Here is a 115,343-nt window from a genome sequence, read left to right as displayed (position 1 = left end):
CTGCGGTCGCTGACGTAGGTGAACAGCGCGTACCCGGCGACGACGACCGCTATCAGCACGGCCTGCATGCCGAAGAGCTGGCCGGCGAGGCTGCGGGGGCGGGGGACGCGGGGAATGCGCATGGGATCAGTGTGCCTCCCCGTCTCTCCGCAGCTCACCCCTCTGATGCCCGTATCTACGCCCGGTGGGTCAAGCGCGAACCAATTGGCCTCTCCCGACTCCGCAGAGGGGGACTCTCCGACTTCGCGCCGCTGTCCGGCGCTCCTTCGAAGACTTCCTGCTTCACCACCGGCCGCCCGCCCGGAGATTCTCCGTTGGGGTCTTACACCGGCTCCACAGGCCGACACCGCCAGCCCGGCGGCCAGGACGTTCTTCGCCGCGTTCTCATCCCGGTCGTGGTGTGCCCCGCATGCGGTGCAGGTCCATTCCCGGATGTTCAGCGGCATTCTCGCGACCAGATGGCCGCAGGCCGAGCAGGTCCTGCTCGACGGGTACCAGCGGTCCACCGCGATCAGTTCGCGGCCGTACCACCGGGCCTTGTACTCCAACATGAAACGCAGTTCGGCCCATGAGGCGTCGGAGATCGCACGGGCGAGCGCGCGGTTCTTCAGCATGTTCCGGACGGCGAGATCCTCGATCACGATCGTTTGGTTCTCACGAACGAGACGCGTGGACAGCTTGTGCAGGAAGTCCCGGCGCCGGTCGGCGATCCGGGCGTGGATCCGTGCGACCCGAGTGCGGGCCTTGTCGTGATTCCTGGAACCCTTCTCCTTACGGGACAGCTGCCGCTGCGCGCGGGCCAGTTTCGCCCGGTCCTTCTTCTCGAACTTCGGATTGACGACCTTCTCGCCGGTCGACAGAGTCACCAGCGAGGTGATGCCTGCGTCGACGCCCACTGCCGCGCGGCTCGTCGGGAGCGCCTTCACCGAAGCGTCTTCGCAGAGCATGGAGACGAACCAGCGTCCCGCGCTGTCCAACGGCTCCCGCATCTTCGCCAGGGTCGCGGATGGGCGGAGCGCTTCTCGGAGAAGTTCGTGAACACTCCCTGCAGGTGGCGCAGCGCCTGCTGCAGGGGGAGCGATGGGACTTCGGCCAGGTAGGGACACCGCCGAACGTGCGCATCAGCTCAGCCGCCTGCGCGTCGCTCGAGTAGAAGCGGCACCCGAAGGCTTGCTTCACCTGCTCGGTCACTACTGGGCCGCATTTAGGCCATGTACTAAATGAACGGAAGGGTGACCGCTCTCACAAGCCGGGAGATAGTCACCGCAACCCCCGGAAGCAGCCGCCTCCCGGACCGGTCCGCACCGTGATCAGCGCGGTCCGCTTGAAATCCCCAAACCCCGGACGTGAGCCGCACTCGCCACCCGGGTTCCGCCGGTCGTGAGCCGCACGCCGGATGATGCCGACGACGTCGTCAAGGAGGGCAGCCGTGGCCAGCACCCCCGCTCCCGCACCTGCCGCACCGCCCGCGAAGCGGGACCGCACCCACTACCTCTACATCGCGGTGATCATCGCGGTCGCCCTCGGCATCGCCGTCGGGTTCGCCGCGCCGGGCTTCGCCGAGGAGTTGAAGCCGCTCGGCACGGGCTTCGTCGCGCTGATCAAGATGATGATCTCGCCGATCATCTTCTGCACGATCGTGCTCGGCGTCGGCTCCGTACGGAAGGCCGCCCAGGTCGGCAAGGTCGGCGGACTCGCGCTCGGCTACTTCATCGCGATGTCGTTCGTGGCCCTGGCCATCGGCCTGGTCGTCGGCAACATCATCCACCCGGGCAGCGGCATGCACCTGACCGAGGCCGTCAAGGGCGTCGGGCACACGCAGGCCCAGGCCGCCGCCGAGGGCCCGGTCGACTTCCTGCTCGGGATCATCCCGACCACCTTCGTGTCGGCGTTCACCGAGGGCCAGGTCCTCCAGACGCTGCTGATCGCGCTCCTCGCGGGCTTCGCGCTGCAGGCCATGGGCCGCACCGGCGAGCCGGTACTGCGCGGGGTCGAGTACATCCAGAAGCTGGTCTTCCGCATCCTCGGCATGATCATGTGGGCCGCGCCCGTCGGTGCCTTCGGCGCGATGGCCGCCGTCATCGGCGAGACCGGCATGGACGCGCTCAAGGCACTGGGCACGATCATGGCCGGCTTCTACGTCACCTGTTTCCTGTTCATCGTGGTCGTGCTCGGCACGCTGACCAAGCTGGTCGCCAAGGTCAACCTCTTCCAGCTGCTGAAGTACCTCGGCCGCGAGTTCCTGCTGATCGTCTCCACCTCGTCCTCCGAGTCCGCGCTGCCGCGGCTCATCGCGAAGATGGAGCACCTGGGCGTCAGCCGCCCGGTCGTCGGCATCACCGTGCCGACCGGCTACTCCTTCAACCTCGACGGCACGATGATCTACCTGACGATGGCCTCGCTGTTCATCGCCGACGCGATGGACCAGCCGATGAGCATCGGCCAGCAGATCGGCCTGCTGCTCTTCATGATGGTCGCCTCCAAGGGCGCGGCCGGTGTCTCCGGCTCCGGTATCGCCGTACTGGCCAGTGGTCTGCAGTCGCACAAGCCCGCGCTGGTCGACGGCGTCGGCCTGATCATCGGCATCGACCGCTTCATGAGCGAGGCCCGCGCGGTCACCAACTTCGCCGGCAACGCCGTCGCCACGCTGCTCATCGGCACCTGGACCGGCGAGGTCGACAAGGAGCGCGTCAACCGGGTCCTCGCGGGTGAACTCCCCTTCGACGAGAAGACGTTGCTCGACGAGAAGGACGGCGACGACCACCTCGACGGCGTACCCGAGCAGGGCGGCGAGAAGGAACTCACCAAGGCCTGAGCCGCCGCTCCCCGAAGCGGGGCGCCCGGGCCGACCTGAACACGGTCCGGACGCCCCGACGACGCCGGGCGGCTGGGTGTCCCCCCGTCGCTCAGCCGCCCGGTCACCCTCGCTCCACCCGATGGTCCGGCCCTTTACGGCCGACTCTCACGCGGATGCACTAGCGTGCCGTGCCGTGCCGGAAACCTCCGGTGCGCACGGCACGTTCGCGTTCGGCGGGAGTCACGGGGGCCATGGGCATGAAGATCGACTGGGACCGGCGGCACTGCGCACGGCACGGGCACGCGACGTACGCGCCCGACGAACCGGCGCTGCGCGAACGGCTGCGCGCCGAGACCGGGTTCGGGGAGGCCTGGCGCTGTCTGCGCTGCGGCGACTTCGTCCTGGGTGAGCCGCACGGCTCCGGACCCGCCGACCACGCGCCGCTCGTACCGCGCGGGAAGGTGCTGCGGGACCTGTTCATCCTGCGGTTCCTCGCCATCGAGCGGGCCGTGCGCGGGGTGTTCATCGTGCTGGTCGCCGCCGCCGTCTGGAAGTTCAGCAACAGCCAGGACTCGGTGCGCAAGCTCTTCGACGAGTACCTCGACGTCCTCCGGCCCGTCTTCAAGCACTTCCACTACGACCTCGACCACTCGCCGATCGTCGGTTCCATACAGAAGACCTTCGGCTACAAGCACTCCACGCTGCTCCTGGTCGCCGTACTCCTGCTGGCGTACGCGCTGATCGAACTCGTCGAGGCCGGCGGACTCTGGTACGCCAAGCGGTGGGCGGAGTATCTGACGGTGGTCGCGACCGCCGCGTTCCTGCCGCTGGAGATCTACGAACTCACCGAACACATCAGCTGGTTGAAGATCGCCACCCTCGTCCTCAACATCCTCGCCGTCGTCTACATCGCCCTGGCCAAGCGGCTGTTCGGGCTGCGCGGCGGCCGGAAGGCCTTCGACGAGGAGCGGGAGAGCGCGTCCCTGCTGGAGGTGGAGACCTCGGCCGGGGTGATGGTCTGACGTCCGCGGTGCCCATGGTCTGACACTCTGGTCCGAAACATCGGAACCTGGGTACTACGGAGGCAGACATGGGCGAACCGGGCGGAGTGGAGTTCATGAGCGAGGGCGAGTACGAGCGCCGGTACGGCGCCGAACGCGACTCCTCGCCCCTCTCGTTGCAGCAGATCAGCGAACTCTTCTACCAGTTCCTCGCCGCGGTCGCCCGCCCCAAGTCCAAGGACTACGACCCCGCCCGCAACCTCACCGAACGCCTCCGCGCCCACCTCGGCACCGCCCCCGGCGACCGGCCCGTCGTCAAGGCCGCGTATCCGCCGTACGACCTCCCGAACGTGCATCTCGCGCTGGAGCACTGGTTCGCGGCGGAGGGCCGCTCCTACGAACTCGTCGGCATGCGCGGCGCGTCGAACCGCGGCGACCTCACCCTCGGCGACATCCTCGAAGCCGCCGACCGCCACGACCGGTTCACCATCGGGGCGGTCGACTACGCCCACCTCCCCGTCTCGCCCGACGCCGAACTCGCCTGTGTCTCCTGCGGGTTCTACCTCGGCGCGGAGGGCGAGGACCGGTTCGCGGTGCTGCTGCGCGGGCCGGGGGACGAGTACGGGCGGAACACGGTGGAGATCGAAGTCCTCGCGCAGGACAAGGAGTTCGCGGACCGACTGCTCGCCGAGATCGACGTCCTCGTCCGCGAGCACAACATCTTCCGCGGCCAGGTCCTCTCCTTCGAGGGCTCCGAATTCGGCCACGGCCTGGGCCCGTTCCGCTTCCACCGCCGCCCGACTCTCACCCGCGACGACATCGTGCTCCCCGAGGGGCTCCTGGAGCGCGTCGAGCGCCAGGTCGTCGGCGTGGCCCGCCGCCGCGACCAACTCCGCGCCGCCGGCCAGCACTTGCGCCGCGGCCTCCTCCTCTACGGCCCGCCCGGCACCGGCAAGACCCACACGATCCGCTATCTCCTGTCCCACCTCCCGCAGTTCACGGTCGTCGTCCTGTCCGGCACGAGCATCGAGGCGATCGGCCCCGCCTGCGCCCTGGCCCGTATGCTCCAGCCCGCGCTCGTCGTCCTGGAGGACTGCGACCTGATCGCCGAGGCCCGCGACTACGGCAGCGGCGAACAGCCCCTGCTCTTCCAGGTCCTGAACGAGATGGACGGCCTGGGCGACGACGCCGACGTCGCCTTCCTCCTCACCACCAACCGCGCCGACCTCCTCGAACCGGCCCTGATCCAACGCCCCGGCCGAGTCGACCTCGCCGTAGAAATCCCCCTCCCGGACGCCCCGGGCCGCGCCCGCCTCCTCGACCTCTACGGCGCCTGCCTGGACCTCGACGAGGAGGTCACCGCCGAGGCGGTGTCCCGCACGGAGGGCACGACGGCGTCCTTCACCAAGGAGTTGGTACGCCGCTCCGTCCTCATCGCCGCCGAACGCGAGTCGCGCCGCACGGAACCGGCCGACCTCCGCGCGGCCCTCGACGAACTCCTCTCCGACCGGGACCAGTTGACGCGGCGGTTGCTCGGGGTGCGTGGGGCCGGTGACGAGGACGAGCGGGAGTGACACCGTCGTCCTCGCCTACCGCACCGCCTCCGGCAGCCACTCCCGGGCGTGCGTGAACCGGTAACCGAGGCGCGTGGCACGGGAGTTGTCCATGCCGTAGGAGCGGGCGAAGGAGAACGGGGATGTGGCCTCGCCCTCCTCCGCCGTCCGGAACACCACCTTGCCGGACGGGAGTTGGGCGGCGAGCGCCTCGCACAGGTCCGCCGTGGTCAGCGTGCCGTGGGAGGCCGCGTTGACCGGGCCGGTGAAGTCCTGCCCTGCCGTCCAGAAGAGGAAGTCGGCGATCTCGTCGACGTGGATGTAGGTCGCCGGGTGGTTCGTGGCGGGGACGGTGATCGGCTCGCCGGTGCGGATGCGGTCGGCGTAGTGGTCCAGGCGGCCGGTGAAGTCGTCTGCGCCGCCCAGGACATGGGCCACGCGGACCGCCGTGTACGGGAACTCCGGTCCGGCCGCCGCGAACACCGCCTCCGCCTGCCGCTTGCCCTCGCCGTAGTGGGCGTCGAGGAACTCGGGCCGGTCCCAGGGGAGTTCGAGGTCGACGGTCACGCCGAGCGGATCGACGGCCGCTTCGCCCACGAGCGCGGGCGAGTCCTCGTGCTCGTACACCTCGACCGTCGACGTCATCACATAGCGGCCGGTGCGGCCGGTGAAGACGCGGCGGGCGATGGCCGCCTGGCGCGGGGTGTAGCAGACCTGGTCGACGACGACGTCGAAGGTGCGCGGGCCGAGCGCGGCGCGCAGCGCGTCCTCGTCGTCGCGGTCGGCGATCAGGTGCACCGCTCCGGCGGGCGGCGCCGACGAACCCCGGTTGAGGACCGTGACCCGGTCCCCGGCGGCCGGCGGCCGGGCGATCAGCCGCTTGCCGAAGTAGCGGTTGCCGCCGATGACCAGGACGTTCCGTGCCTTTTCCATGACCATAATTCTTCGGGCGTACCCGCGGGATCTGAAGGGGAAGACATGCGAGTTCCGGTCGCCGCACCGAAAGAACCACGGCATCCGCGAGCCACCGCCAGGGAAACGACGGTGGCCTTCGACGAGCTGGACCGGCAGATCCTCCACCTCCTCCAGACCGACGGCCGGATCAAACTCAGCGAACTGGGGCGCCGGGTCCGGCTGAGCCCGGCCGCGGTCACCGAACGCGTCCGCCGACTGGAGGCCGCGGCCGTGATCAGCGGCTACGGCGCCCAGGTCGTCCCGGGCCGGCTCGGCTACGGCATCCAGGCGTTCATCCGGGTCAACCCGCACGGTGGATACACGCTGAAGCACCCCAGGACCCTGGAGCTGATCGAGCGCCCCGAGATCACCGAGGTCCACCATGTCGTCGGCGAGGACTGCTGGATCCTCAAGGTCGCCGTCCGGGACACCGTCCACCTGGAGGAGGTCCTCGAAGCGGTCTCCGCGCTCGGGCGCACCACGACGTCGATCGTGCTGACCTCCCCGGTGGAGCGCAAACCGCTCTTGCCCTGACGCCGACGTCAAGGATTACCGTCGTAGACATGCGAATCGGCGAGCTGGCCGCGCGGGCCGGGACCACCACGCGGGCGTTGCGGTACTACGAGTCGCGGGGGCTGCTGCCCGCGCGGCGGGGCGGCAACGGGTACCGGACGTACGACGAGGACGATCTGAAGCTGCTCCGGCAGATCAGGACCCTCCAGGACTTCGGGTTCGATCTGGAGGAGACGCGGCCCTTCGTGGAGTGTCTGCGGGCGGGACACCCGGAGGGGGACTCGTGCCCGGCGTCGCTCGCCGTCTACCGGCGGAAGCTGGCCGAACTGGATTCCCTGATCGGGGAGTTGCAGGCCGTGCGCGCGGAGATCGGGGTGCGACTGGCGACGGTCGAGGAACCGGTGCCGTTGTGCGAACTGGGAGGGCAGGAACTGTGATCGACATGACCCACGTCATGGACGTGACGGACGAGAATTTCGCGGCGGAGGTGATCGGGGCCGAGTTGCCGGTGCTGGTGGAGTTCACGGCGGACTGGTGTCCTCCGTGCCGGCAGATGGGGCCGGTGCTGCGCGCCCTCGCCGCCGAGGAGGGCGATCGGCTGAAAGTGGTGCAGTTGAACGTCGATCAGAATCCGGAGACCACGAACGCCTACAAGGTGCTCTCGATGCCCACCTTCATGGTCTTCCGGGGCGGTGAGCCGGTGAAGGCCATGGTGGGAGCCCGGCCCAAGCGACGGCTGCTGGACGAGCTCTCCGACGTGCTCTGATCCCACCCGATACGCAAAGAAATCCCCCGAGCAATTGCGCTCGGGGGATTTCTTTGCGTATATTCAATGGTTCGCGACTTCACGGGAATTGGGTCGCAAAGAGGCTTAGTGAGCACAGTATATATGTCCGGGAGTGGAATTGTCAAACAGCGATGAAATTCACGGTGAGCAGGAATTCATCGACGGCCTGTACGCGCGCGTGGACGCGTTGCGCGACGCCACCGAGGACTCCGTCACGGACGCGCTCGGGCAGAGCAACACGCCCAGGCAGGCCCGGCTGGAGCGGGACATCCTGGTCGCCGAGCGCTCGGCGCTGCTCGCCGCGCTGAACGCCGTGGACGGCTCGCTCTGCTTCGGCCGGATCGACCTGACCTCCGGCGTCAGCCACCACATCGGCCGCATCGGCATCCGCTCCGACGACGCCGACCTCACCCCGATCCTGATCGACTGGCGGGCCGGCGTCGCCCGCCCCTTCTACCTGGCCACCGGCCACACCCCGATGGACCTGCGCCGCCGCCGGCACCTCACCACCGACGGGCGCCGCGTCACCGCCCTGCACGACGAGATCCTCGACCTCGGCGACGCCACCCGCACCGGCCACGAGGACCCGACCGGTGACGCCGTGCTGCTCGCCGCGCTCAACTCCGCGCGCACCGGGCGGATGAGCGACATCGTGCAGACCATCCAGGCCGAACAGGACGAGATCATCCGCGCGCCCTATCGCGGGGTGCTCGTCGTCGAGGGCGGACCCGGCACCGGCAAGACCGCGGTCGCGCTGCACCGGGCCGCGTATCTCCTGTACGAACACCGGGAGTTGCTCGCCAGGCGTGCCGTCCTGATCGTCGGCCCGAACCCGGCGTTCCTCGGCTACATCGGCGAGGTGCTGCCGTCCCTCGGCGAGACGGGCGTGCTGCTGGCGACCGTCGGCGAGCTGTTCCCGGGAGTGAAGGCTACGGCGACCGGCAGTCGTGCGGCGGCCGCGGTGAAGGGCCGCGCCGACATGGCCGACGTGCTCGCCGCCGTCGTACGCGACTGGCAGTCGCTGCCCGACCCGGTGATCGCGATCGAGCACGACCGCGAGATCCTGATGCTCGACGACGGCCTCGTCCGCGTGGCCCGCGACCGCACCCGCGAGGCCCGGCTCCCGCACAACGCGGCCCGCGAGCACTTCGAGGGCCACATCCTCAACACGCTCACCGAACTGTTCGCCGAACGCATCGGCACCGACCCCTTCGACGGCAGCAACCTCCTCGACCCCAGTGACATCACCCAGATCCGCGACGAACTCGCCGAGAACCCCGAAGTCTGGGCCGCCATCGACCAGTTGTGGCCCCGGCTGACCCCGCAGTACCTCGTCGCGGACTTCCTCGCGGACCCCGTGGGCTACGTCTCCGACGACGACGCCGAGGCCATCCGGCGGCCGGTGACGCGTGAGTGGACCGTGGCGGACGTACCGCTGCTGGACGAGGCGGCGGAGCTTCTCGGGCGGGACGACCGGGTGCGGCTGGCGCGGGCGCAGCGTGAGCGGGAGGAGCAAGTGTCGTTCGCGCAGGGGGTGTTGGACGTGTCCTTCGCTTCCCGGACCTTCGAGTTCGAGGACAAGGAGGAGGGCGATCCCGAGGGGTCCGAGGTGCTGTCGGCGCACGACATCATCGACGCGGAGCGCTTCGCGGAGCGTCAGGAAGAGGAGGACCACCGCAGCGCGGCGGAGCGCGCGGCGGCGGACCGGACCTGGGCGTTCGGCCACATCATCGTCGACGAGGCGCAGGAACTCTCCCCGATGGCCTGGCGGTTGCTGATGCGGCGGAGTCCTACGCGGTCGATGACGCTGGTCGGTGACCCGGCGCAGACGGCGGAGGCGGCGGGGGTCGGCTCCTGGGCGGAGATCCTCGCCCCGTACGTCGAGGACCGCTTCGACCACACCCGCCTCGGCGTCAACTACCGGACCCCGGCCGAGATCATGGACCTCGCGGCGGCGGTCGTCCGCGCGGAGAACCCGTCCTTCGAACCGCCGAGTTCCGTGCGGGCCACTGGCGTGCGGCCCTGGGTGCGGGCGACTGACGATCTGCCGGGGGCTGTTGCCAAGGCCGTGGGTGAACTTGCCCATGCGGAGGGGCGGTTGGCGGTGATCGCGCCGCGGGATCTGCATCGGCGGTTGGCTGCACGGCTGGACGGGGTTACGGCTGGCGCCGAGCCGGATCTGACGCGGAGTGTCGTTCTGCTCGATCCTCGGCAGGCGAAGGGGTTGGAGTTCGACTCGGTGCTGGTTGTGGAGCCGGGGCGGTACGGGACGAGTGATTTGTATGTGGCGTTGACTCGGGCTACGCAGAGGTTGGGGGTTTTGCATACGGGTTCGCTGCCGCTGAGCTTGGCGGAGGCGGGGGTGTAGTGAGGGTGGGCGTACCTGGGGGCTGCGCCCCCAGACCCCCGTCGGCCCTGAAGGGGCCTCGTCCTCAAACGCCGGACGGGCTGAGTAATACGGCCGGCGTCAACAAGTGCTGAACAGGCTGGATTTCGCCGGCCGGTGCCTACACCGTCAGGTTGCTACGCCGGGCGCAACCAGATCGTGGCCAGGGGTGGCAAGGTCACTCGGATGCTGGCGGGCCGGCCGTGCCACGGTTGGGGTTCTGGCTTGATGGGGTCCGGGTTGGTGACGTCGCTGCCGCCGTAGAGGGCGGTGTCCGTGTTGAGGGTTTCGTGCCAGGCGGGGATGTCGTCGGGGGTGCCGAGGCGGTATTCGTGGCGGACTACCGGGGAGAAGTTGCTGACGGCGAGGAGGGGGGAGCCGTCGGTGTCGTAGCGGAGGAAGGCGAAGACGTTGTCCTCGGAGGCGTCGCCGGTGATCCACTGGAAGCCGGACGGGTCGGTGTCCAGTTGCCAGAGGGCGGGGGTGTGGCGGTAGACCGTGTTGAGATCGCGGACCAGGTCGCGTACGCCTCGGTGGTCGGCTTCGGCGCCGTAGGCCGGGTCCAGGAGCCACCAGTCCGGGCCGTGGGTTTCCGACCATTCCGCGCCCTGGGCGAACTCCTGGCCCATGAAGAGGAGTTGCTTGCCAGGGTGGGCCCACATGAAGGCGAGGTAGGCGCGGAGGTTGGCGCGTTGCTGCCACCAGTCGCCGGGCATCTTGGAGACCAACGAGCGCTTGCCGTGGACTACTTCGTCGTGGGAGATGGGGAGGACGTAGTTCTCGCTGTAGGCGTAGACCATGGAGAACGTCATCTCGCCGTGGTGGTGTTTGCGGTGGACGGGCTCGTGCGACATGTAGTCGAGCGAGTCGTGCATCCAGCCCATGTTCCACTTCAACCCGAAGCCCAGGCCGCCGAATCCGCCGGGTCCGATGTGGTGCGTGGCGCGGGTGACGCCGTCCCAGGCGGTGGATTCCTCGGCGATCGTCACGACACCGGGCACCCTGCGGTACACGGTCGCGTTCATCTCCTGGAGGAAGGCCACGGCGTCGAGGTTCTCCCGGCCACCGTGCTCGTTCGGGGTCCACTGGCCCGGTTCGCGTGAGTAGTCGAGGTAGAGCATCGAGGCGACCGCGTCCACGCGCAGGCCGTCGATGTGGAACTCCTCGCACCAGTAAACGGCGTTCGCCACAAGGAAGTTGCGTACCTCGCGGCGGCCGAAGTCGAACTCCAGGGTGCCCCAGTCGGGGTGCGCGGCACGGAGCGGGTCCTCGTGCTCGTACAGGGGGCGGCCGTCGAACTCGGCCAACGCCCAGTCGTCGCGCGGGAAGTGGGCCGGGACCCAGTCCATCAGGACGCCGATACCGGCCTGGTGCAGGGCGTCGACCAGGAACTTGAAGTCGTCGGGGGTGCCGAGGCGGGCGGTCGGGGCGTAGAAGCCGGTGACCTGGTAGCCCCAGGAACCGCCGTACGGATGCTCGGCGACCGGCATCATCTCGACGTGGGTGAAGCCCAAGTCCTTGACGTAGGCGGGGAGTTGCTCGGCGAGCTGGCGGTATGTCAAACCCGGGCGCCAGGAGGCGAGATGGAGCTCGTAGACGGAGAGGGGTGCTTTGTGGGCGGGGAGTTCGGCGCGCTGGGCGAGCCACGCTTCGTCGTTCCACTCGTAGTGCGAGGCGTGGACGATCGAGGACGTGGCGGGCGGGACCTCGGTGCGGCGGGCCATGGGGTCGGCGCGCATCGTCTTCGACCCGTCGGGCCGGGTGATCTCGAACTTGTACAGCTCGCCCTCACCGATGCCCGGCATGAACAACTCCCAGACACCGGTACCGCCGAGCGACCGCAGCGGGGCCCCTGTCCCGTCCCAGAAATTGAAGGTACCGGCGAGGCGTACACCTTGCGCGTCCGGCGCCCACACGGTGAACCGGGTGCCGGCGACTCCTTGATGCGTCATCGTCCGCGCCCCGAGCGCCTGCCACAACTCCTCGTGCCGACCCTCACCGATCAGATGCAGATCCAGATCCCCGAGCGCGGGGAGGAACCGGTACGCGTCCTCGACCTCCTGCACGGCCCCGTCGTAGGCCACGGCGAGCCGATACTCCGGCACGTCCTGCAGAGGCACCAACCCTGAGAAGAACCCGTCCCCGTCGTCATGCAGCTCAGCCTTCAACCGGCCTGCTACGACGGTCACTCCGAGCGCGAAGGGGCGGAACACCCGGAAGGCGACACCGCCGGGGACGGGGTGGGCGCCGAGTACGGAGTGGGGGGCGTGGTGGGTTCCGTGGAGGAGACGGCCGCGGTCTGTGGCGTCCAGGGCGGGGGAGATGGTGGGGGTGATGTTCGGGGGGACGGGGGTGGTTGCCGGGGTGGTCGGCGGGGGCGGGGCGTCGGCTGAGGCGGGGGTGTCAGGCGAGGCGGTCAGAGGGGTCGGTGTGGGGGCTGGTTCGGTGGGCGGGGCTGTAGACGTGGTCGGCTTCGGGGTGTTGGTGGAGGCCGGGGGTATGAACGGGGCCGGTGTGGTGGGTGGTGTGGTCGGCTTCGGGGCCTCTGCCGAGGGTGTCGGGGTGGTGGGCCTCGAAGCGTCGGTGGAGGCCGGTGATGTGGGCAGGTTCGCTTCAGCGGGCGGGCTCGACGGCATCGCCGACTCCGGGGCGTTGGCCGATGCCGACAGCGTGGCGGGGGCCGGAGCCGGAGCGGTGGGCGAGGTTGATGCCGTGGGTGGAGTCGGGGCGTTGGTGGTGGCCGGGGGTGTGGACCGGTTCGGTTCGGCGAGTGAGGCCGGAGGCCTGCTCAATTCCGGGGCCCCGGTCGATGCCGACAACGGAGCCGGAGCCGGGATGGTTGCCGGGCTCGGCGTTGAGGTCGGTTCCGGGGCGTCGGCCGGGTTCGACAGCTCGGCCGGACTCGGTTCGACGGGCGGGGGTGAGGACGCGATCGGCTCTGCTGCCTCGGCAGGCGCCGGCAGCGTGGCCGGGGCCGAGGTGGAGCCCGCTTCTGAGGTGGAGCCCGAGTCCGGAGTAGGGCCCGACTCTGAGGCGAGGACCGCTTCTGGGACAGAGCCCGCTTCCGGTGCATGGTCCGCTCCCGGGGTGGACTCGCTGCCGGGTGCGGTAGCGGCCTGCTCCGGTGTAGAAGTCGCCCTCTCTTCTATGGCATCCGCCTGTTCCGGTGCAGAGGCATCCTGCGCCGATACGGAGGCTGCTCCCTCCGATACGGAGGTCGCCCTCTCCGGTCCGGCATCTGCCTCTTCCGGTCCGGCACTCGCCCTCTCCGGTGTGGAAGCTTCCCTCTCCGGCGCAGAATCTGTCCGCTCCGGTGCGGAAGCTGTCTCCTCCGGTACGGAAACCGCCCCCTCCGCTCCAGCAACCACCCTCTCCGGTACGGAAGCCGTCCCGTCCGGCGCGGAAGAATCCGCCTCCGAATCCATCCCGGTGTCGGCGGTAACCATCCTCCGCGTGGGCTTCTCGTCAGCCGCGATCGTCTTCCTGGCCAGGCCCTTCTTCGCCGAGTTCTTCTTCCCGGCACCCTTCTTGGCGGTGGCCTTTTTTACCGTGGCCTTCTTCGCGGCGGCCCTCTTCGTCACGGCCTTCCTCGCGCTGCCCGTCTCCGCGCTGCCCGTCTCCGCCACGAGTTCGTCTGCCGAGCCCGATTCCGCCGGGACCTTCGCCGTCACGTTCGTCCTCTTCGCCGTACCGGTCTTCGCGGCGCCCGTCTTCGTCATGGCCTTCTCCGTCGCAGCATTTGTCGCCGAGGTCTCTTCCGCCGAACCAGTCTTCGCCACGGCGTTCTTCTTGTTCGTCGCCTTCTTGGCTTCGGCCTTCTTGGTCACGGCGTTCCTCGCCGCAGCCTTCGTCGCCGCTGCCTTCTTCGTGCCGGCGTTCTTCGTCGTCTTCCTCTTGGCCGCGGCCTTTCCAGGCTCGGCCGTCTCAACTGGCGTGTTCTTCGCCGCCGCCCCCTTGGCATCGACCTTCCCGGGTCCAGCCGTCTCAGCCGGCGTGTTCACCGTCGTCGTCCCCTCGGCTCCGGCCTCTCCGAGCCCAGCCGTCTCAGCCGACGCGTTCTTCGCCCCCGCCCTCTCGCCTCCGACCTCCCCGGCCTCAGCTGTCTCAACCGCCGCCCTCTTCGAACCGGCCCTCTTCGCACCAGCCTTCTTCGCACCGGCCTTCTTCAGACCAGCCTTCTTCCCGGCAGCGCTCCCCACCCCGCCCCGCTTCTTCGCCGCCTTCTCCACAACCGCCCCTTTGCCCGCGGCCGTCTCGCCACCGCCCCCTTTGCCTGCGGCCGTCTCGCCACCGCCCCCCTTGCCCGTGGCCGTCTTGCCCGCGCCCTTCTTACCCGCAGCCCTGTCCCTCGTCCCCTTGCCCCCCGCCCCCTCACCCGCAGCCTTCCCCGCACCCCCACCGGTCTTCCCCGCACCCCCACCGGCCTTCCCCACACCCCCACCGACCTCCTTCGTACCGCCCCCGGCACCACCCCCCGTCCCCCCAGGAACCGCCGGCTGCACTTCCGCACCGCTCTTCTCCTCGGCCGTTTTCTTCCTCGGCTTTGGATCCGAACCGTTGGACGGGGGACGCGGGGTCACGGGTAGGGCCTCCTGAGTGGGGTGGGTTCGAGGCGGGTGGGGGTGAAGTCGAGGTGGGGGAAGCGGAAGTGGGGCGGGGTCAAGTCGTCGGGTTGGCCAGTCGCCGTACTGCCGACATCGGCACCGGAAGCCAGTCAGGGCGATGGCGGGCCTCGTAGAGGACTTCGTAGATCGCCTTGTCCGTCTCGTACGCGCGGAGCAGGACCGGGTCCGTCCGCGGATCCACCCCCGTCACCTCCGCGTACCCCGAGCAGTACGCCGCCCGGCACACATCCGCCCAGCCCGGCGCAGCCGGTGTCGTCGAGTGGGCCGCGTAGTCGAAGGAACGGAGCATCCCCGCGATGTCCCGTACCGGAGGCTGGGGCATGCGGCGTTCGGCGAGGGGGCGGGACGGTTCGCCCTCGAAGTCGATCAACGACCATTCGCCGGACGGCGAGTGCAGGCACTGGCCCAGGTGCAAGTCGCCGTGGATGCGTTGGGCGGTCCAGGTCACGCCCTCCGCCGCCAAGTCCGCCAGCGCCGAGAACGCCGAGTGCAGGCCGGGCGCGTACGGGCGGAGCGCCGGTACCGCCTGCGCCGCCGCGTCCAGGCGCTCGGTCATGCCGTTCACCAGCAGTTCCAGTTGGGCACTGCCCAAGGTCATGGTCGGCAGCGCTCGTGCCAGGGCCACGTGGACCTCCGCCGTCGCCCTGCCCAGCGACCTCGCCTCCGCGCCGAAGTCCTCGCCCTTGGACAACTCGCTCAGCGCCAGCTCCCAGCCGTCCGCCGCGCCCTGCACGAAGGGCTGGAGGACTCCCAGGACGTACGGCTCGTCGGCGAACTCCGCCCGTAGCCATGCCGTCGGGGCCGGTACCCGCGGGCAGCCCTCCAGGGCGAGGGCCAGGGGGAGTTCCAGGTCCGGGTTGGTGCCGGGGACGATCCTGCGCAGCAGTTTCAGGATGTACGTATCGCCGTAGACCACCGATGAATTGGACTGTTCGGCCGTCATCAGGCGCGGGGTCAGGCCGGGGGCGATCTCCGGCGCGTCCGGGGCCCGTTCGAAGCGCAGCCCGCCGATGCGGGCCTGGGTGCGCAACGCCTCCAGGAGCACCTCGGCGGGCCGGGGGTCGTACAGGGCCTCGTACACCGTGTGACCGGCGAGCGGGCCCTCCTCCACATGTCCGATCAGCGCGGGCGCGAGCCGGGGTGGCAGCGCCTCGCGCACACCTATGAGGAGTTGGTAGCAGTCGCCGGGGGCCGGGGATTGGTGGGCTCGGACCAGGAGGTGGTAGAGGCCCAGCCCGCCGTCCGCGGGAAGCAGCTCCGTCGCCGCCACCAGCGAGAAACCGCTGACGGGACGACCCTTCCCCGCGAACCACCGCTGCCTCGGCAGCCACTCCCGCAGGAGAGGGTCCAATGACGCGAGGAGGCCCGGGCCGGGACCCGGACTGGTCCGGCCGGAGATGGTGACAGTTTCCGCCATGGAGTCACGTTCCTTTCCCCGGGGGTGGTCGGGGTGTCACTGTTGCGTGCCCCGGGCGGGGCGGGAGAAACCGAAACCGCCCCACCCCACCGGGATCCGCAAGGACCTACGCGGCTTCCTTGCGGAGCCGGAACCAGTAGAAGCCGTGCCCCGCCAGCGTCAGCAAGTACGGCAGCTCTCCTACGGCCGGAAAGCGCACCCCGCCGAACAGTTCGACCGGATGCCTCCCATTGAACGCCCGCAGGTCCAGTTCCGTCGGCTGCGCGAACCGGGAGAAGTTGTTCACGCACAGCACGAGGTCGTCCTCGTACTCGCGCAGGAACGCGATCACCGCCGGATTGGACGACGGCAGCTCCCGGTACGAACCCAGCCCGAACGCCAGGTTCTGCTTGCGGATCTCGATCATGCGGCGGGTCCAGTGCAGCAGCGAGGAGGGCGACGACATCGACGCCTCGACGTTGGTGACCTGGTAGCCGTAGACGGGGTCCATGATGGTCGGCAGCGAGAGCCGGCCGGGGTCACAGGACGAAAAACCTGCGTTGCGATCCGGTGTCCACTGCATCGGCGTGCGCACGGCGTCGCGGTCGCCGAGCCAGATGTTGTCGCCCATGCCGATCTCGTCGCCGTAGTAGAGGATCGGCGAGCCGGGGAGGGACAGGAGCAGGGCCGTGAACAGTTCGATCTGGTTGCGGTCGTTGTCCAGGAGGGGGGCCAGCCTGCGCCTGATGCCGATGTTGGCGCGCATACGCGGGTCCTTCGCGTACTCCGCCCACATGTAGTCGCGTTCCTCGTCGGTGACCATCTCCAGCGTCAACTCGTCGTGGTTGCGCAGGAAGATGCCCCACTGGCAGCCGGACGGGATCGCCGGGGTCTTGGCCAGGATCTCCGAGACGGGATAGCGGGACTCCCTGCGGACCGCCATGAAGATGCGGGGCATCACGGGGAAGTGGAATGCCATGTGGCACTCGTCCCCGCCGCTCTGGTAGTCGCCGAAGTAGTCGACGACGTCCTCGGGCCACTGGTTCGCCTCCGCCAGCACCACCGTGTCGGGGTACTGCGCGTCGATCTCCTTCCGCACCCGGCGCAGGAACTCATGGGTTGCCGGAAGGTTTTCGCAGTTGGTGCCCTCGGCCGCGAACAGGTACGGGACCGCGTCCAGCCGGAAGCCGTCGATGCCCAGGTCCAGCCAGAACTTCAGCGCCGAGATGATCTCTTCCTGTACGGCCGGGTTCTCGTAGTTGAGGTCCGGCTGGTGGGAGAAGAAGCGGTGCCAGAAGTACTGCTTGCGGACCGGGTCGAAGGTCCAGTTCGACGCCTCGGTGTCGACGAAGATGATGCGGGCGTCGGGGTACTGCTTGTCGTCGTCGGCCCACATGTAGTAGTCGCCGTAGGGGCCGTCGGGGTCCTTGCGCGACTCCTGGAACCACGGGTGCTGATCGCTGGTGTGGTTCATGACGAAGTCGATGATGACGCGCATGCCCCGTTGGTGGGCGGAGTCGACGAACTCCACGAAGTCCGCCAGATCGCCGAACTCGGGGAGTACGGCGGTGTAGTCCGAGACGTCGTAACCGCCGTCCCGCAAGGGCGACTTGAAGAACGGTGGGAGCCAGAGGCAGTCGACGCCGAGCCACTGGAGGTAGTCGAGTTTGGCGGTGATGCCCTTGAGGTCACCGATGCCGTCGCCGTTGCTGTCCTGGAAGGAGCGGACCAGGACCTCGTAGAAGACGGCGCGTTTGAACCACTCGGGGTCCCGGTCCTTGGCGGGAGTGTCCTCGAAGGTGTCCGGGACGGGCTCGTTGACGATCATATTGTGGGTGACCCTCCGATCTGCGGGGACGGTCGCAGGACGGTGAGGATGTGTGCGGGCCGGTTACCCGGTTCCAGGCGCACATAGTTGGCCCTGCCCCAGTGATAGGTCTCACCGGTGAGCTCGTCGCGCACCGGCACCGACTCGTGCCATTCCAGGCCGAGTTGCGGCATGTCCAACGAGACCGTGGCCTCCTGGGTGTGGTGCGGATCGAGGTTCACGACCACCAGAACCGTGTTCGAACCACTCCGCTTCGAGTACGCGATCACCGCCTCCTGATCCACCTCGTGGAAGTGAAGATCGCGCAGCTGCCGCAACGCCGGGCTGTGGCGCCGGATGTCGTTGAGCCTGCCCAGCAGAGGCGCGATGCTCCGTCCTTCCCGCTCGGCCGACGCCCAGTCACGGGGCCGGAGTTGGTACTTCTCCGAGTCGAGATACTCCTCGCTGCCCGGCCGCAATGGGGTGTTCTCGCACAACTCATACCCGCTGTACACCCCCCAGGTGGGGGCGAGGGTGGCGGCGAGTACCGCCCGCAATTCGAAGGCCGGTCGGCCGCCCTGCTGGAGGAACTCGTGCAGGATGTCGGGGGTGTTCACGAAGAAGTTCGGCCGCATGTACGTCGCCGCCTCACCCGCCAACTCGCCCAGATATTCGGTGAGTTCCTGCTTGGTGTTGCGCCAGGTGAAGTAGGTGTACGACTGCTGGAAGCCGATCTGGGCGAGCGTGTGCATCATCGCCGGACGTGTGAACGCCTCGGCCAGGAAGATCACGTCCGGGTCGGTGCCGTTGATGTCGGCGATCACCCGCTCCCAGAACACGACCGGCTTGGTGTGCGGGTTGTCCACGCGGAAGATCCGCACCCCGTGGTCCATCCAGTGCCGCAGCACGCGGACGGTCTCCGTGATCAGGCCGTCCATGTCCCGGTCGAAGGCGATCGGGTAGATGTCCTGGTACTTCTTCGGCGGGTTCTCCGCGTACGCGATCGTCCCGTCCGGGCGGTGATGGAACCACTCCGGGTGCTTCTCCACCCACGGGTGGTCCGGCGAACACTGGAGCGCGAAGTCCAGCGCGATCTCCATCCCCAGCTCGGCGGCCCGCGCGACGAACGCGTCGAAGTCCTCCAACGTTCCGAGCTGCGGGTGGATCGCGTCGTGACCGCCCTCGGGCGAGCCGATCGCCCAGGGGACACCGACGTCGTCCCGCCCTGCGGAGAGGGTGTTGTTCGGGCCCTTGCGGAAGGTGCTCCCGATCGGATGGATCGGCGGCAGGTACACCACGTCGAAGCCCATCGCCGCGATGCCGTCCAGGCGTTTCGCGGCCGTGCGGAACGTGCCGTGGGGCTGGGCCGGAGTGCCTTCGGAGCGCGGGAAGAACTCGTACCAGGCGCCGTAGAGGGCCCGCTCCCGCTCGACGAGCAGTGGGCGGGGCTCGGCGGCCGTGACCAGTTCCCGCAACGGGTAGCGCTCCAGGACCTTGTCCACCTCCGGCGTCAGCGCGGCGGCGAGGCGGGCGGCCGGCGGGCGGGTCTCGTCGCGGAGGGCGGACACGGCGGCGCGGAGGACGGGGCGGAGGCCCTTGCCCTTCGGGACGCCGGAGATGGCGCGTTCGTACAGGCGCGCGCCCTCCTCCAGGACGAGGTCCGTGTCCATGCCGGCCGGGATCTTGATCCGGGCGTGGTGACGCCAGGTGGAGACGGGGTCGCTCCAGGCCTCCACGGTGTAGGTCCACCGGCCGGGTTCGCCGGGGGTCACGGTGGCGCCCCAGCGGTCGGTGCCCGGGGCGAGCTCCCGCATCGGGGTCCAGGGGCCGGGGCGGCCGTCCGGGTCGTAGAGGACGGCGTTCGCGGCGACCGCGTCGTGGCCCTCGCGGAAGACGATGGCCGATACCTCGAACGTCTCACCGGTGACCGCCTTGGCGGACCGGTGGCCGTGCTGGACGACCGGCCGGACATCGAGGACGGGGATGCGTCCGATGCCGGGCGATGTGCCGTCCGCGGAGGGTGGCTCCGGGGCGGGTGGTGCCGTGCCGGCGGGGCGCACGGGGGGCGTGGCCTTGCCGGATGTCGGGGGTGCTGACGAGTGGTGCGTGGCGGGCATGACCGCTCCTGTCCGCGTCAACGTGGGTGTGGGCGGATGGATGTGGGGAGGTGGGTCCTGCGAAGAAGATCCCGTGCTGCGTCTGGGGGCGTACCGGTGGAGCCTTCCCACCCTATTCGGGTTAGCAATCCGGCAGGTTGCTAACTACTTACGCGCAGATCTCCACAGAAAGATCCGGCCCCGTCCACGGCGAACGGGGCCGGTCCCGGCACTCTCGCACTACGACCGGGGTACCTGGAGGAGTTTGTCCGGCGAACCGGCCCCTTCACCGGACACCTTGCCGGAAACCGCCCCTGCGACGAGAGCCGCGGAGACCTGTGCGGGGGTGGCGCGCGGGTGAACGGCGAGATAGACGGCCGCCGCGCCGGCCGCGTGCGGTGACGCCATCGACGTTCCGGAGAAGGTCGCCTTCGCCGTGTCGCTCGCGTACGACGCGGAGGTGATCGAGACGCCCGGGGCGAACAGGTCGACGGCCGGGCCGTAGTTCGAGAAGGCCGCCCGGGCGTCGTTCTTGTCGGTGGCGCCGACGGTGATGGCCTCCTTCACGTCCGCGGGGGAGTACAGGCCGGCCGACAGCCCGTCGTTGCCCGCCGCGACCGTGTACGTGACACCGGAGGCGATCGAGTTGCGTACGGCCGTGTCGAGCTGGGCGTTGTGGTAGCCGCCCAGGCTGAGATTGGCGACCGCGGGTTTGTGCGCGTGCTGGGTGACCCAGTCGATACCGGCGATGACCTGCGAGGTCGTACCGGCTCCGGCGTTGTCCAGGACCCGGACGGCGACGACCTTGGCCTTCTTGGCGACGCCGTACGTGGTGCCGGCGATCGTGCCGGCGACATGGGTGCCGTGGCCGTTGCCGTCCTGGGCGGTGGCGTCGTTGTCGACGAAGTCCCAGCCGTAGCTCGCCCGGCCGCCGAAGTCCTTGTGGGTGATCCGGATGCCGGTGTCGATCACGTACACCGTCACCCCGCTGCCCCCGGACGTCGGCGAGGTGTAGCTCTTGCTCAGCGGCAGGCTCGGCTGGTCGAGCCGGTCCAGCCCCCAGGACGGCGGGTTGCGCTGGACCCGGGCGGTGCTACGGCTGCCGCTGTCCAGCGTGACGCGGGTGTCCTGGGCGACGGAGGCGACCCGCGCGTCCGCCGCGAGAAGTCTCGCCTGTCTCTCGTTCGCCTCGACGGCGTAGCCGTTGAGGGCCGCGCCGTAGGTGTGGCTTATTTTCGCCCCGTACTTCGTGGCGAGGCCTTTGCCGGTGGCCGACGGAGCCTTCGTCCCCTCTTTCAACGTCACCAGGTAACTGCCGCTGACGGAACCGGGTTCACCGGCGCCGAGTATGGTCCCCTCCGGTGCGGCGTGCGCGGGCAGGGTGATGGCCGAAAGCACCACGACTGTGGTGACCGCGGTCAGGCCCCCCGCCCGGCGCAGACGCCGCGTACGCGTCCGTGCCATGTCGAGTTCCCCTCCTTCAACTCTCCACGGGGCAGCCTCTCGTGAGGCGCGAAGCACCACAAGGGCGCACGAGGGTCCCGTATTGGTTCAGGGTGGTAATAATCAGCCCGTGGTGCGTCGCCTCTTCGACACAGGCCCGTACATCCAGCCCGTCCGGCGTTTGAGGACGAGGCCGTTCAGGCCGACGGGGGTCTGGGGGCGAAGCCCCCAGCAACGCCCACACCATCACCGGTACCTTCATCAGTGACGACGACACACACCGCCGTGTGTCATCCAGCGAAGCGCCGAGGTGGAGCTGTGAAGGCGATCCGTCGATTCACCGTCCGTCCCGTTCTCCCCGAACCCCTCCGACCTCTCAGTGATCTGGCGCGCAATCTGCGCTGGTCCTGGCACGCCGACACCCGTGACCTCTTCCAGTCCGTCGACCCCGAGCGCTGGACCGCCTCGGAACACGACCCCGTACGACTCCTCGGCAGCGTCTCCGCCGAGCGGCTCACGGAGCTGGCCGAGGACAGTCGTTTCCTGCGCCGGCTCACCGAGGTCGCCGGAGACCTCGCCGACTATGTGGGCGGTGACCGCTGGTACCAGACCCAGGCCGCCGAACGTGAACTCCCCGCCGCCGTCGCCTATTTCTCACCGGAGTTCGGTGTCACGGCCGCCCTGCCGCAGTACTCCGGCGGCCTCGGCATCCTCGCCGGCGACCATCTCAAATCGGCCAGCGATCTCGGCGTACCGCTGATCGGCGTCGGACTCCTGTACCGGCACGGCTACTTCCGTCAGTCGCTGTCCCGGGACGGCTGGCAGCAGGAGCACTATCCGGTGCTCGACCCGAACGAACTCCCGGTCGCGCTGCTGCGCGAGGAGGACGGCTCCCCGGCCCAGGTCTCCCTCGCGCTGCCCGGCGGGCGTTCGCTGCACGCCCGGATCTGGCTCGCGCAGGTCGGCCGGGTACCGCTGCTGATGCTCGACTCGGACGTCGAGGAGAACGACCTCGGTGAGCGCGGTGTGACCGACGTGCTCTACGGCGGCGGCAGCGAACACCGGCTGCTCCAGGAGATGTTGCTCGGTATAGGGGGTGTGCGGGCGGTCCGGACGTACTGTCGCCTCACCGGTCACCCCGAGCCCGAGGTGTTCCACACGAACGAGGGACACGCGGGCTTCCTCGGCCTGGAGCGGATCGCCGAACTCTGCGACGCGGGGCTGGACTTCGACGCCGGCCTGGAGGCGGTGCGGGCCGGCACGGTCTTCACCACGCACACCCCCGTACCGGCCGGAATCGACCGTTTCGACCGGGAGTTGGTGGCCCGGCACTTCGGTCCCGAGGCCGAACTCCCGCGCATGGACGTCGAACACATCCTGCGGCTGGGCATGGAGACCTACCCGGGCGGCGAACCCAACCTCTTCAACATGGCCGTGATGGGCCTGCGCCTGGGTCAACGGGCCAACGGGGTCTCGCTGTTGCACGGTCAGGTGAGCCGCGAGATGTTCTCCGGGCTCTGGCCGGGGTTCGACGCCGAGGAGGTGCCGATCACATCCGTGACCAACGGGGTGCACGCGCCGACCTGGGTCGCGCCCGAGGTGTTCCGGCTGGGCGCGCGGCAGATCGGCGCGACGCGGACCGAGGACGCGCTGACGGTGGGCGGTTCGGACCGCTGGGACGCGGTCGCGGAGATCCCGGACCAGGACATCTGGGAGCTGCGCCGTGATCTGCGTGAGCAGTTGGTGGTGGAGGTACGGGAACGGCTCCGGGCGTCCTGGCGTCAACGCGGCGCGGGGTCAGCCGAGTTGGGGTGGATCGACGGGGTCCTCGACCCCGACGTCCTCACCATCGGATTCGCGCGGCGCGTTCCGTCGTACAAGCGCCTGACGCTCATGCTGCGCGACCGTGACCGGCTGATGGATCTCCTCCTGCACCCGGAACGGCCCATCCAGATCGTGGTGGCGGGCAAGGCGCACCCGGCGGACGACGGGGGCAAGCGGCTGGTCCAGGAGCTGGTGAAGTTCGCGGACGATCCGCGCGTCCGGCATCGCATCGTCTTCCTGCCCGACTACGGCATGGCGATGGCGCAGAAGCTGTACCCCGGGTGCGACATCTGGCTCAACAATCCCCTCCGTCCGTTGGAGGCGTGCGGGACGAGCGGAATGAAGGCGGCGCTGAACGGTTGCCTCAACCTCTCTGTCCTGGACGGCTGGTGGGACGAGTGGTTCCAGCCGGACTTCGGGTGGGCGATTCCCACGGCGGACGGTACGGGTACGGATCCTGATCACCGGGACGACGTGGAGGCCGCGGCCCTCTACGATCTTCTGGAGCAGCGCGTCACCCCGCGTTTCTATGAGCGTGGGCAGGACGGGTTGCCGGACCGGTGGATCGAAATGGTGCGCCAGACACTGACGTTGCTCGGGCCGAAGGTGCTGGCGGGGCGCATGGTCCGGGAGTACGTGGAGCGGCTCTACGGTCCCGCCGCGCATGCCCATCGTGCGATGACCCCGGACGCGGCGCGTGAACTCGCCGCGTGGAAGGGGCGGGTGCGCTCCGCTTGGCACGGGGTGACTGTCGATCACGTGGAGACTTCTGCGGCTACGGCCACGGCGGAGCTCGGTGCGACGCTGAATCTCCGGGTGCGGGTGGGGTTGGCGGGGCTTGCTCCGGATGATGTTGAAGTGCAGGTGGTTTCGGGGCGCGTTGACCCGGAGGATCGGATCGGGGACGCGACTACGGTTCCCTTGAAGCCGGCGGGGGGTCCCGACCAGGAGGGTCACTGGCTCTACGAAGGTCCCCTCGCCCTTGATCGCACTGGGCCCTATGGATACACCGTCCGGATTCTGCCTGCGCATCGACTGCTGGCGTCCAGTGCGGAGTTGGGGTTGGTGGCGGTGCCGGTGGAGGACGGGGTTGAGGGTGCGGGGGTGTTGATGCGGTAGTGCCCTGCTGAAGTCCGGTGCTTTGTCTGCGGGTTCGGTGGGGGCTGGTCGCGCCCCGCGGCGGAGCCGCAAATGTACACAGCCCCGCGCCCCTAAAAGCAGGGCGCTGACGGCGAGCACCGGACTTCAGCTCGGCCCCTTACACCTCCGAATACGGCGCGCACATCTGGCGCAGCGTCGTGCCGATCCGGCGTGCGTACGCGTGTTGCAAGCCCCTCGTTGCCGGGCCGCCGAGGCGGGCGTACCACTTGGCGGCGCGGCTGAAGGCTGAGACCGTCAGCCAGACTGTGCCGTCGCCTGTGCGGTCGACCACGAACGCTTCCTCGCCGCATTCGGGGTGGCCGGGGAGGGTGCCGTAGGCCCAGCCCGCTCGGCGGTGTTCCTCTGCCGTCCAGACGATGCGGCAGGGGGCCTTGATGAGGCCGGCGAGGGTGACCGTTACGTCCACGCCGGGGGCCGCCTTGTCGGCGCTCGCCTCGATGCCTACGCCCATCTCGCGGTGCAACTCCCACGTCAGGACCGCTTCGGCGGCCCGGCGGAAGACCTTCTCGCCCTCGCCGATCCGGGTGCGCACATACATGGGGTGGAAGCCCGGGGGGCAGAAGCCGCGTTCGCGGGTCGCGCCGACGTCGTCGTACGTGAAGGACATGGAACCCAAGAGTAGGGCGGTACCCGGATATGCCTTCGCTCCGGGTACCGCCCTGGTCACTTGACTGTCAACTCGGCCTGCGTCAGCTGACGTTGACCGCCGACCAGGCCGCCGCCACCGCGTTGTACTCGGTGGAGCCGGAGCCGTAGAGGGCCGCCGCCGCGGACAGGGTGCCGGTGCGGGCGCCCGCGTACTTGGTGGTGGACGTGAAGTACGTCGTCAGCGCCTTGTACCAGATCTGCAGCGCCTTGGCGCGGCCGATGCCGGTGACCGTGGAGCCGTTGGACGTCGGCGAGTTGTAGCTCACGCCGTTGATGGTCTTCGCGCCGCTGCCCTCGGACAGCAGGTAGAAGAAGTGGTTGGCGACGCCCGACGAGTAGTGCACGTCGAGGTTGCCGACCGAGGAGGACCAGTAGTTGGCGGAGCCGCCGTCCTTGCTGGGCTGGTCCATGTAGCGCAGCGGGGTGCCGTCGCCGTTGATGTTGATCTTCTCGCCGATGAGGTAGTCACCCACGTCGGACGAGTTGTTGGCGTAGAACTCCACGCCGGTGCCGAAGATGTCCGAGGTCGCCTCGTTCAGGCCACCGGACTCGCCCGAGTAGTTCAGGCCCGCGGTGTTGGCGGTGACGCCGTGGCTCATCTCGTGGCCGGCCACGTCGAGCGAGGTCAGCGGGTGGGTGTTGCCCGACCCGTCGCCGTAGGTCATGCAGAAGCAGCTGTCGTCCCAGAACGCGTTCACGTACGAACTGCCGTAGTGCACACGGGAGTAGGCGCCGACGCCGTTGTTCTTGATGCCGCTGCGGCCGAACGTGTTCTTGTAGAAGTCCCACGTCTCCTGGGCGCCGTAGGCGGCGTCCGCGGCGGCGGTCACGTCCGTGGTGGAGCTGGACGCGGTGCCGGTGCCCCAGGTGTTGGTGGTGTTGGTGAAGAGGGTGCCGGTGCCCGACGTCCCGTGCTTCAGGTTGTACGTCTTGTGGCTGCCGCGCGTGGCGTCGGTCAGGCTGTACGTCGTGCCCGACAGGGTCGTGTCGAGGCTGACGGTGCCCGAGTACAGGGTCTTGCCGGTGCCGGTGGCGTTCTCGATGCCCTGGTACTCGAAGAGCTTCTTGCCGGTGGCCGCGTCGGTGATGACGTGCAGCTGGTTGGGGGTGCCGTCGTCCTGGAGGCCGCCGACGACCGTCTCGTAGGCGAGGACGGGGGTGGCGCCGCCGGCCCAGATGACCTTGCGGGCACCGTCGGCGGCGGTCTTGTCGGAGCCTGCGGCCTTGGCCGCGGTCAGCGCCTGCTTCTCGGCCTTGGCGACGGTGATCTTCGGCGTCACGGTGGCGACCTTGATGGTGGCCGAGTGCGCCTTGGTGACACCCTCCGTCTTGCCGGCCGGCGAGGTGTGCACGACGAGGTCGCCGCCGAGGACCGGGAGGCCCGCGTAGGTGCGCTCGTAGCGGGTGTGCACCGTGCCGTCGACGTCCTTGACGACGTCCTTGACGACCAGCTTCTCCTTGGTGCCGAGGCCTATCTGCGTGGCCGTCTCGGCCGCGTCGGCCTGCTTCTCCTTGACCAGCGCGGTGCGCGCGGAGTTGGAGAGCAGCTGCGGGGCGGCGGCGAGAGGAGCCGCCTTGCCCGTGGCGGGCTGGGCGGAGGCACCGGTGGTCACTCCGGTGGCGAGCAGGGCGCCGGCGGCGACCGCGGTGGCGATGGCCAGGGTGGTGCGCTTGTGACGCGCGTAGAGGGGGGTCACGCAAGCTCCTCTGTGGGGGAGTCCGGCAGCGTGGGGTTACTGACCGGAGCGGGTTGTGAATTGGCTGTGCTGAAGCGGCGTGAGGGAAGAGTGGCATCAGGGGCGCGTACATGTCAGGACCCTCAAGTGATGTTGGCTGAAAATCGACTGTCCGGTGAACGTTGCCGCAATGTAAACGCCCACAACAGGGCGCCGCCCCGGAGTTGAAACCCCGGGGCGGCGTCTTGTTCGCGCGGCGTGAAGTGGACTCCTGGGTTTTACGGGAACGTAAGCTTCCAGCTGTTGATGTAGCCGGTGTCCTGTGCCGCCACGTCCTGGACCTTCAACTTCCATACCCCGTTGGCGACTTCGGAGGACGCGTTGACCGTGTAGGTCGCCTGCACGTTGTCCGCCGAGTCCGACGAGCTGGAGTTCTTCAGGCGGTACGTCGACCCGTCCGGGGCCACCAGGTCGATCACCAGGTCGCCGCGCCAGGTGTGCACGATGTCGACCGTGACCGCGAGGTTCGTGGGCGCGTTGCCCGTCCGCCCGGACACCGTGACCGACGAGGTAACCGCCGCTCCGTTGTCCGGAATCGACACGTCGGCCGTGTTCTCGAACGACGTGCCGCCACCGCCGCCGCCACCGGAGCGCGCGCCGACCGCCACGGCCGCCCACGCGTCCTGCACCGCCTTGTACTCGGCGCCCGTCGTGCCGTACAGCTCACCGGCCGCCGCGAGCGTCCCGGTGCGGGCCGCCGCGTAGTTGGTGGTGGACGTGAACTTCGTGGTGAGCGCGCGGTACCAGATCTGCAGCGCCTTGTCCCGGCCGATGCCGGTGACCGGAAGTCCGTCCGAGGTGGGCGAGTTGTAGCTGACGCCGTTGATGACCTTGGCGCCGCTGCCCTCGCTCAGCAGGTAGAAGAAGTGGTTGGCGATGCCCGACGAGTAGTGCACGTCGAGGTTGCCGACACCCGAGTACCAACTGTCCGCCGAGCCGCCGTCCTTGCTCGGCTTGTCCATGTAACGCAGCGGCGTGCCGTCGCCGTTGATGTCGATCTTCTCGCCGATGAGGTAGTCGCCCACGTCGGTCGAGTTGTTGGCGTAGAACTCCACGCCGGTGCCGAAGATGTCGGAGGTCGCCTCGTTCAACCCGCCTGATTCGCCGCTGTAGTTGAGGCCTGCGGTGTTCGATGTGACACCGTGGCTCATCTCGTGGCCGGCCACGTCGAGGGCCGTCAGCGGGTCCGCGTTGCCGGAGCCGTCGCCGTAGGTCATGCAGAAGCAGCTGTCGTCCCAGAACGCGTTGACGTACGAATTCCCGTAGTGGACACGGGAGTAGGCGCCGACGCCGTTGTTCTTGATACCGCTGCGGCCGAAGGTGTTCTTGTAGAAGTCCCAGGTCTCCGCAGCGCCGTAGTGCGCGTCGGCGCCGGCCGTCGCCGCGTTCGACGTGGTGCCGTTGCCCCAGGTGTTGGTGGTCTGCGAGAACAGCGTGCCGGTGCCGGACGTCCCGTGGTTCAGGTTGTACGTCTTGTGGCCGCCGCGGTCGCCGTCGGTCAGCGTGTAGTTGGAGCCCGACTGCGTCGTCGTCAGCGGGACCGAGCCGCTGTACTGGGTGTTGCCGGTGCCGGTGGCGTTCTCGATGCCCTGGTACTCGTAGAGCTTCTTGCCGGTGGCCGCGTCGGTGATGACGTGGAGTTCGTTCGGGGTGCCGTCGTCCTGGAGACCGCCGACGACCGTCTCATAGGCGAGGACGGGCTTGCCGCTCGCCGCCCAGATCACCTTGCGGGCCGAGTCCGCGGCCGACTTGGTGGAGCCGAGGGCCTTGGCGCGGGAGACCGCCTGCTTTTCGGCCGCCGCCGTCGTCACGTCCGGGGTGAGGTCGGCGACCGCGATGGTGGCGTTCGTCGCCTTGATGACACGCTCGGTGGCACCGGACTTGGCGGTGTCGACCACCAAGTCGCCGCCCAGGACGGGGAGTCCGCCGTAGGTGCGCTCGTAGCGGGTGTGGACCGTGCCGTCGGCGTCCTTGACGACGTCACGGACGACGAGTGCTTCCTTGGTGCCGAGGCCGATGTCCTTGGCCGTCGAGGTCCGCGCCGACGTGGCGTCGCGGAGCAGCTCGGCGCGCTGCGAGGGGGAGAGCGAGAGGGCCATGTGCGCCGGATTCCCCTTGCCGGCAAGGGGTTTGGCCGGAGCGGCGGAGGAGGTCGCGCCGGCCTGGACGGCTGCGGCGAGCAGAGCGGTGACGCCGGCTACGGCGACTATGTGGGAGGTACGTCTGCGCGAGGAATTGCTTCTCAACACTGACTCCTTCGGGACGGCCGCGGATCGCGCGACCTGGGGAGATCACAGGGATCACAGTGATCACTGGTGTGAAGCTGTGGGGTTGCTGTGAAGCGCCAGAGGGAAGAGTGGCAGCAGCTCGCGCTTTCTGTCAGGAGCGCGTCAGGAGGTTGGCCGGAATTCGTTCGTTGTCCGGATGTTCAAGTCCGTTATGCGGACCGTCACTTGACGCACGCGAAGTACTGCTTGACGATTCTTTGACCGTGAACAGAAATTTTCCGGGCGGACATGCCCCCGGAACCAACCCGTAAAAGATCCGGCACGATCCTGCCGTTCGAACCGGCGGTCCTGCCGGACCGCCGCTCCCACGAAGGGAGTTGACGGCTGCAGTGATTCCTTATCCCAACTGGCTGGACGCGGGCGACAACGCCTGGCAGCTCGTCGCGGCGACACTCGTCGGCCTGATGAGCATCCCCGGCATCGCGATCCTCTACGGCGGCCTGGTCCAGCGCAAATGGGTCGTGAACACCATGTTCATGGCCTTCACCGGCTTCTCGCTGGTCCTGGTCGGCTGGGTCCTCTGGGAGTTCAAGATGGGGTTCGGCGAACCCCTGGACTCCCACTGGCCCGGCATCCTCGGCGCGTTCGTCGGCCGGCCCGGCACCATCGTCGGTTCGGCGAGCGAACAGCAGCAGGCGTGGATACCACTCGTCAACGGCAACGGCCTGATGCCGAGCTTCCACTTCCCGCAGGCCACGCTCGCCTACTTCCACTTCGCGTTCGCGGCGATCACCCCGCTCCTCTTCATGGGCAGCGTGATCGGCCGCATGAACATCCGTGCGTGGCTGCTCTTCGTCCCGATCTGGTCGACCCTGGTCTACACGGTCAACGCCTTCCTGCTCTGGGGCGGCGGCTGGTGGGCGGCCAAAGGCGCGCTCGACTACTCCGGCGGCTACGTCATCCACCTCGCCGCCGGCACCTCGGGCTTCGTCGCGGCGGCGGTGATCGGACCACGGCTGGCCCGCGACCGCGCCCACGGCGTGCCCAACAACCTCCCCATGGTCGCCGTCGGCGCGGGCATCCTCTGGCTCGGCTGGAACGGCTTCAACGGCGGCGACATGTACTTCGGCGGCCACAACGCGGCCCTCGCCGTCCTCAACACCAATCTCTGTACGGCAGTTGCCCTGCTGGTGTGGGTCTTCTGGGACATGTTCGTCGGCCCGCAGCGCAAGCCGACCTTCCTCGGCGGCATCAACGGCATGATCGTCGGCCTGGTGGCGATCACCCCGGCGGCCGGCTTCGTCACCGGGATCGGCGCGATCTACATCGGCATCATCGCGTCGTCGATCGTCTGGCTGGCCTGGAACTACCTGTCCAAGATCCCGCCGTTCAACAAGGTCGACGACGCGCTCGGCGTCGTCTACACCCACGGCATCGCGGGCCTCGCCGGCGGCATGCTCGTCGGCATCTTCGCCGACCCGGCGGTCGCCGTGTACCTCAACAAGGACGGCACCACGGCGTTCTCCACCAGCGGCTGGCTCTACGGCAACCTCGACCAGCTCTGGAAACAGGCGGGTTCGGCCGGCACGGTCATCGTCTACGACGCCGTGATGACCTTCCTCATCCTCAAGGCGATCGGCCTGTTCGTGAAACTCCGGGCGCCGGACGAGGTGTTGGAGGCCGGAGACATCGCGGTCCACGACGAGGAGGCGTATCCGGCGGAGTCGGCGGTGGCGTCCGCGTCGGTGTCCGAACCGGTCGCGGCGGTGGCGGCACCGGCGCCGATCGCGGAGCAGGCCAAGGAACCGGACTCCAGCTGAAATGGCCGGAGTTGAGGAAGACCCGTGAAACTCGTCACCGCGGTCCTCCCTCCGCACCGCGTCCCGGACGTCATGAAAGCCCTCCAGTCGTTCGGGGTGCGCGGAGTGACCGTGACCGAGGTACGGGCCTACGAGCCCCGGCAGGTCAGAGTGGAGGTCTACCGGGGCAGCGAGTACCGGGTGAACCTGGCCCCGCGGCTCCGGCTCGACATCCTCACCCTCGACTTCGACGCGACCGACCTCGTCCGTGTCATCCGCGCCGCGGGAGGACGCGGCACGGGCGGCGGCACGGTGTGGGTGACTCCGGTGGAGGAGGTGGTGCGGATCCGGACGCGGGAGCGGGGGCCGGACGCGGTGTGAGCCCTCAACTGCCCGACGGGGTCTGACCTTTCAGTTCGTCCGGCGTTCGAGGACGGGGCCCCGGTGTGTGGCGTCAAGTGCCGGGCGGGGTCTGATTTTTCAGCCCGTCCGGCGTTTGAGGACGAGGCCCCGGTGTGAGCCGTCAACTGCCGGGCGGGGCCTGCTCTTTCAGCCCGCCCGGCGTTTGAGGACGAGGCCCCTTCAGGGCCGATGGGGGTCTGGGGGCGGAGCCCCCAGGGACGGGACAGGAAGGGGCGGAGGGGGCGAAAACCGCCCGGCGTCAGCCACTCGACCCGCGCCCGTCCCCGTGCCACGAGTGCCACAGCGCCGCGTACGCCCCGCCGGCCGACACCAGCTCCTCGTGCGCCCCGAGTTCGGTCAGCAACCCGTTCTCCATCACTGCCACCCGGTCCGCGTCATGCGCGGTGTGGAGACGGTGGGCAATGGCAATCACGGTGCGGCCCTCCAGTACGGCGGCCAAGGCGCGCTCGGTGTGCCGGGCGGTGGCCGGATCCAGCAGAGCCGTCGCCTCGTCCAGGATGAGCGTGTGCGGGTCGGCCAACACCACGCGGGCCAGGGCGAGTTGCTGGGCCTGCGAGCCGTCCGTCGCCGAACCCCGGGGACCAAGGCGGGTGTTGAGCCCGTCCGGCAGATCCCGGACCCACTCCTCGGCACCCACCGCGTTCAGCGCTGCCCACAACTCCTCGTCCGTGGCGCCCGGTTCGGCGATCAGGAGGTTGTCGCGGACCGAGCCCAGGAACACATGGTGCTCCTGGGTGACCAGCACCACCTGGCGGCGCAGCGTCTCCGGCGAGAGGCCGTGCACCGGCACCCCGCCGACCGTCACCGTGCCCTCGGTCGGCGCGTCCACGCCCGCCAGCAGCCGGCTCAGCGTGGTCTTCCCGGCGCCCGACGGGCCTACCACCGCGAGCCGTTCACCCGGCCGTACGGTCAGATCGACGCCGTGCAGCACCTCGCCGCCGCGCTCGTAGGCGTACCGCACACCGGTCACGTCGATCCGGTCGTCCGCCGGAACCGGGGCATCGCCGTCGCCCTCCGCGCGGGGCGCCCGGGCCAGCCCCTCCACGCGGGCGAACGACGCGCCGCTGCTCTGGAGTTGCTCGATCCGCATCAGGATCTGGTCCAGCGGTTCGGTGAACTGCCGCAGATACAGCGCCGCCGCGACCACCGCACCCAGGCCCACCTCCCCGCGCCCGTGCAGCCACCCGCCGACGAACAGCACGCCCGCCACCGGGATCGTGTACGACACCTCGACCGCCGGGAAGAACACCGTCCGCAGGAACAGGGTGTAGAGCCTGCTTCGCAGCGCCGTCCGCAGCGTGTCCCGGCTCGCGGTGACCCGCCGCTTCTGGAGCCGGAACGCCTCCACCGTGCGCGCCCCGGCCACGGTCGCCGTGAGGATCTCGGCGACCTCCGAGTTGGCCGCGCCCTCCGCGAGATAGCCGTCCCGGGCCCGCCGTAGATACCAGCGCAGCGCGAACCACACGGGCGTGAGCCCCAGCACTCCGAACAGCCCGAGCAGCGGGTCGAGGGCGAACACCGCGCCCATCACGAACAGCGCCTGCACCGAGTTGACCAGCAGATCCGGCCCGACATCGCGCAGGGTCGTCCCGACGATCGCCACGTCCGCCGTGCCGCGCGCGGTCAAGTCCCCCGTCCCGGCCCGCTCCACGACCGACGCGGGCAGCGCCAGCGCCCGGTCCACGAAGTCCTCCCGCACCCGCGCCAGCGTGCGCTCTCCGAACCGGTGCCCCACGTACCGCGCCCACCGCGCCAGCAGCAACTGGCCCAGCGCACACGCCACGATGACCAGCGCCAGCCGGTCCACCGTGCTCACCCCGGCCCCGGCCCGCACGTCGTCCACGATCCGCCCCAGCAGCCACGGCCCGGCGAGCCCGGCCCCGGCGGCCAGCGCGTTCACGACGAGCACGACGACGAACGCCCGCCGGTCCACCCGTACGAGCCGCAGCGCGGCCCGCCGCACGTCCGCCCGTTCCGCGACGGGCAGTTGACCCTTGGCCAACGAGGACTGCGTCACCGTACGACCTCTTCCTCTTCCGCGTCCCGGGCGACCAGCGCGCGGTAGCCGGGTTCCTCCGCCAGCAGCCGGCGGTGGCCGCCGCTGGCCGCGACCTTGCCGTCGACCAGGTAGTGCACGGTGTCCGCGTGGTCCAGGACCAGCGGGGACGTCGTGGTCACCACTGTCGTACGGCCCGTGCGCTCCGCGTGCAGCCGTCGCGCGACGGCCGCCTCCGTGTGCGCGTCGAGCGCCGAGGTCGGCTCCACCGCGAGCAGTACCTCGGGCTCGGCGAGCAACGCCCGTACCAGGCGCACCCGTTGACGCTGTCCCCCGGAGAGGCTGCGCCCCTGCGCGGCCACCGCCGAGTCAAGACCCTCCGGCAGCCCCTGCACGATGTCGTCGGCGGCGGACGCGCGCACGGCCTTCGCCACCGCCTCCGCCGACCGCTCCCGCCGCCCGGACACGACCTCCGTCAACGGCCCGGCGAACAGATCGGCCTCGTTGTCGGCGACCAGGATCCGCGCCCGCACCTGCTCCAGCGGAATCGCGTCCAGCCGCACCTCACCCCAGGTCGCCACGGACGGCACATACCGCCCGAGCCGGTCGACCACGGCCAGCGCATCGGCCGGCCGCGCCCCGACCAACGCGGTCATCCGCCCCGGCAGCACCCGCACCCCGGAGTCGGGATCGTGCAGGACGGCCGGTTCGGCGGGAGCGTCCAACTCCCCGTTGTCCGGCGCCGGTTCGAGCCGCAGCAGTTCTACGACCCGCCGCGCGGCCACCACGCCCCGGCTCAACTCGTAGACCATCTGCACGAAGAAGGCCACCGGGCCGATCAGGACCGCGACATAGCCGTACACGGCGACCAACTCGCCGATGCTCAGCTGCCCTTGGGCCGCCAGCCGGGCCGCGAGCCAGGTCACCACGGCGAGGAACAGCGTCGGCAGCCCGACCCCGATCGCCTGCACCCAGCTGGCCACCGCGCCCACCCGGTACCCCTGCGCCCGCAGTCGCTGCGAGTCACGGCGGAACGCGTCCGCGAACAGCCCTTTGCCGCCAAGGCCGTTGAGGACGCGCAGGCCGCCCGCGAGATCGCCGATGCGCGCGGTGAGCACGCTCTGCCGCTCCCGGTACTCCGTCTCCACGCTCTGCAGCCGCAGCGTCAACGGCCCCGCGAGCAACGCGATCACCGGCACACCAAGGAGGACCACGGCGGCCAGCGGCGCCGAGATCGACAGCAGCACGCCCGCGACCACGCCGTAGACGACGAGGGCGCCGAAGCCGGGGCCGACGACCGTCAGGGACTGGGCGATCGTCCACACGTCGCCGACACCGGTGGTGATCACCTCGCCGGCCTGCGCGCGGCGGGAGAGCACGGCGCCCAGGCGGACCGTCTGGCCGACGATCAGCTTGACCGTGCGGAAGTTGGCGTCGATCCGGACCCGGGTCATCGTGCGGTGGCGCATGATGCTCAGCCACGAATTGACCGCGCCGACCACGAACAGCACCCCGGTCCACCAGGCCAGCGCGCCCATGTTCCCCGGCACCAACCCGTCATCAACGGCCCGGGACATCAGATACGGCGCCGCCGCCATCAGCACCATCCACACGCTCGACAGCAGCGCCCCGGACAGCGCCCGCGCCCGCTGCCGCCACACCAGCCACCACAGGAACCGCCAGCCGCCCCGACAGTCGGGTGTCCCGGGATCCTCGTACGCGTCGATCATGGGCCTCCTTGCTCAGGCTGCCGGGCGCGCGCAGCCGAAAGCGGTCCGGGGGTGGTTGGAGGCAATGAAGATTACCGAGCGTGAGCGCGGTTGCCCATCGAATATCGGACGCCCGCACGCCGAGGGACCGGTACGCCGGCTGCGCGTACCGGCCCCAACAGGTGTTCGTCAGTCCGGGGTCACCCCTGGGCCGTCCTACGGCGGCGCATCCACCACACGAGCACTCCGCCCGCGCCGGCGAGGCCGCCGGCGGTGCCCGCGATCAGGCCGACCGGGGTGTCGTTGCCGGTGTGGGCGAGGTCGCCACTGGGGTCGTCGGGCGCGGGTGCGGGCGTCGTGGGTGCCGGTGCCGGGGTGCTCCCGCCGCCGCCGCCACCGCCGCTGTGGGTCGGGGTGGGTGTCGGCTTCCCGGTGTGGGTCGGGGTGGGGGTCGGGGTCGGCGTGGGGGTGGTCGTGCCGGTGTCGTCGGCGGCCGTGTTCGCGCCGAGGAGCACCTGCCCCGTCGTGTCGGTGTTGTCGGTGAGGGTCTTCACGCTGGTCTGCGTCTGCCGGGGCAAGTACCGGTGCTGGGCGGTGAATTGGACCTTGCCGACGTTCCGCTTGGGCTGCTTGGAGAGGTCGACGCCGCCCACGATGTAGACCTGCACGGTGCCGTTCGCGTCGGGGACGTCGTAGGTGAACTCGCCGTGCGTGTAGATGTTCCGGTACTTCTGGAACAGGGCCTCGCGGGTCCAGTTCTGGTTGGGCGCGCGCAGCGGCCAGCGTGTGGCGTCGCCGCTGTTGATGATCGCGTGGTAGTCGGTGGGCGCCTTGGCGTCCTGCTGGCGGATGTACTCGGCGGCGACGCGCGCGGTGTAGACGCGGCGCAGATCGGCGTACTGGGGTGCGGTGTTGATGGTCTTCTCCACCGCGGGCACGATCATCGCGTCGATGACCCGCTGGGCCGCCGCGGTCTGGGCCGCGTCCGGGGTGCAGATCGGCTCGCCGGGACCGGGCGTGACCGTCGTCTGTGCGGTCGACTTCAGACGCAGCGGGGTGTCGAGGATGTAGATGCCGCCGTCCTGCTCACGGACCTGCGCGGTCTTCGGCTCGATCCAGTTGCGCAGCCCGGGCATGCAGGGCTTGCCGTTCACCTTCGGCAGCGCGGCCCAGTAGCGCTTGCCGAGGTCGGTGGCGGGGTCCATCGCCTTGTAGAAGTCGTGCTTCATCTGGAGGTCGGCCTCCAGGAGCACCCGACCGGCGTCCGTCTTGCCGAACTTGGCGTCCATGATGCGGTCCGGCTCGTCCGGGTTGAGGTTGACCCAGAACTTGTCCGGGGTCAGCGCGAGCCAGGTGAAGAACGCGTCCGAGATCAGCTGCGAGTTGGCCTTGCCGCCCCAGCCGGACTGCTCGGTCGGATCCTCCTTGGCGTCGAACGCGAAGTCGACACCCTTGCCCCGGACCGGCTTGCCGACGTACTTCAGGTCGAGCGTCGAGAAGTCGACACCGCCCGGACCGCGCGGCAGACCACCCGGGTTGGCGGCGTTCTTGGCGTTCAGGAAGTCCGCCATGGTCTTCGGGGTGGGCCGCGACTCACGGATCAGATCGGTGAGCCCGCCCCGCGTGGAACCGGCCTGCCCGGGCGGCTGCATGAGCCCACTGCTCGCGCGCTCACCGACACCCTTGGGCGCCAACTCCACGCGATCCGTACGGTAGTTGTACTCGGTGACCCGGTTGCCGGCCACTTGCCGCATGTCCCCGAGGAACTTCTTCGCGTCGGCCTTCTGCGGCTCGGCGAAGACGTACTTGACCTTGCTGTCCTTCCACGCCGGGTCCTTGGCCCACGCCAGGTCCTTGGGCACCTGCGTGCGGTCCGGGCTGCCGTTGGACTTGATCTCCAGGATCTGCTTCGTCCGCGTGTTGTACGCGTCGAGCTTGCGCCGGTACGTCTTGCCGGTGTCGGGGTCCTTGAACTCGACCTCCTTCTGGCAGATCCACTCCGGCCCGACCAGCCCGTGATCCTTGATCACCTTCTGCTCGAAGGCCTTGCCGCGGGGATCGTTGCCGGAGTTCGGAATGAAGACGGCGTCCCGATAGTCGGTGAAATTCGGGTACTTGTCCTTCTGCTGGAGCCATCGCCACCAGACCCGGTCGGGCTGTGTGGCGGGCGCCTTGGTCAACTCGGACAGCGCGGCCTGCTTGTCGGCGGACGGCGCCCCGAGCCCGTCCCACTCCTTCGCCGGATTGACGTACGCGTAGTCGTCCCACTGCGAGGTCGCCCGGGACGCGTCGAACTGCGGCAGCCCCACGGTCGGTCGGGTGTTGCTGGGCAGGCCGTACAACTCGTCACAGCGCTTGCCCGGGTCCAGTGGTCTCGGCGCGGCCTCCGCTGCCGTAAGGCCCGGAAGCCCGGTGAGCGCCATGACCGAGGCGCACGCGAGCGCGACGACCGACCGCCGCAGCGCGCGCAACCGCCGGGCGCGTATGGGTGTTTGCACGTGATGTCCCCGTGAGGGCCCCGTAGGCATGGGGTGTCCGCGCGGCGCCAGGGGCCCCCGTGGTCGATGTGGCGCCACCGAACGGACCACACGCTAGACACGCCCATGTACATGCCGAAGCCGATCCGTGGTTCGGTGACCGTGTCGACTCCCCTTCTCCACAGGCTGTTCACAGCTGGGCGCGGGACGGCGTCATACGCTCGGCACCATGAGCCCCGTATCCCCCGAAACCCGGGTGGACCCTCGTCACAGCGGACACGCCCAACTGGTCGTGGTCCAGCCCCCCTTCGCAACTCCGCTACGCCCCGACGAGCGCCCGCCGGTCGTGGCGCACGCCCCGGAGACGGCGAGGGCTGCCGTGTTGTCGCTGTCGTCGGTCGCGGGGATCCGCGGCGAGGAGGCACCGTCGCGACTGGGACACCCCGAAAGCCCTTCTGACCGACGGGAGTTGGACGTCGTACGCGCCGCCGCCTGGGGGACCACGGTGAAGGTGACGGACCCGGCGCTCGTCGAGGACGGGGTGTTGTCCAGCGTGCTGGAGGACGAGTTCCGCGCCCAGAAGAAGCTGCACCCGGACGCCCGGATCGTCGCCGTCTGCGAACGGGACTTCGGGGCCGCCTACTTGAAGATTCTGGTCGCGGTGCCCGGGGCTCCCGATCTGACGGTCGAGGGCTTCGACGAACTGGATGTCACCGGGGACCTTCGGGCCACGCTGGCGGCCGTGGGCATCGACCCCGGTCAACTGGTCGACGAGGACGAGGACTTCGTCGACTACGACGGGCTGCTGCACGTGCTGACCGGTGGCGCGCTGTCCGTTTATGCGGACGAGGAGCGACTGGAGTCGGCGTTCGTGGTCGAACGTGGCGAGGAGGGGGAGGAGAGCGTGCGTGAGGTGTGGTTTCCCTAGGGCTCAGGGGCGGCCGAGCGCGCAGTAGGACCAGCCCGCCTCGCGCCAGGTGTCGGCGTCGAGGGTGCCGCGGCCGTCGATGACCGTCGGCGAGGCGACGCGGGACGCGAGGGCGTGCGGGTCGATGCCGGAGAACTCCGGCCATTCGGTCAGGTGCAGCAGCAGATCGGCGTCCTGCACGGCGGCGGTCGGGTCGTCGACGTAGTCGAGTTGGGGGTGGAGCTTGCGCGCCTTGTCGAGGGCTTGAGGGTCGGTGACGGTGACCGCGGCGCCGAGGTCATGGAGTTTCTGGGCGACGGTCAGGGCGGGGGAGTCGCGGATGTCGTCCGTCCCGGGCTTGAAGGCGGCGCCCCAGACGGTGATGCGCCGGTCGGTGAAAGTGCCGCCGACCTGTTCGCGGGCGAGGTCGATCACGCGCTCGCGGCGCCGGTTGCTGATCGCGTCGACCTCGCGGAGGATCCGCAGGGCCCGGCCCGCGCCGAGTTCGTCGGCGCGGGCCATGAACCCCCGCACCTACTTGCTCTGTAGTTCCCCCAACGGCTCGGGATCTTCCGCCAGTTGGGCGGACGCCTTCTGCCAGGCGGTGTCCCCGGGGTGGAGGGCGCTGTGCAGGTAGGCGGTGGTGAGGTGTTGGAGCAGGGCTACGCGGGCCGGGCTCTCGTCGGTCGTCTCGGCGGCCTCGTAGCCGGGGATGCCGCCCAAGGAATGCTCCGCGCCGAAGAGGGTGAGGAGGGTCTTGTCGCCGGGGCTGTAGGTGTACGGGTCGGTGAACCAGTCCGGGCCGCGGGTGGAGAGGTGGGACTGGTCGTGGTCTCCGGCGACGATCAGGGCCGGTGGGGTCATCGTGGTGAACGACGGCCTCATGAAAGGGAGTTGCTCGGCGGCGAACGGGGTGAGGTCGTCGCCCAGGCCGGTCAGGGCGAGCAGGACGCCTGCCTTGACGCGGGGGTCGGACAGGTCCTCGCCGGGGACGCCGTCGGGGTCGAGGACGCGGGCGCCCAGGAGCGTGCTCGCCGTTTGGGCTCCCCAGGAGTGGCCGGCCACGGCGATGCGGGCGTGGTCGACGCGTCCCGCGAGGCCCGGCACGGAGGCTTCCAGGGTGGTGAGTTCGTCCAGTGTGCGCTTGAGGTCCTCGACTCGGGTGCGCCAGATCCCGGGGAAGCGGGGGTCCTCGTGCGGGATGGCGAGCGTTCTTGAGTCGAGGTGGGTGGGCTGGACGACCATGAAGCCGTGCGCGGCCCAGTGGTCGGCGAGCGGGGCGTAGCCGTTCATCGACCAGCCGAAGCCGTGCGAGAAGACGATGACCGGTAGGCCGTCGCCGGTCACGGGTGCGGAGACGCGGACCTGGAGGTCCTCGCCGCGGCCCGGGGCGGGGAGGATCACCGGCTTCACGGACACGATCGTGGGGGGCGGGGCAGACATGGTGGTGCTCCCTTCCGGTGGGCTCAGCGGCGGCGCAGGGTCGGGTCGAGGAGGGCGGGCGGGGTGTCGTTCTTCTCGTGGGCGGCGAGGTCCGTGCCGGGGGCGACGATCGTGTCGATCGCGTCCAGTACGTCGGCGGAGAGCACCGTGTCCGCGGCGGCGAGCTGTGTGTCCAGGTGGTCCAGGGTGCGCGGGCCGATCAGCGCGCTGGTCACGGCGGGGTGCGCGGTGACGAAGCCGAGCGCGAGCTGGATGAGGGTGAGCCCTGCCTCGTCGGCGACCTTGGCCAGCTGTTCGACGGCGTCGAGCTTGGCGCGGTTGGCGGGGACGGCGGTGTCGAAGCGCTGGGGCATGAACGCGGAGCGGCTGGTGGTGACCTCCCGGCCCTCGCGGATCGCGCCGGACAGCCAGCCCGAGGCGAGCGGGCTCCAGGCCAGGACGCCGAGGCCGTACTCCTCGGTCACCGGCAGGACGTGGGTCTCGATACCGCGCTGGAGGATCGAGTAGCTCGGCTGCTCGGTGACGTAACGGCTCAGGTGGTTCTCGCGGGCGGCCCACTGCGCCTGGACGATGCGGTACGCGGGGAAGGTGGAGGAGCCGAAGTAGCGGATCTTTCCCGCGCGTTGGAGGTCGGTCAGGGCGGAGAGGGTCTCCTCGTCGCTGGTGCGGGGGTCCCAGCGGTGGATCTGGTACAGGTCGACATGGTCCACGCCGAGCCTGCGCAGGCTGTTGTCCAGCTCGGTCACCAGCCAGCGGCGCGAACCGCCCTGGTGGTTGCGCTCCTCGCCCATCGGCAGGCTCGCCTTCGTCGCCAGCACGATGTCGTCCCGGCGACCGGCGATCGCCTTGCCGAGCAGTTCCTCGGACTCGCCTCCGCTGTACGCGTCCGCGGTGTCGATGAGGTTGACCCCGTCGGCGAGAGCGGCGTCGACGATGGCCGTGACGTCCTCCTGACTCGTGCGCCCGATCCTGCCGAAGTTCATCGCGCCGAGCGCGAGCGTGCTGACTTGTACGCCGGTGCGGCCCAGGGTGCGGTACTGCATGGCTGTGTCCTCCGGGATCACTGATAAGCGGAACCTTGTTCCGGTAACGATACGGAACGGGGTTCCGCTTAGCAAGCGGGGAGGGGTGGGGAGGGGGTGGGGGGCTGAGGTGCGTTGATGGCTTGCGGTGCGTCGTGGCTGGTCGCGCCTAGCGGCGGAGCCGCATGTTGATACAGCCCCGCGCCCCTTAAAGACACGGCGGGTCGGCGTTTTTAGGGGCGCGGGGAACTGCGCGACCAGCCCCCACCGGCCGGTAGCCAAAAAACTGCCTAACTCGCGGACCCGCTTACGCCAAGCTGTCCCGCCAAGCCCGGTGCAGATCAGCGAACCGCCCCGTCCCCGAGATCAGCTCCGCCGGCGTGCCGTCCTCGACGACCCGCCCGTGTTCCATGACCAGCACCCGGTCCGCGATCTCGACCGTGGACAGCCGGTGGGCGATCACGACCGCCGTACGGCCGCGCAGGACCGTCGACATGGCGCGCTGTACGGCCTGTTCGCCGGGGATGTCGAGGGAGCTGGTCGCCTCGTCGAGGATGAGGACGGCGGGGTCGGCGAGCAACGCCCGTGCGAACGCGACGAGTTGGCGCTGACCCGCCGAGATACGCCCACCCCGCTTGCGTACGTCCGTGTCGTAACCGTCGGGCAGCGCGCTGATGAAGTCGTGCGCGCCGATCGCCTTCGCGGCCCGCTCGATCTCCTCACGCGGCGCGTCCGGGCGGCCGATCGCGATGTTCTCGGCGACCGTGCCGGAGAACAGGAACGCCTCCTGCGTCACCATCACCACCCCGCGCCGCAGTTCGGGCCCGGACAGCTCGCGCAGATCGACCCCGTCGAGCAACACCCGCCCGTCCGAGGGGTCGTAGAAACGGGCCAGCAGCTTGGCCAGGGTCGACTTGCCCGCGCCGGTGGAGCCGACGACGGCGACGGTCTGGCCGGCGGGGAGGGTGAGGTCGAAGACGGGCAGGACCTCGCCGCCGGTGCGGTAGGTGAAGCGGACGCCGTCGAAGACGACCTCGCGGCCGGGTTGGTCTGTGTCAAGTTCCGGTAGCTGTACGGGTGTTGAGGGTTCCGGGACCGACGGGGTCTGGGCCAGCAGACCCGCGATCTTCTCCAGCGAGGCCGCCGCCGACTGGTACGAGTTGAGGAACATGCCGAGGCGGTCGATCGGGTCGTAGAGCCGCCGTAGGTACAGGACCGCGGCGGCCAGTACGCCCAACTCCAGTGAGCCGTCCGACACCCGGAAGGAACCCCACAGGACGATCACCGCGACGGCCGTGTTGGCGACCAGGCGGGAGCCGGTGACATAGCGGGCCATCTCCAACAGGGCGTCGCCGTTGGAGCGTTCGTGCTGTTGGTTGAGGACGCGGAAGTCGGCGTCGTTCACGTCCTCGCGGCGGAACGCGCGGACCGGGCGGATGCCGTTCATCGTCTCGACGAACTTCACGATCACGCGCGCGATCGCCGTGGAGCGGACCGCGTACACCTGTACCGCGCGCCGTTGGTAGACCCGTACCAGCAGGTACAACGGCACGAACGACGCCACCGCGACGACGCCGAGGCCCAGGTCCAGCCAGAGCAGCATCGCCGAGATGTACACGAACGACAGGATGACCGTGATCAGCTCCTGGAGTCCCTCGCTGAGGAGTTCGCGCAGGGCCTCGATGTCCGTGGTGGAACGGGAGATGAGCCGGCCGGACGTGTACCGCTCGTGGAAGTCGATGCTGAGCGCCTGCGCGTGGCGGAAGATACGGCCGCGCAGATCGAGCAGTACGTCCTGGTTGACGCGGGCGGAGGCGGCGATGAAGGCGTACTGGAGTCCGCCGGAGAGCAGCGCGCAGAGCAGGTAGCCCGCGCCGACTGCGATCAGCGGGCCGTGGTTGTCGTCCCGGAACGCCGGGACCGCGCGGTCGATGGCGTACGCGACGAGGAGGGGGCCCACCTGCACGGCTGCCTGTTGGAGCAGCAGGAGGAGGGTCGTGATGGTGACCCGTGTCTTCATCGGGGCGAGCAGGGAGCGGAGGAGGGTGGCGGTCGCGCCTGGGGGAGTGGGGAGGATGTCGTGGTCGAAGGGGTCGCCTGCGGCGGGCGGGTGCGGGGGTTCGGGGGTGTCGTCGGTGGGGGGCGCGGAGGTGGTAGGGGCGGTCATCGGGCGTCCTCCTGTTCACCGACTGGGTTGTTCTGTGTCTGCGGGCCGGTGGGGGCTGGTCGCGCCCCGCGGCGGAGCCGCATGTTGATACCGCCCCGCGCCCCTATAGGGCGTGTTGGGCGGTCGGTGTCTTTCTCGTGCTCGGCGCCCGACATGAGGTGCGCGTACTCCGTGTTCGTTCGCAGGAGTTCCTGGTGGGTGCCTACGGCCGTGATGCGGCCGTCCGACAGCAGGGCCACGCGGTCGGCGAGCAGGACCGTCGACGGGCGGTGGGCCACGATCAACGCCGTTGTGTCGGCCAGAACTTGGCGGAGGGCGGCCTCAACTGCGGCCTCGGTGTGGACGTCCAGCGCCGACAGCGGGTCGTCCAGGACCAGGAAGCGGGGTTTGCCCACCACCGCCCTTGCCAGGGCCAGGCGTTGGCGTTGGCCGCCGGAGAGGCTGAGGCCCTGTTCGCCCACCTGGGTGTCCGTGCCCTGGGGGAGGCTGTGCACGAAGTCCGCCTGCGCGACGGCCAGGGCTCGCTCCAACTCCGGTTGTCCCGCGCCCTGTTCTGATCCCATGAGTACGTTCTCCCCGACGCTGGCCGAGAACAACGTGGGTTCCTCGAAGGCCACGGCGACGAGGGCGCGCAGCGAATCCCTGGACATCGCCGTGATGTCCTCGCCGTCCAGTGTGATGCGGCCGGATGTGACCTCGTGCAGCCGTGGGACGAGGGCCGTCAGTGTGGTCTTGCCCGTGCCGGTGGCTCCTACCAGGGCCATGGATTCGCCGGGTCTGATGTGCAGGGTGATGTTGTCGAGGGTGGGTGGGGAATCCGGCGGGGCGTCCGGGTAGCGGAAGGAGACTGAGGAAAAGCGGATGCCGTCGTTTTTGGGTGCGGGCCGGTGGGGGCTGGTCGCGCCCCGCGGCGGAGCCGCATATCGATACAGCCCCGCGCCCCTTTGGGGCGCTGCCCTCAAGGGCGATTCCGCCTCCCGTGGCTCATCCATGACCTCGAAATACCGCTCCGTCGCCGTCGCCGCCTCCTGGCTCATCGCCAGCAGGAACCCGATCGACTCCACCGGCCACCGCAGCGCCAGTGCCGTGGACAGGAACGCCACCAACGTGCCCGCCGACAGATCTCCGTCCGCGACCTGCACCGTCCCCACCACCAGTGCCGAACCGAGGGCCAGTTCGGGCAGGGTGACGATGACGCCCCAGATCGTGGCGAGGAGTTGGGCCTTGCGGAGTTCCGTGCCGCGCAGGGTGCGGGACAGGTCGCGGAAGGCTCGTGCCTGCGTGCGGTGGCGGCCGAAGCCCTTGATGATGCGGATGCCCAGGACGCTCTCCTCGACGACCGTCGTCAGGTCGCCGACCTGGTCCTGGGCGCGGCGGGCCACGTGCGCGTACCGCTGCTCGAAGATCACGCAGGTGATGATCACCGGTATCGCGGGGCCGAGGATCACCAGTCCCAGCGTCCAGTCCTGGAGCAGCATGATGATCACGCCCACCAGGATCGTGACCGCGTTGACCAGCAGGAACGTCAGGGGGAAGGCCAGGAACATGCGGAGCAGCATGAGGTCCGTGGTGCCCCGGGAGAGGAGCTGGCCCGAGGGCCATCTGTCGTGGAAGGACACCGGCAGGCGTTGCAGGTGCCGGTACAGGTCCGCCCGCATTTCCGCCTCGACGTGCGACAGCGGCCTTGCGACCAGCCATCGCCGCAGCCCGAACAGGCCCGCCTCCGCGATGCCGAGCAGGAACAGATACAGCGCCCCGAGCCATACGCCGGCCGCGTCCCGGTCCGCGACCGGGCCGTCCACCATCCACTTCAGGACGAGCGGGAACACCAGCCCCGTACAGGACGCGACGACCGCGACCACGGCCGCGCCGAACAGCCGTACCCGCACCGGCCGGACGTAGGGCCAGAGCCGTGCGAGGGTACGGACGGCGGATCGCTTCTCGGTGGTTGCACGCGTCGTGGACATCACGGGCGAGCCTACGGACCACCACTGACAACGCCCACCGAGTTTTGGCCGGACCCGGATCGGCCGTTGGTCCTACGACCTGGGTGTTCGGGGGGTCGTAGCGGCGCATCCAAGGGGGCGCAGGGGGTCGTAGGGGGTCGTAGAAGCGCATCAACCGATCGGTTGATGTCCCTTCGAGCGCGATGGGCGATGTGGCGGACCCGGCGCCGGCGGGACCCTCGGTGCATGCCAGCCACACCAGTCATCGAAGTCACCGCACTACGGAAGTCCTACGGCGGCAGGGCCGTCGTGGACGGGGTCTCCTTCGCCGTCGAGGAGGGCGAGATCTTCGGGATCCTCGGCCCGAACGGCGCCGGCAAGACCACCACCGTCGAGTGTGTCGAGGGTCTGCGGGTTCCCGACGCGGGGCGGGTCCGGGTCACCGGACTCGATCCCGTCGCCGACCACGAGGAAGTCGCCCGCGTTCTCGGCGCCCAGCTGCAGGAGAGCGAACTCCAGGCCAAGCTCACCGTCCGCGAGGCGCTGGAGCTGTACGCGTCCTTCTATCCGCACCCCGCCGACTGGCGGCCGCTGGCCGAACGCCTGGGCCTGACCGCCAAGTTGACCACCCGGTTCGCGAAGCTCAGCGGCGGGCAGAAGCAGCGGCTGTTCATCGCGCTCGCGCTCATCGGCAACCCCAAGGTCGTCGTCCTCGACGAACTCACCACCGGCCTCGACCCGCGCGCCCGCCGTGACACCTGGCAGCTGATCGAGGACGTGCGGGCGAGCGGGGTCACCGTGCTGCTCGTCACGCACTTCATGGAGGAGGCGCAGCGGCTGTGCGACCGGATCGCCGTGATCGACAAGGGGCGGGTGGCCGCCCTGGACACCCCGGACGGGTTGATCCGGCGTTCGGCGGGGTCGACCGTCATCAGTTTCACGCCCTCCGCGGCGCTGGACGACGGTGATCTGAACTCCCTTCCCGCGCTCACGTCCGTGGCGCGCAAGGACGGCCGGATCACGCTCTCCGGCTCGGACGAGACCGTCAACGCGGTCATCACGCTGCTCGCGCGCAACCACATCACCGCCCACCAACTCCGCGTGTCCGACGCCACGTTGGACGACGCGTTCCTGGACCTGACGGAGGTCACCGCATGAACACCGCAGTCCTGCGTACCGAGTTGCGGCTCTTCCGCCGTGAACCGGGCGCGCTCTTCTGGATCTTGCTCTTCCCCACCCTGCTGCTGGTGATCCTGGGGTCCATCCCGGGCTTCCGGCACCATCAGGCCGACCTCGGGGGGCTGCGCACGGTCGACGTGTACGTTCCGGTCGCCGTCCTCCTCGGCATGATCGTCGGCGCGCTCCAGTCGATGCCGCAGAACCTCACCGGCTACCGCGAACGCGGCATCCTCCGCCGCATGTCCGCCACCCCGGTCCGGCCGACGGCTCTGCTCTCCGCGCAGATGGTGGTCTACGGCGCGGCGGCCCTCGTCTCCGCCCTGCTCGCGCTGATCGTCGGCCGCCTCGCCTTCGACGTACGACTGCCGAAGCAGCCCGGCGGCTATCTCCTCGCCCTGCTTCTCGCGGTCCTCGCCGCGCTCGCGCTGGGCGCGGTGGTCTCGTCGCTGTCCCGGACCACGAAGATCGCGGGTGCCATCGGGTCGGCCGTGTTCTTCCCGATGATGTTCTGCGCGGGCGTGTGGATCCCGGTGAACTCCATGCCGGACGTCATGGCCCGCATCGTCGGCTACACCCCGTTCGGCGCCGCCGCCGAGGCCCTGAACCGGGCGGCGGCCGGGAACTGGCCGGGCTGGACGCACCTGGGCGTGCTGGTCGCCTGGACCGTGCTGCTGACGGCCGGCGCCTCGCGCTGGTTCCGCTGGGAGTAGGGGAGCGGCGGCCGTGCAGACTGGGGAGATGACCACCAGGGACCAGGAGATCGACCGGCGCTGGGAGCAGCTGCACACATGGGGGCCGTACGGGCTGCTCGGGATCGGTGTCGTCCTGGCGCTCGCCTCCTCCGGTCTGGCCGACTACGCCACCGCCCAGTGGTACACCGGCTGGGCCCTGGTCGGTGCCGCGCTCGTCCTCCAGCTGCTGTGGCACACCACCCGCTCGCGGCTGCCCGGTCGCGGCCGGATCCCGTCCCGGGCGGGAACCGCGTACTACGTCGTCCGCTGGGCCATCGCCTTCGCCCTCACCTGGATCGACCCGTTCTTCGCCTTCTACGCCGCCGCCGGCTACATGGACGCCGACGAACTGATCCCGGGCGTGGAGTGGCAGCGGCTCGGACTGCTCGCCGGCGCGGTCACCGTGGCCGGCGCCCAGTCCGGCGGGCTGCCGCTGGGGAGCGGGGTCCAGTGGATCCTCTTCGCGGCGCTCGTGGCCGCCAACTCCGGCCTGCAGATGGCGATCGCCCATCTCCAGGAGCAGGAGACGCAGCGCTCCCGCGAGCGCAACGCGACCATCACCGAACTCGAACGCACCAACACCGCGCTCCAGCAGGCCCTCGACGAGAACGCCGCCCTGCACGCCCAACTCCTCGTCCAGGCAAGGGAAGCCGGGGTCGCCGACGAACGCCGCAGGCTCGCCGCCGAGATCCACGACACCATCGCCCAGGGCCTGACCGGCATCATCGCCCAGCTCCAAGTCGTAGCGAACGCACCGGACTTGACCACCGCCCGCACCCACCTCGAACGCGCCTCCACCCTCGCCCGGCACAGCCTCGGCGAGGCTCGCCGCTCCGTGCAGAACCTCGCGCCCGTCGCGCTGGAGAACGACGGACTGCCCGAGGCCCTGAAGAACACGGTCGCGGAATGGGGCGAACGCACCGGTGTCCGCGCCGAGTTCACCGTCACCGGCATCACCGAGCAGCTCCACGACGAGATCTCGGCGACCCTGCTGCGCATCGCCCAGGAGGCGTTGTCGAACGCGGCCCGGCACGCCCGCGCCGGCCGTGTCGGCGTGACCCTCAGCTTCCTCGGCGACGAGGTCATCCTCGACATCCGCGACGACGGCCGGGGCTTCGACCCGCTCGCCCTCCCCGAACGCACCCGCACCGGCGGCTTCGGCCTCGACGGCATGCGCGCCCGCGCCGAACGCATCGCGGGCTCGCTCACGATCGAGTCCGAGCCGGGACACGGCACGGCCCTGTCGGCTCGCGTACCGTTGGTCCGCCATGAGTGACGAGTTGCTGATCTCCCTGTTGATCGTCGACGACCATCCCGTCGTACGGGACGGTCTGCGCGGCATGTTCGAGTCCGCGCCCGGATTCCGCGTCCTGGGCGAGGCGTCCAACGGCGTCGAGGCCGTGGAGCGGGCCGCCGCCCTCGACCCGGACGTGATCCTGATGGACCTGCGGATGCCGGGCGGCGCGGGCGTCGACGCCATCCGCGAGCTCACCCGCCGCTCGGCGCGCGCGAAGGTGCTGGTCCTGACGACGTACGACACGGACTCCGACACGTTGCCCGCGATCGAGGCGGGCGCGACGGGCTACCTCCTCAAGGACGCCCCGCGCGACGAGCTCTTCACCGCCGTCCGCGCGGCGGCGGACGGCCGCACGGTCCTCTCGCCCGCCGTCGCCTCCCGTCTGGTCTCCGCCGTCCGCGCACCCCAGACTCCCGGCAACGAACCGCTCTCCGCCCGCGAACGCGAGGTCCTCGCCCTGGTCGCCAAGGGCACCTCCAACCGCGAGATCGCCCGCGAACTCTTCATCAGCGAGGCGACCGTGAAGACCCATCTCACCCACCTGTACGGCAAGTTGGGCGTCAAGGACCGCGCGGCGGCCGTCGCGGTCGCCTACGACCGGGGGATTCTCGGCTGACCGAGGCAGGGCCTAGACGGGCGGGTACGGCAGCAGGCCGCTCGCCGTCTTCTCCCAGGCCGCCTTCAGCTCGGCGAGCAACTCCGGCTTGTCGGGGGCGAGATCGGCCTGTTCGCGGAGGTCGGCGCCCAGATCGAAGAGGTGGTCGTCCCCGTCCTCGTCCTGGTAGTACTTCCAATCGCCGCGCCGCAGCGCCCGGTTGGCCCGCACTCGCCAGAACAGGTCCCGCTCGGGCAGCTCCTCGCCCGCCAGCAGATAGCCCGCGAGACTCGTGCCGTCCAGCGGGTACGCCGGGTCGGGGCGGGCACCGGCCAGCTCCAGGAAGGTCGCGGTCCAGTCGGGGGAGAAGTTCGGCTCGTGGCTGACCTGGTTGCCGTCGATGCGGTGCGGCCAGCGCACGATCGTCGGCACCCGGATGCCGCCCTCCTGGAGCACGTACTTCTCGCCGCTCAACGGCCAGAGGTACGACCAGCGTTCACCGCCGTTGTCGCTGGCGAAGTACACCACCGTGTTCTCCTCCTGCCCGGACCGGCGCAGCGCGGCGAGCACCTCCCCGACGGCCGCGTCGAGGCTCTGCACCATCTCCGTGTACTTGGCGACCGAGCCGCCGTCGTACTGGTTGAGGGCGTCGCTGATCTCCACCTGGCTTGTCGCCGCCCGGATCTTCGCCGCGATCTCGGCACCGGTCTCCTCGTCGCCCTCCGCGAGCCAAGGCCAGTGCGGAGTGGTGAAGTTGAGGTTCAGCAGCCACGGCTTGTCGTGCTTCCGGCCGACGTACTCCACCGCCCGCTCGGTCAACACCTCTGTGTAGTAACGGAGATCCTGGTAGGTCGCGTCGCCCTCGTACAGGTCGTAGTCGCCGAGCTGGCCGAGCTTGGAGAAGTACTCCAGCACGCCACCGTGGTTGCCGAAGAACTCGTCCCAACCCGACTTCGTGGGGCTGTAGTCGGGCAGCCAGCCGCAGTGCCACTTGCCGATCAGGGCGGTGGCGTAGCCCGCCTTCTTCAACAGCGACGCCAGAGTGGGATGGCTGGGGTCGAGCCCCTGCGTTCTGCTCGCGATCGGCTCGGCCAACCCGCCCGGCGTACGGCCCGGATAGCGCCCGGTGTACAGGCTGAACCGGGTCGGCGAGCAGGTCGCGGAGCCCGAGTACGCGTCGGTGAAACGCACCCCCTGCCGGGCCAGCCGGTCCAGGTTCGGCGTCTTGATGTGCGGGGCGCCGTAGGAGGAGAGGTCGGCCCAGCCGAGGTCGTCGCCGAGGATGACGAGGAGGTTGGGACGTTTACCGGAGGCGCCGGGGCGGGCCTTGAACGGCCGCTCGGCGGGGGCGGGTTCGGCGGCCTCGGCGGTGGCGGACGTACCGGCGACGGCGGTGACGGCACCGCCGCCGACGAGGCCGCCGAAGGCACGGCGGGATATCTCGGGCATGAGAGGTCCTTGTGGGGAGGGCGACGGAAGGCAGCGGAAGCCGTGGGGGGTGGCACCCCCATGTGATCAGCCGATTCGCCCCAAGCCCAGCCATCCGCCCGGGAGTTCACGGATCTGAAACGTCACCCCGGCCGGAACCCCGGTCGGTCCCTCTGCCGCCCCTCAGCTCACCACCTTCAGCAACAGCACAGCCCGAGCCGGCACCGTGATCGCCGCCCCCGCCCGATGCACCACCCCCGGCGCCTCCCCCTGCTCCTCCCGTGATGTGTCGACGACCACCTCGTACCGCTCCGCCCACGGCGGCCCCGGCAGCACGAAGCTCACCGGCCGGTGCCCCGCGTGCAGGACGGCGAGGAAGCTGTCGTCGACGATCGGGGCGCCGCGTTCGTCACGACCCGGGATGTCCCGGCCCGAGAGATACATGCCGAGGGTGGCGGCGGGCGCGTACCAGTCCCGTTCCGTCATCTCCGTGCCGCGCGCGGTGAACCACGCCAAGTCCCTTATGCCGTCCGCCGAATGGGCCCGCCCGGAGAAGAACGCCCGGCGGCGCAGCACCGGATGGCGGTGGCGCAGGTCGATCAGCCGGGCGGTGAGATCGGTCAACGCCCGCCAGCCGGGGTCCTCTTGCAGACCCCAGTCCACCCAACTGATCTCGTTGTCCTGGCAGTAGGCGTTGTTGCTGCCCCGCTGCGTCCGTCCCAGCTCGTCACCCGCGACCAGCATCGGCACCCCCGTGGAGAGGAGGAGGGTGGTGAGGAGGTTCCTCAACTGCCTTCGCCGCAGCGCTTTTACGCGCTCGTCGTCCGTCTCGCCCTCGACCCCGCAGTTCCAGGACCGGTTGTCGTCGGTCCCGTCCCGATTGCCCTCGCCGTTGGCCTCGTTGTGCTTGCGCTCGTACGACACCAGGTCCCGCAGGGTGTAACCGTCGTGCGCCGTAATGAAGTTGACCGAGGCGTACGGGCGCCGGCCACCCCACGCGTACAGGTCGCTCGACCCCGACAGCCGGTACCCGAGATCCCGTACGTCCGGCAGCGCGCCCCGCCAGAAGTCCCGGACGGCGTTGCGATACCGGTCGTTCCACTCCGTCCACAGGGGCGGGAACGCGCCCACCTGGTAGCCGCCGGAGCCCACGTCCCACGGCTCGGCGATCAGCTTCACCCGTCGTAGGACCGGGTCCTGGGCGATCACCGCGAGGAACGGGGACAGCATGTCGACGTCGTGCATCGAGCGGGCCAGCGCCGCCGCGAGGTCGAAACGGAAGCCGTCGACGCCCATCTCCGTGACCCAGTAGCGCAGGGAGTCGGTGATGAGCCGGAGCACGTGCGGCTGGACGACGTGCAGGGTGTTGCCGCAGCCGGTGTAGTCCGTGTAGCGGCGGGCGTCGCTCTGGAGGCGGTAGTAGCCGCGGTTGTCGATGCCCTTCAACGACAGCATCGGGCCCAACTCACCTGCTTCGGCGGTGTGGTTGTAGACCACGTCGAGGATCACCTCGATCCCGGCCTCGTGCAGCGCACGCACCATCCGCTTGAACTCGCCGACCTGTTGGCCCGCGGTGCCGGTCGCCGCGTAGCCCGCGTGCGGGGCGAAGTAGCCGATCGAGTTGTAACCCCAGTAGTTCTTCAGGCCCCTGCGCAGCAGATGGTCCTCGTGCGCGAACTGGTGGACGGGCAGCAGCTCCACGGCCGTCACGCCCAGCTTCACCAGGTGCTCGATCGCGGCCGGGTGCGCCAACCCGGCGTAGGTGCCCCGGAGTTCCTCGGGTATGCCGGGGTGCAGTTTGGTGAAGCCGCCGACGTGGAGTTCGTAGATGACCGAGTCCGCCCACGGTGTCTTCGGGCGGCGGTCGTCCATCCACTCGTCGTCGGTGGTGTCGTCGTGGACCACAACACCCTTGGGAACGTGGGGTGCCGAGTCGCGGTCGTCGCGCACGGTGTCGGCGACCTGCTGCTGCGGCCAGTCACGGACGTGCGCGTACACCTCGGGCGGCAGCCCGAACTCGCCGTCCACCGCGCGGGCGTAGGGGTCGAGGAGCAGCTTCGCCGGGTTCCAGCGGGCGCCGGTCCACGGGTCCCAGCGACCGTGCACCCGGAAGCCGTAGCGCTGCCCGGGCAGCACACCCGGCAGGAAGCCGTGCCAGATCTCGTGCGTCAACTCGGTGAGCGGGGCCCGGGTCTCCACCCCGTCCTCGTCGAAGAGGCACAGCTCGACCGCCTCCGCACCCCCGGCCCACAGCGCGAAGTTGGTGCCCGCCACCCCGTCCGGGCCGACCCGGTACCGGGCCCCCAGCGGCATCGGCGTCCCCGGCCACACGGGCACCGGCGGCCCGGTGTGCGGGGCGCCGTTCAGCACGGGGGCGGCACGTGGCGACGGCACGGCCGCCTCGACGACGGCTCGCTCCATCGGCACGCCGTCGTCGACGCCCTCCTCCTGTACGGCCTCCTGCTCGGCTGCGCTCGACACCGTCCGGCCTCCTGCGGCTCATGGAACGACGAGGTGAAGGGCGCGCGGCGTCCCGGTCGCGTGTGCCTGTCATGTCGTTCTCCCCACTGTTCTGCCCAGAGCTTGGGTCGCACTCACGTTTCCCTGAGGCGTGCCCGCTCGTTGGGCACCCCGTGAGGCATGCACAAGGGCGCGCGCGACGCGCAGGGGTCGCACTGGCCGCCGTACTGACATGGGCAGGACTGCTGGCCGGAGCCACCGGCTGTACTTCGGACGGCTCGGGCGGGGGCGGTATCGGCGAGATCTTCGGCAAGGCACCGTCGCCCGAGGATGTGATCCGGATCTCGCCCGAGGACGCCAGCAAAGGCGTCAAACCGGACCGGCGACTCGTGGTCCGGGTACCCAGCGGACGGCTGGAGTCCGTGCAGGTCGTCAAGGAGCAGGACGCCCAGGACAGCCCGGTCCCCGGCCGCATCTCCGACGACGGACTGCGCTGGGAACCCGAGGACGGAAAGCTCGCGCTCGCCGCCGAGTACACCGTCGACGCGGTCGCCCTCGACGGCGACGGCCACCGCTCCGCCCGGCACACCACGTTCACGACCTACGTGCCCGACGAACGGTTCATCGCCTACGTCGCCCCGGAGAACCGCGCCACCGTCGGCACCGGGATGATCGTCTCCCTCGGCTTCAACCGGGAGATCGAGAACCGGGCCGCCGTCGAGCGCGCGATCCACATCACCGCGAAGCCGGCCGTCGAGATCCGCCCGCACTGGTTCGGCAAGGCCCGCCTCGACTTCCGCCCCGAGGCCTACTGGAAACCCGGCACCCAGGTCACCGTCTCGCTGCGCCTGCGGGACGTGGAAGGCGCGAAGGGCGTCTACGGCCTCCAGTACAAGACGTTCTCCTTCACCGTCGGCCGCAGCCAGGTCTCCCTCGTCGACGCCGCCAAGCACACCATGGAAGTGCGGCGCGACGGCGACCTGTTGGCCACCGTCCCGATCACGGCCGGCGCCCCCGGGAAGACCACGTACAACGGGAAAATGGTGGTCATGGAGATGCTGGAGGTGACCCGTATGAACAGCCGCACGGTCGGCTTCGGCGGTGAGTACGACATCCCCGACGTCCCGCACGCCATGAAGCTCACCGACTCCGGCACCTTCCTGCACGGCAACTACTGGGCGCCGTCCGCGCCCGGACACGTCAACGTCAGCCACGGGTGCGTGGGGTTGAGGGACGTCAAGGGCGGGAGCTCGGACACCCCGGCCGGGTGGTTCTTCGACCGCAGCATCATCGGGGACGTGGTCGAGGTCGTGCACAGCGAGGACAAACAGGTCGCTCCGGACAATGGCCTCGGCGGGTGGAACATGGGTTGGAAGGAGTGGAAGGCGGGCAGTGCCCTGAAGTGACGGGAGAGCGGTGCCCTCATGTGACCGGAGAGCATTGTCCTCACGTGATCGGAGACGGGGCGGGGAGCCTGTGTCAGGCGGCAGTTGAAGTTGCGACCGAACGGTGACATTCGCCTGACATGAAGCTCAAATGCGGACGGTTAATATGCGCGGACGTGCACGTCAGATGCGCGAAGGGGTGCGGGCCGGACCGGGCCCGGCGAGGGGAGAAAGTCTTGAACGTGCGACCGATATCGGGGGCGTCGGTTGACGCGCGCGGCCGGAGAAACAAGGGGCTGCTGGCGCTGATCCTCGGCGTACTGCTGCTCGCCGTCACCGCGTGCGGAGGCGGCGGTGGCTCCACCTCCGGGTCCGGCTCGGGCGACAGCAAGGCCAAGGGCTCGGACACCGCCGAGACCAAGCAGTCGCAGGCGGTCGTCACCATCGCCCCGAAGAACGGCTCGAAGTCCGTCGACACCAGCGGCGCCCTCAAGATCAGCGCCGCGAAGGGCAAGTTGACCGAGGTCGAGGTCAAGGACGCCGACGGCACCAAGGTCTCCGGCGCGATCACCGGCGGCGGCGCCAGCTGGACGCCGGCCACGCATCTCGCCGCGTCCACCAAGTACACCGTGCACGCGATCGCCAAGGACTCCGACGGCCGGGTCGCCGCCGAGGACTCCAGCTTCACCACGCTGACCCCGAAGAACACGTTCATCGGCGACTTCACCCCGGAGGACGGCTCCACGGTCGGCGTCGGGATGCCGTTCTCGATCAACTTCACCCGGGGCATCACACACCCCGAGGACGTGAAGAAGGCCATCACCATCACGACCGTCCCGGCCGTCGACGTCGAGGGCCACTGGTTCGGCAACGACCGCCTCGACTTCCGCCCCGAGAACTACTGGAAGTCCGGCACCAAGGTCACCGTCAAGCTCAACCTCGACGGCGTCGAAGGCCGCCCGGGCGTCTACGGCAAGCAGGCCAAGACGGTCTCCTTCACCATCGGCCGGAACCAGGTCTCCGTGGTCGACGCCAAGAAGCACACCATGAAGGTGACCCAGGACGGCAAGACCATCAAGACCATCCCGGTCACCACCGGCAAGCCCGGCTACGACACGTGGAACGGCCAGATGGTCATGAGCCAGAAGCTCGAAGTGACCCGTATGAACGGTGAAACGGTCGGCTACGGCGGCGAGTACGACATCAAGGACGTCCCGCACGCCATCCGCCTCACCACCTCCGGCACCTTCATCCACGGCAACTACTGGGGCGGCGGCGCCTTCGGCAACTACAACGCCAGCCACGGCTGTGTCGGCCTCCAGGACGTCAAGGGCGGCTACAGCAGCAGCGTGCCGGCCGCGTGGTTCTACAACCACTCGATGATCGGCGACGTGGTCGTCGTCAAGCACTCCAACGACGAGACGGTGGCGCCGGACAACGGGCTCAACGGCTGGAACATGTCGTGGGCGAAGTGGAAGGCGTAAGCGGCTAGTTGATCTGCTGGTCGACCTGCGGGCCCGGTGCTGTGACACACAGCACCGGGCCCGTTGTCGTTAGCGCGCGTGCTGTGCCCATCTGGGGGACGACCCCCAGACCCCCGTAGTGTTCCCGCATGACCGTGAATCTCGAAGTCGCCGAGGGCGTCGGCACCATCCGCCTCGACCGCCCGCCCATGAACGCGCTGGACGTCGCCACCCAGGACCGCCTCAAGGAACTCGCCGAGGAGGCCTCGCGTCGCGACGACGTGCGGGCCGTGGTGATCTACGGCGGGGAGAAGGTGTTCGCGGCGGGGGCGGACATCAAGGAGATGCAGCGGATGGACCATGCGGCGATGGTCGTACGGTCGCGGGCGTTGCAGGAGTCGTTCACGGCGGTGGCCCGTATCCCGAAGCCGGTCGTTGCTGCCGTCACCGGCTATGCGCTGGGCGGGGGTTGTGAGTTGGCGTTGTGCGCCGACTTCCGTATTGCCGCTGACAACGCGAAGTTGGGGCAGCCGGAGATTCTGCTCGGGTTGATTCCGGGTGCGGGCGGCACGCAGCGGCTGGCGCGGCTGATCGGTCCGTCGAAGGCGAAGGATCTGATCTTCACGGGTCGGATGGTCAAGGCGGACGAGGCGCTCGCGCTGGGGCTCGTGGACCGACTCGTCCCCGCCGCCGAGGTGTTCAGTGAGGCGCATGCGTGGGCGGCGAGGCTCGCGCAGGGTCCGGCGATCGCGTTGCGTGCGGCGAAGGAAGCGATCGACACCGGGCTGGAGACGGACATCGAGACCGGGCTCGCGGTCGAACGCACGTGGTTCGCGGGGCTGTTCGCGACCGAGGACCGTGAGCGTGGGATGCGGAGCTTCGTCGAAGAGGGGCCCGGGAAGGCAAAGTTCCTCTGAAGCGGAACATCAAATCCCGCTGGACCCCTTGCAATTGACACGATGTCTCATCCGGGTCCCTCGACGGGTCGGTTTATGGGAACCTTAACTCGACCTTAAGCCTGCCTTGTCGAGGGAGCCTGTCGATTGCCACCAACAGAGCCTTCACCGCAGGTCGGAGGGGCTGTGTCGAGCCCTGAAATGACCCTGGCACATGCCAATCGGATGTCGCGGAATGGGGGCTTCCGGGGGGCGTATTCCTCCGGAACCGCCACGGAGGCCGTTCGGGGCGGCCATGATGGACGCATGGCGGGGCTGGAAGGTATCGGACAGCCGCGGGGACAAGGCCGTGCGACCGCGGCGCGCTGGTCGCCTGCGGTCGAGGACGAGCGGGCGCTCAAGGCGATCGAGTTGTTCGGGAATCCTACGGAGGCGGAAGTTCCGCTCCCGTCTCGGCCGGAGTCCGCGGCGGCGGCTCGCCGGCTCACCCAGATTGTTGTTCTGCGGCACTGGGGGCTCAGTCCGAAGCTGACCGAAGACGCCGTCTTACTTGTCTCCGAGCTGGTCGGAAATGCCGTTCGGCACACCGGTGCGCGGGTGTTCGGGTTGCGGATGAAGCGGCGGCGGGGGTGGATCCGGGTTGAGGTTCGTGATCCGTCTCGTGGGTTGCCGTGTTTGATGCCGGTTCAGGAGATGGATTTGAGCGGGCGGGGGTTGTTTCTCGTCGACAAGCTTTCCGATCGGTGGGGTGTGGATTTGCTGCCTCGCGGCAAGACGACCTGGTTCGAGATGCGCGTCTCTGATCGTTGAGCGGAACTGCTGTGATGCCGGGGCAGGTTGTTGGTTGTCTGCGGGCTCGTTGTGGCTGGTCGCGCCCACGCGGCGGAGCCGCAAATTGATACAGCCCCGCGCCCCTTTAAGGCATCGTCGGACCGGAGTTGACTGGTGCGACTCGTGTTTGTCCCCCGAACGGGTTAATGCCCCGGTTTCTTACTTGGCGCCCCTTAAATGGGGCGGGTGACCACGACCGACCGCCGTACGGCGTTGCGTGCGGGTGCCGGGCTTGTCGCCGGGGGCGCTCTTGCCGCCGGGTGTGCCACGACCGGCTCCACCGCATCCCCCGCGCACGCCTCCGCCAGCGGACCGGTGCCCGCCGCCAAGGCGACGCCGCTCACCGCACCCGCCCCCCGCGCCTTCCCCCAGCAGCCCGCGCAGATCACCCACGGACCCCGCGACCGCCCCCGGATCGCGCTCACCTTCCACGGCCAGGGCGACCCCAAGATCGCCACCGCTCTGCTCACCGAGGCGGAGAAACACGGTGCCCACCTCACCGTCCTCGCCGTCGGGACCTGGCTCGACACGCACCCCGAGATGGCCCGCCGCATCCTCGACGGCGGCCACGACCTGGGCAACCACACCCAGCGGCACATCGCCGTCAACACCCTGTCCGAGGCCGACGCGCTGGCCGAGATCACCGGCTGCGCCGACCGTCTCAAGCGGCTCACCGGCTCGATCGGCACCTGGTTCAGGCCCTCGCGCGCCCCGGCCGCGTCCCCGCTCGTCCAGCGCCTGGCCCACCGCGTGGGCTACCCGCACGTGCTGTCCTACGACGTCGACTCCCTCGACTTCACCGCGCCCGGCGCCCCCGCCGTCACCCGCAAGGTGCTCGCCGAGGTCCGGGGCGGGTCGGTCGTCAGCATGCACTTCGGGTACGCCGACACGGTCGCCGCGCTCCCCGCCGTACTGGATGAACTCCACCGTCGCGGACTGCGCGCGGTGACGACCACGGAGCTGCTGAGCTGATGCGACACATCCCCCTCACCCGCGCCCTTGTCGCCGGGATCGCTCTCGCCGCCCTCGCCGGCTGCGGTTCGCAGGACCACGCCGACGAGGCGCTCGGCACCAAGGCCGCGCTCCAGCCGCAGCAGCAGAAGAAGGCGCAGGTCGCGCGGGCGCTGCCCGGTATGCCGCCGGTGCTCGACCCGGCCGACGTGTACGCGGCCGACCGGCCCAACCAACTCTCCCCGGTCGTACGGGACTTCCCCTCGCGGGTCTACGTTCCCAACACCAACTCCAACACCGTCTCGGTGATCGACCCGGCGACGTACAAGGTCGTCGAGACCATCCCGGTCGGGGTCCAGCCCCAACACGTGGTCCCCTCCTGGGACTTGAAGACGCTGTGGGTCAACAACGACCGGGGCAACACCCTCACCCCGATCGACCCGCGAACGGGCAAGGCCGGCAAGCCCGTTGACGTGCACGACCCGTACAACCTGTACTTCACGCCCAACGGCAAGTACGCGGTCGTGATGGCCTCGCTGGACCGGCAGTTGGTGTTCCGGGACGCGCACACGATGAAGACCGTGAAGGCGGTCCACGTCGGCTGCTACGGCGTCAACCACGCCGACTTCTCGCCGGACGGGCGGTACTTCATCGTCTCCTGCGAGTTCAGCGGCGAGCTGCTGAAGGTCGACACCGAGAAGATGAAGGTCGTCGGGCAGCAGAAGTTGCCGTTCCACGGTTCGATGCCGCAGGACGTCAAGATCTCGCCGGACGGCAAGAAGTTCTACATCGCCGACATGATGGCCAACGGCATGTGGGTCCTGAACGGCGACACCTTCGCCAAGCCGGACTTCCTGCCCACCGGCAAGGGCTGCCACGGTCTGTACATCAGCCGGGACTCGCGCGAGATGTACATCTCCAACCGCGGCGAAGGCACCATCTCCATCTTCGACTTCACGAAGAACAAGCTCACCAAGAAGTGGCACCTCCCGAACGGCGGCAGCCCCGACATGGGCGGTGTCTCGGCCGACGGCAAGGTCCTGTGGCTCTCCGGCCGCTACAACTCCGAGGTCTACGCCATCGACACCCGCACCGGCACCCAGCTCGCCCGCATCAAGGTCGGCGGCGGTCCGCACGGCCTCGCGGTGTACCCGCAGCCGGGGCGCTACTCGCTGGGCCACACGGGCATCTTCCGCTGAGGCCGACCGGGGGCCGCTGAAATTCCGCTGAAATCCGGTCAGTTGGACACGCCCCCGTACGGGTGAGGATCCGCGGCTCGTCGTCGTAGAACCGGGATCGTGCCTCGCATGATCACGATTCACCTGCGGCGACGAGCCGTTGCCGCAGCCCTGTCCCTCGCGGCCGTCTTCGCCACCACGGCCGCCACCGTCCCCGCCCACACCCCGGCCCGCGCCGCCGCGCCCGCCTGTCCCGTCGTCGCCGATCCCGCGATGGCCGCCGTGGACCAGCGCGTGGACATCAGCCGCATCACCCCCGACCCGGTCTGGCGGACCAGCTGCGGCACCCTCTACCGCAGCGACAGCCGAGGCCCCGCGATCGTCTTCGACCAGGGCTTCGCCCCCAAGGACGTCGTCAACGGCCAGTACGACATCGAGAAGTACGTCCTGGTCAACCAGCCCTCGCCGTACGTCTCGACGACGTACGACCACGACCTGTACAAGACCTGGTACAAGTCGGGCTACAACTACTACATCGACGCCCCGGGCGGTGTGGACGTCAACAAGACCATCGGCGACACCCACAAGTGGGCCGACCAGGTCGAGGTCGCCTTCCCCGGCGGGATCCAGCGGCAGTACATCATCGGCGTCTGCCCGGTCGACAAGAAGACCAAGGTCGAGATCATGAGCGACTGCGAGAGCAACCCGAACTACCGCCCGTGGCACTGAAGTTCAGCAGGTTCTATCGCGCGCTGAGCAGGACCGCCTCCGAACCCACCGGGCGGTAGCCCGCCGCCAGGAACGCCCGCATGCTGCGGGCGTTCCCCGGCGCGACCTGCGCCCACAGCGGCTCTGTCGCGAGGTGGCGGGCGGCGGCCGCCAGGGCGCGGCCCAGCCCCCGGTGCCGTACGTCCTCGTCGATCTCGACGGAGACCTCGAGCCGGCCGCCGACCCCGCGCCCGAGCACGAGCACCCCACCCTCCGCCGTCCAGGCGCGCACGTCGTCGCGGCGGCCGCGGGCGTACACGATGCGCGGGTGGTCGCCGTCGGTGATCTCCGTGAGGGGGAGCGGGGGTTCGCCCGGCAGCGGGGCGCCCACGAGCATCGCGTCGATCGTCTCCGACCTGCGGCCCGTCCGCTTCAGCAGGGCCATCAGGAACCACGGGTTCATCGGCGCGGCGAGCGCGTCGCACGAGACGGCGGCCAGGGTGTCGCGGACCCACTGCGGGTCCTCGTCGATGAAGACCACGGCGTGCGCGGTGAAGGCGAGGACTCCCGCGTCCCGGTCGGACATCTGCGGTACGACGGTCACGCGACCGTCCGGCGGCAGGACGACACCCTGCGCCACCGCGTCGAGAATGTCCCGAAGAGTCTCCATCACCAAGCTCCTTGCGCCGCTTGAGTCTCCACCCACTGGAAGGCCCACACTCACGACATGATCGACGACGGCACCGGACTTCTCACCATCGGGGAACTGGCCAGGTCCACCGGGCTGACCGTGCGCACCATCCGCTACTGGTCCGACGAGGGCGTCCTCACCCCGGTGACCCGCTCCGCGGGCGGCTATCGGCTCTACGACGCCGAGTCCGCCGCCCGTCTCGAACTGATCCGTACCTTGCGGGAGTTGGGCCTCGGTCTCGACGACGTGCGCAAGGTGCTGGCCGGTGAGTCGACCGTCGCGGAGGTGGCCGCCGCGCATGTGGTGGCGCTGGACGCGCAGATCCGTTCACTGAGGGTGACCCGGGCGGTGCTGTCGACCGTCGCGAGACGCGGTTCGACCGCGGAGGAGATGACGTTCATGAACAAGCTGGCACGACTGTCGGCCGCCGAACGCAGGCGGATCATGGAGGAGTTCGTGGACGAGCTGTTCCACGGGCTCGACACCGTCGACCCGGCCATCGAGGACCGGATGCGCTCCATCGCGTCGGACCTCCCGGACGACCCGACCCCCGAACAGGTCGACGCCTGGGTGGAGTTGGCGGAGATGGTGCAGGACCCGGAGTTCCGGGCGCAGATGCGCAAGGCCGTCGAGTTCAACGCCTCGGACCAGGAGCGCGCCGCCGTCCGCGGGCGGTCCACCTGGTTTCCCATGCGGCTGGTGCAGCTGGGCGCGGAGGCCAGGGAGCGGGGGATCGACCCCGGGTCGCCGGAGGCCGACGCGATCCTGCGGGAGGTGCTCGGCGACGGCGGCGACCCGGCCGTCGTCCTCGAACGGATGGAGTCGGCGTCCAACGAACGGCTCGCCCGTTACCGGGAGTTGCTGGCCACGGTGAAGGGCGGGGGGCCCGCGGCGGCGCACCGGGAGGAGTTCGCGTGGGTGGTCGCCGCGCTGCGGGCTCGCGCGGCCGGTTAGTCTGGCCCCGTCAACAGGCGGTAAAGCGTTACGAAGGGGCGGATCCGGTGGCGGACATCGAGGAAGCACGCAAGCATTTCCAGCGGATCGACACGGACGGTGACGGTGTCATCACCGCGGCCGAGTTCAAGACCGCCCTGGCTCAGGGTGGCGACTGGAACGTGACCGAGGCGGTCGCCGAGGCCATCATCAAGAGCCGGGACCTCAATGGGGACAAGGTCCTGTCGTTCGACGAGTTCTGGGCCCACCTGAACAAGTGACCCGACGGGTCGGAAGGGGCGCCTGTCCTACGGCGGACGGGTGCCCCTTCTCGTCGTGTCCGGGGGGCTGGGATGCGCGCTTGCGGTACTGGCCCGGCGCCACCCCGTACTCCCGCTTGAACGCCTTGGCGAACGCGAACTCCGAGGTGTAGCCGGTGCGTTGGGCCACCAGCCGCAACGGTGTGTCGTCCTCGCGGAGCAGCCGCCCCGCCGTGATCATGCGCCACCAGGTCAGATACGTCAGCGGCGGCCGGCCCACCAGCACCGCGAACCGGCGGGCGAAGGCGGCGCGGGACAGGCCGGCCCGGGTGCCGAGCTCCTCGACCGTCCAGGGGTGGGCCGGGTCGTCGTGCACGGCGCGCAGGGCCGCCGCGACCGCCGGGTCCGCGAGCGCCGCCGCCCAGCCCGTCGGGTGTCCCGAACCGTGCCGGCCCTCCAGCCACCAGGCGCGCAGGATGTACAGCAGCAGGGTGTCCAGGAGCGAGGTCACGATGGTGTCCGAGCCCGGCCGGGGCTCCTCCAGCTCCGCGCCGAGGAGCTCCACCGCCGCCCGCAGCGACCCGTGGGCGCCGACCCGGGCGGGCAGATGCACCACCTCGGGCAACTCGGTGAGCAGCGGGTGGGCGCGGGCCCGGTCCAGCAGATAGGCGCCGCACAGCATGACCGTGTCCGGGACCGCCGACTCCCGTGCGGGGGAGGGCGGTTGGGGCCAGGTGCCGTCCGCCCGCAGCCGCACCTCCTCCAGCGGTACGTCGACTCCGCTGGCCAGCGCGTGCCCGCGTCCGTGGGCCAGGAACACTACGTCCCCGGGGCCGACCGCCACCGGCTCGCCGTCCGCCGGGACGAGCCAGGCGGAGCCTCGCAGCACCACATGGAACCCGGCCCCGTCCGAGGCCTCGAAGCGCATCCCCCACGGCGCGTACTTGTCGCGGCGCGAGGAGTGCGGCCGCCCGGTGCGCATCGCCGCGACGGCGTCACTGAGTACGTCCATGTCCGCACCGTAGCCCGCGAGTTGACGGTGAAGACGTACGGACATGAATCGGAGACCGGAGGACATGGATCGTCTCGCACCCGCCGCCTAGCGTCGTCTCCATGCCAACCACCGCACGTACCGTGCTCTTCGACGACATCGGCGGACCCGAGGTCCTGCGGGTCGAGGACGTGACACTTCCCGACCCCGCGCCCGGCCAAGTCGCCCTGCGGGTCGAGGCGTTGGGCCTCAACCGGGCCGAAGCCCTCTTCCGCTCCGGCACTTACTACTACCAGCCGTCCCTGCCCGCCTCCCGCCTCGGCTACGAGGCCGCGGGCGTCGTCACGGCGGTCGGCGAGGGCGTGACCGAACTCGCCGTAGGCGACAGGGTGTTGACCGGGCCGGGCATCGAGATGAGCGCGCAGGGTGTGTACGCGGACCGGGTCGTCCTGCCCGAGGCCTCCGTCCTGCGGCGCCCCGCCGCCGTCGACGCGGTCACCGGGGCGGCGGCCTGGCTGACGTACACGACGGCGTACGGAGCGCTGCTGGAGACGGCGGGGCTCAGGCCCGGCGACCACGTCCTGATCACCGGCGCCTCCAGCGGAGTCGGCACCGCGGCGATCCAGGTCGCCCGCCGGATCGGGGCGATCCCGCTCGCCACGACCCGCACGGAGGCGAAGCGGCAACGGCTCCTGGAGCTGGGCGCGGCCGAGGTGATCGTCCCGGCGGAGGCGGGTGGCGCGGAGGGCGTCGCGAAGGAGGTCAGGCGGCTCACCGGCGGCAAGGGGGCGGAGGTCGTCCTCGACGCGATCGGCGGCCCCGGCTTCCGCCCGCTCGCCGAGGCGCTGGCGACGGGCGGCACGATGGTCGTCTACGGCTGGCTGGACGACCGCCCCGCCGAGATCCCCCGGAACTGGCCGTTCACGATCCACACCTACGCCAACGGGGCTCTGACCAGCACACCCGGCGGCCGTCGCCGCTCCGCCGCGTTCCTCGACGCGGGCCTCGCCGACGGCGGCCTCAGGCCGGTCGTGGGGGAGGTCTTCGAGGGCCTGGACACGATCCGTGACGCCCACCGGCTGATGGAGTCGAACGCGCATACGGGAAAGATCGTCGTACGGCTCTGAGCGCCACCTGATCGGCCGAGGGGCGGAATAGCCGACGGCCGCCCGGGGTTGGGGCCCTCCAGAAGCGTGAAACATGCGCATGCATGGATTCCGGATCGGCGAAGGGTCTGTCATGAAGATCGGCATCATCGGCGCGGGCAACATCGGCGGCAACCTCACCCGGCGGCTCACCGCCCTCGGCCACGACGTCTCCGTCGCCAACTCGCGCGGCCCCGAGACGCTCACCGCGCTGGCCGAGGAGACGGGCGCGACCCCCGTACCTGTCGAGGAGGCGGCGAACGGGGCCGAAGTCGTCGTGGTCACCATCCCGTTGAAGGCGGTGGCGAACCTGCCGAAGGGCTTCCTCGACGGCGCCGCGGAGAACGTCGCGGTCATCGACACCAACAACTACTACCCCGGGCGCGACGGCCGGATCGCCGCGATCCTCGACGACGGCCTCACCGAGAGCCGCTGGGTCTCCCAGCAGATCGGCCACACCGTCATCAAGGCCTTCAACGGCACCTACGCCCAGGACATCCTGGACCGCCCCCGCCCGTCCGGCGCCCCCGACCGCCTCGCCCTCCCGGTCGCCGGCGACGACGAGGCCGCCAAGCGCGTGGTCCGCGCCCTCATCGACGACCTCGGCTTCGACACGGTCGACGCCGGCACCCTCGACGAGTCCTGGCGCCAGCAGCCGGGGACACCGGTGTACGGACTGCGGGAAGGTGTGGACGGGATCGTGAAGGGGTTGGCGGAGGCTTCGCCGGAGCGGACGGGGGACTTCAAGGGCTGAGGGGGCGGCTCGCGCGACGGCTCACACGACCTCAGGCGTCCTTCGCCCACGTCTGCAAGGACGCCTTGGTCGTGAAGTCGGCGACGTCCTTGTCGTGGGGGTCCGAGGTGTACTGGTGGAACTTCCAGTCCGCCTTGATGCGGGGCTTGCCGGCGGTCGTGTAGTCGGCGATCCACAGGCCGTCGCCCGCGTAGGACGTCTTGTCGATGGTGAGCCAGAACGTGCGGTTGCAGTAGAGGACGACCCGGTTGTTCGGGCGGAGGGCCTTCACCTTGCGAATGAAGCTGTCCTTCTCCGCGTTCGAGGCGTGGGTGCCGTCGCCCGTTGTTTCCCAGTCGACCGCCAGCAAGTCGCCTGCTTTTTCAGGGGCCTTGCTCACGAAGTACTCCGCCTGGGCGGTGATGTCGCCCGGCCAGAGGAAGTGGTAAAAGCCGACGACCAGTCCCGCGTCACGGCCCGTCTTCGTCTGGGCCGTGAGTCTGGGGTTGACGTACGAATGGCCCTCCGTCGCCTTGATGAAGACGAAGGAGGAGCCGTCCGTGTCGTACGCGGTGGACTGGAACGCGCTTACGTCGATGCCATGCAACATGGGGGACTTCTGCCCCCGCTTCGCGATGCGGAACCTCAGCTTCTGGTTGCCACCGACGACAGCACCGACGCCGACTTCGACGACCAGTCAGAAGTGATCACGCTTGCGTGATCCGCTGCCAGTAGTGCCAGTTTCGCGGCAACTTCGTCGTCCGTGGGGGTCGTTGAGGAGATCGCCGGGGCCACCGCGTACGCGTCCGTCATGATCAGGATGTAGTGGTTCGCGGAGTAGAACGACGTGTCGTAGCCGTTGTTGACGTACGTCGCCGCGTCACCGTCGAAGAAGACGAACCACGGGCGGATCGAGGTGTCCGACGTCCAACGGGTCGCCCTGGGATCGCTGTTGGCCGCGCCCAGTACCGCCGGGAAGGCCTGCGCCTGGCTGATCGTGCCGGCCGCGTACAGGTCCCGCAGATGGTCGCCGTACTCCTGGTCCGTCCAGTAGTGGTCGAACGGGTTGGCCTGCTCGACCGTGCCCGGGATCAGCTCGAAGATGAACTTGCCCTTGAGATCGTCGCGGGACGGCCACGCGTTCGCCTTCGCCGCCGCGTCGAGCGTGGAGTACGAGGAGCCGAGCAGGTCGGACGGCTTGTAGACGCTGTTGCCGAGCTTCTGCGAGACCAGGGTGTCGAACGCCGTCGGGCCGAGCCCGATCGTCTGGTTGAAGCCCACCTTCATCTCCACCTTGATGATGATGGGCGCGTGGTCCGGGTGCAGGGTGTTCCAGGCGGCCATGTTGTCCAGGCAGCTGCCGAGGTCCTGGTTGCGGTCCTTGCTGTACAGGTCGGCGGGGGTGCTCGCGTACTCGCAGTTGTTGTCGTTGGCGAACAGATCGCTGTGGCTGACCCGCCACCGCTTGCTCAAACTGTCGACGTAGACGTCCAGTTCGAGGAGTGAGGCTCCGGAGTCCAACGCCTGCGCCCAGTACGTGTACTTGTCCTTCTCGTACGCGTTGTGCGTGCCGATCGTCGTCGTCTCCGAGAATTTCGGCGCCGCCGCATGGGCGTTGCCGACGGCCCCCGTCAGCAGCAGGGCCGTCCCGGCGAGCAGTGCCGCCAGCCGTCTTATCGCCTTCATGAGTCTCAAGTCCCCTTCGCCATCGCCTAGTTGGAGCCTTGGTGGCGGCAGCAGCGTAGGGCGAAGGGGTTACTGCCCGGTAGAGGCTGGGGGAACATCACCTTCCGCCGGCTTGGCAAAGGTTGTACCTGGTCGTGGATATTGCGTTCTCCTCATCGAGAATCCTATTCTCGAACGATGACTACTGGTCCTGGTGTGGGGTTCGCTCTTCGATTCGACTTCCGCAACCCGGAGTCGGCCGGTACGTCCATGGCGGACCGTTACGCGGCCGCCCTCGACATGGCCGAGTGGGCCGACGGGCTCGGCTGTACGCGGATCACCGTCTCCGAGCACCACGGCTCACCGGACGGCTATCTGCCCAGCCCGGTCCAGATGCTCGCGGCGATGGCCGCCCGCACGAAGCAAGTCCGGTTCCTGGTCGCCGCGTTGATCGCCCCGTTCCACGATCCGCTGCGCCTCGCCGAGGAGTTGGCGGTCCTCGACAACATCAGCCGGGGGCGCGTCGACCTGATCGTCGCGGGTGGCTATGTGCACGAGGAGTTCGCCATGTTCGACGTGCCGATGAAGGAACGGGCCAAGCGGGTCACCGAGGTGGTGACCACCCTCAAGTCGGCTTTCACAGGCGAGCAGTTCAGCTATCGGGGGCGTACGGTACGCGTCACGCCGGCGCCGTTCCGGCCGGGCGGCCCCGCCGTTCTCCTCGGCGGCAGCAGCGAACCGGCGGCGCGCCGGGCCGCCCGGATCGCCGACGGGTTCGTGCCCTCGGTCCCCGAGGTGTGGGAGTACTACCGCGACGAGGTGCGGAAGTTGGGCCGCCCCGACCCCGGTCCCAGTCCGATCGGACCGAACCAGGTGGTCGCCCTCGCCGAGGACCCGGACGCGGGGTGGGCGCGGATGGCGCCGTTCTTCCTGCACGAGACCAATGCCTACGGCGTCTGGCAGGCGCAGGACGACGTGGCCGCGCCCTTCCGTACGGCCGACGGTCTGGCGGAGCTGCGGCGCGGCAAGCAGTACCGGGTCCTGACGCCCGAGCGGTTCGTGACCGAACTCAAGGGCGCAGCACGGCCGTTCACCCAGTTCCATCCGCTGTGCGGGGGCATGCCGATGGATCTGGCGTGGTCGAGTCTGCGGTTGTTCGAGCGCGAGGTGTTGCCCGCTTTCGGCTAGCGGACCGCGGGTCGTGGGGCAGGGTGGTTCTGGGAACTTCCTGGGAACGGGACCGGACGCATCGGCCGTACCGCCCCCGTGACCTGCGCCCCGTCCCCGCCGACTCTCAGAAACCTCCCAGAACCTCTCCGGAACCCGGCAATCGCGTACGCCACCTTGTGCGGACGACGTCCCCGAAGCGCCCCGGAGGGTTACCGCGATGCCTGCCCCTACGACGACAACGCCAACGACCGCGACGAGTACGACGAGTGCGGCGCGTACAAGGTCCCGTCCCGTGTCCTCCCTCCCCAGGCCGGACGGTCCCGGAGCCCACGCCCTCGAAGGAGCCGCCGCCGCGCTGTGCGGGCTCGTCGCGATGGCCGCCGTGGCGTGGCTCGCGCTGTGGTTGCTGCACGCCGGGTCGGTCGGATCGCCGGGGACCAGGGCAATGGCCCTGGCAGCCATGGCAGTTGGCGGGTCGGTGAGCGCCGGGTCGGTCAACTCCGGTGCGGGTGGCGGCGGTTCGGGGTCGATGGGCTCGATGCTGTCCGGGCTCTTCGGTGGCGGCGGGGGCGGGATGAGCCCGTCGATGAGCGGCGCCGCCGACCTCATGCCGCTCGGGGTGACGCTCGTCGGGTCCGTGGTCCTGTGGCTGGCGTTCTCGCGGCGATTGCGTCAACGGCCCGTCACCACGCGGGAGTTGGGTGCCCGGGCCGCCGGTGCCGGAGCGGCCGCGCTGCTCGCCTTCATGCTCGTCGCCACCCTCGCGCACGGGACGTTCAGCATGCCCGCGTCGGCGATGAGCCGCGGGCTCGGCGGAGGACAGGGCGCCGGGGCGAGCGGTGCCGGCAGCGGTGCGCTGGGTGCGCTGGGCGGGATGCTCGGCGGCAGCGGGAGCGGTGGCGGTACCCCGGCGGACACGACCATGTCGTACGACGTCCACGTCGGCTCGACCGCGTTCGGCGCGCTGGTGTGGGTGGCCGTCGTGCTCGCGCTGGGGTGCCTGGTCGGTCGGCGGGTGCGGGTGTCGTTGGGCGGTGCCGTGGACCGGGTGCGGCCCGGGTGGGCGCCGAGTCTCGCGGCCGTCGTCCGCACGCTGCTGGTGCTGGTCGCCGTACCGATGGCGCTGTTGACGTTCGTCGGGGCGGTGGTCGGCGGCCGGGTCGGGACGGCGGCCGGGGGTGTGCTGCTCCTCGCCCCGAACGCGCTGGCCGTCCTGCTCACGCTGGGCGTCGGCTCGCCGTGGACGGCCGCGACGCACCCCGTGCAGAGCCAGGGCGGCAATCCGCTCGCCTCGCTCATGGGCGCACTGGGTGGTGGCCAGCAGGCCGCCACCGCGCAGCAGACGGACCGTACCGAGCACCTCAGGAGTCTGTCGGCCGGTGGCTGGCCGCTGTGGCTCGGGGCGCTCGCCGTGACCGTCGTAGTCCTGCTGGTCTGTGCTCGGGCGGCCGCCCGGAACACGGCGCCGGCGGACGCGCGTCCGCTGCATCGCTACGACGGGCCGGTGGCCCGGCATCTCGGGGTGGCCGAGCGGTTCGGGGTCGTCACCGCGGTCGTTCTGGGGTCGGCGGTCGGGCTGGCCGGGGCGTCCGGGCACTTCGGGGTCAGCATGTTCGGGAGTGAAATGGGCGGTACGCGGGCCGAGTTGAGCGGCAGCGTGCTGTGGACGGTGGTGTTCGGGCTGCTCGTCGGGGGCGTGGCCGGTTTCCTGGGGAGCCTGCTGCGCACAGTGGACCTTTACGGAGGAATGACATCCTCCCGCCGTATCCTCGCGCGCAAGTCCCCGTCGGCCGCGTCCTCGCACGCCCCGGCGCCGGGCACCGATCCCGGCACCCTGGAGGCACCCCTTGGCAACCGTTGAGCGGGCCGGACCACAGCTGTCCCGGCCGACCACCACGGACGTGAACCTGCTGGTCGTCGACGACGAACCGACCGTACGGGAGCTGCTGTGCGCGGCGCTGCGGCACGCGGGGTTCACGGTCGCCTCGGCCGCGACCGGGCAGGAGGCGCTGGACGGGGCGCGTGATGTGTCGCCGGATCTGGTCCTGCTGGACGTGATGCTGCCCGACATGGACGGTTTCGAGGTGATCCGGCGGCTGCGGGAGCAGCGCGGCGCGGCCTCGCGCGCGGGGCACATTCCGGTCGTGTTCCTCACCGCCCGCGACGCCACCCAGGACAAGATCGAGGGGCTGGTCCTGGGCGGCGACGACTACGTCACCAAGCCCTTCGACCTCCAGGAGCTGATCGCCCGGATCGGTGCGGTGCTGCGCCGTACCAGTGGCGACCCCTCGGCGCTGCTGCGGGTCGCCGATCTCGAACTCGACCCGGAGGGCGTCCAGACGACCCGCGCGGGCGAGCCGATACGGCTCTCGCCGACCGAATTCCGGCTGCTGCACTACCTGATGACCAACGCGGGGCGCACGGTCGGCAAGGCGCAGATCCTCGGGCGGGTGTGGGAGTACGACTTCGGCGGCGACACCGGCATCGTCGACACGTACATCAGCTATCTGCGGCGGAAGTTGGACAACGGCGGGCCGAAGCTGATCCACACGGTGCACGGTGTCGGGTACGTGCTGCGCGGGCCGCGCGCATGATCACCACCAACTGGCGTCGTCCGTACGTCATTTGGGGGCGGGCCTCGCTGCGCAGTCGGGTGCTGTTGCTGGCCGTGGTGCTGCTGACGGCCGGGTTCACCGCGTTCAGCCTGGTCACCGGGAACGCTCTGCGCGCGTACATGGTGGACCGCGTCGACGCCCAACTCCGGGCCTCCGCCCAGGTGTTCGCGCTGCTGCCGCCGACCGTGGCGAAGACCGGGGCCGCCGGGAAACCGCCGCCCGGTCTCAGCGACTTCAGTACGGAGGTGCTGGGCAACCCGGTCATCACGTACGTGGACAAGGACGGTGTCGTAGAGAGCAGCATCGATTCGCTCGCCGGGCCGAAACGCACCGGCGACGCGCCGGGACCGGATCTGCCGGGGCTGGACGCGTCCGCCGTCGCGGCCCGCGCGGGCAAGCCGTTCACCGTCTCCGGTACCTCGGGCGAGACCCGGTGGCGGTCGATCGCCGTGCCCCGGGTCCCGCGTGCCGCGCTGTCGGGCGGTGCGGCCGGCGACGCTGCCGGCAGCGTGATCGTGTCGGCGTCGATGAGCCAGGTCGACGGCACAGTGGACCGGATGTGGCACATCTACGAGACCTCCGGGCTCGGGTTGCTGGTGGTGCTGGGGCTCGCCGGGTGGTTCGCGGTGCGGTCCGGGCTGCGTCCGCTGACCCGGATCGAGCAGACGGCGGCCGAGATCGCGGCCGGTGACCTGTCCCGCCGCGTGCCCGAACTCGCGGGCCCGCACACGGAGATGGGCCGTCTCGCCACCGCCCTGAACGGGATGCTCGCCCGGGTGGAGACCGCGTTCGCCGCGCGTGCGGAGTCCGAGGCGAGGATGACCCGGTTCGTCGCCGACGCCAGCCATGAGCTGCGCACCCCGCTGGCCGGGATCAAGGGCCTCACCGATCTGCACCGCATGGGCGCGGTCTCCGACCCGGAGGACATCGACGCCACGATGGCCCGTATCGCCCGGGAGTCGGACCGCCTCGCCCGGCTGGTCGAGGACATGCTGCTGCTGGCCCGCTTCGACGAGCACAGCCTGGGCACCACCGGCGACTCCGGTCCGGCCCTCGAACTGGCCCCCACCGACCTGCGCACCCTCGCCGCCGACGCCCTGCACGACGTACGGGCCCTGGACGCGAGCCGCCCGGTCACTCTCACCGGCCCGGACGGCACCGGCGCCCCCGCCTCGGCCCCCGCCCTGGCCGACGAGGCCCGGCTGCGCCAGGTCGTGACCAACCTCGTCGGCAACGCGGTCGCCCACACCCCGCCCGGCACCGCGATCCGCATCGGGGTGGGCACGGTCGGTGAGGACGCGGTCCTGGAGGTGGCGGACGAGGGGCCGGGGCTCACTCCGGCCCAGACCGCCCACATCTTCGAACGCTTCTACCGCGCCGACACGTCCCGCACCCGTGCCACGGGCGGCGCCGGCCTGGGCCTGGCCATCGTCGACTCCCTGGTCAGCGCGCACGCGGGGCGGGTCGAGATCGATTCGACGCCCGGGCGGGGGGCCACCTTCAGAGTCCGGCTCCCGCTCCACTCCGAGCTGCGGACGCCGGTAGGCCTGTCGGGGTGACTCCCGCGCAGGCGTTCCCCCATGTGGTCGGGGCCCGGCCCGGCCCAGGCGTGGCGGATCACTCCTGGTGGCGTAGGACCCGGCGGGACGGGAAGTCGTGGTGGTGTGCGGTGGGATCGACCGGTTGGGGCGGGTGCGGCTCGCCATCGGTGGACGAGCCGCCGGAAGGAGCAGGCCATGATTCACTCAGCCGATGTCCGGGAGTGGCGTGAACGCGACGTCGTGGACCCGGAGTCGCACAAGATCGGTGTCCTGGAAGCCGTGTACGTGGACACCGCCACCGATGAGCCGGCCATGGCCACGGTCCGGGTCGGGCTGCCCACGCGGCACCGGCTGGTCTTCGTCCCGCTGGACGACGCGATCGTCGGCCCGGACTACGTCAAGGTCGGCTACGCCAAGGCGCTGGTGAAGGAGGCCCCGTCGATCGGCACCGACGACGTCCTGCCCGCCGACCAGGAGGAACCGATCTTCAAGCACTACGGCCTGCCGTACCAACCGGGTGCCGGCGGTGAGCGCCGACTGGCCCGCCGTTGACGGCACCGGACGCCGAGAGGTTTCAACTCGGCGTTCCGGGCCACCCGTTGAACATGTCCAGACGCTACGGCGGAAGCCCCGCGGGGACGGTCATCTCCGTCATCGCGGACATCGCGGCACTGATCCTGATCCTGTGGATCGCCCTCTATCTGTTCAACGCCAACACGGGGAACAACTCGGTCGACTGGGTCCACGACGCGGCCAACTGGCTGTCGGGCTGGTCGCACAACCTGTTCACCATCCACTCGGCGGACTGGCGCACTGTCGTCAACTACGGCCTGCCCGCCCTCGTCTATCTCTTCATCGGCCACGCGGTGGCCACCGGTGTCAACCGGAGCTAGACCACCAACTGCCCTGCCGTCAGGCCGCCTTACCTCACGATCCTGCCAACTGGGGGCCGTGCGGGTAGGCGGCCGACCGGTGTTGGAAGGAGAGGATCTTCGGGTTCTGGACGACACCGTCCCGGATCTCGATGGCCTTCCGCACCGTGACGTCGTCGTCCCACGCGCCGGGTCCGCTCATGACCGTACGCAGATACGGCAGGAGCGCCTCGCTGATCTCCCAGGTGGCGGAGTTCCACAGGTGGGACGGGCTGTGGTCCACGGCGTAGTAGTGGCAGCCCTGCCCGACGGTCGACATCGGGTCGCCGAACCCGCTCGGCCGGGCCCAGGCGAAGCCCATGCCCTCGTCGCAGGCCACGTCGATGAAGAAGGTCCCCGGCTGGAACAGCGCGAGTTCCTCGTCGTTGACGAACATGAGCGGTGCGTCGGTGTCCTGCAGCACGCAGTTGACGACGATGTCGAACCCGGCCAGGTACTGCGCGAGAGGCACGGGCCCGAGCCCGGTGACCGCCTGGAGCCGCGTCGGGTCGTCCTCCAGCTCCTCGAAGTGCCCCATCACGACCGACGGCATCGGCGACGCTACGGCCGCTGCCGCGCGCTGGGTGAGCACCGTGACGTCGGAGACCCCCATGGCGCCCAGGCCCGTGACCGCGCCGCGTGCCGTGGCGCCGAAGCTGATGACCACCGCGCGCAGCCGACGGCCGTAGCTGCCGGTCAGGCCGCCGAGCTGGAGCGCGTGCAGGACCGAGCAGTAGCCGGCCAGCTCGTTGTTCTTGTGGAACACGTGGACGCTGAAGGCGCCCGTGGAGGTCCAGTGGTTCATGGCTTCCCAGGCGATCAGGGTCAGCCGTCGGTCGATGCCGATCTGCGTCGTCTTCTCGTCCTGCACGCAGTGCGGCCAGCCCCACAGCACCTGGCCCTCGCGCAGCTCCGCGAGGTCGGCGTGCATGGGCTTGGGCAGCAGCATGATGTCGCACTCCGCGACCAGCCGATCCCGCGAACGGAGGCCGCCGACCAGGGGTCGCAAGGCGTCGTCGGCGATGCCGAACCGTTCGCCGTAACCCTCTTCGAGGAAGATCCGCTCGCGTAGGTCCGGGTCGATCCGGTCGAGGTGCCGGGGGTGCAGCGGCAGCCGGAACTCGTTCTCCTTGCGGGAGGAGTGCAGCACTCCGAGACTCATCAGGCTCATGTGGGGCGGCTCATTTCCGGCCGGAACACGAAGCGCTCCGGCGTTGCCGTTCCCCGAGGGCGACGCCGAAACGGCTGACGGCGTGCGAGGTGCGCTCGGTAATTGCCACCGTACTCCAGTCCGGAAAGGGCCGGATTCCGTCGGCGGGGGCGCTCGGCGCACCGGCCGGTGCCTGCCGGAGCGCGCACGCCGACGGGCGTGACGGTTCGGGTCGCGGGGTCCCTGGCGGGCGGGGGTGTCGTGGCCGTAGAACGTTGTATCTTCGATGGTGGGGATTGCGACGATCGAAGGAGTCGGCTCATGGTGCGCACGGGTGGCGCGGAGCAGTACGGGGTGTCTCCCCGGGAGGACTTCCTCATCGCCGAGCGTCCCGGTTATCTGCTCCACAAGGCGGGGCTGGTGCTGGTGGAGGACGTGGAGAAGGCGCTGGGTGCGGTCGGTATGCGCATCCGTTCCTTCTTCGTGCTGGCCGCGCTGGCCGGTGGACCCGAGCTGTCCCAGCAGGACTTGAGCCGGCTGCTCAACCTCGATCCGACCACGGTCGTGACGGTGATCGACGAGATGGAGCGCGACGGGTACGTGGAGCGCCGCCGCAACCCCGCCGACCGGCGCCGCTACAACCTGATCCTCACCGAGTCCGGCCGTGCGGCGCTCGCGACGGCGGACCGGGTGGCCACGGAGGTCGAGTCGGCGTTCTTCGGCGCCCTCTCCGAGGACGAGAGCGCGCTGCTGCGCAAGATGCTCGGCACGCTGATGGCCGGGCGCTGGCCCGCGTCCGTCTGCTCGGACTGACGCAAGCCGTCCGCGAGTTGACGCAGTACGCGCTCCAACTCACGCAGAGCATCGGCGAGTTGACGTAGAACATCCTCGAACTCCCGCAAGCCCGCGGTGCCTTCCGGTGCCGCGGGCTTTGTCGTGTCCGGCGGTCGGCACTCCGGGTGACTTCGCTCGCCGCGCCGACCGTGGTGGCATTGACCCATGTCTTTCCAATCATCTAGATTTCCATCATCTAAAGATCCCAAGGTCCAGATTTCCTGTTGATTGGAAGGTCCCCGCATGTCCGCAGAACGCGCACCGTCTCCCACGAGGTGGTGGACACTCGGGATCGTCGCGTTGGGCTCGTTCATGCTGATGCTCGATCTGAGCGTGGTCTCCATCGCGCTGCCGCAGATCCACAAGAGCCTGGGCAGCAGCTTCGCCGACCTCCAGTGGGTGTTCGACGCCTACGCCCTCACGCTGGCGATCTTCCTGGCCGCGGCGGGCTCGCTCGCCGACCGGATCGGCCGCAAGAAGGTCTTCCAGGTCGGCTTCGCCGTCTTCACCGCCGCGTCCCTCGCCTGCGGACTCGCTGACGGAGCAGGGGAGTTGAGCTGGTTCCGGGCCGTCCAGGGGGTCGGCGCGGCCATCATGTTCGCGGTCGGCCCCGCGATGCTCAGCCATGAGTTCCACGGCAAGGAACGGGCCACCGCGTTCACCGCGTTCGGCGCCGCCGTCGGTCTCGCCGTGGCCACCGGCCCGCTCATCGGCGGCTCGCTGATCAACGCGCTGTCCTGGCGCTGGATCTTCTACATCAACGTGCCGGTCGGCGTGCTCGCCCTCCTCATCGGCGCGCTGCGCGTCCGCGAATCCCTCAACACCCGGGCCCACCCCACCGATTGGGCCGGCCTCGGCACCTTCAGCCTCGCGCTCGGCGCCCTCGTCCACGCCACCATCCGCGGCCCGGTGGAGGGTTGGACCAGCGCCGACACCCTCGGCCTCTACGCGGCGAGCGTCCTCTTCCTGGTCGTCTTCGTCGCCGTCGAGCGCCGACTCGGTGAACGGGCCCTGATCGACCCGGCGTTCTTCCGCAGCCCCACCTTCGTCGGCATCTCCCTCGTCGCGATGATCGGCAACGCGGGCGCCCTGCCCTCGGTGTTCTTCGAGACCAGCTACCTGGAGAACATGCTGCACGTCGACGCGTGGGGCACAGGTCTACGGTTCCTGCCGCTCACCGGCGCGATGTTCGTGGCCGGTGCGCTCGGCGGCGGCCTCATCGGCAAGGTCCCCTTCCGGATCCTGCTGGGCGGCTCGACCCTGGTCATGGCCATCGGCATCCTGTGCCTGAACCTCACCGAGACCGACTCGTCCTGGACCGTGCTCGTCCCGGCGCTGGTCGTCTCCGGCTTCGGCATGGGCGCTTTCAACCCGGCCCGCGCCGCGCTGGCCATCGGGGTCGCCGAACCGGCCAGGTCCGGTGTCGCGTCCGGGATCAACGAGACCTTCCAGCAGGTGGGCATCGCGGTCGGCATCGCCGGCATCGGCGCCTACTTCCAGCACACCGTGTCCCAGGACTTCACCTCCTCGGCCGTGGGCAAGCAGCTCGGCGCCGACACCGCGGAGAGTGCCGCCCACGGCATCAGCGCCGGCGGCCTCGATGCCGTCGTCAAGGCCGCACCGGACGCGCTGCGCGAGAAGGTGCTGGCCGCCGGACAGGACGCGTTCATGAACGCCTTCCACGGAGCCATGACCCTCAGCGCGATCCTCGGCTTCGTCGCCGCGGTCATCGGCTTCACGATGCTGCGCACGAAGGACCTGCACGCCAGCGCCCTCTCGACGATCCCCCCGGACGCCGACGAGGACGGCCGGGTACGCCCCGACGACGCGTCGGACCTCCCGGTCGGCGCCCCGGCCTGACGCTCCCGCCCAGCTGAAACGCCCTCCTGATTCACCGTCCCGGTGGCCGGATCCCTCGCGGCACCGGGACGGTTCAGTGCTGTCCGGCAATCCCTCGATCAGGTGACGGCCCTCTGTACGGCCGATCGAACACCGGATCGCGACCGCACCTCCCAGCAGTCCCTAGGCCGGCACCCGCGTCCTCGAACTTTCGTCCTACGGTTCGCCCGTCCGCACCCGTGACGGCTTCTTGATCAGGCACGTTCTTCAGGCGCCGAGTCACCGCACCGACCGCAGGAGGTTGCCATGAATCCCGTGCCCGTCCCCGCCCTCGTCCCGCTCGCGTTCGAACATCGCACCCCCGCGATCACGCTCCCGTTCCCGCCCGCGATGCACGAGGTTGACGCCACGGCCGCCGCCGACGCGGATACGTCACGACGCGCACCGAGGTGGGGGGCATGACCGGAGCGACCACCCTGCCGGACCCCGTCCGGGCCTGGGCCGAATCCGTCATCGGCCCCCTCGCCTGCCTCCACGACACCTCCGCCGCCCACACCTCGCGCGTATGGGAGGTGACGACACGACCGGAGAACGGGCCACGCTTCTGCGTGAAACTCGCCGCCTCCCCCCTCGCCTTCACCCGCGAGACCTTCGCCCACCGGCACGCCGTGTCCTACCTCGGCCCCGGCCGCGCACCCCGCCTCACCGCGACCTCGGCCCAGCACCTCGCCCTGATCATGACCGCCCTCCCCGGCGTCCCCCTGAGCGCCCTCAGGTCGACCGGCGCCGCACTGGAGACGGTCCACCGCAAGGCCGGCGCCCTCGTCGCCCAACTGCACCAGGCCGGAAAGCCGACTCTCGCGGCCCGCGAGGAGGCGGCGCGGGCATTGCACCGCACCGCCGACAGCGCCGAGCGGAGCGTCCACGCGGCGGGCGATCAAATCCCGCCCGAGGAAAGGGAGTTCGTGCTCGCCCGCGCCGCCGAACTCCGCACCGTGGGGCGAGTCCCGCTCGGCTACATCCACGGCCACGTCGACGAACACACCCTGCGCTGGTCCGGAACCCGGGACCCCCTCGCCCTCACCGGCTTCGAACGGGCCCGGTTCGCCCCCGTCGTCCAGGACTTCGTCCCCCTCGCCTGCGGACCCTGGGCCGAACAACCCCGCCTGAGGACCGCGTTCTTCACCGGCTACGGCCGCCGCCTCCTCCCGGAGGAGAAGCGCGCCCTGCTCTGTCTGACCGCGCTGTACGGAGTCGGTGGTCGTGCGGACGGGGGCTCGGGTCGTCAACGGCAAGGTCTGGTCGGGCGCCTGGCGCAGGAGCCGTTGGGGGAGGCTGCCGTATGACGCATCTCGAACCTCGCCTGCCCGAAAGGCAGTTGGCGCCCCGTCGCGCCGGGAGTACGGCCCGATGAGCGCCGGGACGACAGGGCAGGCACCGCTGCCCGGGACCGCCTCGCGCGTGCCGCCACCGCAACCCGCCGAGATCCGCTACGAGGGCCGCCATGCCCAAAACCCTCTGGCCGAGGCCGAGTTCGGGAAACTGTGCGCGCGACTGCCCTCGGTCCTCGCGCAGACCGCGCGGATGGCGTGGGCCATCGACCGGTCCGCCGTCCTGCTGCTGGCCGGCTGCCAACTGGCCGTAGGCGCAGCGGCCGTAGTGCTGTTGCTGTCCACCGCGCGGGCGATGCGCTCGGTGCTGGCCGCCGGGCCGGTGGCCGAGCGGCTGCATCAGGCGCTGCCCGCGCTGTTGGTCATCACGGTGGCGGCGGCGGTCGGCCGGGTCGCGAGCGCGTTGTCCTCGTACGCGGACGGGCGGATCACGCCGCGGCTGACCACGGGGTCGGACAGCGCGCTCGTCGAGGCGGTGTGCCGGGTGGAGGCCGCCGCGCGGGCCGAGGACGGGTTCGCGGACCGGCAGGAGGCCGCGGAGATGGGGGTGATCCGAGGCCATGTGATGGTGCAGGACGCCACGCGCTTCACCGCCGCCGTGGTCCGGATGGTCAGCGCGAGCGGGGTGCTGTCCGTGCTGCACCCGTTGATGCTGCCCCTGTTGCTGCTCGCGGTCGTGCCCGCCGGTGTGGGCGCGATCCTGCAGGCGAAGGTCCAGTACGAGACGCACTACGCCAACATCGGCGACCGCAACGTCCGCCAGAACATGCGGGGTTGGGTGACCAGCCCGAAGTTCTCCGACGAGATCCGCGCCAACGGCATGGTCCCCTACCTGGGGTTCTGGCACCGGACGATCTCCGAGCGCATCGACCGCCGGGTCCTGGCCGTGGCGCCGCGCATGCTGCGGATCGTGCTGGCCGGCTCGGCGATCGGCGGTGTCTTCCTCATCGCGACCTGGGCCGCGCTCGCCTGGCTGGCCGCCACCGGACGCGTCGTACCCGCCATCGCCGCGACGGCGGTCGTCGCTGTCCAGACGACCCTCGCCGCGCTCGGCCAACTCGTCGTCTACGGCGCCGCGATGTTCCACACCGCCCTGTATCTCGCCGACCTGGAGGGCTTCTTGGCCTTCGCCACCGAACGCGCCCCGAGGAGAGGGGAGTTGGGACCAGGTCAGCCGGTCGAGGAGATCCGGCTCGACGAGGCCGTCTACCGCTACCCGGGCAAGGAGATCCCGGCGGTGGCCGGGGTCTCGCTGACCGTGCGGCGCGGGGAGATCCTCGCGGTGGTCGGCGAGAACGGTTCCGGGAAGTCCACGCTGACCCGGCTCCTCGCGGGCATCTTCCTCGCCGACAAGGGCACGGTCAGCTGGAACGGGCACGACCTCGCGGGTCTCGCCCCGGACAAACTCTGGGAGTTGTCGGGACTGGTGCCGCAGAACTTCGCTCAGTGGCCCCTCAACGTCCGCGACAACGTCACCCTCGGCCAGCCCCGAACGCAGGACGACCTGCTGGTCTGGCAGGCCCTGGACGCCGTAGGCCTGCGGGAGGCGGTGGAGGAACTCCCTTACGGACTCGACACGTTGCTCGCCCGCGAGCTGTGGGGCGGCACCGAACTCTCCGGCGGTCAGTGGCAGCGCCTCGCGTGTGCGCGAGCCCTGTACCGGCAGCCGGACCTGCTGATCCTGGACGAGCCGACCAGTCAGATGGACGCGCGCGGCGAACACGCCATCCTCGAACAGATCAAGGCGATCGCGGCCCACCGCATGACGATCGTGGTCACGCATCAACTGGTCAACACGAAGATCGCCGACCGGGTCGTGGTCATGCGGCACGGCCGCATCGCCGAACAGGGCACGTACGACGAACTCGCCCACGGCGGGGGCCTGTTCGCGGAACTCCTGGCCCTGTCGAACGACCGATGACCGATCACCACCTCGCAGGGAGAACCCGTGACCGACGCATGGGACGCGCACTACGCCGACGGCAACACCTTCAGCCCGCTCCGTGACTCCGAACGCGCGCTGCTCGCCGAGCACGCACCGGCCCCCGAGGGCGGCGGACTCGCCCTGGACCTCGGCTGCGGGCTGGGTGAACTCGCCCGCCATCTGGCCGAGTCGGGGTACGAGGTCGACGCCGTTGACTTCGCGCCCGCGGCCCTCGCCCGCGCCGAAGACCAGCCCATCGCCGCCAACTCGGCGGTGAACTACCACCTGTTGGACATCGAGCGCGACAGCCTCGACGCCCTGCCGCATCCCGCCTACGACCTGATCACCCTCCGCCTCAGTTGGGCCTTCGTGCACGACCGCACCCGGGTGATGAACCGGCTGCGCGAGCGGCTGCGACCCGGTGGCGTCGTCTGCGTCATCACGCCCGTCGCGGAGGAGACGGCGGACGACAGGCGCTCCATCGCCCTCGACGACGAGGAGATCCGTGCGCTGTGCGGGAGTTGGGCGCCGGCCGAGCGGTACGACGCGGACGGGCTCGCGTTCGTCGTCCTGCGGGAACCCGCCCCCTCGGCCGTCACCTGCGCGGGCAAGAAGCGGCCCTCGCCGCATGCCCTCACCGGTGCCGGTGTCGTCGTGACCGACCCGGCGGGGCGGATCCTGCTGGGCTGGTCGGTGCGCGGGGTCTGGGAGTTGCCCGGCGGCAAGAACGACCCCGGCGAAGGCTTTCTGGAGGCGGGCGTAAGGGAGTTGGAGGAGGAGACCGGTCTGAAGGCGGACCCGGACCCGGGCGGCGCACGGCTGTTGGCCCTGCTGATGGACTCCACGCACGGCATGCCCCGGCTGACGGGAGCCGTCCGCGTCACCGCCTGGACCGGTCAACCAACCGTCACCGAACCGCAGTTGATCCACCGCTGGGAGTGGCACGAGGTCGCCGATCTGCCCACGCTGGCCCAGCCGTTGTTCACACCGAGCGCGCATGTCATCGACACGGTCTGGCCGGGGCTGCTGCCCGGCCTGCCACCGGTCCACCGCTATCCGGTCGCTCCGGTCGCTCCGGTCGCGGGTCCCGCGTAAGGCGCGCTGGGGGTGTCCTGGGCGAGGGCACCCCCAGCGGCCCTAGGCAACGCCTCGACACCTCGATGCCTCGACGGCTAGTCGCGCAGGAAGTCCAGGACCTGTCGTACGAACAGCTCGTGGTGCTGGAAGAGCGCGCCGTGGCCGGAGTCGGGGTAGATGCTCAGCTCGGCGTCGGGCAGTTGGGCGGCGAGGTTGAACGAGCTGATCGTCGGGATCATGGTGTCGTCGTCGCCGTTGACCACCAGCACGGGCTGGCGAACGTTCGCGAGGCCCGAACTCGTGCTGCTCCGCTCCCACTTGGCCAGCGCGGCGATCTGCGCGCCGATGGTCTCGTCGGTCACGGCCGTGTCGCGGTCCTGGGTCCGCTGGTCGAGGCGGCCGAGGAAGGCGTCGGCCGCGGCCTGGCTGGTCGCCGTGGGGGAGAAGAACAGGAAGTGCTTGGGGTGCTTGCCCTCGGCGCCCGCGAGCTCCATGGCGTTCTGCAGGATGCCGAGGGTGTCGGCGGGTCCCGCGTCGCCCGCCGGTGACGTGCCGGCCAGGACGATCCGCCGGACCAGGTCGGGGCGCCGCCGCACGAACTCCTGCGCGACCATGCCGCCCAGCGAGAAGCCCAGCAGGTCGACCGTCGTCAGCCCGAGGGCTGTGACGAACGCGATCGCGTCGGCCGCCATGGCCTCGACGCTGTCGGGCGTGGTGCCGCCCGAGGCGCCGACCCCCCTGAGGTCGACCAGGACGACCCGGCGCGCGGCGGCCAGACCGTCGACGACGGCGGGGTCCCAGTCGTCGAGCACCGCGGTGAAGTGGTGCAGGAGCACCAGCGGGGTGCCGGTGGTGGGGCCGACCTCCCGGTAGGCGAAGGGGGTGCCGTCGATGTCGACGGTCCGGGTGACGGCTTCGTCGTGGGTGACGGTTTCGCTGTGGGTCGCGGTCATGATCGTGCTCTCTTTCCTGTGCGGGGCTTCGCGCTGGTGGCAGGGGGCGAAGCTATGGCGTAGCGATCGTTATATAACGACCGCTACGCTACGATGTCCTGGATCGGAACACAAGACAGGTCGACGCAGGACGGGTCGACGACCGGAGCGCAGGGAAGGGCGGCGAGGGCTCGCGATGCGGTACCCGAAGGACCACAAGAAGCAGGCCAGGGCGTCGATCCTGACCGCGGCCGCGCGCACGCTGAAGGAGAAGGGGTTCCAGGGCATCGGGGTCGACGGCCTCGCCGCCTCGGCCCAGGTCACCTCGGGGGCCCTGTACTCGAACTTCGGCAGCAAGGAGGCGTTCCTGGAGCAGGTGGTCGACGCGCAACTCGGCGCCGAGTTCGCCGTCGTCGACGACCCCGACCCCGCCGAACGGCGGCGCCGGCTCGTGGAGTTCCTCGGCACCTACCTCAGTGAGGACCACCGCGAGGATGTCGCCCACGGCTGTGTCATGCCGGCGCTCAGCGCGGACGTGTCCCGGGCGAGCGACTCCGTGCGCGAGGTGTACCAGCGGCGCATGCTCGACCTGGTCGCGCTCCTCGCCCCCGCCATGCAGGGCCCGCCGGAGGAGCGGGAGCGGCGGGCCTGGGCCGCGGTGGCGGCGATGGTCGGCGCGGTCACCATCGCGCGCGCACTGCCCGACGGGGATCAGGCCAGGAAGGTCCTCGACGCGGTACTCCACGCCACGACGAAGGCCGTCACGGACACCTCGGTCTGAACGGAAACCCCGGCCTGAACAGTCAACCCTGCCTGAACGGCGTCGAGTTGGCGCACCGGAGAGACGAGTCGCGCGCTAGAGAGGCGACTCGCCCGTCCTCAAGTCCAGTTCCAGCACCGGCACTTCGAGCGCTGTGAAACCGAAGACCCGCCCGTAGAAGAAGAGCTCGGCCTCCAGCGCGGCGGCCATCGTGTCCCGGCGGCGGAACCCGTGGCCCTCCCCTTCGAACACGGTAACGCGCCGCCGAATCAACGGCGTTGGGGCCGATCAGGGACTCCAGGTAGTGCGACTCGAAGTCGTGGGATCCGTCCGTCGTCGCCGACCTCGGCGATCCTCAACTCGGCCGCGTCCACGGCATATGAGGGTGGTCCCAGGCGAGCCGCACCGCCCGTGAACCATCCGGGGAGACCCGGGCCCCGGACACGAACCGGTGCCGGTCGTCGCTCAACTCCCGTACGGCGGAACGGCCTTCGGCCGCGCTGCCGTCCAGCGGGACCTCGGCGATCAACCGGCGTAGATCGCTCGGCCCTGCACCCGTGAACTCCTCCAGTCGCAACGGACCGTGTCGCGCGCCAGGTCCACCTCCGGCTCCGCCCAGCGCAGTCCGCCGCCGACCGGGGAGACCGGCGTCAGCGGCCGGGGGACGGCGTCTTCGGTGTCCGGGTGCTGTTTGCGTACGAGGGCCGAGCGTCCCTCTTCCTGCGGGCAGGGTTCGATCCCCACAACTCCTCGCCCTGGAAGCCGAGATGGGAGGGTGCCGCGATCTGGCTGGCGGTCATTCCGCGTGCGGGGTCAGACCAGTCCGGCGTAGTGCACGGTCAGGGCGATCTGGACCCGGTTGGTGTGTTCCAGCTTGGTGAGGATGTGGGAGACATGGGCCTTGACGGTGGCCACGCTCATGTACAGCTCGGCCGCGATCTCCGCGTTGGTCTTGCCCTGGCCGACGGCCACGGCGACCTCGCGTTCCCGGTCGCCGAGGCGGTCGAGGCGGATGCGGGCTTCGATGGTGTCCGGCCGGCGCGGGACCGTACCGTCGCCGCCCTGGGTGACCCGGGCGATGAGCTGCTCGGTCACCGCCGGGGAGAGCACCGGCTCGCCCGCCTTCACCCTGCGTACCGCCGCGACGATCTCGGCGGGCGGGGTGTGCTTGAGCAGGAAACCGGCCGCGCCCGCGCGCAGTGCGCCGAGGACCTGCTCGTCGTCCTTGAAGGTCGTCAGCATCACGACGGCCGGTGCGGCGGCGCGGGCGCGCAGCAGTCGGGTCGCCTCCAGGCCGTCCACGCCGGGCATCCGGATGTCCATCAGCACCAGGTCGGGGGCGTGCTTGTCGACCAGGGCGAGCACCTCGCCGCCGTCCGCCGCCTCGGCCACGACATCGATGTCGTCGGCGCCGCTGAGCATCAGCCGGAGTCCTGAGCGGACCAGCGGGTCGTCGTCGACGAGCAGCACACGGATCATGCGGGCCAGGGTAGCCAGGCCCGAAGCGCGTATTCCGCTCCGTCCTTGCCGTGACCGAACCGGCCGCCCGCCAGCGCGACCCGCTCCGTGAGGCCGATCAACCCCTGCCCGGACCCCGGTACGCCGTCGCGCGGGCCACCCGGTCCGGCCGGATTGCTCAGCTCCAGGGTGAGCCCGTCGCCGGGGCCGCCCGCGATCGTGACCCGGACCGGCGCACCCGGGGCATGTTTCCTGGCGTTCGTCAGCCCTTCCTGCACGAACCGGTAGGCGGCGAGCCCCGCGATACCCGTCGGACCCGCGCCCCTTGCGACGCTGTCCATGTCGACGCCGTCCGCGTCGAGGTCGATCTTCATGCCCGCCTCCCGCGACTCCCGGACCAGGTCGGGCACCTCGGCGAGACCCGTCCGGGTGCGCGGGGCCGGGCCGTCCGCGCCGGGGCTCCCGTCCGGTGACCGCAGCACCTGGAGCACGACCTGAAGATCCTCCAGTGCCTGGTGCGAGCTCTCCCGGATCACGGCGGCGGCCCGCGTGGTCTCCTGCGCGGAGGCGCCCGCGTTGAACTCCAGCGCCCCCGCGTGCACGCTCAGCAGCGACAGCCGGTGGGCCAGCACGTCGTGCATCTCCCGCGCGATGTCCTCCCGCGCCTCGCGCTGAGCGCGCTGGGCACGCAACACCGCCTCCGCCTCGGCCCGTTCGGTGCGTTCGCTCAGGGAACGGACGAAGAGGCCCCAGCCGACCGCGGCGGCGATCAGGACACCCAGGATCACCGCGTTGGCGATCGGCACCCCGGAGACGTAGGGGCTGCTCAGGAAGTGGGCGGGGATCGGGAGCAGTGCCAGCAGGGCGACGGTAAGGATCGTGCGCGCTGGCCTGAGGACGGCGACGGTGAACAGCGCGATGATCAGGGGCACCACGGCCGGGGTGATGGTCGCGGCGACGATCGCCACGACGGCCACGGCGGTCGGCCACCGCCTGCGCCACCACAGCGCCCCGATGGCGACCAGGGAGATCGGGTTCACCGCCCAGGTGAACCCGATCAGCAGCGGCGAGGCGAAGACCAGCCGGTCGAACGGCCAGGTACCGGAACCCAGCCCCGGGCTCAGCGCCAGATCTCCCCTGACCTGCACCAGCGCGAGGGCAGCCGACATCACCAGGGCCAGCACCACCATGCCCAGGTCGATCGTCTTCTCACGCCGGTAACCGCTCACAAGCCACAAATGTAGAGGGGGCGTCGCCGGGTGTCGTACAGACTTTCGTCTAGAGACTTAGGTCGTACGGCGAGGTCAGAGCACCGACTTTGAGCCGAAGCCGCCCAGGGACCGCCGCTCCTAGCGTTCCGGGAGTCACATCGGATCCCTCACGGAAGGCTCGGTCTTGAAGAAGAACCTCCTCCTGCTGTCCGGAGCCCTGCTCGCACTCTGCGGCGGAGTACCGCTCGCCCAGCGGCTCTACGCCCACCTCACGAGCTGGGGGTTCGGAATCCCCGGCTACGGCCCGGCGCTGATCAGGCTCGCCCTGGTGCTCGCCGGTGCCGCGGTGCTGGTCCTCGCCGCACGGGTACGGCCGCACCATGACTGATCCGGCACTGGAAGTGGTGGGCCTCGGCCGGCGCTACCGGCGGGGCTGGGCGCTGCGGGACTGCTCGTTCCGGCTGCCGGTCGGCCGGGTCTGCGCGCTGGTCGGCCCGAACGGCGCCGGCAAGACGACCCTGCTGTCGCTGGCCGCCGGTCTGCTGGAACCGAGCACCGGCACCATCCGGCTGGGCGGACACGCGGCCCGGTCCGCCGAGGCCCGCCGGCACACCGCGTTCCTCGGCCAGGAGAAGGCGCTCTACCCACGCTTCCGGGTCTCCGACACCCTGCGCATCGGCCGCGAGCTGAACCCGACCTGGCACCCGGAGACCGCCGAGCGCATCATCGCCGCGGGCGACATCCCGCTGGACGCCCGGGTCGGCACCCTGTCCGGCGGCCAGCGCACCCGGGTGGCCTTCGCCCTGGCCCTGGGCAAACGCCCCCGGCTGCTGCTCCTCGACGAACCGATGGCCGACCTGGACCCGCTGGTCCGGCGCCGGATGATGGACCTCCTCATGTCCGAGGCCGCCCAGCACAGTTCGACGATCGTGATGTCCTCCCACCTGGTCTCCGAGCTGGAGGGCGCCTGCGACTTCCTGGTCCTGATCGACAACGGCACGGTCAGACTCGCCGGCGACGTGGCCGAACTCATCGCGGCCCACCGCACCGTCTCCGCCCCCGACGCCCACGCGGCCCGGCTGGCGAGACTCCCCGGCCAGGTCACCGTGGAGACCCGCAGCGCGGACGGTCGTACGACGGCACTGATCCGCCCGCGAGGCCCCCTCCCGGCGGACCACGACCCGGCCCTCCCGACCCTGGAGGACTTGCTGCTGGCCCACCTCCGCACGGAGGACGCACCCCCGCTGATCACCCCTACGGCCCACCCCGGCACCCACCACGGGGTGACGGTATGACCGCCAACGTCCTTTCACCCAGGCCCAGTTCGCGGCGGATGCCACGGCTACGACTACGGGGCCCGACCTGGCTGGTCTGGCGGCAGAACCGGCTGGCGTTCTGGATCGGCATCGGTGTCGCGGTCGCCGTGGCGGCGTTCGCGATCGTGCGCCACCAGGAGATGACGACGGCCATCGCGCAGGGTCATCTGAACGCGTGCCGGGGCACCACGGTCCCGGCAGGGGACTGTTCCCACAAGCTCAACTCCTTTACGCGGACGTACCAGTTCCCGATGCGCCGCCCCCTCCAGGCCATGCTCGCGCTGCCGTTGGTCTTCGGCATCTTCCTCGGCGGCCCCCAACTGGCACAGGAGCTGGAGTCCGGCACCTACCGGACCGTGTGCACGCAGTCGGTCACGCACCTCCGTTGGTTCGCGGCCAAGTTGCTGGTCCCCGTCGTTCTCACGATCCTGATCAGCGGGACGATCGCCGCCGCGATGACCTGGTGGTGGCGGCCGGCGGGCTCCCTGCTGGGGGCCTGGTTCCCCTGGTGGCAGTGGTATCCGTACGACAGCATCGGCCCGGTGGTGGTCGGCCTGTCGGTCCTCTCCCTGCTCATCGGCGTGACGGCGGGCCTGATCCTGCGCCGCACGGTCCTGGCGATGGGCGCGACGGTGGTCCTGAGCGCGGCGGCGATGTACGTACTCGAATCGGTCCGCGGGTATCTGCTGCCCACCACCGTGACCACGGTCCAGCACACGACCGGCGCGGTGGCCCCGTCGAACGCGTGGGTCCTCTCCGAGGGCGCCGTCGACGCGACCGGCCGCCGGGTTCCGGACCTGCCGAGCTGCTACGCGACCGACGACTACGCCAACTGCCTTGCCCGGCACGGCAGAACGGGCCGCTGGGCGGAGTTCCATCCGTCGTCCCACCTGTGGCCGTTGCAGTGGGCGGAGACGGGCCTGTGCCTGCTGCTCGCGGTGGGGCTCGCGGGGCTGTGCGTGTGGTGGATCCGCCACAAGTCGGCCTGACCGGTCAGGCAACGCCTGTCACCCAACACCCATCTCTCCTCTCGCAAACACCCTTTCCCGCGTCACAAGTCGAGGTTTCCCATGCCCTTCTCCAGGCTCAGACGAATACGCCGGTCCCGGCTGCTCATCGCCCTCGCGGCGGTCACGGCCACCGTCCTCGCCGTGACGGTGACACTGGCCCTGACGGTCACGACGTACGACCACACGTCACCCCGCGCGGCCCGCGACAAGGCGTCGGGACCGGTGGCCGCGGGCGCCGTCGACTGCCGTAGGGCGAAGTGCGTGGCCCTCACCTTCGACGGCGGTCCGAGCCCCACAACTCCCCGTCTCCTGACCATCCTTGAGCGGAACCATCTGCACGCGACGTTCTTCCTCCAGGGCAAGGGCCACATCGCGAAGTACCCGGAGATCGTCCGCCGCATCGCGAACGAGGGCCACGAGATCGGCAACCACACCTGGAACCACAAGGTGTTGACCCGCATCGACGCGACCGACGCCCGCCTGGAGCTGACCCGCACCCAGGACGCCATCGAGCGCATCACCGGCACGAAGCCCGTCCTGATGCGCCCACCGGAGGGCCGTACGAACCGCCAAGTGGCCGGTATCTGCCGGGAGTTGGGCCTGGCGCAGATCCTGTGGAGCGTCACGGCCAAGGACTACGAGACGACCGACTCGGCCCTGATCACCAAGCGCGTGCTCGACCAGACCCACCGCGACGGCATCATCCTGCTCCACGACCTGCACAAGGGGACTGTGCCCGCGGTCCCCGGCATCATCAAGGCGCTCAGGCAGCGCGGCTACACGATCGTCACGGTGTCCCAACTGCTTGCGCCTGCGGGGGCCAAGGCGGGGATGGTGTATCGGCCTTGAGGGGCCGACTCCCTCAGCACTCGATGATGTTGCGGATTTGCCATGGGCGAGTTTGGACCGCAGTGACGCGAGGTCATCACGCCAGGCATGCGCACGTGAAGCGGTGGGGACTGCAACGGAGCGGCAGCCACCGTGACAGTCCCCACCCTGTTCAGCCGATGGCCAGCTTGTTCTGCCAGCCGCTGCTGATGATCTCTGTACCCGAGCCGCTCAGGACTGTGCGGCTGCCGGCGTAGAAGCGCACCGTGCCGTCCACCCTCAGGGTCCAGATGTCGGGGATGCCGTCCCCGTTGGCGTCCGGGGTGCCGAAGAGGAACCTGATGCTGGAGCTGCCCCAGCCGGAGGCGCCGTACTCGGTGTCCGTGCCTCCGGAGGAGGCGGCCGCCGAGGCAAGGGAGCCGGTGTCGACCCCGCCGGCCGTGGTGTCCTTGATGCCCTTGCGCAACAGCAGCCGTCCGCTGGCGTCCGAGCGGTAGACGACGTCGGTGACGCCGTCGCCGGAGACATCCTGGACGGTGACGAGGTCACGCTCCGTCCAGGCCGACGCGGACAGTTGCCTGGCCTCGTCCACGGTGGCGCCGTTGTACCCGATCAGCGTCCACAACGCGTCGCCGACCGTGAGGAAGAAGTCGGGCTTGCCGTCGCCCGTGGCATCGCCGGCTGAGACGATCTGGGTGATCGTGGAGGGATCCGGCGCACCGGCCGGCAGCAGGATCTCGTGGCGCCTGCCGATGTCGACCGCCCCGTAGCCGTCGCCCGGATACACCCACAGCTTGCCCTCGCGCACCGCGATCAGGTCCTGCAGGCCGTCGCCGCCGTAGACGTCGCCGAGGTGTGCGATCAGGGTGTTCTTCCAGTAGCCCGAGGGCGGTGCCACGTACAGGGGCACGTCGTCGTCCCCGCCGTTGGGGTCCTTCGCAGGGTTCTCGCGGTAGGCGCCGGACATCGAGTACCCGAGAGTGCCGGCGCCCTTGGACAGATCGGTCGTGGCGCGCCCCGGGTACATCCGCAGGTTGCCGTTCGCGTCCACGACCATCAGGTCGGGGAGCTTGTCGCCGGTGAAGTCGCCGGGTGCGTCGGCGTCGTCGCGCGGGGTGACGTAGAAGAAGTACTTCCGCGGGTCGGACACGTTCCCCGCGTCGTCGACGGCCCGTACGTACAGCACATTGGGCCCCGCGAGCGGGGGTTTGGCGCTGGACCAGGTGGTCAGGGTGGAGGTGGCCGCGCCGTTCGTCCTGGCGGAGGAGCCGGTGTAACTGGCCGTGTTGAAGCCGTACTCGTACTTCACGACATCGGTCTGCGAGGCCTTGAAGGTGAAGGAGCCCGCCGTGCCGAACTTGACGGTGCTCCACTTGGAGTCCTCGTCGTCGTTCCCGAAGCCGTTGTCCTTCGCGTCCGCGTCGGGGAACTGCGTCGAAGTGACGACGGGCGGAGTGGGCCGTGCGCTGTCGAAGACGAAGCGGCACGGGGTCTTCTTGGGCGTGTACGCGGAGGAACTGCCCCGCTTGTCGACGGATTTCGCCCGCCACGAGTACTTGACGCCGTTCTTGAGCCCGCTGGTGGAGAAGGGATCGGTGTGCACCCGGGCGGAGTCGGTCTGACTGCCCACCGAAACCTTGCCCTTGGCGCCGAGCAGATTGCCGCTGCCGCCGGTCGGCCACAACTCGAAGCGCACGGAGGCCAGGTTGGAGTCCTTGTCGCTGGAGTTCGCCCAGAAGGTGATCGAGGAGGCGCCGACATTGATGTAGGGCGAGCTGGTGTCGCAGGACAGGTCGGGGTCGAGGTCCAGGTGTGACGGCGCGGCGGGCGGGCGGTTGTAGACCAGTTCGACGTACGGGTCGTTGCCGCCGTCGGCCTGGAACTTCTTCCAGCTGTACGCGGAGTTCTCGTCCCCGGCGCGCAAGCCGATGGTCAGGGTGTCCCAGCCGCCCGCGACGGCTTTCTGCGCGGCGGACTTGACGTCGAAGGCCTCGTAGTCGTCCGGGCAGGTTCCGGACTTGTAGCCGTGCGCGAAGCTCTTGCTCGCGAGCTTGTTGCCGGCTGTCATCTTCGGGGCGTTCTTCCAGTTCGTCTTGTTGCTGATCGGTCCGGTCAGATACACGTTCATGGTGCGGGCGCTGCACGACCAGGCGTAGGTCTCCAGGGCGTGCAGTTTGGCGCTGATGACGGAAGCGCCCTTCAGGTCCGGGTTCCAGTCGATGCTGAAGAACGAGCGGCCGGTGCCCCAGGTGTCGGACTCGAAGCCGACGCGCGCCTCATGCGTCCCCTTGTTGAAGTTCCGCCCGTTGTAGAAGTTCGCCCTCGGGTAGCGGCTGTACGCCGTCGTCCAGTCGTTGGTGTGTTTGCTCACCGACGGGTCGATGAAGACCGGGTAGACGGTGTCAGGGTCGGTGAGGAAGTCCTGGTCCGGCGTCAGGGTCCAGGTCGAGCCGTTCAGGTCGGTCTCGACGACCGTGCCCCGCGAGTCGGGCTGCGGGCCCGCCAGCGACGCCAGGTCGAGTGTTGCCGCCGCGCCGCTGTGAGTGGGGTCCGGGGACGCCTCGGCCGGTACGGAGGGCTGGGCCGCTTCGCTCTCGGTGGCCGATGGGTCGGGGGCCTCGTCGGTCGCGTCGGGCAATGCCTCGTTGTCGGTGTCCGCGTCGTCACCGTCGTTGACGCTGTCACTGGGTTCGGGCGAGGCGTCCGTGGGTGACTCCGAGTCGTCCGGTGCGCCGGTGACGTCCGAGGACAGGCTCTCGGATGCGGTGGGCGATGCGTTGCTGCCTGCCTGGCCGTCGGTGAGCGCCGGGGTGCCGGAGTTGTCCCACATCAACGGAGTGGGGGAGACCGCGACCTCCTCGCCATCCGGGTCGTCGGCGCTGACGATGCCGGTCGTCGGGTCCAGGGAGAAGCTCAGATCGGGGGAGGACAGACCGTACGAGAGTTGCGTCACGCGAGGATCGGCGGCGGCCTGACGGGTCTTGACCACCAGCAACTGCGCGAAGCCGCCGTCGTCCGCCGTCAACACCAGGTCCGCGCCGGGCAGGATCTCGGGATAGAGCGCGCGGGAGCCGTCGATGACGGGCGTCGGGATGGCGCCGGGCCAGGTCAGGACGATGTCGTGGTCACCCGTGCTGAGTGTCACCAGCGCGCTGGACGTCGTGGCGTCCGCCTGAGCGAGCAACGGCACCCTGCGAACGCCCGCGCCGCGATCGGCCCGCTCGTCGCTCGACCGGGTGCCGGCTCGGGTACCCGCCGAGAAGGTCATCCGCACGTTCGTCGCCCGGGGAGACCAGCCGTCCGCGGTGTGCGTGAGGGTCGTGTCGATCGCCCGCCACGTCCCGCCGACCTTGGCCCGGATCGGTGTCGAGTGGATCTGGCGCTGCAGCAGTCCGTCCGGCCGCGCCCACGTGGTCTCGTAGGCCGTGCGCAGCCCGGTGACCTCGACCGGCTTTCCGGTCCGCGCGGCCTTCGCCGCCGCCCCGGCCTCGCTCAGCGGTGCGCTGTGCCGGGCTTGTGCCCCGGTGTGCGGCCGGTCCCCGTCGCCGCTGCCGTTCAGTCCCGCGTACGTCAGACCGGCGGCCGCGACGGCGGCTACGACGGCCGCCGCGGTGACCCGGCGACCGGATATGCGGCGACGTCTGATCGGCCATCTGCTCGTCATGCGCGCGTTCCCTTTCCCCCTCGGACAACGGGACCAGATCATGTCCGAAGGCGCGGCTGCCGTCACGCGTCGGTTTTCAATGACCGTTCCATTGCGGTCTGTTGGGGTGCCCTTGGGTCCGTCTTTGAGCGCACTTAACCGATACGCGGCGTGATGATCACCACTAAGTCACAGGGAACTCTGGTTTTACCCACAACATCACCACAGAATCGGGCCGTTCTTGACGCGGCCTCACCTGTGCGTAGCCCTGCTGCCCAGGCGGCCGCTTCATGCCGTCCGGGGGGTTTCTGTGCCTGTCTTCACGTCCGCGCGCCGCTGGCGCGGTCGCCGCTCCGCTCTGCTCCCGGCCGTGGGCCTGGCGCTGGCACTGGCGTTGCTGCCGGTCGACGCCATGGCCGCGCCCCCGGATCCGGGCAGTGCCGAAGTGCCGCGCGAGGACGTCGCGTTGGAGCAGCTGCCCGTCGAGCCACTGGTCAGTGGCTCGACCCGCGATGCCAAGCTCGACAGCATCGCGGTCGACGCCCCTGACAACCAGGACGAGGCCCCGGCCGGCACCACCACCCCGGCCGTCTCCGGCATCGCGGCGGTCTCCTTCGGCGGCTCCACTCAGACGGCCGACCTGGGCGGCAGTGCCACGGTGACCCCGGCGGACTACACGCCCGCCGGCTCTCTCCCCGTCAAGCTCGGCCAGGCCCCGGACGCCCCCGCGCCGACCGGTACTTGGCAGGTCGCGGTGGCCGCCCGCACGGCGACGGTCTCCGACGGCGTCGACGGCGCGGTGGTCACCGTGACCGCGCCCTCCACCGGCTCGGTGCCGATCTCGGTCCAGCTCAGCTACAAGACGTACGAGAACCTCTACGGCGCCGACTGGGCCTCACGTCTGGAGTTCGTACAGTTCCCCGAGTGCTACCTCACCACCCCCGACCTGGAGGAATGCCAGGCATACACAGAGCTGGAGACGGTCAACGACCCTGGCTCCAAGACCGTCACCGCCACCGTCGACACCACTGCTGACGGCACGGTCACCTCGGCCTCGACGAGCAGTGCTTCCGGGTCTTCGGGGATTCTCCAGGCGTCGTACGTCCATCCGGCGGCAGCCACCGGCGACAAGGCAGTGGTCGGCGCGGTGGACTCCGGCGGTGGCGCGGCCGGTTCCTTCAAGGCGACCCCGCTGGTCACCGACGGCAAGTGGGCGGCGGGCAACGCCTCCGGCGGCTTCACCTGGTCGTATCCGCTGGAGTTGCCGCCCACTCCTGCCGGGCCCGCCCCGGAGGTCGCGTTCAACTACAACTCGCAGTCCGTCGACGGTCGGACCGCCGTCTCCTCCCCGCAGGCCTCCTGGGTCGGCGAAGGCTGGGAGTACGACCCGGGGCACATCGAGCGCCGCTACCGCACCTGCAAGGACGACCGTGAAGACACGGACGGGGGTGCCGCCCCGAACAACACCGCCAAGAAGAACCGGACCTCGGACCTGTGCTGGGTCTCGTACAACGCCGTCATGTCCCTGCGCGGCAAGACGGTGGAGCTGGTCCGGGTCGGCGACACCGACGTCTACCGGCCGCAGGACGACGACGGCACCCGGATCGAGCGCAAGACCGGTGGCGACAACGGCGATGACAACGGTGAGTATTGGATCGTCACCACCACCGACGGCACCCGGTACTTCTACGGTCTGAACAAGGTCGGCGGCGGTCACGCCGACACCAGCTCTGTCTTCACCGTGCCTGTCTTCGGCAACCACCCCGACGAGCCCTGCCACGCGGCCGCCTTCGCCGACTCGCGCTGCGACCAGGCTTGGCAATGGGGCCTGGACAAGGTCGTCGACGTCCACGGCAACGCCATGATCCTCAACTGGCAGCCGGAGACCAACTACTACGCCGCCAACAAGAAGTTCAAGAACCCGGTGAAGTACGTCCGTGGCGGCTACCCCACCAGCATCGAATACGGCCTACGCAGCGCCGACCTCACCAAACCCTCCGCGCGTGTTCTGCTCAACGCCGCGGAGCGCTGCCTGGAGACCGACGGATCCTGCGCCCCGGCCAAGTTCGATGACACCAAGAACCCCGCCTCCTACCGTCCCTGGTGGGACACCCCCGGCAATCTCAACTGCAAGTCCGGCTCCAAACTCTGCCCTGCCTTCCCCTCCTTCTGGACGCGGACGCGTCTGGCGTCGGTGACCACGGAGGCCGCCCGTCCCGGCGTCACTGGTCTCGGCAAGGTGGACACCTACACCCTCCACCAGTCCTTCCCCCGCGACTGGTACAACACCTCACCAGGCCTGTGGCTGAACTCCATCACCCGCACCGGCTACGCCCCGGGCGACGACACGGGCACCCCGCAGAGCGAGACCGGCGTCAGCTTCGGTCCGTACGTCACCGACAAGGGCGACCCGCTCGGCAGCTATCTCAAGGACCAGCAGCTACCGAATCTCGTCCCCCGCTCCAAGAACGACCCACGTCCCGGCTTCACCCGCCCGCGCATCGGCACCGTGACCACCGAGTACGGTGCCGACATCGAGGTGACCTACGACGGCGGCTGCAAGTCCCAGCCCGATGTGTCGCCCGAGACCAATCACGGCACCTGCTTTCCGGTGCGCTGGTCGCCGGACGGCGAGGCGGACAAGCCGGCCATCGCCTGGTTCAACAAGTACGTCGTCTCCTCGGTCACCGAGACCGACCGGATCTCCGGAGTCTCGGACCGCGTCACCAGCCACTACACCTACAAGGATGCGGCCTGGGCGATGGACGACGACGAGTTCTCCAAGCCGTCCCTGCGTACCTACAGCGTCTGGCGTGGTTACCGCGAAGTCGCCACCGCCAAGGGCGCCAAGAACGGCGCCACCGTCGGCGTCCCGCAGACCCAGTCGTACGCGGTCACCCGCTACTTCCGAGGTGCGGGCGGCGCGGTCAAGGACTCCACCGGCAGCGTCACTCTCCTTGATGACGACGCCGCCCAGTACGCGGGGATGACCGCCGAGACCATTACCTACGACGGCACCGGCGGCCGCCTCCTCAAGCGCACCCTCAACTTCCCCTGGTCGAAGCAGACCGCCTCCCGCGCCCGAGACGGCAAGCTCTCCCCACTGCTCGCCTTCCGTACCGGTGTCCGTCGGACCGACGCCATCCAGACCGTCGACTCCTCCAGTCAGACAGTGCGCACCGAGACCGAAGTGGATCCCGACCACGGCCTTCCGGTCCAGGTCCAGACAGTCGTGGTCAAGCCGGACGGCACGGGAGGCGAGAAATTCAGCGACTACACCTGCGCCAGAACCGAGTACGCGAACAACGAGGGCGCCAACCTGATCGGCCTGCCCAAGCAGGCCCGTACCACTGCGACCTCGTGCGCCGGCTATGCCTCCGCGGACCCCGCGACCCAGTTGATCAACGCCACCCAGACCAGCTACGACGACGGAGCCTATGGTGCGACCCCCTCCAGGGGCCTGCCCACCAGCACGGCCACGCCGGGGGGCTCGGGCGTCGGATACCCGGTGGTCATCAAGACCTCCTATGACCCGCTGGGCCGGATCCGCAAGCTGACCGACCCTCTCAAGGGCATCACGGAGACCCAGTACACCCCAGCCGACGCCGGTGGCCCGCTCACCTCGGTCAAGACCATCAACGCCAAGGGGCACACCACCACTAGCACGTTCGACCCGGGACGGGGACTGCCCCTCACGGTCGCCGACGCCAATGGCAGGGTCACCCGGAACGAGTACGACGCGCTGGGCCGCCTGGTGAAGGGATGGTCGGCGTCCCGCTCCGCCGGGACCCAGGACCCGGACGTGAAGATCATCTACCAGATGGCCAAGGCGACCGCCAGCGTCACCAAGCCGACCGCGGTGACTGTCCAGACCCTGCGCGACAACGGCAGCTACGCGAAACAGGTCACCATCTACGACGGTCTGATGCGGCCGTTCCAGATCCAGAGCGAGGCCCACGGCCCTGGCCGGATCGTCACTGACACCCGCTACGACGACCACGGCCTGGTCCGTGAGCAGACCGGCACCTACCTCGCCAAGGGCGAGCCCGAGACCGCCCAGTTCAAGCGCAAGAGCGACAGCGTCGTCCCCAGCCTGACCAGGACCGCGTACGACGGCCTGGAGCGGCCGGTCAAGACCACCACCGTCCGCAGGGGCAAAGCCGTGTACTCGGCCTCCACCAGCTACGGCGACAACTGGACACTCACCCGCTCGCCGGGCGGCGCCTCCCCGTCCGTCAAGACCTGGACCGACGCCCTCGGCCGGGTCAACCTTGTCCAGCACTACACCGACGTCGGCCTGAGCCACTGGCGCAATACCAAGTACGGGTACGACGCCCGTGGCGCCCGCACGAAGGTCACCGACCCCGCGGGCAACATCTGGACGTACACCTACGACGCCCGCGGCCGCCTCACCGACTCCACCGACCCGGACACGGGCGCCTCCTCGTTCGGTTATGACGACCTGGATCGTCAGACCAGAGTCACGGACTCGCTGCTGAAGAGCATCTACACCAGTTACGACGAGATCGGCCGTGTCACCGCGGTCCGCGAGGGCTCGACCACCGCGACGCCCACCAAGGAGTTCTCATACGACATGACCGGCGCGCTGGGTAAGCCGGTCTCCTCCACCCGCCACGACGCCACCGGCGACTACGTCAACAAGATCACCGGTTACGACGCCGACTACCGGGCCACCGGCCGCGAGATCACCATCCCCGCCCATGCCGACACCAAGGGGGTGTCCGGCACATACGCCTACCAGTACACCTATACCCCCACCGGCAAGCCACTGACAGTCACGCTTCCCGCGATCGGAGGGCTCGCCAGGGAGAAGGTCGTCACCCGCTACGACAGCGACGGCCTCGCCGAGTCCACCTCCGGCCTGACCTGGTACACCAGCGACGTCACCTACTCCCCGTACGGCGAACCCCTGCGTACGGCCAGCGGCCCCCAGCCCTACCGAGTGTGGACCACCAACTTCATCGACGAGCCCAGTGGCCGCCTCCAACGCTCGGTCTGGGATCGGGAGACGACGAACTCCCACCGGCTGGCGGACACCTACTACTCGTACGACCGTTCCGGGAACATCACCTCCTCGGCGCGCAAGCTCACCGACGCCGCAGCCTCTACCTGGGACAACCAGTGCTTTACCTACGACAACCTGGGTGAACTGGTGCACGCCTGGACCTCCAGCACCGCCGTCGGCACGGCCGGCACCGGCTGCAAGTCCGCGAACGGCGCTGTCTGGGGCTACCGCGAGGACGGCCAGACCTCCGCCGGCCCGGTCGCCGAGGCCGCCGACTCCGCCGGCGACACCACCACCCCCGACAGCGCTCTCACCTCCTCGCTCACCGCCGCCGCGCCCGCCTCCGGGACCGTCGCGACCGGCGACACCGCATACTGGCAGTCGTTCACCTTCGACATCGCCGGCAATCGCGCGTCACTCACCGAGCACAGCGCCGCCAACTCCGCGCTGGACGCGACCAGTACGTACTCCTACGGCACCCTGGTGACAGGCAACGGCACCAGCGCCCCCACCCTGACCCAGCCGCACACCCTCACCAAGACCGACCAGGCCACCGGTACCGATCCCACCTATTCCTACGACGCCACGGGCAACACCAGGACCCGCACTCTGGGCGGCGGCTCCCAGAGCCTGCTGTGGAACAGCGAGAACAAGGTCACCGAGACCAGCGGCTTCGGCGACGGTTCCGGCCCGATCGTCGGCCTGTCCGGCAAGTGCCTGGACGACGCCGGCGCCTCCACCGCCGACGGCAGCCCGATCCAGCTCTACCGCTGCAACAACAGCGTCGCCCAGCAGTGGAAACTCACCGGCGACACCCTCCGGGTCATGGGGAAGTGCGCCGCCGCCAACGGCACCGCCAACGGCACCAAGATCCTCCTCGCCACCTGCGACGGCAGCGCCGCTCAGAAGTTCAACGTCCGCTCCGCCGACAAAAGCCTGTACAACCCGGCCTCCGGCAAGTGCGTCGATGTCCCGGGCGCCAATGACAGCGACAGCACCGACCTTCAGCTCTACACCTGCAACGCCGCCGCCGCCCAGCAGTGGACCCCCGCCGACCGCACCACCTATGTCTACGACGCGGACGGCAACCGCCTCCTTCAGCATTCAGCCACCGGCAGCGTCCTCTACCTCGGCGACACCGAGGTCTCCGTCGACGTCAACGGCAACGTCATGCAGTCAGCCCGCATGTACGGCCAGTCCGGCGCCCCGACCACGGTCCGCTCCACCCGGTACGGCAGCACCACCGGCCACAAACTGAGCATCCTGCTGAACGACCCGCTCGGCACCGCCGTCACCTCGGTCGACGAGACGGCCGGCCAGCCCTACACACGCCGTTCCTTCAAGCCCTACGGCGAGACCCGTGGCGTCAAGCCGTCCGCCTGGCCCAACGGCCACACCTACCTCGGCGCCGGAATCGATGACACGGCCACCGCCCTCACCCACCTCGGTGCCCGCGAGTACGACCCGTCCACCGGCCGCTTCATCTCCGCCGACCCGGTCATCGACATGAGCGACCCGCTCCAGGCGAACGGCTATGCCTACAGCCACAACAACCCCGTGACGCACAGCGACCCGACCGGTCTCTACGACCCGGACCGCATGGCGTACGAGCGGGAACAGAAGCGGCTTATGAATGACAACCCGGGCCTGCACAAGCCGCGTGCCAAGCCACCGGTCGTGGTCAACTCCGACCTGCACAACATCCTGGCCGCCATCTACATCCGCGATCAGGCCACCACGGCAACGGGCAACGGAAAGGTCGCCACGGCCCTCATCGAGGAGTTCAACTCCGGGCAGCCAGTGGGCGCCAAATGGCACATCGCCAAGGCGGCCGACCTTATGAAGCGTCTTTCCGAATTGCTTGAAAAGAACCGCGTCCAGAAGATGAGGAGCGGTACCAGCCTCCTCTCCGACGACGATCTGAAGATCGCCCATGGCGAGGCGAAGGAACTCTGGACCGCCCTCAACTCTAACGATGTCACCGGCAATGTGACGACCTACGTCAACGGTGACGAATCGGTGCGCAAGGGGCTCGAAGGCGTACGCAAGAACATCGTCTCCAAGCAGGCTGTCAGCGACATCACCGGCCAGAAATTCGAGGTGGATCCCCGGGACCGGTCACCCAATCCCCGCCCCCGGCAAAGTGGTGAGCCCCTGCGCATGAAGGGCTTCATGAAGGGGTTCGGTATCGTCGGCTCCGCGGCGGCCCTGGGGCAATACCCGGCCGATGTGTACAACTACGGCTGGAAGGAAGGAACCAGAAGCACGTTGGAAAGCCTCCTCGACCCGCTGGGTATGGTCCCGGACGGCGAAGGCGTCGGATGCGTCTTCTTCAACGAGTGCTACGCCGAAGCCGCGCCCATGGCATGAGACACAGACATGGTGCGGCATTGACCCCCTGCGGCGTCGACAGGGGGTCAATGCCGCACCGTCCGAAGTTCCCAGGAGTTCCCATGACCGAGCCGATCACGGTGTCCACGTTCTTCCCGGAAATTCTGCGCAGCGTGCCGGAATTCGAGCGCTGTGTGACGAGAGAACGGGAAAACGCCGAACAATCGGGCGGAGATCCTGAAGATCTCGATCACATGAAGCTCAATCCGTACTCTCTGGCCTTCGACCTTTTCACGGCCATCATTGTCCCGGCCTTGGAGTCCCCGGATACAGAAGGCGCAGAGGACCTTCTGATCCGTTCCTTCGATCTGCTCGAACGAGCCGCTGTGTCTCCCGAGGCTTACGTGCGGGACAATATTTCCCTCGCCACGGAGGACTTCCTTCTCGGCGACCTCGGCCCGATCGCATACGCCCACGCGGGTCCTGCCTTCCGCGCACTGATGACCGAGTGCATGACGGCGGAGGGAGACGAGATCCCTGAGAGCTGGCGGGCATGATTTCCGCTGAGACCCTTCTTGATGACGCCGTACCGGATGAGATACCGGTTGAGGGGACGCCGCCAGAAGGCTCTCTTCCTGCAGCCGGCACCGTGCCCGGTGCTCTTGTGGTGCGAGAACAAGCGCCATCCTCCGTATTCTCCGGCGGACGACCGAGCGGCCCCCGTAGGCGGCGCGATGTGAGCGCTGGTCCCTCTCTCCCGGCCTTGGAACCGGCCCCAGCCCATGGACACCCCAGGGAGTTTTCGGGACTTTCTGCCGCGTAGGCACGGAAGGCCCTGACAGCGCCGAAAGACACGAACGCGCTGCTCAGGGCCGACCCCCTCAGCACTCGATGATGTTCACCGCAAGCCCGCCCCGAGCCGTCTCCTTGTACTTCACGCTCATGTCCGCCCCCGTCTCCTTCATCGTCTTGATGACCTTGTCGAGGGACACCTTGTGCGACCCGTCCCCCCGCATCGCCATCCGCGCAGCGGTCACCGCCTTCACCGCCGCCATGCCGTTGCGTTCGATGCAGGGGATCTGGACGAGGCCGCCGACGGGGTCGCAGGTGAGGCCGAGGTTGTGTTCCATGCCGATCTCGGCCGCGTTCTCGACCTGTTCGGGGCTGCCGCCGAGGACCTCGGCCAGGGCGCCCGCCGCCATCGAGCAGGCGGAGCCGACCTCGCCCTGGCAGCCGACCTCGGCGCCGGAGATGGAGGCGTTCTCCTTGAAGAGCATGCCGATGGCGCCGGCCGAGAGCATGAAGCGGACCACGCCCTCCTCGTCGGCGCCCGGCACGAAGTTGATGTAGTAGTGCAGGACGGCCGGGATGATGCCGGCGGCGCCGTTCGTGGGGGCGGTGACCACGCGGCCGCCCGCCGCGTTCTCCTCGTTCACGGCCATCGCGTAGAGCGTGATCCACTCCATCGCGTGCGCCAACGGGTCGCCCTCCGCCCGGAGTTGGCGTGCCGACATGGCCGCCCTGCGCCGGACCCGCAGGCCGCCCGGCAGGATGCCCTCCCGCGACATGCCCCGCGAGACGCACGCCTGCATCACGCGCCAGATCTCCAGCAGCCCGGCCCGGATCTCCTCCTCCGTGCGCCAGGCGCGCTCGTTCTCCAGCATCAGCGCGGAGATCGACAGGCCCGTCTCCTGCGTCAGCCGCAGCAGCTCGTCGCCCGTGCGGAACGGGTACTTGAGGACCGTGTCGTCCAGCTTGATGCGATCGGCGCCCACCGCCTCCTCGTCGACGACGAAACCGCCGCCCACCGAGTAGTACGTCTTCGACAACAGCTCGGTGCCCGCCGCGTCGTACGCCCACAGCGTCATGCCGTTCGCGTGGTACGGCAGGGTTTTCCGGCGGTGCAGCTTCAGGTCGTTGTCGTAGGAGAAGGGGATCTCGTGCTCGCCGAGGAGCCGGATGCGGCCCAACTCCCTGATCTGCTCGACCCGTTGGTCCGCGCCCTCCACGTCCACCGTGCGCGGTGACTCGCCCTCCAGGCCGAGCAGCACCGCCTTCGGGGTGCCGTGGCCGTGGCCGGTCGCGCCGAGGGAGCCGTAGAGCTCGGTGCGGACGGAGGCGACGGCGTCCAGCAGGTCCTCGTTGCGCAGCCGGCGCGCGAACATGCGGGCCGCCCGCATCGGGCCGACCGTGTGGGAGCTGGACGGGCCGATGCCGATCGAGAACAGGTCGAAGACCGAGATGGCCACGGTGACTCCTCAGAACGCAAGACGTGCGGGGTGGTGCAAGGGGTAGGACACCGGCGCGCACCTTCCAGTGTGCGCCGGTGTCCCCTATGGGCTACAGCCCGGGATACAGCGGGTACTTCTCCGCCAGCGCCGTGACACGGGCCTTCAGGCCCTCCACGTCGTACGACGGCTTCAGCGTCTCCGCGATGACGTCCGCGACCTCGGCGAAGTCCTCGGCCGTGAAGCCGCGGGTCGCCAGCGCCGGCGTGCCGATGCGCAGGCCGGACGTGACCATCGGGGGCCGCGGGTCGTTCGGGACGGCGTTGCGGTTGACCGTGATGCCGACCTCGTGGAGCCGGTCCTCGGCCTGCTGGCCGTCCAGCTCGGAGTTCCGCAGGTCGACCAGGACCAGGTGCACGTCCGTACCACCGGACAGGACGTCGACCCCTACGGCCTTCACGTCGTCCCGCACCAGGCGCTCGGCCAGCAGCCGCGCCCCCTCCACGGTACGCCGCTGCCGCTCCTTGAAGTCCTCGCTCGCGGCGACCTTGAAGGAGACCGCCTTCGCGGCGATCACATGCTCCAGCGGACCGCCCTGGAAGCCGGGAAAGACGGAGGAGTTCAGCTTCTTCGCGAAGGACTGCTTCGCGAGGATGATGCCGCCGCGCGGGCCGCCCAGCGTCTTGTGGGTGGTGGACGTGACGACGTCCGCGTAGGGGACCGGGTTCGGGTGGAGGCCTGCCGCCACCAGCCCGGCGAAGTGCGCCATGTCGACCCAGAGGTACGCCTCGACCTCGTCCGCGATCCGACGGAACTCCGCGAAGTCCAGCTGGCGCGGGTACGCCGACCAGCCCGCGATGATGACCTTCGGGCGGTGTTCCTTGGCGAGCTTCTCCAGCTCGGCCATGTCGACCAGACCGGTCGTCGGGTCCACGTGGTAGGCGACCACGTCGAACTGCTTGCCGGAGAAGTTCAGTCGCATCCCGTGGGTCAGGTGACCCCCGTGCGCCAGGTCCAGGCCGAGGATGGTGTCGCCGGGCTGGGCCAGCGCGAAGAGCGCGGCCTGGTTCGCGGAGGCGCCCGAGTGCGGCTGCACATTGGCGTACTCGGCGCCGAACAGCTCCTTGACCCGGTCGATCGCGATCTGCTCGGCCACGTCAACGTACTCGCAGCCGCCGTAGTAACGACGGCCCGGGTACCCCTCCGCGTACTTGTTGGTGAGGACCGAGCCCTGCGCCTCCATGACCGCGACCGGAGCGAAGTTCTCCGATGCGATCATCTCCAGCGTGGACTGCTGCCGGCGCAGTTCGGAGTCGACCGCGGCGGCGATGTCCGGGTCGAGCTCGTGCAGGGGCGTGTTCAGTACAGACATGTGGGTGTACGACTCCTCAGCCGGCGGAAAACGCGGTGTACTCGTCGGCGGAGAGCAGGTCGCCCGGCTCCTCCGCGACGCGCACCTTGAAGAGCCAACCCCCCTCGAAGGGGGCCGAGTTGACCAGCGAGGGGTCGTTCACGACGTCCTCGTTGATCTCGGTGACCTCGCCGCCGACGGGCGAGTACAGGTCGGACACCGACTTCGTCGACTCCAGCTCACCGCAGGACTCGCCCGCGGTCACCGTGGAGCCGACGTCGGGGAGCTGGGCGTAGACGACATCGCCGAGCGCGTTGGCCGCGTACTCGGTGATGCCGACCGTCGAGACGCCGTCCTCGGCGACCGACAGCCACTCGTGCTCCTTGCTGTAGCGCAGCTGCTGGGGGTTGCTCATGGCCTGAATTCTCCTGTACGCGGGGGAGTGCTGATGAATGGGGGACTGCATACGGGCATCGACGGACAGGGCGGTCCGCCCCTGGTCACCCGGATCACAGACGTGACGCTACGACGACTGTCACTTCTCGCGCTTGTAGAACGGCAGCGCCACGACCTCGTACGGCTCGTGACTGCCCCGGATGTCCACGCCGACACCGGTCGTACCCGGCGCCGAGTGCGCGGCGTCGACGTAGGCCATGGCGATGGGCTTGCCCAGGGTGGGGGAGGGGGCGCCGGAGGTGACCTCGCCGATGACCTGGCCGTCGGCGACGACGGGGTACCCGGCGCGCGGGACCCGGCGGCCCTCCGCGACGAGTCCGACGAGGACGCGCGGGGGCTGCGAGGCGGCGCGTTCGGCGGCGGCCTCCAGGGCGCCGCGCCCGACGAAGTCGCCGTCCTTCTCGAACTTCACGACCCGGCCGAGCCCGGCGTCGAAGGGGGTGAGGGAGGTCGACAGCTCGTGGCCGTAGAGCGGCATCCCGGCCTCCAGGCGCAGGGTGTCGCGGCAGGACAGGCCGCACGGGATCAGGCCGACCCGCGCCCCGGCCTCGGTCAGCGCGAGCCACAGCTTCTCCGCGTCGGCGGGGGAGACGAACAGCTCGAAGCCGTCCTCGCCGGTGTAGCCGGTACGGGCGATCAGCGCGGGGACGCCCGCGACCGTACCGGGCAGACCGGCGTAGTACTTCAGGCCGTCGAGGTCGGCGTCGGTGAGCGACTTGAGGATGCCGGGGGACTCGGGACCCTGGACGGCGAGCAGCGCGTAGGCGTCACGGTCGTCGCGGACCACGGCGTCGAAGCCGGCGGCCCGCTCGACCAACGAGTCCAGGACAATCTGGGCGTTGGAGGCGTTGGCGACGACCATGTATTCGGTCTCCGCGAGCCGGTAGACGATGAGGTCGTCGAGGATGCCGCCGTCGGCCCGGCAGATCATGGTGTAGCGGGCGCGGCCGAGGCCCACGGAGGCGATGTTGCCGACGAGGGCGTAGTTGAGGAGCTGGGCGGCCTGCGGTCCGGTGACCGTGATCTCGCCCATGTGGGAGAGGTCGAAGAGGCCGGCCTTCGTGCGGACGGCGAGGTGCTCGTCGCGCTCCGAGCCGTAGCGCAACGGCATGTCCCAGCCGGCGAAGTCGGTCATCGTGGCACCGAGCGAGCGGTGCAGCGCGTCGAGCGCGGTACGGCGCTTCTCAGGGGTGGCAGTACTGCTCATCGGTCGGGTCTCCCAAGGCATGACGGCGAGGTCGTTCCTCCCCATCTGTCATCGGGACCTGAGAGGTTCGCCATGACCGAGCGGGACACGCACGGGCCATGGGTTGCACCTTGGGTGGGACCACCGTCGCCGGCGGTCCGCTTTTCAGATGTGCCTCGCCCGCGCGGTAACGGGGCCTGAGAGATTCAAGGGAGGGACTTGCTCCTTCGGCGCCCCAGGCGTCGTACGACTGACGACGTATGTCTGGGGACTCTCCCGCGCGGATTCAAGCGGCCGGTATGCAGTTAGGCGGGCACATCATCGCACAGGCTTTGTAACAGGCCTGTGGCCGGAAGCGAACGGAACCGCGAGACACCGTGCATTACCTTCTCTTTACGTTCAGTGGGGAGAACCTTTCCTGACCCCGCAGGGAGGACGATCACGGTGACAAGGACCACGGTGTACGCCACGACCTCGGCCGCGGCGCTGCCCAAGCAGCCCTCGGCCCCGGCCAGAGAGGCATGCCCGGCGCGCCCGGTACCCGTCGTCCGCGATCTCCGCGAGCGCGCGGGGCACAGCCCGCACGGTCTCCGCTTCGGCCCCCGCGACCTGGTCGTGGTCACCGGCCTGCCCGGCAGCGGCAAGTCCACGCTGATGCGGCGCGCGGTGGCGGGCGGCGACGGGGTCCGCGTCGACAGCCAGGACACCCGGGACCGCTGGGACGCCCGCATGTCCGGCGCCCTCCCGTACGCGGTCTACCGCCCCCTGGTCCGCCTCGCGCACTACGCCGGACTGCGCCGAGCCCTGCGCTCCGCGTCCGGCGCAGTCGTGCACGACTGCGGTACGCAGACCTGGGTGCGCGGCTGGCTGGCCCGCGCCGCCGGGCGCCGGGGCGGCACGCTGCACCTGGTGTTCCTCGACGTCACCCCGGGCACCGCGCTCGGCGGCCAGCGCGAGCGCGGGCGCGGAGTCTCGCGGTACGCGTTCCTGCGCCACCGCAGGGCGGCCGCCCGCCTGTTGCGCGCGGTGGAGCGCGGTGATCTGCCCCGGGGCGTCGGCTCGGCGGTCCTCCTGGACCGGGACGCGGCGGACGTGCTGCGCCGGATCGACTTCGCGGACTGAACCGCTAGCCTTTTCAGCCACAGCAGGGTTACAGCAGGCGGTTTCACCAGCAGGCGGTAGGTAGATGGACTTCCCGGCGGACTTCCCCGGTCAGGCGTACCCCCACCCGCATCCGCACGGCGGATGGCCGGGCAACGAGCTGGAGGAGGTGCTCTCGGTGTCCCTCGGCATGCCCTCGGCGGGCGGCCGGATCATCGAGGTGCTCGGCCGCAGCTTCATCTGGATCCCGCTGCCCAGCGGCGGCGGCCCGCAGAGCGGCCCCCTGGACCTGCCCACGCTGGAGATCGACGGGCAGGCGTACGTCCCGGTCTTCAGCTCCGAGGAACAGTTCCGCCAGGTCGTCGGCTCGCACCTGTCGTTCACGATCGCGCCCGCGGTGGAGTTCGCCCGCGGGCTGCCCCCGCAGGTCGGCATCGCGGTGAACCCGGACGGCGTGGTCGGCGTACCCCTCCCGCCCCCCGCCGTGGCCGAGCTGTGCCGCATCGGCCGCACCGCCCTCGACGGCCCCACCAGCGGCGGCCGCGTCCGCCTCTTCGAACCCGACTGGCAGGACGACCCGGTCGACTTCCTCGCCGCCGCCTCCGCCGAGTTCGCGGCGATCGGCGTGGTCGCCACGGCCCGCCGCTGCCTCGCCGCCATCGAGACGGCCGACCCCGTGATGTTCGTAGGCGTGGAACTCACCAACTGGGACGGCGACTTGAGAGCGGCCCCCACCGAAGCCCTGGCAAGAGCCCTGGGCCAGTTCACGATCCAGTGGCAGGTCAACCTGGTCCTCCTGGACGTCACCCAGGACCCGGTGGCGGACTGGATGAGGCAGACAGTGCGCCCCTTCTATACACAGGGTCACTGAGGGCGCCCCTTCAGGGGCGCGGGGAACTGCGCACCCAGCCACGACGCACCCGCACTCGCGAACGCACCACGGGCCCCCGCCCCTTGGGCGCTTAAGCTGTTTCCAAACGCAGGCCAACTCAGCAGAAGGGGCGGTACACGTGAGCGCCAGCGGCACAGCGACCGGCCAGGTCGAGCACATGCTGCGCCAGGTGACGCCCGGGCGCTACGACGCCTACGAGGCGCTCCTGCGCGCCCTCGCGACCCCCCACTCCGGTCAGATCTGGATGCTCCTGTGGCACGGCCAGTCCGGCTCCCCGGACGCCCAGTACGGAAACATGCAGGTCGACAAGTACGGCTACGCCCCCTGCGTCACCTCCGCCCAGGAACTGTCGGCGAGCGGCTGGAACCGCTCGTACGAGGTGGTCGACGGCCTCGACGTGGCCCGCACCCTGTACCCCGACCACTTCGGCCTCTGGCTCAACCCGCACGCGCCCGGCGGCGGCGTCGGCATCCCCTGGCTCGACCTGCGCAGGATCGCCACCGGCCTGGAGCGCCAGCCCGCAGGGCCCCTGCGCCTGTCCGAACCGACCATCGAGATCCCGCAGTTCTACGCCCTGCTCACGCAGAACGCCCACCGCACCCCCGCGGTCCGCGCGCTGCGCCGCGCCTGGGTCCAGCCCGCGCTCGGAGCGCCGTATCTCGCGATCGGTCTGGACGTCTACGACACCAGCCCGCCGGCCGTGGACTCGGTGCGCGGCATGATGCAGCAGTCGATCGGCGCGGTCCCCGACGGGCTGCCGGTGTCGACCGTGGCGATGTCCGACGAGTACGACCCGGTGGCGCTCTGGCTGCGCGCGAACGCCCGTCCGTTCTACGACCGCGAGGCCCACGCGGCACCCGCTCAGGCGGGCGGGTACGGATACCCACCCGTCCGTGGTGGATACTGAACCCGCGAGTCCTCTTCTCCGCTTCTCCGCAGGATTTACGTCTACGACACATTTCTTCGCGCGTAGATAGCGGCGAGATGCCCAAAATGGCGCCGATTCGGCGTTCTGTCCCAAGTGCCCTGCGTCCGGGGGGCGTTACCCCGTGTCCGTATAACGGAACCCTCCTGACCGCATCACGTTTGCGCATCCATTCACCGCCAAGTCTGGCAACAGATCACCAAAGCGTTGAAGACTCCCGCACCAGGGGCCGTTCGCCCCGATGTACGACGGACTGATCACGCCGCCACAGCGGCAAGTGTGGGCCGGCTACCGCCGGTTGAGAGGGGTCCCTGCCAGATGACGGCACCACTGCACGAGCCGACTGCGGAAACGGCCCCGAGCGCGGCCGAGGAAGCGGCGGTTGTGAGCGCCCAGGCGAAGGCGGTCCAGGGTCGCTCCCTGGGCCGGATCGCCTGGGAAAGACTCAAGCGGGACAAGCTCGCGCTGACGGGCGGCATCGTCGTGCTCGTCCTCATCCTGCTCGCCCTGCTCGCGCCGGTCATCACCCACCTGCTCGGCCAGGACCCCGACGCGTACAACGAGAGCCTGATCGACCCGCTGTTCGGCACCCCCAAGGGGTCGCTGGGCGGCATCAGCGGCGATCACCTGCTGGGTGTCGAGCCGGTCAACGGCCGCGACATCTTCGCCCGCATCCTCTACGGCGCCCGCGTCTCGCTCCTGGTGGGCTTCCTGTCCGCCGTCGTCGCGGTCGTCCTCGGTACCGTCCTGGGCATCCTGGCCGGCTTCTTCGGCGGCTGGGTGGACTCGCTCGTCAGCCGCGTGATGGACGGTCTGCTGGCCTTCCCGCAGCTGCTGTTCACGATCGCCCTGGTCTCCGTCATGCCGAACGACATGCTGGGCCTGTCCGGGTCCAACGTGCGTGTGTTCGTGATGATCCTGGTCATCGGCTTCTTCGGCTGGCCCTACATCGGACGCGTGGTGCGCGGCCAGACCCTCTCGATGCGTGAGCGCGAGTACGTCGAGGCCGCCCGCTCGCTGGGTGCCGGGCGGTTCTACATCCTGTTCAAGGAACTGCTGCCCAACCTGGTCGCGCCGATCATCGTGTACACGACCATGATGATCCCCACCAACATCCTCACCGAGGCGGCCCTGAGCTTCCTGGGCGTGGGCGTCAAGCCGCCCACCTCGTCCTGGGGGCAGATGCTGTCGAGCGCCATCGACTACTACGAGTCCGACCCCATGTACATGGTGGTCCCGGGTGTGGCGATCTTCATCACCGTCCTGGCCTTCAACCTGTTCGGCGACGGCGTGCGCGATGCGCTGGACCCGAAGGCATCCCGCTGAGCATCCGTACCACCCTCATCTGTCCCGTGGCACCAACACGGGGTCTCTCATCTAGTCCGGAGGATCCGAGATCGTGACTACCCAACGCACTCCAGGGCGGCGTAAGAAGGCATTCGCCGCCGCTGCTGCGGTCGCCGCACTGCTGACCACGGCGGCGTGCGGCGGCGGCAGCGACGACAACAGCGGTTCGAAGACCGGTGCTGCCGGCTTCAACGCCGCCAACAACAAGGTCGCCCAGGCCTCCGAGGTCAAGAAGGGCGGCACGCTGAAGTTCGGCGGGGCCCAGGACGCCGACTCGTGGGACACCACGCGCGGCTACTACGGCTTCATGTGGGACTTCGCGCGCTACTACAGCCGCCAGCTGGTCACGGGCAAGGCGGAGCCGGGCAAGGCGGGCGCCGAGCTCACCCCGGACCTCGCCACCGGTCTCGCCAAGGTCACCGACGGCGGCAAGACCTACACGTACACCCTGCGTGACGGCATCACGTGGGAGGACGGCAAGGCGATCACGTCCAAGGACGTGAAGTACGGCATCGAGCGCGTGTGGGCGCAGGACGTGCTGTCCGGTGGTCCGACGTACCTCAAGGACTTCCTCGACCCCAAGGGCGAGTACAAGGGTCCCTACAAGGACACGACCAAGGACAAGCTCGGTCTGAAGGCGATCAGCACGCCGGACGACAAGACGATCGTCTTCCACCTCCCGAAGCCCAACTCGGACTTCCAGGACGTGCTGGCGCTGGTCTCGGCCTCCCCGGTCCGCCAGGACATGGACACCAAGTCCAAGTACGGCCTGAAGCCGTTCTCCTCCGGTCCGTACAAGTTCCAGTCGTACAGCCCGGGCAAGAGCCTGACGCTGGTGCGCAACACCAACTGGAAGCAGTCCTCGGACCCGGTCCGCAAGGCCTACCCGGACAAGATCACCGTCCAGTTCTTCTCGGACGCCAACCAGCTGGACCAGCGCCTGCTCAACGGTGACCTGGACCTGGACATCAACCAGACCGGCATGTCCCCGCAGGGCCGCACCACCGCCCTGAAGGAGCACAAGGCCAACCTGGACAACCCGGTCTCGGGTTACATCCGCTACGCGACCTTCCCGCAGAGCGTGGCGCCGTTCAACAACATCGAGTGCCGCAAGGCCGTCATCCTCGGTGCGGACCACGTCTCGCTGCAGACCGCGCGCGGTGGCCCGATCGCCGGTGGTGACATCGGCACCAACATGCTCCCGCCGTCCGTCCCGGGCTCCGAGGGCCAGAAGTACGACCCGTACAAGATCTCGGGTGCGAACAAGAACGGCAACATCGCCGAGGCCAAGGCGGCGCTGAAGGCGTGCGGCAAGCCGAACGGCTTCTCCACCACCATCGCGGTGCGCAACAACAAGCCGGTCGAGGTCGCCACGGCCCAGTCGCTGCAGGCGTCGCTGAAGAAGATCGGCATCAACGCGCAGATCGACCAGTTCGACGGTTCGCAGACCACCGGCATCATCGGCAGCCCTTCGAACGTGAAGAAGAAGGGCTACGGCATCATCATCATGGGCTGGGGTCCGGACTTCCCGACCGTCCAGGGCTTCGGTCTCCCGCTGTGGGACAGCAAGTACATCGCGCAGAGCGGTAACAACAACTTCGCGCTGATCAACGACAAGACGATCGACGGTCTGTTCGACAGCTACGTCACCACGCTGGACGAGTCGGGCAAGGCCCAGATCTCGACCGAGATCAACCACAAGATCATGGAGGGCGCGTACTACCTGCCCTTCGTCTTCGAGAAGTACATCAACTGGCGCAGCGACAACCTCGCGAACGTCTACACGACGGACAACTACAGCGGTACGTACGACTTCGTCAACCTCGGCCTGAAGAACCCGAAGAAGTAACCCGGCACACCCGCCGTACGGCACGAAAGGCAGGTGAAGGCCGGCGCGGCGTGGTCGCGGGCCATCGGACAATCTCCGGTGGCCCGCGGCCCCGCGGCGGGCCGTAAGCTGTGCTCGCTTATCTCATCAGGCGGCTGTTCGCCGCCGCAGTGATGCTCGTGGTCATCGTCATGGTGGTCTTCGGCATCTTCTTCCTCGTCCCCAAGTGGGCGGGCGTCGACATCGCCGCGAGCTTCGTGGGCAAGCAGGCCGACCCGGCAGCCGTCAACGCCGTACGGGAGAAGCTGGGTCTGGGTGACCCGATCTACTCCCAGGTCTGGGAGTTCTTCAAGGGCATCTTCGCCGGTCGCACCTACTCCGGCGGCGGCGACGTCACACACTGCGCCGCACCCTGCTTCGGCTACTCCTTCCGCAGCGAGCAGGCCGTCTGGCCGGTGCTGACCGACCGCTTCCCGGTGACCCTGGGTCTCGCGCTCGGTGCCGCCGTGCTGTGGCTGGTCTTCGGTGTCGCGGCCGGTGTGCTCTCCGCCCTCAAGCGGGGCAGCATCTGGGACCGCGGTGCGATGGTCGTCGCACTGGCGGGTGTCTCCCTCCCCATCTACTTCACCGGTCTGCTCAGCCTGGCGATCTTCGCCTTCGGGCTGAAATGGATCGACGCGCAGTACGTGCCACTCAGCCAGAGCGTCGGCGGCTGGTTCGGCGGCATGATCCTGCCCTGGATCACGCTCGCCTTCCTCTACGCGGCGATGTACGCCCGGATCACCCGCGCCACCATGCTGGAGATCCTCGGCGAGGACTACATCCGCACCGCCCGCGCGAAGGGCCTGACCGAACCGGTCGTCATCGGCAAGCACGCCATGCGCTCCACGATGACCCCCATCCTGACCATGCTCGGCATGGACCTCGGCGCCCTCATCGGCGGCGCCATCCTGACGGAGTCGACGTTCAACCTGCCCGGCCTCGGCCGCGCGGTGCTCGACGCCATCCGCAACCAGGACCTGCCCATCATCCTGGGCGTCACCCTGATCACTTCTCTCGCGGTGCTTCTCGCCAACCTCGTGGTGGACATCCTGTACGCCGTGATCGACCCCCGAGTGAGGCTCTCATGACGGAACTCAGCAAGAGCGGGGCAGCCGTGGGCGAACCCACGGACGCCTCTCCCGCGCCCACCGCCTTCCTCGAAGTGCGCGACCTCAAGGTGCACTTCCCCACGGACGACGGTCTGGTCAAGTCCGTCGACGGGCTCAGCTTCGCGCTGGAGAAGGGCAAGACCCTCGGCATCGTGGGCGAGTCCGGCTCCGGCAAGTCGGTGACCTCGCTCGGCATCATGGGCCTGCACACCGCCGGCCAGTACGGCAAGCGCAAGGCGCAGATCTCCGGCGAGATCTGGCTGGACGGCACCGAGCTGCTCACCGCCGACCCCGACCACGTGCGCAAGCTGCGCGGCCGGCAGATGGCGATGATCTTCCAGGACCCGCTCTCCGCGCTGCACCCGTACTACACGATCGGCGCGCAGATCGTGGAGGCCTACCGGATCCACCACAACGTCGACAAGAAGACCGCCAAGCGCCGTGCGGTCGAGATGCTCGACCGGGTGGGCATCCCGCAGCCGGACAAGCGCGTGGACAGCTACCCGCACGAGTTCTCCGGCGGTATGCGCCAGCGCGCGATGATCGCGATGTCGCTGGTCAACAACCCCGAGCTGCTGATCGCGGACGAGCCGACGACCGCCCTGGACGTGACCGTCCAGGCGCAGATCCTCGACCTCATCCGGGACCTGCAGAAGGAGTTCGGCTCCGCGGTCATCGTCATCACCCACGACCTGGGCGTCGTCGCCGAACTGGCCGACGACATCCTGGTGATGTACGGCGGCCGGTGCGTCGAGCGCGGTCCGGCCGAGGACGTGTTCTACGAGCCCCGACACCCGTACACCTGGGGCCTGTTGGGCTCGATGCCGCGGCTCGACCGTGAGCAGCAGGAGCGGCTCGTCCCGGTCAAGGGCTCGCCGCCCTCGCTGATCAACATCCCGTCCGGCTGTGCCTTCAACCCGCGGTGCCCCTACGCCGACGTCCCGAAGGACAACGTCACCCGCACGGTCCGTCCCGAGCTGAGCGAGGTCGGCAACCGGCACTGGGCCGCCTGCCACCTGAGCGCGGAGCAGCGGGAGACCATCTGGATCAACGAGATTGCGCCGAAGCTGTGAGCGAGAAACCCAAGGACACAGCAGTGAGCATCCCTGTGCAGAGCGAAGGCACCGTGGCCACCAAGGGCGGTGTCGCCCCCGGCGAGACCCTGCTGAAGGTGACCGGGCTGCAGAAGCACTTCCCGATCAAGAAGGGCCTGCTGCAACGGCAGGTCGGCGCCGTGCACGCGGTCGACGGTCTCGACTTCGAGGTCAAGGCCGGCGAGACGCTGGGTGTCGTGGGCGAGTCGGGCTGCGGCAAGTCGACGATGGGGCGGCTGATCACCCGGCTGCTGGAGCCGACGGGCGGCACCGTCGAGTTCCAGGGCAAGGACATCACGCACCTCGGTGTGGGCGGCATGCGTCCGCTGCGCCGCGACATGCAGATGATCTTCCAGGACCCGTACTCGTCGCTGAACCCGCGCCACACCATCGGCACGATCGTGGGCGCGCCCTTCAAGCTCCAGGGCGTCGACCCCGAGGGTGGGATCAAGAAGGAAGTGCAGCGGCTGCTGTCGGTGGTCGGGCTCAACCCCGAGCACTACAACCGCTACCCGCACGAGTTCTCCGGCGGCCAGCGCCAGCGCATCGGCATCGCCCGCGCGCTCGCGCTCAACCCGAAGCTGGTCGTGGCCGACGAGCCGGTCTCCGCGCTCGACGTGTCGATCCAGGCGCAGGTGGTGAACCTGCTCGACGACCTCCAGCAGGAGCTCGGCCTGACGTACGTGATCATCGCGCACGACCTCTCGGTCGTCCGGCACGTCTCGGACCGTATTGCCGTGATGTACCTCGGCAAGATCGTCGAACTCGCCGACCGCGAGCTGCTGTACAAGGCGCCGATGCACCCGTACACCAAGGCGCTCATGTCGGCGGTGCCGATCCCGGACCCGCGGCGGAAGAACGCGAAGAGCGACCGCATCCTGCTCACGGGTGACGTGCCCTCGCCGATCTCGCCGCCGAGCGGCTGCCGTTTCCACACCCGGTGCTGGAAGGCGACGCAGATCTGCACTACGACCGAGCCGCCGCTCCTGGAGCTGAAGCCCGGCCAGCAGGTCGCGTGCCACCACCCGGAGAACTTCGCGGACCAGGCTCCGCAGGACACGGTCCTGCTGACGGCCGCGAAGGAGGCCGAGAAGCTGCTCGGCGAGACGGCCCTGCAGGAGTCGGCGGAGACGTCGGCGGCGGTGGCGGCGACGCTGTCCGACGAGACCGCAGAGGCTGCCGAGACCCCCGAGGCTGTCTCCGCGTCCCCGGAGCCGGAAGCGGAATCGGGCGATCAGGAGTCAACTCCCAAGTAGCGCATGACAACTTGGTAAAGTCATGTCCATGTCGAAACGGGAGAGTGCAGAGTCGAGCGCGTCCGGCTGATCGGATACGCACCCGAAGGGACGACTCATGGCACTCTCCCGTTCGGCACGTCTGGGGGCCCTCGCGACAGCGGCGGCCTCTTTTCTTGTCATCGCCGCTTCCTCCGCCCCCACCCCCGGCGCCGACGGCATCGGTGACCCCTACTTCCCGCAGCTCGGCAACGGCGGTTTCGACGCCCGGCACTACGCCCTCGACGTCGCCTACAACCCCGACACCGACCGCCTCGACGGCCGTACGACCCTCACGGCACGCGCCACCCAGAACCTCTCCTCCTTCGACCTGGACCTCCAGAAGCTGGAGGTCACGAAGGTCCAAGTGAACGGAAGACAGGCCCAGTTCACCCGCTCCGGCGACGAACTGCGCATCACTCCGCGGGACTTCCTCCGCAAGGGCAGGGACTTCACGGTCACCGTCACCTACGGCGGCGTGCCCGAACCCCTCAACGGACCCATCGTGTTCGGCTCCGACTACGGCTGGATGAAGACCACCGACGGCGTCTTCGTCGCCTGTGAACCCAACGCCGCCTCCACATGGTTCCCGTCCAGCGACCACCCCTCCGACAAGGCCACCTACGACATCCGCATCAAGGCCCCCAAGGGCCTGACCGGAGTCTCCAACGGCCGGCTCGTGTCGACGTACGACAAGGGCGACTCGACGTACACCCACTGGCGCGAGAGCAAGCCGATGGCGACCTATCTCGCGACCGCCACCATCGGGAAGTTCGACGTCAAGACGGGGACGACCCCGGGCGGTACCCCGATCTACGTCGCCATCGACCCCGTCCTCGCCAACAGCAACAGCGTCGACGTGTACGCCGTGACGGCCGCCGCCACCGACTACTGGTCGCAGGTCTTCGGGCCGTACCCGTTCGAGGAGACCGGCGCGATCGTCGACGACATGCCGGAGGCCGGGTTCTCGCTGGAGGTGCAGAGCAAGCCCGCCTACTCGGCCGTGCGCAGCGAGACGACGATCGTGCACGAGCTGGCCCACCAGTGGTTCGGCGACTCCGTGTCGGTCGCGCACTGGAAGGACATCTGGCTCAACGAGGGCTTCGCGACCTACGCCCAGTGGCTGTGGGCCGAGCACCAGGGCACCCGCACCGCGCACGACTCGTTCCTGGCCGGCTA

Annotated in this window: 89 protein-coding genes, 1 pseudogene and 1 riboswitch (2 of these 91 running past the window's edge); of the genes and pseudogenes, 55 read left to right on the top strand and 35 right to left on the bottom strand. The window is 69.5% G+C overall.

What is annotated here, in order from left to right; all coding sequences use genetic code 11:
• Positions 1-989 carry the start of an RNA-guided endonuclease TnpB family protein gene (locus ACIBK4_RS02605; protein ID WP_398991405.1) on the bottom strand. The gene continues 1,648 nt to the left of window position 1, outside the view, so 989 of the gene's 2,637 nt are visible here — the first part of the coding sequence; the start codon lies at positions 987-989; its stop codon lies off the left edge, out of view.
• Between the two features lie 407 nt (positions 990-1,396).
• Here ACIBK4_RS02605 and ACIBK4_RS02600 point away from each other — a divergent pair, with 407 nt between their 5' ends.
• From ACIBK4_RS02600 to ACIBK4_RS02590, 3 genes are all read left to right on the top strand, one after another.
• Positions 1,397-2,815: a cation:dicarboxylate symporter family transporter gene (locus tag ACIBK4_RS02600; RefSeq protein ID WP_398991403.1), complete on the top strand. Its 1,419-nt coding sequence runs from the start codon at positions 1,397-1,399 to the stop codon at positions 2,813-2,815.
• 239 nt (positions 2,816-3,054) lie between these two features.
• The gene (locus tag ACIBK4_RS02595; RefSeq protein WP_398992919.1) at positions 3,055-3,819 is read left to right on the top strand and encodes a DUF2127 domain-containing protein; all 765 of its coding nucleotides are present in this window, start codon (positions 3,055-3,057) and stop codon (positions 3,817-3,819) included.
• Between the two features lie 68 nt (positions 3,820-3,887).
• Positions 3,888-5,372 (top strand): AAA family ATPase, encoded by a 1,485-nt coding sequence (locus ACIBK4_RS02590; protein ID WP_398991401.1) that lies wholly within the window; start codon positions 3,888-3,890, stop codon positions 5,370-5,372.
• Between the two features lie 15 nt (positions 5,373-5,387).
• On the opposite strand, the gene ACIBK4_RS02585 is transcribed toward ACIBK4_RS02590, so the two are convergent.
• Positions 5,388-6,290, bottom strand: coding sequence for an NAD-dependent epimerase/dehydratase family protein (locus ACIBK4_RS02585; protein WP_398991399.1), 903 nt, complete (start codon positions 6,288-6,290; stop codon positions 5,388-5,390).
• 105 nt (positions 6,291-6,395) lie between these two features.
• Between ACIBK4_RS02585 and ACIBK4_RS02580 the strand changes: the two genes are divergently transcribed.
• From ACIBK4_RS02580 to ACIBK4_RS02565, 4 genes are all read left to right on the top strand, one after another.
• Positions 6,396-6,839, top strand: a complete 444-nt coding sequence (locus tag ACIBK4_RS02580; protein ID WP_398991397.1) for an Lrp/AsnC family transcriptional regulator — start codon at positions 6,396-6,398, stop codon at positions 6,837-6,839.
• Positions 6,840-6,868: 29 nt separating this feature from the next.
• Entirely contained in the window at positions 6,869-7,255 is a 387-nt protein-coding gene (locus tag ACIBK4_RS02575) for a MerR family transcriptional regulator (RefSeq protein WP_398991395.1), read from the top strand.
• Between the two features lie 5 nt (positions 7,256-7,260).
• On the top strand, positions 7,261-7,584 hold the full coding sequence (locus ACIBK4_RS02570; protein ID WP_398991393.1) for a thioredoxin family protein: 324 nt from the start codon (positions 7,261-7,263) through the stop codon (positions 7,582-7,584).
• Between the two features lie 157 nt (positions 7,585-7,741).
• Positions 7,742-9,973 carry a HelD family protein gene (locus ACIBK4_RS02565; RefSeq protein ID WP_398992917.1) on the top strand — a complete coding sequence of 744 codons (2,232 nt, stop codon included), beginning with the start codon at positions 7,742-7,744 and terminating at the stop codon, positions 9,971-9,973.
• Positions 9,974-10,128: 155 nt separating this feature from the next.
• Here the strand turns inward: ACIBK4_RS02565 and glgB are convergent, their stop codons facing one another.
• Complete coding sequence (glgB, locus tag ACIBK4_RS02560; protein ID WP_398991391.1) at positions 10,129-12,627, bottom strand: 1,4-alpha-glucan branching enzyme; 2,499 nt, start codon at positions 12,625-12,627, stop codon at positions 10,129-10,131.
• Positions 12,628-13,444: 817 nt separating this feature from the next.
• Between glgB and ACIBK4_RS02555 the strand changes: the two genes are divergently transcribed.
• Positions 13,445-14,587: a hypothetical protein gene (locus ACIBK4_RS02555; protein WP_398991389.1), complete on the top strand. Its 1,143-nt coding sequence runs from the start codon at positions 13,445-13,447 to the stop codon at positions 14,585-14,587.
• A gap of 63 nt (positions 14,588-14,650) precedes the next feature.
• Here ACIBK4_RS02555 and ACIBK4_RS02550 read toward each other — a convergent pair whose 3' ends face one another.
• The 4 genes from ACIBK4_RS02550 to ACIBK4_RS02535 all read right to left on the bottom strand — a co-directional run bounded on the left by ACIBK4_RS02550 (position 14,651) and on the right by ACIBK4_RS02535 (position 21,379).
• Entirely contained in the window at positions 14,651-16,033 is a 1,383-nt protein-coding gene (locus ACIBK4_RS02550; RefSeq protein WP_398991387.1) for a maltokinase, read from the bottom strand.
• A gap of 106 nt (positions 16,034-16,139) precedes the next feature.
• The gene (gene treS, locus ACIBK4_RS02545; RefSeq protein ID WP_366437037.1) at positions 16,140-17,840 is read right to left on the bottom strand and encodes a maltose alpha-D-glucosyltransferase; all 1,701 of its coding nucleotides are present in this window, start codon (positions 17,838-17,840) and stop codon (positions 16,140-16,142) included.
• Entirely contained in the window at positions 17,837-19,936 is a 2,100-nt protein-coding gene (locus ACIBK4_RS02540; RefSeq protein ID WP_398991385.1) for an alpha-1,4-glucan--maltose-1-phosphate maltosyltransferase, read from the bottom strand. The genes treS and ACIBK4_RS02540 overlap by 4 nt, the downstream gene beginning before the upstream one ends.
• Before the next feature lie 219 nt (positions 19,937-20,155).
• Positions 20,156-21,379, bottom strand: a complete 1,224-nt coding sequence (locus ACIBK4_RS02535) for a S8 family peptidase (RefSeq protein ID WP_398991383.1) — start codon at positions 21,377-21,379, stop codon at positions 20,156-20,158.
• Between the two features lie 297 nt (positions 21,380-21,676).
• On the opposite strand from ACIBK4_RS02535, the gene ACIBK4_RS02530 reads away from it, so the two are divergent.
• Positions 21,677-24,301 (top strand): glycosyltransferase family 1 protein, encoded by a 2,625-nt coding sequence (locus ACIBK4_RS02530; RefSeq protein ID WP_398991381.1) that lies wholly within the window; start codon positions 21,677-21,679, stop codon positions 24,299-24,301.
• A gap of 139 nt (positions 24,302-24,440) precedes the next feature.
• On the opposite strand, the gene ACIBK4_RS02525 is transcribed toward ACIBK4_RS02530, so the two are convergent.
• The 3 genes from ACIBK4_RS02525 to ACIBK4_RS02515 all read right to left on the bottom strand — a co-directional run bounded on the left by ACIBK4_RS02525 (position 24,441) and on the right by ACIBK4_RS02515 (position 28,973).
• On the bottom strand, positions 24,441-24,950 hold the full coding sequence (locus ACIBK4_RS02525; protein ID WP_398991379.1) for a DUF1990 family protein: 510 nt from the start codon (positions 24,948-24,950) through the stop codon (positions 24,441-24,443).
• A gap of 82 nt (positions 24,951-25,032) precedes the next feature.
• The gene (locus ACIBK4_RS02520; RefSeq protein WP_398991377.1) at positions 25,033-26,688 is read right to left on the bottom strand and encodes a M4 family metallopeptidase; all 1,656 of its coding nucleotides are present in this window, start codon (positions 26,686-26,688) and stop codon (positions 25,033-25,035) included.
• A gap of 257 nt (positions 26,689-26,945) precedes the next feature.
• Entirely contained in the window at positions 26,946-28,973 is a 2,028-nt protein-coding gene (locus tag ACIBK4_RS02515; protein ID WP_398991375.1) for a M4 family metallopeptidase, read from the bottom strand.
• A 371-nt stretch (positions 28,974-29,344) separates the two neighbouring features.
• On the opposite strand from ACIBK4_RS02515, the gene ACIBK4_RS02510 reads away from it, so the two are divergent.
• Positions 29,345-30,775 (top strand): ammonium transporter, encoded by a 1,431-nt coding sequence (locus ACIBK4_RS02510; protein ID WP_398991373.1) that lies wholly within the window; start codon positions 29,345-29,347, stop codon positions 30,773-30,775.
• Positions 30,776-30,799: 24 nt separating this feature from the next.
• Positions 30,800-31,135: a P-II family nitrogen regulator gene (locus ACIBK4_RS02505; RefSeq protein ID WP_390156943.1), complete on the top strand. Its 336-nt coding sequence runs from the start codon at positions 30,800-30,802 to the stop codon at positions 31,133-31,135.
• Positions 31,136-31,415: 280 nt separating this feature from the next.
• On the opposite strand, the gene ACIBK4_RS02500 is transcribed toward ACIBK4_RS02505, so the two are convergent.
• The 3 genes from ACIBK4_RS02500 to ACIBK4_RS02490 form a co-directional block, all read right to left on the bottom strand.
• Entirely contained in the window at positions 31,416-33,179 is a 1,764-nt protein-coding gene (locus tag ACIBK4_RS02500; RefSeq protein ID WP_398992915.1) for an ABC transporter ATP-binding protein, read from the bottom strand.
• Positions 33,180-33,190: 11 nt separating this feature from the next.
• Positions 33,191-34,903: an ABC transporter ATP-binding protein gene (locus tag ACIBK4_RS02495; protein WP_398991370.1), complete on the bottom strand. Its 1,713-nt coding sequence runs from the start codon at positions 34,901-34,903 to the stop codon at positions 33,191-33,193.
• Between the two features lie 179 nt (positions 34,904-35,082).
• Complete coding sequence (locus ACIBK4_RS02490) at positions 35,083-37,380, bottom strand: hypothetical protein (RefSeq protein WP_398991368.1); 2,298 nt, start codon at positions 37,378-37,380, stop codon at positions 35,083-35,085.
• A 208-nt stretch (positions 37,381-37,588) separates the two neighbouring features.
• Here ACIBK4_RS02490 and ACIBK4_RS02485 point away from each other — a divergent pair, with 208 nt between their 5' ends.
• Complete coding sequence (locus ACIBK4_RS02485) at positions 37,589-38,287, top strand: DUF6333 family protein (protein WP_398991366.1); 699 nt, start codon at positions 37,589-37,591, stop codon at positions 38,285-38,287.
• 3 nt (positions 38,288-38,290) lie between these two features.
• Here the strand turns inward: ACIBK4_RS02485 and ACIBK4_RS02480 are convergent, their stop codons facing one another.
• The 5 genes from ACIBK4_RS02480 to ACIBK4_RS02460 all read right to left on the bottom strand — a co-directional run bounded on the left by ACIBK4_RS02480 (position 38,291) and on the right by ACIBK4_RS02460 (position 44,865).
• The gene (locus ACIBK4_RS02480) at positions 38,291-38,788 is read right to left on the bottom strand and encodes a UDP binding domain-containing protein (RefSeq protein ID WP_398991364.1); all 498 of its coding nucleotides are present in this window, start codon (positions 38,786-38,788) and stop codon (positions 38,291-38,293) included.
• A 12-nt stretch (positions 38,789-38,800) separates the two neighbouring features.
• Positions 38,801-39,709 (bottom strand): alpha/beta hydrolase family protein, encoded by a 909-nt coding sequence (locus tag ACIBK4_RS02475; RefSeq protein WP_398991362.1) that lies wholly within the window; start codon positions 39,707-39,709, stop codon positions 38,801-38,803.
• A gap of 23 nt (positions 39,710-39,732) precedes the next feature.
• A complete protein-coding gene (locus ACIBK4_RS02470) occupies positions 39,733-40,752 on the bottom strand; it encodes an aldo/keto reductase (RefSeq protein ID WP_398991360.1) in 1,020 nt (339 codons plus the stop codon).
• Between the two features lie 286 nt (positions 40,753-41,038).
• Entirely contained in the window at positions 41,039-42,898 is a 1,860-nt protein-coding gene (locus ACIBK4_RS02465) for an ABC transporter ATP-binding protein (protein WP_398991358.1), read from the bottom strand.
• Positions 42,895-44,865, bottom strand: coding sequence for an ABC transporter ATP-binding protein (locus ACIBK4_RS02460; protein ID WP_398991356.1), 1,971 nt, complete (start codon positions 44,863-44,865; stop codon positions 42,895-42,897). The genes ACIBK4_RS02465 and ACIBK4_RS02460 overlap by 4 nt, the downstream gene beginning before the upstream one ends.
• A gap of 225 nt (positions 44,866-45,090) precedes the next feature.
• Between ACIBK4_RS02460 and ACIBK4_RS02455 the strand changes: the two genes are divergently transcribed.
• The 4 genes from ACIBK4_RS02455 to ACIBK4_RS02440 are packed head-to-tail and all read left to right on the top strand — an operon-like array spanning position 45,091 to position 48,667.
• Positions 45,091-46,002, top strand: coding sequence for an ABC transporter ATP-binding protein (locus ACIBK4_RS02455; protein WP_398991354.1), 912 nt, complete (start codon positions 45,091-45,093; stop codon positions 46,000-46,002).
• Positions 45,999-46,733 (top strand): ABC transporter permease, encoded by a 735-nt coding sequence (locus ACIBK4_RS02450; protein WP_398991352.1) that lies wholly within the window; start codon positions 45,999-46,001, stop codon positions 46,731-46,733. The genes ACIBK4_RS02455 and ACIBK4_RS02450 overlap by 4 nt, the downstream gene beginning before the upstream one ends.
• A 28-nt stretch (positions 46,734-46,761) precedes the next feature.
• Positions 46,762-48,030, top strand: a complete 1,269-nt coding sequence (locus ACIBK4_RS02445; RefSeq protein WP_398991350.1) for an ATP-binding protein — start codon at positions 46,762-46,764, stop codon at positions 48,028-48,030.
• On the top strand, positions 48,023-48,667 hold the full coding sequence (locus ACIBK4_RS02440) for a response regulator (protein WP_398991348.1): 645 nt from the start codon (positions 48,023-48,025) through the stop codon (positions 48,665-48,667). The genes ACIBK4_RS02445 and ACIBK4_RS02440 overlap by 8 nt, the downstream gene beginning before the upstream one ends.
• A 12-nt stretch (positions 48,668-48,679) precedes the next feature.
• Here ACIBK4_RS02440 and ACIBK4_RS02435 read toward each other — a convergent pair whose 3' ends face one another.
• Positions 48,680-50,095 (bottom strand): sulfatase, encoded by a 1,416-nt coding sequence (locus ACIBK4_RS02435; protein WP_398991346.1) that lies wholly within the window; start codon positions 50,093-50,095, stop codon positions 48,680-48,682.
• Between the two features lie 162 nt (positions 50,096-50,257).
• Positions 50,258-52,555, bottom strand: coding sequence for a glycogen debranching protein GlgX (gene glgX, locus ACIBK4_RS02430; protein WP_398991344.1), 2,298 nt, complete (start codon positions 52,553-52,555; stop codon positions 50,258-50,260).
• 152 nt (positions 52,556-52,707) lie between these two features.
• Between glgX and ACIBK4_RS02425 the strand changes: the two genes are divergently transcribed.
• The 7 genes from ACIBK4_RS02425 to ACIBK4_RS02395 all read left to right on the top strand — a co-directional run bounded on the left by ACIBK4_RS02425 (position 52,708) and on the right by ACIBK4_RS02395 (position 59,967).
• A complete protein-coding gene (locus tag ACIBK4_RS02425; protein WP_398991342.1) occupies positions 52,708-53,940 on the top strand; it encodes an Ig-like domain-containing protein in 1,233 nt (410 codons plus the stop codon).
• 215 nt (positions 53,941-54,155) lie between these two features.
• The gene (locus ACIBK4_RS02420; protein WP_398991340.1) at positions 54,156-55,403 is read left to right on the top strand and encodes an Ig-like domain-containing protein; all 1,248 of its coding nucleotides are present in this window, start codon (positions 54,156-54,158) and stop codon (positions 55,401-55,403) included.
• 128 nt (positions 55,404-55,531) lie between these two features.
• Positions 55,532-56,299: an enoyl-CoA hydratase/isomerase family protein gene (locus tag ACIBK4_RS02415; RefSeq protein ID WP_398991338.1), complete on the top strand. Its 768-nt coding sequence runs from the start codon at positions 55,532-55,534 to the stop codon at positions 56,297-56,299.
• 285 nt (positions 56,300-56,584) lie between these two features.
• Complete coding sequence (locus ACIBK4_RS02410) at positions 56,585-57,088, top strand: ATP-binding protein (RefSeq protein WP_323185436.1); 504 nt, start codon at positions 56,585-56,587, stop codon at positions 57,086-57,088.
• A gap of 198 nt (positions 57,089-57,286) precedes the next feature.
• The gene (locus ACIBK4_RS02405) at positions 57,287-58,081 is read left to right on the top strand and encodes a polysaccharide deacetylase family protein (RefSeq protein ID WP_398991336.1); all 795 of its coding nucleotides are present in this window, start codon (positions 57,287-57,289) and stop codon (positions 58,079-58,081) included.
• Complete coding sequence (locus tag ACIBK4_RS02400) at positions 58,081-59,259, top strand: hypothetical protein (RefSeq protein ID WP_398991334.1); 1,179 nt, start codon at positions 58,081-58,083, stop codon at positions 59,257-59,259. The genes ACIBK4_RS02405 and ACIBK4_RS02400 overlap by 1 nt, the downstream gene beginning before the upstream one ends.
• 108 nt (positions 59,260-59,367) lie before the next feature.
• A complete protein-coding gene (locus tag ACIBK4_RS02395) occupies positions 59,368-59,967 on the top strand; it encodes an ADP-ribosyltransferase (protein ID WP_398991332.1) in 600 nt (199 codons plus the stop codon).
• 13 nt (positions 59,968-59,980) lie between these two features.
• Here the strand turns inward: ACIBK4_RS02395 and ACIBK4_RS02390 are convergent, their stop codons facing one another.
• The gene (locus tag ACIBK4_RS02390; RefSeq protein WP_398991330.1) at positions 59,981-60,616 is read right to left on the bottom strand and encodes a GNAT family N-acetyltransferase; all 636 of its coding nucleotides are present in this window, start codon (positions 60,614-60,616) and stop codon (positions 59,981-59,983) included.
• Positions 60,617-60,673: 57 nt separating this feature from the next.
• Between ACIBK4_RS02390 and ACIBK4_RS02385 the strand changes: the two genes are divergently transcribed.
• Together ACIBK4_RS02385 and ACIBK4_RS02380 are read left to right on the top strand one after the other, a co-directional pair.
• Positions 60,674-61,591 (top strand): MerR family transcriptional regulator, encoded by a 918-nt coding sequence (locus ACIBK4_RS02385; protein ID WP_398991328.1) that lies wholly within the window; start codon positions 60,674-60,676, stop codon positions 61,589-61,591.
• Between the two features lie 47 nt (positions 61,592-61,638).
• Positions 61,639-61,851 carry an EF-hand domain-containing protein gene (locus ACIBK4_RS02380; RefSeq protein WP_200689953.1) on the top strand — a complete coding sequence of 71 codons (213 nt, stop codon included), beginning with the start codon at positions 61,639-61,641 and terminating at the stop codon, positions 61,849-61,851.
• On the opposite strand, the gene ACIBK4_RS02375 is transcribed toward ACIBK4_RS02380, so the two are convergent.
• A complete protein-coding gene (locus ACIBK4_RS02375) occupies positions 61,796-62,842 on the bottom strand; it encodes an AraC family transcriptional regulator (protein WP_398991326.1) in 1,047 nt (348 codons plus the stop codon). The genes ACIBK4_RS02380 and ACIBK4_RS02375 overlap by 56 nt on opposite strands.
• A gap of 101 nt (positions 62,843-62,943) precedes the next feature.
• Here ACIBK4_RS02375 and ACIBK4_RS02370 point away from each other — a divergent pair, with 101 nt between their 5' ends.
• Both ACIBK4_RS02370 and ACIBK4_RS02365 read left to right on the top strand, forming a co-directional pair.
• A complete protein-coding gene (locus ACIBK4_RS02370) occupies positions 62,944-63,948 on the top strand; it encodes a zinc-dependent alcohol dehydrogenase family protein (protein ID WP_398991324.1) in 1,005 nt (334 codons plus the stop codon).
• Positions 63,949-64,060: 112 nt separating this feature from the next.
• Positions 64,061-64,720 (top strand): NADPH-dependent F420 reductase, encoded by a 660-nt coding sequence (locus tag ACIBK4_RS02365; RefSeq protein WP_398991322.1) that lies wholly within the window; start codon positions 64,061-64,063, stop codon positions 64,718-64,720.
• Between the two features lie 31 nt (positions 64,721-64,751).
• Here the strand turns inward: ACIBK4_RS02365 and ACIBK4_RS02360 are convergent, their stop codons facing one another.
• Complete coding sequence (locus ACIBK4_RS02360; protein ID WP_398991320.1) at positions 64,752-65,309, bottom strand: GH25 family lysozyme; 558 nt, start codon at positions 65,307-65,309, stop codon at positions 64,752-64,754.
• Positions 65,310-65,344: 35 nt separating this feature from the next.
• Entirely contained in the window at positions 65,345-66,385 is a 1,041-nt protein-coding gene (locus ACIBK4_RS02355; RefSeq protein WP_398991318.1) for a phosphatidylinositol-specific phospholipase C domain-containing protein, read from the bottom strand.
• 177 nt (positions 66,386-66,562) lie between these two features.
• On the opposite strand from ACIBK4_RS02355, the gene ACIBK4_RS02350 reads away from it, so the two are divergent.
• The 6 genes from ACIBK4_RS02350 to ACIBK4_RS02325 all read left to right on the top strand — a co-directional run bounded on the left by ACIBK4_RS02350 (position 66,563) and on the right by ACIBK4_RS02325 (position 72,583).
• A complete protein-coding gene (locus ACIBK4_RS02350) occupies positions 66,563-67,552 on the top strand; it encodes an LLM class flavin-dependent oxidoreductase (RefSeq protein ID WP_398991316.1) in 990 nt (329 codons plus the stop codon).
• A 274-nt stretch (positions 67,553-67,826) separates the two neighbouring features.
• A complete protein-coding gene (locus ACIBK4_RS02345) occupies positions 67,827-69,395 on the top strand; it encodes a streptophobe family protein (protein WP_398991314.1) in 1,569 nt (522 codons plus the stop codon).
• Positions 69,382-70,128, top strand: a complete 747-nt coding sequence (locus ACIBK4_RS02340; RefSeq protein WP_398991312.1) for a response regulator transcription factor — start codon at positions 69,382-69,384, stop codon at positions 70,126-70,128. Before ACIBK4_RS02345 ends, ACIBK4_RS02340 begins: the two co-directional genes overlap by 14 nt.
• Entirely contained in the window at positions 70,125-71,708 is a 1,584-nt protein-coding gene (locus ACIBK4_RS02335; RefSeq protein ID WP_398991310.1) for a sensor histidine kinase, read from the top strand. The genes ACIBK4_RS02340 and ACIBK4_RS02335 overlap by 4 nt, the downstream gene beginning before the upstream one ends.
• 177 nt (positions 71,709-71,885) lie before the next feature.
• The gene (locus tag ACIBK4_RS02330; protein ID WP_366437483.1) at positions 71,886-72,242 is read left to right on the top strand and encodes a PRC-barrel domain-containing protein; all 357 of its coding nucleotides are present in this window, start codon (positions 71,886-71,888) and stop codon (positions 72,240-72,242) included.
• Between the two features lie 53 nt (positions 72,243-72,295).
• Positions 72,296-72,583, top strand: coding sequence for a hypothetical protein (locus ACIBK4_RS02325; RefSeq protein ID WP_366437484.1), 288 nt, complete (start codon positions 72,296-72,298; stop codon positions 72,581-72,583).
• Positions 72,584-72,617: 34 nt separating this feature from the next.
• Here ACIBK4_RS02325 and ACIBK4_RS02320 read toward each other — a convergent pair whose 3' ends face one another.
• The gene (locus ACIBK4_RS02320) at positions 72,618-73,772 is read right to left on the bottom strand and encodes a N(5)-(carboxyethyl)ornithine synthase (RefSeq protein ID WP_398991307.1); all 1,155 of its coding nucleotides are present in this window, start codon (positions 73,770-73,772) and stop codon (positions 72,618-72,620) included.
• A gap of 300 nt (positions 73,773-74,072) precedes the next feature.
• Between ACIBK4_RS02320 and ACIBK4_RS02315 the strand changes: the two genes are divergently transcribed.
• From ACIBK4_RS02315 to ACIBK4_RS02290, 6 genes are all read left to right on the top strand, one after another.
• Entirely contained in the window at positions 74,073-74,564 is a 492-nt protein-coding gene (locus ACIBK4_RS02315; RefSeq protein ID WP_398991305.1) for a MarR family winged helix-turn-helix transcriptional regulator, read from the top strand.
• A 264-nt stretch (positions 74,565-74,828) separates the two neighbouring features.
• Positions 74,829-76,445, top strand: a complete 1,617-nt coding sequence (locus tag ACIBK4_RS02310) for an MFS transporter (RefSeq protein WP_398991303.1) — start codon at positions 74,829-74,831, stop codon at positions 76,443-76,445.
• Positions 76,446-76,730: 285 nt separating this feature from the next.
• Positions 76,731-76,886 carry a hypothetical protein gene (locus ACIBK4_RS02305; protein WP_398991301.1) on the top strand — a complete coding sequence of 52 codons (156 nt, stop codon included), beginning with the start codon at positions 76,731-76,733 and terminating at the stop codon, positions 76,884-76,886.
• On the top strand, positions 76,883-77,770 hold the full coding sequence (locus ACIBK4_RS02300) for a phosphotransferase (RefSeq protein ID WP_398991299.1): 888 nt from the start codon (positions 76,883-76,885) through the stop codon (positions 77,768-77,770). The genes ACIBK4_RS02305 and ACIBK4_RS02300 overlap by 4 nt, the downstream gene beginning before the upstream one ends.
• 64 nt (positions 77,771-77,834) lie before the next feature.
• Positions 77,835-79,736, top strand: a complete 1,902-nt coding sequence (locus tag ACIBK4_RS02295; protein WP_398991297.1) for an ATP-binding cassette domain-containing protein — start codon at positions 77,835-77,837, stop codon at positions 79,734-79,736.
• 27 nt (positions 79,737-79,763) lie between these two features.
• The gene (locus tag ACIBK4_RS02290) at positions 79,764-80,834 is read left to right on the top strand and encodes an NUDIX domain-containing protein (RefSeq protein ID WP_398991295.1); all 1,071 of its coding nucleotides are present in this window, start codon (positions 79,764-79,766) and stop codon (positions 80,832-80,834) included.
• 77 nt (positions 80,835-80,911) lie between these two features.
• Here ACIBK4_RS02290 and ACIBK4_RS02285 read toward each other — a convergent pair whose 3' ends face one another.
• Positions 80,912-81,769, bottom strand: a complete 858-nt coding sequence (locus ACIBK4_RS02285) for an alpha/beta fold hydrolase (RefSeq protein ID WP_398991293.1) — start codon at positions 81,767-81,769, stop codon at positions 80,912-80,914.
• 175 nt (positions 81,770-81,944) lie between these two features.
• On the opposite strand from ACIBK4_RS02285, the gene ACIBK4_RS02280 reads away from it, so the two are divergent.
• Positions 81,945-82,529 (top strand): TetR/AcrR family transcriptional regulator, encoded by a 585-nt coding sequence (locus tag ACIBK4_RS02280; RefSeq protein WP_398991291.1) that lies wholly within the window; start codon positions 81,945-81,947, stop codon positions 82,527-82,529.
• Positions 82,530-82,604: 75 nt separating this feature from the next.
• Here the strand turns inward: ACIBK4_RS02280 and ACIBK4_RS02275 are convergent, their stop codons facing one another.
• The 4 genes and pseudogenes from ACIBK4_RS02275 to ACIBK4_RS02260 form a co-directional block, all read right to left on the bottom strand.
• A complete protein-coding gene (locus ACIBK4_RS02275) occupies positions 82,605-82,760 on the bottom strand; it encodes a hypothetical protein (protein ID WP_398991289.1) in 156 nt (51 codons plus the stop codon).
• A 44-nt stretch (positions 82,761-82,804) separates the two neighbouring features.
• A pseudogene (locus ACIBK4_RS02270) lies at positions 82,805-83,192 on the bottom strand (S9 family peptidase); the annotation flags it as partial.
• A 129-nt stretch (positions 83,193-83,321) separates the two neighbouring features.
• Positions 83,322-83,987: a response regulator gene (locus ACIBK4_RS02265; protein WP_398991287.1), complete on the bottom strand. Its 666-nt coding sequence runs from the start codon at positions 83,985-83,987 to the stop codon at positions 83,322-83,324.
• Entirely contained in the window at positions 83,984-85,195 is a 1,212-nt protein-coding gene (locus ACIBK4_RS02260) for a sensor histidine kinase (protein WP_398991285.1), read from the bottom strand. The genes ACIBK4_RS02265 and ACIBK4_RS02260 overlap by 4 nt, the downstream gene beginning before the upstream one ends.
• 166 nt (positions 85,196-85,361) lie before the next feature.
• Here ACIBK4_RS02260 and ACIBK4_RS02255 point away from each other — a divergent pair, with 166 nt between their 5' ends.
• From ACIBK4_RS02255 to ACIBK4_RS02240, 4 genes are all read left to right on the top strand, one after another.
• Complete coding sequence (locus ACIBK4_RS02255; RefSeq protein WP_398991283.1) at positions 85,362-85,565, top strand: hypothetical protein; 204 nt, start codon at positions 85,362-85,364, stop codon at positions 85,563-85,565.
• Complete coding sequence (locus ACIBK4_RS02250) at positions 85,558-86,472, top strand: ABC transporter ATP-binding protein (protein ID WP_398991281.1); 915 nt, start codon at positions 85,558-85,560, stop codon at positions 86,470-86,472. Before ACIBK4_RS02255 ends, ACIBK4_RS02250 begins: the two co-directional genes overlap by 8 nt.
• Complete coding sequence (locus ACIBK4_RS02245; protein WP_398991279.1) at positions 86,469-87,482, top strand: ABC transporter permease; 1,014 nt, start codon at positions 86,469-86,471, stop codon at positions 87,480-87,482. Before ACIBK4_RS02250 ends, ACIBK4_RS02245 begins: the two co-directional genes overlap by 4 nt.
• A gap of 81 nt (positions 87,483-87,563) precedes the next feature.
• Positions 87,564-88,352 (top strand): polysaccharide deacetylase family protein, encoded by a 789-nt coding sequence (locus tag ACIBK4_RS02240; RefSeq protein ID WP_398991277.1) that lies wholly within the window; start codon positions 87,564-87,566, stop codon positions 88,350-88,352.
• A 151-nt stretch (positions 88,353-88,503) separates the two neighbouring features.
• Here ACIBK4_RS02240 and ACIBK4_RS02235 read toward each other — a convergent pair whose 3' ends face one another.
• Positions 88,504-91,995, bottom strand: a complete 3,492-nt coding sequence (locus ACIBK4_RS02235; RefSeq protein ID WP_398991275.1) for a DNRLRE domain-containing protein — start codon at positions 91,993-91,995, stop codon at positions 88,504-88,506.
• 289 nt (positions 91,996-92,284) lie between these two features.
• On the opposite strand from ACIBK4_RS02235, the gene ACIBK4_RS02230 reads away from it, so the two are divergent.
• Together ACIBK4_RS02230 and ACIBK4_RS02225 are read left to right on the top strand one after the other, a co-directional pair.
• Complete coding sequence (locus ACIBK4_RS02230) at positions 92,285-99,370, top strand: ricin-type beta-trefoil lectin domain protein (protein ID WP_398991273.1); 7,086 nt, start codon at positions 92,285-92,287, stop codon at positions 99,368-99,370.
• 83 nt (positions 99,371-99,453) lie between these two features.
• Positions 99,454-99,888 (top strand): hypothetical protein, encoded by a 435-nt coding sequence (locus tag ACIBK4_RS02225; protein ID WP_398991271.1) that lies wholly within the window; start codon positions 99,454-99,456, stop codon positions 99,886-99,888.
• A 324-nt stretch (positions 99,889-100,212) separates the two neighbouring features.
• On the opposite strand, the gene ACIBK4_RS02220 is transcribed toward ACIBK4_RS02225, so the two are convergent.
• The 4 genes from ACIBK4_RS02220 to gcvT form a co-directional block, all read right to left on the bottom strand.
• Positions 100,213-101,580 carry an L-serine ammonia-lyase gene (locus ACIBK4_RS02220; RefSeq protein ID WP_398991269.1) on the bottom strand — a complete coding sequence of 456 codons (1,368 nt, stop codon included), beginning with the start codon at positions 101,578-101,580 and terminating at the stop codon, positions 100,213-100,215.
• 91 nt (positions 101,581-101,671) lie between these two features.
• Entirely contained in the window at positions 101,672-102,931 is a 1,260-nt protein-coding gene (glyA, locus tag ACIBK4_RS02215; RefSeq protein ID WP_398991267.1) for a serine hydroxymethyltransferase, read from the bottom strand.
• 16 nt (positions 102,932-102,947) lie between these two features.
• Positions 102,948-103,325: a glycine cleavage system protein GcvH gene (gene gcvH, locus ACIBK4_RS02210; protein ID WP_366434191.1), complete on the bottom strand. Its 378-nt coding sequence runs from the start codon at positions 103,323-103,325 to the stop codon at positions 102,948-102,950.
• Between the two features lie 120 nt (positions 103,326-103,445).
• Entirely contained in the window at positions 103,446-104,573 is a 1,128-nt protein-coding gene (gene gcvT, locus ACIBK4_RS02205; RefSeq protein WP_398991264.1) for a glycine cleavage system aminomethyltransferase GcvT, read from the bottom strand.
• A gap of 154 nt (positions 104,574-104,727) precedes the next feature.
• Positions 104,728-104,841, bottom strand: a riboswitch (glycine riboswitch).
• A 149-nt stretch (positions 104,842-104,990) separates the two neighbouring features.
• Between gcvT and ACIBK4_RS02200 the strand changes: the two genes are divergently transcribed.
• The 9 genes from ACIBK4_RS02200 to ACIBK4_RS02160 form a co-directional block, all read left to right on the top strand.
• Entirely contained in the window at positions 104,991-105,674 is a 684-nt protein-coding gene (locus ACIBK4_RS02200) for an AAA family ATPase (RefSeq protein WP_398992913.1), read from the top strand.
• Between the two features lie 64 nt (positions 105,675-105,738).
• A complete protein-coding gene (locus tag ACIBK4_RS02195) occupies positions 105,739-106,524 on the top strand; it encodes an enhanced serine sensitivity protein SseB (protein ID WP_398991262.1) in 786 nt (261 codons plus the stop codon).
• A 139-nt stretch (positions 106,525-106,663) separates the two neighbouring features.
• On the top strand, positions 106,664-107,452 hold the full coding sequence (locus ACIBK4_RS02190) for an enhanced serine sensitivity protein SseB C-terminal domain-containing protein (RefSeq protein WP_398991260.1): 789 nt from the start codon (positions 106,664-106,666) through the stop codon (positions 107,450-107,452).
• Positions 107,453-107,788: 336 nt separating this feature from the next.
• Positions 107,789-108,796 carry an ABC transporter permease gene (locus tag ACIBK4_RS02185; RefSeq protein WP_398991258.1) on the top strand — a complete coding sequence of 336 codons (1,008 nt, stop codon included), beginning with the start codon at positions 107,789-107,791 and terminating at the stop codon, positions 108,794-108,796.
• Positions 108,797-108,869: 73 nt separating this feature from the next.
• Entirely contained in the window at positions 108,870-110,666 is a 1,797-nt protein-coding gene (locus ACIBK4_RS02180) for an ABC transporter substrate-binding protein (protein ID WP_398991256.1), read from the top strand.
• A 110-nt stretch (positions 110,667-110,776) separates the two neighbouring features.
• Positions 110,777-111,775 carry an ABC transporter permease gene (locus ACIBK4_RS02175; RefSeq protein ID WP_398991254.1) on the top strand — a complete coding sequence of 333 codons (999 nt, stop codon included), beginning with the start codon at positions 110,777-110,779 and terminating at the stop codon, positions 111,773-111,775.
• Positions 111,772-112,869, top strand: a complete 1,098-nt coding sequence (locus tag ACIBK4_RS02170; protein ID WP_398991252.1) for an ABC transporter ATP-binding protein — start codon at positions 111,772-111,774, stop codon at positions 112,867-112,869. Before ACIBK4_RS02175 ends, ACIBK4_RS02170 begins: the two co-directional genes overlap by 4 nt.
• A 23-nt stretch (positions 112,870-112,892) precedes the next feature.
• Entirely contained in the window at positions 112,893-114,146 is a 1,254-nt protein-coding gene (locus ACIBK4_RS02165; RefSeq protein ID WP_398991250.1) for an ABC transporter ATP-binding protein, read from the top strand.
• Between the two features lie 97 nt (positions 114,147-114,243).
• Positions 114,244-115,343, top strand: partial view of a M1 family metallopeptidase gene (locus tag ACIBK4_RS02160; RefSeq protein WP_398991248.1) — the 5' portion only. The gene runs 292 nt beyond the window's last position; the window shows 1,100 of its 1,392 coding nt (coding positions 1-1,100); the start codon lies at positions 114,244-114,246; its stop codon lies beyond the right edge, outside the window.

This window comes from Streptomyces sp. NPDC050528, assembly GCF_044457795.1.
GTDB lineage: Bacteria > Actinomycetota > Actinomycetes > Streptomycetales > Streptomycetaceae > Streptomyces.
The sequence above is the reverse complement of the archived record's forward strand: the minus strand, read 5'-3'. Positions and strand labels throughout refer to the sequence as shown.

What these genes read in the sequence shown, in the direction of transcription:
- ACIBK4_RS02600 (WP_398991403.1), top strand. Translation starts at nt 1,397, where the DNA reads ATGATGCCGACGACGTCGTCAAGGAGGGCAGCCGTGGCCAGCACCCCC.
- ACIBK4_RS02595 (WP_398992919.1), top strand. Translation starts at nt 3,055, where the DNA reads ATGAAGATCGACTGGGACCGGCGGCACTGCGCACGGCACGGGCACGCG.
- ACIBK4_RS02590 (WP_398991401.1), top strand. Translation starts at nt 3,888, where the DNA reads ATGGGCGAACCGGGCGGAGTGGAGTTCATGAGCGAGGGCGAGTACGAG.
- ACIBK4_RS02585 (WP_398991399.1), bottom strand. Translation starts at nt 6,290, where the DNA reads ATGGTCATGGAAAAGGCACGGAACGTCCTGGTCATCGGCGGCAACCGC.
- ACIBK4_RS02575 (WP_398991395.1), top strand. Translation starts at nt 6,869, where the DNA reads ATGCGAATCGGCGAGCTGGCCGCGCGGGCCGGGACCACCACGCGGGCG.
- ACIBK4_RS02570 (WP_398991393.1), top strand. Translation starts at nt 7,261, where the DNA reads ATGACCCACGTCATGGACGTGACGGACGAGAATTTCGCGGCGGAGGTG.
- glgB (WP_398991391.1), bottom strand. Translation starts at nt 12,627, where the DNA reads ATGCCGTCGAGCCCGCCCGCTGAAGCGAACCTGCCCACATCACCGGCC.
- ACIBK4_RS02550 (WP_398991387.1), bottom strand. Translation starts at nt 16,033, where the DNA reads ATGGCGGAAACTGTCACCATCTCCGGCCGGACCAGTCCGGGTCCCGGC.
- treS (WP_366437037.1), bottom strand. Translation starts at nt 17,840, where the DNA reads ATGATCGTCAACGAGCCCGTCCCGGACACCTTCGAGGACACTCCCGCC.
- ACIBK4_RS02540 (WP_398991385.1), bottom strand. Translation starts at nt 19,936, where the DNA reads ATGCCCGCCACGCACCACTCGTCAGCACCCCCGACATCCGGCAAGGCC.
- ACIBK4_RS02535 (WP_398991383.1), bottom strand. Translation starts at nt 21,379, where the DNA reads ATGGCACGGACGCGTACGCGGCGTCTGCGCCGGGCGGGGGGCCTGACC.
- ACIBK4_RS02525 (WP_398991379.1), bottom strand. Translation starts at nt 24,950, where the DNA reads ATGTCCTTCACGTACGACGACGTCGGCGCGACCCGCGAACGCGGCTTC.
- ACIBK4_RS02495 (WP_398991370.1), bottom strand. Translation starts at nt 34,903, where the DNA reads ATGATCGACGCGTACGAGGATCCCGGGACACCCGACTGTCGGGGCGGC.
- ACIBK4_RS02485 (WP_398991366.1), top strand. Translation starts at nt 37,589, where the DNA reads ATGAGCCCCGTATCCCCCGAAACCCGGGTGGACCCTCGTCACAGCGGA.
- ACIBK4_RS02480 (WP_398991364.1), bottom strand. Translation starts at nt 38,788, where the DNA reads ATGGCCCGCGCCGACGAACTCGGCGCGGGCCGGGCCCTGCGGATCCTC.
- ACIBK4_RS02475 (WP_398991362.1), bottom strand. Translation starts at nt 39,709, where the DNA reads ATGTCTGCCCCGCCCCCCACGATCGTGTCCGTGAAGCCGGTGATCCTC.
- ACIBK4_RS02470 (WP_398991360.1), bottom strand. Translation starts at nt 40,752, where the DNA reads ATGCAGTACCGCACCCTGGGCCGCACCGGCGTACAAGTCAGCACGCTC.
- ACIBK4_RS02465 (WP_398991358.1), bottom strand. Translation starts at nt 42,898, where the DNA reads ATGACCGCCCCTACCACCTCCGCGCCCCCCACCGACGACACCCCCGAA.
- ACIBK4_RS02460 (WP_398991356.1), bottom strand. Translation starts at nt 44,865, where the DNA reads ATGTCCACGACGCGTGCAACCACCGAGAAGCGATCCGCCGTCCGTACC.
- ACIBK4_RS02455 (WP_398991354.1), top strand. Translation starts at nt 45,091, where the DNA reads ATGCCAGCCACACCAGTCATCGAAGTCACCGCACTACGGAAGTCCTAC.
- ACIBK4_RS02450 (WP_398991352.1), top strand. Translation starts at nt 45,999, where the DNA reads ATGAACACCGCAGTCCTGCGTACCGAGTTGCGGCTCTTCCGCCGTGAA.
- ACIBK4_RS02445 (WP_398991350.1), top strand. Translation starts at nt 46,762, where the DNA reads ATGACCACCAGGGACCAGGAGATCGACCGGCGCTGGGAGCAGCTGCAC.
- ACIBK4_RS02440 (WP_398991348.1), top strand. Translation starts at nt 48,023, where the DNA reads ATGAGTGACGAGTTGCTGATCTCCCTGTTGATCGTCGACGACCATCCC.
- ACIBK4_RS02435 (WP_398991346.1), bottom strand. Translation starts at nt 50,095, where the DNA reads ATGCCCGAGATATCCCGCCGTGCCTTCGGCGGCCTCGTCGGCGGCGGT.
- ACIBK4_RS02415 (WP_398991338.1), top strand. Translation starts at nt 55,532, where the DNA reads ATGACCGTGAATCTCGAAGTCGCCGAGGGCGTCGGCACCATCCGCCTC.
- ACIBK4_RS02410 (WP_323185436.1), top strand. Translation starts at nt 56,585, where the DNA reads ATGGCGGGGCTGGAAGGTATCGGACAGCCGCGGGGACAAGGCCGTGCG.
- ACIBK4_RS02405 (WP_398991336.1), top strand. Translation starts at nt 57,287, where the DNA reads ATGGGGCGGGTGACCACGACCGACCGCCGTACGGCGTTGCGTGCGGGT.
- ACIBK4_RS02400 (WP_398991334.1), top strand. Translation starts at nt 58,081, where the DNA reads ATGCGACACATCCCCCTCACCCGCGCCCTTGTCGCCGGGATCGCTCTC.
- ACIBK4_RS02395 (WP_398991332.1), top strand. Translation starts at nt 59,368, where the DNA reads ATGATCACGATTCACCTGCGGCGACGAGCCGTTGCCGCAGCCCTGTCC.
- ACIBK4_RS02390 (WP_398991330.1), bottom strand. Translation starts at nt 60,616, where the DNA reads ATGGAGACTCTTCGGGACATTCTCGACGCGGTGGCGCAGGGTGTCGTC.
- ACIBK4_RS02385 (WP_398991328.1), top strand. Translation starts at nt 60,674, where the DNA reads ATGATCGACGACGGCACCGGACTTCTCACCATCGGGGAACTGGCCAGG.
- ACIBK4_RS02375 (WP_398991326.1), bottom strand. Translation starts at nt 62,842, where the DNA reads ATGGACGTACTCAGTGACGCCGTCGCGGCGATGCGCACCGGGCGGCCG.
- ACIBK4_RS02370 (WP_398991324.1), top strand. Translation starts at nt 62,944, where the DNA reads ATGCCAACCACCGCACGTACCGTGCTCTTCGACGACATCGGCGGACCC.
- ACIBK4_RS02365 (WP_398991322.1), top strand. Translation starts at nt 64,061, where the DNA reads ATGAAGATCGGCATCATCGGCGCGGGCAACATCGGCGGCAACCTCACC.
- ACIBK4_RS02360 (WP_398991320.1), bottom strand. Translation starts at nt 65,309, where the DNA reads ATGTTGCATGGCATCGACGTAAGCGCGTTCCAGTCCACCGCGTACGAC.
- ACIBK4_RS02355 (WP_398991318.1), bottom strand. Translation starts at nt 66,385, where the DNA reads ATGAAGGCGATAAGACGGCTGGCGGCACTGCTCGCCGGGACGGCCCTG.
- ACIBK4_RS02350 (WP_398991316.1), top strand. Translation starts at nt 66,563, where the DNA reads ATGACTACTGGTCCTGGTGTGGGGTTCGCTCTTCGATTCGACTTCCGC.
- ACIBK4_RS02335 (WP_398991310.1), top strand. Translation starts at nt 70,125, where the DNA reads ATGATCACCACCAACTGGCGTCGTCCGTACGTCATTTGGGGGCGGGCC.
- ACIBK4_RS02330 (WP_366437483.1), top strand. Translation starts at nt 71,886, where the DNA reads ATGATTCACTCAGCCGATGTCCGGGAGTGGCGTGAACGCGACGTCGTG.
- ACIBK4_RS02325 (WP_366437484.1), top strand. Translation starts at nt 72,296, where the DNA reads ATGTCCAGACGCTACGGCGGAAGCCCCGCGGGGACGGTCATCTCCGTC.
- ACIBK4_RS02320 (WP_398991307.1), bottom strand. Translation starts at nt 73,772, where the DNA reads ATGAGCCTGATGAGTCTCGGAGTGCTGCACTCCTCCCGCAAGGAGAAC.
- ACIBK4_RS02315 (WP_398991305.1), top strand. Translation starts at nt 74,073, where the DNA reads ATGGTGCGCACGGGTGGCGCGGAGCAGTACGGGGTGTCTCCCCGGGAG.
- ACIBK4_RS02310 (WP_398991303.1), top strand. Translation starts at nt 74,829, where the DNA reads ATGTCCGCAGAACGCGCACCGTCTCCCACGAGGTGGTGGACACTCGGG.
- ACIBK4_RS02305 (WP_398991301.1), top strand. Translation starts at nt 76,731, where the DNA reads ATGAATCCCGTGCCCGTCCCCGCCCTCGTCCCGCTCGCGTTCGAACAT.
- ACIBK4_RS02300 (WP_398991299.1), top strand. Translation starts at nt 76,883, where the DNA reads ATGACCGGAGCGACCACCCTGCCGGACCCCGTCCGGGCCTGGGCCGAA.
- ACIBK4_RS02295 (WP_398991297.1), top strand. Translation starts at nt 77,835, where the DNA reads ATGAGCGCCGGGACGACAGGGCAGGCACCGCTGCCCGGGACCGCCTCG.
- ACIBK4_RS02285 (WP_398991293.1), bottom strand. Translation starts at nt 81,769, where the DNA reads ATGACCGCGACCCACAGCGAAACCGTCACCCACGACGAAGCCGTCACC.
- ACIBK4_RS02280 (WP_398991291.1), top strand. Translation starts at nt 81,945, where the DNA reads ATGCGGTACCCGAAGGACCACAAGAAGCAGGCCAGGGCGTCGATCCTG.
- ACIBK4_RS02265 (WP_398991287.1), bottom strand. Translation starts at nt 83,987, where the DNA reads ATGATCCGTGTGCTGCTCGTCGACGACGACCCGCTGGTCCGCTCAGGA.
- ACIBK4_RS02250 (WP_398991281.1), top strand. Translation starts at nt 85,558, where the DNA reads ATGACTGATCCGGCACTGGAAGTGGTGGGCCTCGGCCGGCGCTACCGG.
- ACIBK4_RS02245 (WP_398991279.1), top strand. Translation starts at nt 86,469, where the DNA reads ATGACCGCCAACGTCCTTTCACCCAGGCCCAGTTCGCGGCGGATGCCA.
- ACIBK4_RS02240 (WP_398991277.1), top strand. Translation starts at nt 87,564, where the DNA reads ATGCCCTTCTCCAGGCTCAGACGAATACGCCGGTCCCGGCTGCTCATC.
- ACIBK4_RS02235 (WP_398991275.1), bottom strand. Translation starts at nt 91,995, where the DNA reads ATGACGAGCAGATGGCCGATCAGACGTCGCCGCATATCCGGTCGCCGG.
- ACIBK4_RS02225 (WP_398991271.1), top strand. Translation starts at nt 99,454, where the DNA reads ATGACCGAGCCGATCACGGTGTCCACGTTCTTCCCGGAAATTCTGCGC.
- glyA (WP_398991267.1), bottom strand. Translation starts at nt 102,931, where the DNA reads ATGTCTGTACTGAACACGCCCCTGCACGAGCTCGACCCGGACATCGCC.
- gcvH (WP_366434191.1), bottom strand. Translation starts at nt 103,325, where the DNA reads ATGAGCAACCCCCAGCAGCTGCGCTACAGCAAGGAGCACGAGTGGCTG.
- gcvT (WP_398991264.1), bottom strand. Translation starts at nt 104,573, where the DNA reads ATGAGCAGTACTGCCACCCCTGAGAAGCGCCGTACCGCGCTCGACGCG.
- ACIBK4_RS02195 (WP_398991262.1), top strand. Translation starts at nt 105,739, where the DNA reads ATGGACTTCCCGGCGGACTTCCCCGGTCAGGCGTACCCCCACCCGCAT.
- ACIBK4_RS02185 (WP_398991258.1), top strand. Translation starts at nt 107,789, where the DNA reads ATGACGGCACCACTGCACGAGCCGACTGCGGAAACGGCCCCGAGCGCG.
- ACIBK4_RS02170 (WP_398991252.1), top strand. Translation starts at nt 111,772, where the DNA reads ATGACGGAACTCAGCAAGAGCGGGGCAGCCGTGGGCGAACCCACGGAC.